At 69.9% G+C, this 115,343-nt stretch carries 85 protein-coding genes and 1 tRNA gene (2 of these 86 only partly in view); 42 read left to right on the top strand and 44 right to left on the bottom strand.

The genetic code is table 11. From position 1 onward, the window contains the following. Positions 1-891 carry the start of a biosynthetic arginine decarboxylase gene (speA, locus tag GF068_RS05890; RefSeq protein WP_240806609.1) on the bottom strand. It extends 1,044 nt beyond the left edge of the window, so 891 of the gene's 1,935 nt are visible here — the first part of the coding sequence; it begins with the start codon at positions 889-891; its stop codon lies off the left edge, out of view. A gap of 252 nt (positions 892-1,143) precedes the next feature. Continuing rightward, positions 1,144-1,512: a hypothetical protein gene (locus tag GF068_RS05885; RefSeq protein WP_153818242.1), complete on the bottom strand. Its 369-nt coding sequence runs from the start codon at positions 1,510-1,512 to the stop codon at positions 1,144-1,146. 272 nt (positions 1,513-1,784) lie between these two features. Between GF068_RS05885 and GF068_RS05880 the strand changes: the two genes are divergently transcribed. Next, positions 1,785-2,279, top strand: coding sequence for a DUF2383 domain-containing protein (locus tag GF068_RS05880; RefSeq protein WP_153818241.1), 495 nt, complete (start codon positions 1,785-1,787; stop codon positions 2,277-2,279). Positions 2,280-2,325: 46 nt separating this feature from the next. Beyond that, positions 2,326-3,150 carry a GNAT family N-acetyltransferase gene (locus tag GF068_RS05875; RefSeq protein WP_153818240.1) on the top strand — a complete coding sequence of 275 codons (825 nt, stop codon included), beginning with the start codon at positions 2,326-2,328 and terminating at the stop codon, positions 3,148-3,150. 4 nt (positions 3,151-3,154) lie between these two features. On the opposite strand, the gene GF068_RS05870 is transcribed toward GF068_RS05875, so the two are convergent. Together GF068_RS05870 and GF068_RS05865 are read right to left on the bottom strand one after the other, a co-directional pair. Next, a complete protein-coding gene (locus tag GF068_RS05870; RefSeq protein WP_153818239.1) occupies positions 3,155-7,279 on the bottom strand; it encodes a HEAT repeat domain-containing protein in 4,125 nt (1,374 codons plus the stop codon). Between the two features lie 47 nt (positions 7,280-7,326). After that, the gene (locus tag GF068_RS05865) at positions 7,327-8,652 is read right to left on the bottom strand and encodes a hypothetical protein (RefSeq protein WP_153818238.1); all 1,326 of its coding nucleotides are present in this window, start codon (positions 8,650-8,652) and stop codon (positions 7,327-7,329) included. A gap of 68 nt (positions 8,653-8,720) precedes the next feature. Between GF068_RS05865 and GF068_RS05860 the strand changes: the two genes are divergently transcribed. Continuing rightward, entirely contained in the window at positions 8,721-9,443 is a 723-nt protein-coding gene (locus GF068_RS05860) for a hypothetical protein (protein ID WP_153818237.1), read from the top strand. Between the two features lie 36 nt (positions 9,444-9,479). Beyond that, complete coding sequence (locus GF068_RS05855) at positions 9,480-10,982, top strand: hypothetical protein (RefSeq protein WP_153818236.1); 1,503 nt, start codon at positions 9,480-9,482, stop codon at positions 10,980-10,982. On the opposite strand, the gene GF068_RS05850 is transcribed toward GF068_RS05855, so the two are convergent. The 4 genes from GF068_RS05850 to GF068_RS05835 all read right to left on the bottom strand — a co-directional run bounded on the left by GF068_RS05850 (position 10,983) and on the right by GF068_RS05835 (position 17,063). Next, positions 10,983-11,924: an HD domain-containing protein gene (locus GF068_RS05850; RefSeq protein ID WP_338046243.1), complete on the bottom strand. Its 942-nt coding sequence runs from the start codon at positions 11,922-11,924 to the stop codon at positions 10,983-10,985. Between the two features lie 67 nt (positions 11,925-11,991). Next, a complete protein-coding gene (locus GF068_RS05845; protein WP_153818235.1) occupies positions 11,992-12,489 on the bottom strand; it encodes a SixA phosphatase family protein in 498 nt (165 codons plus the stop codon). Between the two features lie 50 nt (positions 12,490-12,539). Beyond that, on the bottom strand, positions 12,540-13,658 hold the full coding sequence (recA, locus tag GF068_RS05840; protein ID WP_153818234.1) for a recombinase RecA: 1,119 nt from the start codon (positions 13,656-13,658) through the stop codon (positions 12,540-12,542). A 156-nt stretch (positions 13,659-13,814) separates the two neighbouring features. Next, positions 13,815-17,063, bottom strand: a complete 3,249-nt coding sequence (locus GF068_RS05835) for a BamA/OMP85 family outer membrane protein (RefSeq protein ID WP_153818233.1) — start codon at positions 17,061-17,063, stop codon at positions 13,815-13,817. A 144-nt stretch (positions 17,064-17,207) separates the two neighbouring features. Here GF068_RS05835 and GF068_RS05830 point away from each other — a divergent pair, with 144 nt between their 5' ends. Next, positions 17,208-18,020: a phosphate/phosphite/phosphonate ABC transporter substrate-binding protein gene (locus GF068_RS05830; RefSeq protein ID WP_153818232.1), complete on the top strand. Its 813-nt coding sequence runs from the start codon at positions 17,208-17,210 to the stop codon at positions 18,018-18,020. 10 nt (positions 18,021-18,030) lie between these two features. Here GF068_RS05830 and GF068_RS05825 read toward each other — a convergent pair whose 3' ends face one another. Further along, positions 18,031-22,452 carry a translocation/assembly module TamB domain-containing protein gene (locus GF068_RS05825; protein ID WP_153818231.1) on the bottom strand — a complete coding sequence of 1,474 codons (4,422 nt, stop codon included), beginning with the start codon at positions 22,450-22,452 and terminating at the stop codon, positions 18,031-18,033. 163 nt (positions 22,453-22,615) lie between these two features. Here GF068_RS05825 and GF068_RS05820 point away from each other — a divergent pair, with 163 nt between their 5' ends. Then, positions 22,616-24,334 (top strand): MopE-related protein, encoded by a 1,719-nt coding sequence (locus GF068_RS05820; protein WP_153818230.1) that lies wholly within the window; start codon positions 22,616-22,618, stop codon positions 24,332-24,334. A gap of 52 nt (positions 24,335-24,386) precedes the next feature. Here GF068_RS05820 and GF068_RS05815 read toward each other — a convergent pair whose 3' ends face one another. After that, positions 24,387-25,454 carry an endonuclease/exonuclease/phosphatase family protein gene (locus GF068_RS05815; protein ID WP_153818229.1) on the bottom strand — a complete coding sequence of 356 codons (1,068 nt, stop codon included), beginning with the start codon at positions 25,452-25,454 and terminating at the stop codon, positions 24,387-24,389. 218 nt (positions 25,455-25,672) lie between these two features. Here GF068_RS05815 and GF068_RS05810 point away from each other — a divergent pair, with 218 nt between their 5' ends. Both GF068_RS05810 and GF068_RS05805 read left to right on the top strand, forming a co-directional pair. After that, entirely contained in the window at positions 25,673-28,240 is a 2,568-nt protein-coding gene (locus tag GF068_RS05810) for a MopE-related protein (RefSeq protein ID WP_153818228.1), read from the top strand. Between the two features lie 208 nt (positions 28,241-28,448). Continuing rightward, positions 28,449-31,172, top strand: a complete 2,724-nt coding sequence (locus GF068_RS05805; protein ID WP_153818227.1) for a MopE-related protein — start codon at positions 28,449-28,451, stop codon at positions 31,170-31,172. 79 nt (positions 31,173-31,251) lie between these two features. Here GF068_RS05805 and ettA read toward each other — a convergent pair whose 3' ends face one another. Continuing rightward, a complete protein-coding gene (ettA, locus tag GF068_RS05800) occupies positions 31,252-32,931 on the bottom strand; it encodes an energy-dependent translational throttle protein EttA (RefSeq protein ID WP_338046242.1) in 1,680 nt (559 codons plus the stop codon). A gap of 87 nt (positions 32,932-33,018) precedes the next feature. Next, positions 33,019-34,641 (bottom strand): oligosaccharide flippase family protein, encoded by a 1,623-nt coding sequence (locus tag GF068_RS05795; protein ID WP_170319317.1) that lies wholly within the window; start codon positions 34,639-34,641, stop codon positions 33,019-33,021. A 142-nt stretch (positions 34,642-34,783) separates the two neighbouring features. Here GF068_RS05795 and GF068_RS05790 point away from each other — a divergent pair. Next, a tRNA-Asn gene (locus tag GF068_RS05790) sits at positions 34,784-34,859 on the top strand. Positions 34,860-34,932: 73 nt separating this feature from the next. On the opposite strand, the gene GF068_RS05785 is transcribed toward GF068_RS05790, so the two are convergent. Continuing rightward, a complete protein-coding gene (locus tag GF068_RS05785) occupies positions 34,933-35,352 on the bottom strand; it encodes an MmcQ/YjbR family DNA-binding protein (RefSeq protein WP_153818225.1) in 420 nt (139 codons plus the stop codon). Further along, entirely contained in the window at positions 35,352-35,711 is a 360-nt protein-coding gene (locus GF068_RS05780) for a GFA family protein (RefSeq protein WP_153818224.1), read from the bottom strand. The genes GF068_RS05785 and GF068_RS05780 overlap by 1 nt, the downstream gene beginning before the upstream one ends. 164 nt (positions 35,712-35,875) lie before the next feature. On the opposite strand from GF068_RS05780, the gene GF068_RS05775 reads away from it, so the two are divergent. Further along, positions 35,876-36,262 carry a VOC family protein gene (locus GF068_RS05775; RefSeq protein ID WP_153818223.1) on the top strand — a complete coding sequence of 129 codons (387 nt, stop codon included), beginning with the start codon at positions 35,876-35,878 and terminating at the stop codon, positions 36,260-36,262. 30 nt (positions 36,263-36,292) lie between these two features. Here GF068_RS05775 and GF068_RS05770 read toward each other — a convergent pair whose 3' ends face one another. Continuing rightward, entirely contained in the window at positions 36,293-37,192 is a 900-nt protein-coding gene (locus GF068_RS05770; protein WP_153818222.1) for a LysR family transcriptional regulator, read from the bottom strand. Positions 37,193-37,298: 106 nt separating this feature from the next. On the opposite strand from GF068_RS05770, the gene GF068_RS05765 reads away from it, so the two are divergent. Further along, positions 37,299-38,204 (top strand): aldo/keto reductase family oxidoreductase, encoded by a 906-nt coding sequence (locus tag GF068_RS05765; protein ID WP_153818221.1) that lies wholly within the window; start codon positions 37,299-37,301, stop codon positions 38,202-38,204. A gap of 433 nt (positions 38,205-38,637) precedes the next feature. Here the strand turns inward: GF068_RS05765 and GF068_RS05760 are convergent, their stop codons facing one another. Further along, positions 38,638-40,674 carry an AgmX/PglI C-terminal domain-containing protein gene (locus GF068_RS05760; protein WP_153818220.1) on the bottom strand — a complete coding sequence of 679 codons (2,037 nt, stop codon included), beginning with the start codon at positions 40,672-40,674 and terminating at the stop codon, positions 38,638-38,640. A gap of 258 nt (positions 40,675-40,932) precedes the next feature. Continuing rightward, entirely contained in the window at positions 40,933-41,757 is an 825-nt protein-coding gene (locus tag GF068_RS05755; protein ID WP_153818219.1) for an SDR family NAD(P)-dependent oxidoreductase, read from the bottom strand. Between the two features lie 125 nt (positions 41,758-41,882). On the opposite strand from GF068_RS05755, the gene GF068_RS05750 reads away from it, so the two are divergent. After that, entirely contained in the window at positions 41,883-43,067 is a 1,185-nt protein-coding gene (locus tag GF068_RS05750) for a Kelch repeat-containing protein (RefSeq protein WP_153818218.1), read from the top strand. 10 nt (positions 43,068-43,077) lie between these two features. Here the strand turns inward: GF068_RS05750 and GF068_RS05745 are convergent, their stop codons facing one another. The 3 genes from GF068_RS05745 to GF068_RS05735 are packed head-to-tail and all read right to left on the bottom strand — an operon-like array spanning position 43,078 to position 47,052. Next, a complete protein-coding gene (locus tag GF068_RS05745; protein WP_153818217.1) occupies positions 43,078-43,881 on the bottom strand; it encodes an inositol monophosphatase family protein in 804 nt (267 codons plus the stop codon). 38 nt (positions 43,882-43,919) lie between these two features. Then, positions 43,920-45,368, bottom strand: coding sequence for an NAD(P)(+) transhydrogenase (Re/Si-specific) subunit beta (locus tag GF068_RS05740; RefSeq protein WP_153818216.1), 1,449 nt, complete (start codon positions 45,366-45,368; stop codon positions 43,920-43,922). A 7-nt stretch (positions 45,369-45,375) separates the two neighbouring features. Beyond that, positions 45,376-47,052, bottom strand: coding sequence for a Re/Si-specific NAD(P)(+) transhydrogenase subunit alpha (locus GF068_RS05735; protein WP_153818215.1), 1,677 nt, complete (start codon positions 47,050-47,052; stop codon positions 45,376-45,378). A 49-nt stretch (positions 47,053-47,101) separates the two neighbouring features. Between GF068_RS05735 and GF068_RS05730 the strand changes: the two genes are divergently transcribed. Next, positions 47,102-47,752: a polyamine aminopropyltransferase gene (locus tag GF068_RS05730; protein WP_153818214.1), complete on the top strand. Its 651-nt coding sequence runs from the start codon at positions 47,102-47,104 to the stop codon at positions 47,750-47,752. On the opposite strand, the gene GF068_RS05725 is transcribed toward GF068_RS05730, so the two are convergent. Then, on the bottom strand, positions 47,749-48,417 hold the full coding sequence (locus GF068_RS05725; RefSeq protein WP_338046241.1) for a DUF4230 domain-containing protein: 669 nt from the start codon (positions 48,415-48,417) through the stop codon (positions 47,749-47,751). The genes GF068_RS05730 and GF068_RS05725 overlap by 4 nt on opposite strands. Before the next feature lie 229 nt (positions 48,418-48,646). Between GF068_RS05725 and GF068_RS05720 the strand changes: the two genes are divergently transcribed. Genes GF068_RS05720 through lnt form a run of 3 tightly spaced genes read left to right on the top strand, consistent with a single transcriptional unit; the run spans position 48,647 to position 52,237 of the window. Further along, complete coding sequence (locus GF068_RS05720) at positions 48,647-49,753, top strand: SGNH/GDSL hydrolase family protein (RefSeq protein ID WP_275939083.1); 1,107 nt, start codon at positions 48,647-48,649, stop codon at positions 49,751-49,753. A 7-nt stretch (positions 49,754-49,760) separates the two neighbouring features. Continuing rightward, positions 49,761-50,546 (top strand): hypothetical protein, encoded by a 786-nt coding sequence (locus tag GF068_RS05715; RefSeq protein ID WP_153818213.1) that lies wholly within the window; start codon positions 49,761-49,763, stop codon positions 50,544-50,546. Continuing rightward, positions 50,543-52,237 (top strand): apolipoprotein N-acyltransferase, encoded by a 1,695-nt coding sequence (gene lnt / locus GF068_RS05710; protein WP_153818212.1) that lies wholly within the window; start codon positions 50,543-50,545, stop codon positions 52,235-52,237. Before GF068_RS05715 ends, lnt begins: the two co-directional genes overlap by 4 nt. Here the strand turns inward: lnt and GF068_RS05705 are convergent. Next, positions 52,194-53,045 carry a hypothetical protein gene (locus GF068_RS05705; RefSeq protein WP_153818211.1) on the bottom strand — a complete coding sequence of 284 codons (852 nt, stop codon included), beginning with the start codon at positions 53,043-53,045 and terminating at the stop codon, positions 52,194-52,196. The genes lnt and GF068_RS05705 overlap by 44 nt on opposite strands. 21 nt (positions 53,046-53,066) lie before the next feature. Continuing rightward, entirely contained in the window at positions 53,067-54,275 is a 1,209-nt protein-coding gene (locus GF068_RS05700; protein ID WP_153818210.1) for an MFS transporter, read from the bottom strand. A gap of 149 nt (positions 54,276-54,424) precedes the next feature. On the opposite strand from GF068_RS05700, the gene GF068_RS05695 reads away from it, so the two are divergent. Further along, positions 54,425-57,661 (top strand): UvrD-helicase domain-containing protein, encoded by a 3,237-nt coding sequence (locus tag GF068_RS05695; protein ID WP_153818209.1) that lies wholly within the window; start codon positions 54,425-54,427, stop codon positions 57,659-57,661. On the opposite strand, the gene GF068_RS05690 is transcribed toward GF068_RS05695, so the two are convergent. Then, complete coding sequence (locus GF068_RS05690) at positions 57,662-58,168, bottom strand: hypothetical protein (RefSeq protein WP_153818208.1); 507 nt, start codon at positions 58,166-58,168, stop codon at positions 57,662-57,664. It abuts the gene before it with no gap. A gap of 116 nt (positions 58,169-58,284) precedes the next feature. Here GF068_RS05690 and GF068_RS05685 point away from each other — a divergent pair, with 116 nt between their 5' ends. The 5 genes from GF068_RS05685 (at position 58,285) to GF068_RS05665 (ending at position 63,246) form a co-directional block, all read left to right on the top strand. Beyond that, entirely contained in the window at positions 58,285-58,983 is a 699-nt protein-coding gene (locus tag GF068_RS05685) for a DUF1775 domain-containing protein (RefSeq protein ID WP_170319316.1), read from the top strand. A 17-nt stretch (positions 58,984-59,000) separates the two neighbouring features. Further along, on the top strand, positions 59,001-59,246 hold the full coding sequence (locus GF068_RS05680) for a hypothetical protein (protein ID WP_153818206.1): 246 nt from the start codon (positions 59,001-59,003) through the stop codon (positions 59,244-59,246). Positions 59,247-59,318: 72 nt separating this feature from the next. Then, a complete protein-coding gene (locus GF068_RS05675) occupies positions 59,319-60,464 on the top strand; it encodes a hypothetical protein (protein ID WP_153818205.1) in 1,146 nt (381 codons plus the stop codon). Positions 60,465-60,762: 298 nt separating this feature from the next. Beyond that, the gene (locus GF068_RS05670) at positions 60,763-62,007 is read left to right on the top strand and encodes a hypothetical protein (RefSeq protein WP_153818204.1); all 1,245 of its coding nucleotides are present in this window, start codon (positions 60,763-60,765) and stop codon (positions 62,005-62,007) included. A gap of 18 nt (positions 62,008-62,025) precedes the next feature. After that, on the top strand, positions 62,026-63,246 hold the full coding sequence (locus tag GF068_RS05665; protein WP_153818203.1) for a hypothetical protein: 1,221 nt from the start codon (positions 62,026-62,028) through the stop codon (positions 63,244-63,246). Positions 63,247-63,250: 4 nt separating this feature from the next. Here GF068_RS05665 and GF068_RS05660 read toward each other — a convergent pair whose 3' ends face one another. Next, positions 63,251-64,897, bottom strand: a complete 1,647-nt coding sequence (locus GF068_RS05660; protein ID WP_153818202.1) for a fumarate hydratase — start codon at positions 64,895-64,897, stop codon at positions 63,251-63,253. Between the two features lie 148 nt (positions 64,898-65,045). Here GF068_RS05660 and GF068_RS05655 point away from each other — a divergent pair, with 148 nt between their 5' ends. Further along, complete coding sequence (locus GF068_RS05655; RefSeq protein ID WP_153818201.1) at positions 65,046-65,540, top strand: hypothetical protein; 495 nt, start codon at positions 65,046-65,048, stop codon at positions 65,538-65,540. Positions 65,541-65,582: 42 nt separating this feature from the next. Here GF068_RS05655 and GF068_RS05650 read toward each other — a convergent pair whose 3' ends face one another. Beyond that, the gene (locus tag GF068_RS05650; RefSeq protein ID WP_153818200.1) at positions 65,583-66,509 is read right to left on the bottom strand and encodes a class II glutamine amidotransferase; all 927 of its coding nucleotides are present in this window, start codon (positions 66,507-66,509) and stop codon (positions 65,583-65,585) included. A 144-nt stretch (positions 66,510-66,653) separates the two neighbouring features. Here GF068_RS05650 and GF068_RS05645 point away from each other — a divergent pair, with 144 nt between their 5' ends. The 6 genes from GF068_RS05645 to GF068_RS05620 all read left to right on the top strand — a co-directional run bounded on the left by GF068_RS05645 (position 66,654) and on the right by GF068_RS05620 (position 75,318). Beyond that, the gene (locus GF068_RS05645; protein ID WP_170319315.1) at positions 66,654-67,298 is read left to right on the top strand and encodes a hypothetical protein; all 645 of its coding nucleotides are present in this window, start codon (positions 66,654-66,656) and stop codon (positions 67,296-67,298) included. Beyond that, positions 67,295-68,011, top strand: coding sequence for a hypothetical protein (locus GF068_RS05640; RefSeq protein WP_153818198.1), 717 nt, complete (start codon positions 67,295-67,297; stop codon positions 68,009-68,011). Before GF068_RS05645 ends, GF068_RS05640 begins: the two co-directional genes overlap by 4 nt. A gap of 96 nt (positions 68,012-68,107) precedes the next feature. Continuing rightward, complete coding sequence (locus tag GF068_RS05635) at positions 68,108-70,303, top strand: hybrid sensor histidine kinase/response regulator (protein WP_153818197.1); 2,196 nt, start codon at positions 68,108-68,110, stop codon at positions 70,301-70,303. A gap of 70 nt (positions 70,304-70,373) precedes the next feature. Beyond that, a complete protein-coding gene (locus GF068_RS05630; protein WP_153818196.1) occupies positions 70,374-71,993 on the top strand; it encodes a S8 family serine peptidase in 1,620 nt (539 codons plus the stop codon). A 467-nt stretch (positions 71,994-72,460) separates the two neighbouring features. Then, entirely contained in the window at positions 72,461-74,098 is a 1,638-nt protein-coding gene (locus GF068_RS05625) for a S8 family serine peptidase (protein WP_153818195.1), read from the top strand. 137 nt (positions 74,099-74,235) lie between these two features. Then, positions 74,236-75,318: a hypothetical protein gene (locus tag GF068_RS05620; RefSeq protein ID WP_240806608.1), complete on the top strand. Its 1,083-nt coding sequence runs from the start codon at positions 74,236-74,238 to the stop codon at positions 75,316-75,318. A 7-nt stretch (positions 75,319-75,325) separates the two neighbouring features. Here the strand turns inward: GF068_RS05620 and GF068_RS05615 are convergent, their stop codons facing one another. Together GF068_RS05615 and GF068_RS05610 are read right to left on the bottom strand one after the other, a co-directional pair. Beyond that, positions 75,326-76,654: a TldD/PmbA family protein gene (locus tag GF068_RS05615; protein WP_240806607.1), complete on the bottom strand. Its 1,329-nt coding sequence runs from the start codon at positions 76,652-76,654 to the stop codon at positions 75,326-75,328. Positions 76,655-76,661: 7 nt separating this feature from the next. Then, a complete protein-coding gene (locus tag GF068_RS05610) occupies positions 76,662-78,263 on the bottom strand; it encodes a TldD/PmbA family protein (protein ID WP_240806606.1) in 1,602 nt (533 codons plus the stop codon). A gap of 233 nt (positions 78,264-78,496) precedes the next feature. Here GF068_RS05610 and GF068_RS05605 point away from each other — a divergent pair, with 233 nt between their 5' ends. Genes GF068_RS05605 through GF068_RS05595 form a run of 3 tightly spaced genes read left to right on the top strand, consistent with a single transcriptional unit; the run spans position 78,497 to position 83,987 of the window. Next, complete coding sequence (locus GF068_RS05605) at positions 78,497-80,839, top strand: DNA polymerase II (RefSeq protein ID WP_338046240.1); 2,343 nt, start codon at positions 78,497-78,499, stop codon at positions 80,837-80,839. 46 nt (positions 80,840-80,885) lie between these two features. Continuing rightward, positions 80,886-81,857 carry an aldo/keto reductase gene (locus GF068_RS05600; RefSeq protein ID WP_153818194.1) on the top strand — a complete coding sequence of 324 codons (972 nt, stop codon included), beginning with the start codon at positions 80,886-80,888 and terminating at the stop codon, positions 81,855-81,857. A gap of 36 nt (positions 81,858-81,893) precedes the next feature. Continuing rightward, positions 81,894-83,987: a hypothetical protein gene (locus GF068_RS05595; protein WP_153818193.1), complete on the top strand. Its 2,094-nt coding sequence runs from the start codon at positions 81,894-81,896 to the stop codon at positions 83,985-83,987. On the opposite strand, the gene GF068_RS05590 is transcribed toward GF068_RS05595, so the two are convergent. From GF068_RS05590 to GF068_RS05575, 4 genes are all read right to left on the bottom strand, one after another. Next, on the bottom strand, positions 83,984-84,811 hold the full coding sequence (locus GF068_RS05590; RefSeq protein WP_153818192.1) for a mechanosensitive ion channel family protein: 828 nt from the start codon (positions 84,809-84,811) through the stop codon (positions 83,984-83,986). The two genes, GF068_RS05595 and GF068_RS05590, sit on opposite strands and share 4 nt — an antisense overlap. Positions 84,812-84,941: 130 nt before the next feature. Next, on the bottom strand, positions 84,942-85,622 hold the full coding sequence (locus tag GF068_RS05585; RefSeq protein ID WP_153818191.1) for an OmpA family protein: 681 nt from the start codon (positions 85,620-85,622) through the stop codon (positions 84,942-84,944). A 46-nt stretch (positions 85,623-85,668) separates the two neighbouring features. Then, a complete protein-coding gene (locus tag GF068_RS05580; RefSeq protein WP_153818190.1) occupies positions 85,669-86,244 on the bottom strand; it encodes a hypothetical protein in 576 nt (191 codons plus the stop codon). An 81-nt stretch (positions 86,245-86,325) separates the two neighbouring features. Further along, positions 86,326-86,697, bottom strand: coding sequence for a PAS domain-containing protein (locus GF068_RS05575; protein WP_275939080.1), 372 nt, complete (start codon positions 86,695-86,697; stop codon positions 86,326-86,328). Between the two features lie 104 nt (positions 86,698-86,801). Between GF068_RS05575 and GF068_RS05570 the strand changes: the two genes are divergently transcribed. Genes GF068_RS05570 through GF068_RS44140 form a run of 3 tightly spaced genes read left to right on the top strand, consistent with a single transcriptional unit; the run spans position 86,802 to position 91,524 of the window. Beyond that, entirely contained in the window at positions 86,802-87,974 is a 1,173-nt protein-coding gene (locus tag GF068_RS05570; RefSeq protein ID WP_153818189.1) for a 6-phosphofructokinase, read from the top strand. Positions 87,975-87,988: 14 nt separating this feature from the next. Beyond that, complete coding sequence (locus tag GF068_RS05565; protein WP_153818188.1) at positions 87,989-88,846, top strand: HAD family hydrolase; 858 nt, start codon at positions 87,989-87,991, stop codon at positions 88,844-88,846. Between the two features lie 35 nt (positions 88,847-88,881). Next, positions 88,882-91,524, top strand: coding sequence for a hypothetical protein (locus GF068_RS44140; RefSeq protein WP_206079399.1), 2,643 nt, complete (start codon positions 88,882-88,884; stop codon positions 91,522-91,524). A gap of 13 nt (positions 91,525-91,537) precedes the next feature. Here GF068_RS44140 and GF068_RS05555 read toward each other — a convergent pair whose 3' ends face one another. Beyond that, positions 91,538-92,404, bottom strand: coding sequence for a hypothetical protein (locus GF068_RS05555; protein WP_153818187.1), 867 nt, complete (start codon positions 92,402-92,404; stop codon positions 91,538-91,540). Between the two features lie 247 nt (positions 92,405-92,651). On the opposite strand from GF068_RS05555, the gene GF068_RS05550 reads away from it, so the two are divergent. Further along, complete coding sequence (locus GF068_RS05550) at positions 92,652-93,596, top strand: hypothetical protein (RefSeq protein ID WP_153818186.1); 945 nt, start codon at positions 92,652-92,654, stop codon at positions 93,594-93,596. Positions 93,597-93,649: 53 nt separating this feature from the next. Beyond that, the gene (locus tag GF068_RS05545) at positions 93,650-94,753 is read left to right on the top strand and encodes a cyanophycinase (protein WP_153818185.1); all 1,104 of its coding nucleotides are present in this window, start codon (positions 93,650-93,652) and stop codon (positions 94,751-94,753) included. A 6-nt stretch (positions 94,754-94,759) separates the two neighbouring features. On the opposite strand, the gene GF068_RS05540 is transcribed toward GF068_RS05545, so the two are convergent. From GF068_RS05540 to GF068_RS05530, 3 genes are all read right to left on the bottom strand, one after another. Next, positions 94,760-96,805 (bottom strand): esterase/lipase family protein, encoded by a 2,046-nt coding sequence (locus GF068_RS05540; RefSeq protein WP_153818184.1) that lies wholly within the window; start codon positions 96,803-96,805, stop codon positions 94,760-94,762. 222 nt (positions 96,806-97,027) lie between these two features. Further along, the gene (wrbA, locus tag GF068_RS05535; protein WP_153818183.1) at positions 97,028-97,618 is read right to left on the bottom strand and encodes an NAD(P)H:quinone oxidoreductase; all 591 of its coding nucleotides are present in this window, start codon (positions 97,616-97,618) and stop codon (positions 97,028-97,030) included. A 48-nt stretch (positions 97,619-97,666) separates the two neighbouring features. Beyond that, positions 97,667-98,365 (bottom strand): pirin family protein, encoded by a 699-nt coding sequence (locus GF068_RS05530; protein ID WP_153818182.1) that lies wholly within the window; start codon positions 98,363-98,365, stop codon positions 97,667-97,669. A 125-nt stretch (positions 98,366-98,490) separates the two neighbouring features. Between GF068_RS05530 and GF068_RS05525 the strand changes: the two genes are divergently transcribed. Continuing rightward, entirely contained in the window at positions 98,491-100,155 is a 1,665-nt protein-coding gene (locus tag GF068_RS05525; RefSeq protein ID WP_275939078.1) for a sigma-54-dependent Fis family transcriptional regulator, read from the top strand. On the opposite strand, the gene GF068_RS05520 is transcribed toward GF068_RS05525, so the two are convergent. From GF068_RS05520 to GF068_RS05510, 3 genes are read right to left on the bottom strand one after another with little or no spacing between them, the layout of a single operon-like run. Further along, positions 100,133-100,741: a hypothetical protein gene (locus GF068_RS05520; protein ID WP_153818181.1), complete on the bottom strand. Its 609-nt coding sequence runs from the start codon at positions 100,739-100,741 to the stop codon at positions 100,133-100,135. The genes GF068_RS05525 and GF068_RS05520 overlap by 23 nt on opposite strands. Before the next feature lie 57 nt (positions 100,742-100,798). Beyond that, positions 100,799-101,836: a hypothetical protein gene (locus GF068_RS05515; protein ID WP_153818180.1), complete on the bottom strand. Its 1,038-nt coding sequence runs from the start codon at positions 101,834-101,836 to the stop codon at positions 100,799-100,801. Continuing rightward, positions 101,820-103,205, bottom strand: coding sequence for a serine/threonine-protein kinase (locus tag GF068_RS05510; RefSeq protein ID WP_170319314.1), 1,386 nt, complete (start codon positions 103,203-103,205; stop codon positions 101,820-101,822). Before GF068_RS05510 ends, GF068_RS05515 begins: the two co-directional genes overlap by 17 nt. A 313-nt stretch (positions 103,206-103,518) precedes the next feature. Here GF068_RS05510 and GF068_RS44135 point away from each other — a divergent pair, with 313 nt between their 5' ends. Both GF068_RS44135 and GF068_RS05500 read left to right on the top strand, forming a co-directional pair. Further along, the gene (locus GF068_RS44135) at positions 103,519-106,452 is read left to right on the top strand and encodes a hypothetical protein (protein ID WP_206079398.1); all 2,934 of its coding nucleotides are present in this window, start codon (positions 103,519-103,521) and stop codon (positions 106,450-106,452) included. A 34-nt stretch (positions 106,453-106,486) separates the two neighbouring features. After that, a complete protein-coding gene (locus GF068_RS05500) occupies positions 106,487-107,164 on the top strand; it encodes a hypothetical protein (protein ID WP_153818178.1) in 678 nt (225 codons plus the stop codon). An 18-nt stretch (positions 107,165-107,182) separates the two neighbouring features. Here GF068_RS05500 and GF068_RS05495 read toward each other — a convergent pair whose 3' ends face one another. Genes GF068_RS05495 through GF068_RS05485 form a run of 3 tightly spaced genes read right to left on the bottom strand, consistent with a single transcriptional unit; the run spans position 107,183 to position 110,458 of the window. Further along, entirely contained in the window at positions 107,183-108,361 is a 1,179-nt protein-coding gene (locus GF068_RS05495; RefSeq protein ID WP_240806605.1) for a ferritin-like domain-containing protein, read from the bottom strand. Between the two features lie 25 nt (positions 108,362-108,386). After that, on the bottom strand, positions 108,387-109,157 hold the full coding sequence (locus GF068_RS05490) for a MerR family transcriptional regulator (RefSeq protein WP_170319313.1): 771 nt from the start codon (positions 109,155-109,157) through the stop codon (positions 108,387-108,389). After that, complete coding sequence (locus GF068_RS05485; RefSeq protein WP_153818176.1) at positions 109,157-110,458, bottom strand: ferredoxin--NADP reductase; 1,302 nt, start codon at positions 110,456-110,458, stop codon at positions 109,157-109,159. The genes GF068_RS05490 and GF068_RS05485 overlap by 1 nt, the downstream gene beginning before the upstream one ends. 170 nt (positions 110,459-110,628) lie before the next feature. Between GF068_RS05485 and GF068_RS05480 the strand changes: the two genes are divergently transcribed. Next, entirely contained in the window at positions 110,629-111,414 is a 786-nt protein-coding gene (locus tag GF068_RS05480; protein WP_153818175.1) for a hypothetical protein, read from the top strand. Position 111,415: 1 nt separating this feature from the next. Here the strand turns inward: GF068_RS05480 and GF068_RS05475 are convergent, their stop codons facing one another. Both GF068_RS05475 and GF068_RS05470 read right to left on the bottom strand, forming a co-directional pair. Next, positions 111,416-113,716 (bottom strand): M20/M25/M40 family metallo-hydrolase, encoded by a 2,301-nt coding sequence (locus GF068_RS05475; protein WP_153818174.1) that lies wholly within the window; start codon positions 113,714-113,716, stop codon positions 111,416-111,418. Beyond that, positions 113,713-114,339 carry an L-2-amino-thiazoline-4-carboxylic acid hydrolase gene (locus GF068_RS05470; protein WP_153818173.1) on the bottom strand — a complete coding sequence of 209 codons (627 nt, stop codon included), beginning with the start codon at positions 114,337-114,339 and terminating at the stop codon, positions 113,713-113,715. Before GF068_RS05470 ends, GF068_RS05475 begins: the two co-directional genes overlap by 4 nt. 110 nt (positions 114,340-114,449) lie before the next feature. Here GF068_RS05470 and GF068_RS05465 point away from each other — a divergent pair, with 110 nt between their 5' ends. After that, a protein-coding gene (locus tag GF068_RS05465; protein WP_338046238.1) for a CocE/NonD family hydrolase crosses the window boundary here: on the top strand, positions 114,450-115,343 show its start. The gene runs 1,107 nt beyond the window's last position; the window shows 894 of its 2,001 coding nt (coding positions 1-894); the start codon lies at positions 114,450-114,452; the stop codon falls past the right edge of the window.

Raw genomic sequence — 115,343 nt, 5'->3', positions numbered from 1 at the left:
GAGGCCACCGCCGACGTCCATGTACTCGATGCGGTGGCCCATCTTGCGCAGCTTCGCGTAGTGCCGCGCCGCCTCGCGCACCGCGCGCTTGATGACGAGGATGTCGGGGACCTGCGAGCCGATGTGGAAGTGCAGGAGCTTGAACGCCGAGCTCATCCCCGCCTCCGCGAGGATCGCGCAAGCCGCGAGGATCTCGGCCGTCGACAGGCCGAACTTCGCGTGCTCGCCGCCGCTGTCGGCCCACTTGCCGGCGCCCTGCGTCAAGAGACGCACGCGCAGGCCGAGCATCGGCTCGACGTTCATCTCCTTCGCGACACGGACGATCGTCCGCACCTCGGAGAGCTTCTCCGCGACGAGGATGACCTTCTTGCCGAGCTTGCGGCCGATCATCGCGGTGCGGATGAAGTTCTCGTCCTTGTAGCCGTTGCAGACGATGAGCGACTCGTTGTCGGTGTGGACGCTGAGCCCCGCGAAGAGCTCGGGCTTCGAGCCGACCTCGAGGCCGTAGTGGTAGGTCCGGCCCGCCTCGAGGATCTCCTCCACGACCTCCTTGAGCTGGTTCACCTTGATCGGGAACACGCCGCGGTAGGTGCCGCGGTACTTCGTCTCCGCGATCGCGCGGTTGAACGCCTCGTTCAGCGTCCGCACGCGGTGGTGGAGCAGATCCTGGAAGCGGATCAGGAGCGGCGTGCGCAGGCCCTGATCACGCGCCTCTTCGACGACGTCGATGAGGGCGATTTTGCGACCACGCTCCTGCAGGGGCGCCGCCGTGATGTTCCCCGTGGGGTTCACGTCGAAGTAGCCGCGGCCCCAGCGGTCGATCATGTAAAGGGCCTTCGCGTCGTCGGTGCTCCACGCGTCGGCGTGGTTGTCGTGATGGCTGCTGGTCAACGTCTTCGTCTCCCTTGGGACCCGAGGGCCATGGCCCTTGCGCGACGTGTTCGGGGCAGAGCTCCTCCGCTGCGAGCGAAGAAGCCAGGGGCGGCTTTCAGCGTGAATGCTGTGGGATGGACGTCGGTCTTCCGGTACGTCCGTGCTGCGGCTCAATACGCCAGGAAGGACGAACCTTCAAGCGCGGGCCGCATGGCATGAAGAGGGGATCGAGAGGACGGGCGGACGGTAAAAAAGAGCGAGCGGAGGGGCTCAGGCCTTGGCGGTCGTCGTGGCCTTGGCGCGCTTCGAGGCGGCCTTGTACTGGTCGTAGAGGCGCGGGACGGGGAAGTTCTCGAGGCGCGTGCGGTAGCCCGTGTCCTTGGACCGGTTCTCGGCCACGAGGATCGCGTCGATGAGCTTCGCCCGGGTGCCGAACTTCTCCTTGACCTCGGAGAACGTCGCGTGGAGGCGCAGGAGCTTGGCGTTCGAGACGTGATCGAGGCCCTTGTCGCCGCCGCGGTCCGCGCTCGTCCGGCCGACCCACAGGTCCTCCGTCATGAAGCCCTTGACCGCCTCGACGAGCTTCGCCTTCTCGCCGAACTTCTCCTTCACGATCGAGAGCGGTGCCTTGCGTGCCATGTCGTTTCCTCCGGTGGCGCGAGATCACTCGCGCGGTGAACGGGTAGGGGGCGCCATGTAGCAGACGGGGAGGGGGAAAGGCAAGCAGGCCGGGCCAAAGCGACCCGGGCGTTTGGTTTTGCCCAGTCGGGCGGCCCGAGAGGCCAGGCCCGCGGCCACGACTGTCCGGAAAAACCTCTCGTCGACCCGCGGCGCTTGCGGGCGAAACGTGGCCTCGCCACGTACCCCCCGAGGGCGCGGCGCCCTCCACGTGACGAAAGAGAAGAGAGGACATGGACGAGAAGATCATCCCGTGCCTGAACGAGCTCATCGCTCTCGATCTCGCGTGCGCGGCGGCCTACGAGGTGGCGTGCGGCGTCTGCAAGGACGAGGAGATCAAGGGCAAGCTCTCCGAGTTCCAGGAGGACCACCTGCGGCACGCGCGCGAGCTCGGCGAGCACGTGCGGAGGGCGAACCAGGAGCCGCCGAGCGGGCTCGATACGAAGGGCATCATCATCCACGGCTTCACGACGCTCGCCTCGCAGGAGGATCGCACGGCGGTGCTGGCGATGCGCGGCAACGAGGAGCTCTCGAACAACGCATACGCGTCGGCGCTGCAAGCGGGTTTGCCCGAGGAGCTCCAGGGGCTCGTGCAGGCGAACTTCGAGGACGAGCGGCGGCACATGCGCTGGATCCGCGGCGCGATCGTGCTGCGCGGCTGGGACGTCGAGCAGCCCGAGCTGCGTGAGCTCTCGGAGGAGGCCCAGGGGGCCCGGAGGGCCGCATGACGTGCCCTCGGGAGCCGCCCCGGGCTCCCGTGATACCTTCCCGCGCATGAACGCGGTTTTCACGTCGAGGCCCGCCACGGCCGCGGACTACGACGCGTACGTGCGCCTGTTCCCCGAGCTCGGCACGCCCGATCCGACGCTCTCGCCCGAGGTATGGACCGCCGAGCTCTTGCCCCACACCCTGATGCTGGAGCAGGGCGGCGCGGTGGTGGGGTACGCGTACGTCATGGCGCTGAAGGGGACGGGCTACGTGCGCCACGTGGTCGTCGCGCCCGAGGCCCGCGGACGAGGCGCGGGGCGCGCGTTGATGCGGGCGAGCGCCGAGCGGTTCCGCGCGGCCGGGTGCGCGCGCTGGTGCCTGAACGTGAAGGTCGACAACACGCGCGCGATCTCGCTGTACGCGTCGGTCGGGATGGAAAAGCTCTACGAATCGACGGCGATGCGGCTCGGCTGGGATGTGGTCTCGCGTTTGCCCGGGGAGGAGGGGATCACGGCGAGGACGATCGAGCCGCACGAAGACGCGGCGCTCGAGGCGGCGTTCCGCATGCCGGACGGCTTGATCGCGACGAACCGCGCGCGGGCGGGGTGGGTGCTCCTGCGGCTCGTGGACGCGGCGTGGCCCGAGGAGGCGCGTGTCGGGCTCGCCTGCTTCAACCCCGCGTTCCCGGGGTCGTTCCCGTTCTGCGTGGCGAGGCCGACGCTGGCGCGGCCGATGCTCGAAGCCGTGCGGCCGTACGCGCGGCCCGAGGACGATGTCACGAACGTGGTCGTGGAGGACGACGCGGCGACGAAACGCGCGCTCGTCGAGGCAGGCGCGATCGTGCGCATGGAGCTCTTGAACATGGCAGGGCCGATCCCGGAACGGGTTTGACCCTTCAGTTCGGGGATGGGCCCGCGAGCAGCTCCGCGGCCGTCTCGCGGATGCGGGGCTCGGGGTCGCTCGTGGAGAGCTTGCGCAGGATGGGCTCGGCCGCGGCGCGATCGAGCGCGGCCATCGAGAGGGCCGCGGCCTCGCGCACGAGGGCGTACGGGTCCTCCTGCGCCATCGTGGTGAGGGTGTCGAAGGCGACCTTGTCACTCGCGCCCGCGCCGAGGCGGCCGAGCGCCTCCGCGGCCCGCACGCGCAGCGGCCAGCTCGAGGCCTCGCGGCCGAGGCGCGCGACGGCGGCGATGGTGGCCGGATGCTTGACCCGGCCGAGCGCGGCGAGGGCCGCCCGGCGCACGCTCTCCTCGGGATCGGAGAGCGCGTCGATCACCGCCTCCTGCGCCTCCTTTTCGGGCCTACGCGCGAGCAGCTCGACCGCGCGCGTGCGGATCTCGAGCGCCGGGTGGCGGACGAGCGCGACGAACGCAGGGACGACGGCGGTCGCGATGCGCTCGATGGCCGCCGAGGCGGCGCGTGCCGACTCGGGATCGAGCTCGTCGCCGGGGCCGACGAGGGGCGCGAGCGCGAAATCTCCCTCGCCCGCGAGAAGCGCGTCCGCCACGACGCGGGCCCGATCGGGTGAGGTCTGCGCCGCGGCGACGGCCGCCCGTTCGAGCGCGGGCGCGAGCGCGACGAGCGCGCGGGCGCGGGATGACGCCTGCCGCGCCGCGTCGGGCCCGAGGTTCGCGAGGATCTCCTTGATGGAGAGCGGCCCATCCGGCACCGGGAGCGCCTCCCCTGCGCGGGAAAAGTTCTTCGTGGCGAGGGCGGTCGCGGCGGCGACGGCGGTGCGGCGCAGCGGCTCGTCGGTCGCGAACAGGCTCGACGCGAGGGCGCCCTGGGCCGAGGCGCTCTGCGCGGCGTCGCCCTTCGGGGCGAGGCGCGCGAGGGCGACGAGGGCCGCTTGCCGGAGGAGCGGCTCGTTCGCGTCGGCGAGCGCGACGAGCATGTGGAGGTTCTCGTTCTGGGCGACGCCGACCTCGGCGAGTGCGTGTACGGCCGCCGCGCGCGCGGTAGCGCCGGCCTCGGGCGCGCGGGCGAGGGCCACGAGCGCGGGGGCGTACTTCTTGTCGTGTGTGAGCCCGAGGCCGAGGGCCGCGACGCCGCGCACCTCCGGCGAGGTCGAGCCGAGCAGCTTGACGAGCAAGGGCTCGGCCTTCTTGTCGCCCATACGCGCGACGCCCCAGGCCGCGGCGACGGCGATGGCGTCGCTCGGCAAGAGCGCCGCGCCCGCCTCCTTGGGCGCGAGCATCTGCTCGTATTTCGGCAGGATCGCGGGGTCGCGCAGGGCGCCGCAGGCGATCATGGCCCGGACGCGCAGGCTCTTGTCGGCCTGGCCCGTGGCGTAGTTGTAGAGGGCTGGTCCGGCGCTCTTGTTCTCGACGTAGGCGAGGACCTCGATCGCGATCTTCTGCTGCGACTCCCTGTCGTCCGCGAGCGCGTCGAGCAGCGGCTTGATCGCGCGCGCGCCGATCTTCGCGAGCTCGGCGCGGGCCGCCTTCGCCGAGGGCGAGGCGCCGCCCTCGTGGCGCACCTTCTGCACGAGCGGCAGCGTCATCGCGCCGTAGAGCTCGACGAGCAGCCGGCGGTAGATCGCCTTCTGCGGGTTGCCGACGGCGACGGGCAAGAGCTCGCGCTCGAGGGACTCGAGCGAGTTCTTGCCGAGGTTGATCTGCATGCTCATGCGCGCCGCGCGCGAGACGAGCTCCTCGTCGGGCGACGAGCGCACGACGCGGCGGAAGAGCCTGTCGGCCTCGTCGACCTGGCCGCTCGACAGGAGCAGCTCGGCGAGGTCGAAGTAGACCGGGAAGAGCCGGTCGTTCCGCTGGATCGCTGCCCTGTACTCGGCGATCGCGTGCGTAAAATCCTGGCGACGGCGGTACATGTCGCCGAGCTTCTGGTGGCCGTTCGCGTCCTCGGGCGAGAGCTCGACCGCGCGCGCGGCGTACTTGATGGAGTCGTCGTCGCGGTAGAGCTCGGCCGCGTACTGGGCCATGCGCTGGTAGAACTCGCGGGCGCGCTTGGGGTTGACCTCGACGAGCTTCTCGAGGACGCCGATCGCGCCGAGCAGGTTTTGCTCGAGCACCAGGATACGCTCCAGCGCGAGCAGGCTCTCCTCGTCGCCGGGCGCGAGCTCGGTGACCTTGCGCAGCGTGGCCTCGGCGTCCGCGAGGCGATGCAGGCGGCGCTGCACCTCGGCGAGCAGGCGGCCGGCTTCGAGGTCGGGCGGGCTCCCGTTGAAGCGCGCCTGGAGCGGCGCGACGCGGCCCGGCAGCTCGTGCGCGAGCGACCAGAGGCTCACGATGTGCGTACGCGCCTCGCGGGCGAGCAGTTTGTCGTTCTGGGACCCTTCGAGCAGCTCCTCCCAGATCGACCGCGCCTCGGCGTAACGCTGCGCGGCGCTGCCGAGCGACGAGGCCGTGCGCTCGATTGCGATGGCGAGGGTCTTCTTGTAGCGGAGGTTCTTCGGCTCGAGCTGGACGGCCTCGCGCAGCGCGTTCAGCGCCTCGAGCGGCATGTCGTGGTCGAGGTAGACCTCGCCGAGCAGGGAGCTCGCGCGGGCGCGGTTCGGCACGACTTGCTTGATGCGCGCCCACGTCTCCAGCGCCTTTTTCTTGTCGCCGGCCTGGTAGTACCTGTCGCCGAGGTCGACGATGTACGTGTGATCGGCGCCGCCCGAGGCCGCGAGCTTTTGCAGGACCTTGAGGGCCTTGTCCTTCTCCTCGACGCGCTCGTAGAAGTCGGCGACGGCGGCGAGGATCTCGGGCTCCCTGCCGACGCGGGCCTCGAGCTCGGTGAGCAGCTTCAGCGCCTTCGGGCGATCGCCGCGCTGGATGAGCGTCTCGCAGAGCTCGAAGACGAAGTCGGGGTTGTTGGGCGCGGCCTTGATGAGCGCCTCGTACTCCTTGATCGCCGCGTCGAGCTCGCCCGCGGTCTGCAGGAGGTGCACGAGCTTCAGGCGTACATCAATCGCGCGGGTGTCGATGCCGAGCACCTTGCGGTAGGTGGTGATGGCCTTGTCGACGGCGCCCGTCTCTTCGTAGAGCCCGCCCAGCGTGGCCAGGCGCTGCGCGTCCTGCGCCTTCTCGGCCTCGAGGATCGGGATGAGCTCGGCGAGCTTGCCTTCGGCGCGGAAGGCGTCGGTCATGATGAGCAGGATCTCGGCCCGCACGCCGGCCGCGCCGCCCGCGACCACGAGCGCGCGCTTGAGCACGGAGAGCGCCTCGTCGGTCTTCTTTTGCCGCGCGAGGACCTGGCCGAGATCCCGGAGCGCGGGCGCGAGGGCGCGGTTGTCGCCGGCGGCGGCCTTCACGAGCTCGCGGAACTCGACCTCGGCGCGATCGTAGACCCCACGCGCGGCGAGCTCCCGGCCGAGCTCGGCCTTCACGAAGAGCGAGCCCTGCGCCGACTTCACGAGCCCGTCGTGGTACTTCTTCGCGGCCTCGTAGTCCTTCAGATCGAGGCAGAGGCCGAGCAACGTACGCGTCGTCTGCTCGAGGTCCGGCCCCGGCTTGAGCAGGGTGAGGGCCTTCTCGTAACTCGCGCGGGCCGCGGATTTGTCGCCGCGCTCGGCCCTGAGCTGCGCGAGGGCCAGGATCGCCTGCGGATCGTTTGGTTTCTCGGCGATCGCGGCCTCGTACGTCTTGACCGCGTCCTCGGGGCGGCCGTCGAGCTTGTAGACGCCGGCGAGCGCGACCTTCGCGGCCCACGCGTCCGCGCCCGGCGCGGCGGCGCGTTTCTCGAACTCCTCGACGAGCTTCTTGATGTTGCCGTCGCGCTCCCGATAGAGCTGCGAGAGCCTCTGCAGCGGGAACGGGGCGCTCGGCTGCGAGATGACGATCGCCGTGTACCGCGCGATCAGCGCGTCGCTGCCCGGGCCTTTTTTCGACTCGGCATCCTGCTTCGGCTGCTTCGGCTGCGCCGGCCTGCCGCCGCCGGGGTTCGGCTTGGGCGGCTTCTTGCGGTTGCGCCCGGACGGGTCGAAGTCCGCGGCCTCGGCCGAGGGCGGCGCGAGGACGGTCGCGGACAAGGGCAAGCCGAGGAGCAGGCAGCCGGCGAGGACGTGGGAGCGCACGCTCGGGAGGGTACCACGGTGAAGCGGGCCCTGCCTGTCCGTCCCGCTCAAGGCCGGAACGTCGAGAGCGCCGCGATGAGCACGAAACCAAGCAGGACGAGCGACGCGGCGAGCGCGACCCGCAGGCCCGCATGCCTCTGCCTCGCCGTCGCCAGGATCTCCGGCCGCTCCTCCGCCGCGGCGGCCTCGGCGAGGTTCGCTTCGAGCGCTCGTTGCGAGCTCTGCGTCCGCGCGAGGATCAGGAGCACCTCCGCGAGGGCCGCGACGGCGACGAGGCAGACCGCCACGAGGCGCGCCGAAGACGCCCTCGCTCGCTCGCGCGCCTCGGCGGCGGCCGATCCATCGAGCAAGAGCTCGAGGCGCGGGGCGTTCGTCGCGACGGCGTCGGGCGCGAGGGGCCAGGCGACCGTGCCGTCGCCGCGCTCGCCCGGATCACCGGCGACGACGATCGACGCGGGATCCGCGGGCGGCGTCAGGTCCAGGCGCCCGCGGAAAAACCCGGCGTCGTCCCGCGCGAGTGGCACGACCGCGCCGAGCAGACGGCCCGCGTCGGTCACGACGGAGACGTAGACGCGATCGCGCGGGGCCGGCGAGACGAGGACGAGGCCTTTGCTTCGGTCGGGGTCGAGCCAGGTCGCGCCGGGCCACACCGGCAAGATGCCCTCCCAGTGTCCCTCGTTTCCCTCGGGATCACGCGCGTCGATCGAGAGCTCGACGTGGTGCGCGGTCGGCGTGACCGTGAAGGACGCGGCGCCCTGCTCGTCCGTGGTCGCTCGCTCGGGCGTGATCGACGCGCCGGGTCCGGAGAGCGCGAGCGTGATGCCCGCAAAACTCCGGAGGGATGGCGAGACGATCTCGGGCAGGCCCACGGAGACGTCGAGGGCCTCGGGGAAAGGCGAGACGAAGAGGCCGCGGCGGGGTCGCACGAAGAAGCGGAAATGCCCCTTCGAGAGGCCCGTGATCATGGGATCGGGCGTCCCCGCGCGCGAGGGGGCGCGCAGCGGCACGGTCCCTTCGGCGAGGATCGTTTCTCCACGAAGCACCCGCACGGAGAGCGGCCCGACGAAGGGCGCGCCGTTCTCGATCGAGGCCTCCCCGACGCCGTCCGGGCCAAAGGAGATCGGCTTCGACGCGAGCTTCGCTCCGCCGTCCTCCACCTCGACGATCACGCCTTCGAACGTGGCCACCGCGTCCGCGCCGAACGACCTCCACGCGCCTTCGAGGCGGAGCGCGATCGTGTTACCACCGGCGACGGGCACGCCGCGCACGCGCACGAAGGGGGCCGGGTTCGGCGATCCCGGGCCGAAGAGCACGAGCGCGGTCACGGTCACGGAGGCCGCGGGCACGACGTAGGTGGCCAGGCGACCGAGCATGCGGGGCGAGTCTACCGCGGCCCGTTTGCCTTTGGGCAGCGCATCCGATAGAGCAGACGCGAGGGACGATGGGAGAGGCAAAGACGAAGAAGGGCGGGAAGAAGGCCTCGACGCGGGACGAGGTCGTGCTGAAGCTCCGCTCGGATCCGCGCACCGAGAAGCGGTTCGAGCCGAAGAGCTCGCCGTCGGCGATCCTGTCGGTGCTGGCCTTCTCGGTGGCGGCGGTGCTCGTCGGGGCCGGGACCTACGGGCAATGGCTGCGCGACGAGGCGCTCGGCCCGCACAAGGCGGCGCCGTGGTTGATCGCGGCCGGCGCGGCGGTGCTGATCGCGACGGCGCTCTTCGGGCCTCGGCCCGCGTTGCCCATTCGCGTGGGGGATGCGGGCGTCGGGGTCGAGAAGGGCGGGAACGAGATCGAGCGGATCGCGTGGAACGTGGTGCGTCGGATCGTGCTCGGGGAGCGGTCGTTGACGGTGGAGGGCGAGGGGAGGTCGATCACGATCTCGCTCGCGGCGCTGCCGGAGGCGGCGGGCAAGGTGCTACGCGAGGCGCGCGAGCGGATCCCGGTGGTGGTGGAGGACCTCGCGCCGGGCGCGCTCGAGAGCAGGAGCGAGGCCGGGGCCGAGACGTTGCCGCTCGAGCCGGCGCAGGTCGCGGGCCTCAAGTGCAAGGCGAGCGGCAGGCTCATCGCGTTCGAGCGTGACGCGCGGTTCTGCGGTCGGTGCGGCGAGGTGTACCACCGAGAGGCGGTGCCGAAGCGTTGCGAGACGTGTGACGCGCGGCTCAAGTAGTTCCAGCAGCGCGTGGCCTCGGGTACGCTCGGGGCCATGTCGACTTCGCAGCTCGGTTCTCCGCGAAAGATTGTTGATCTCGGCGCAGGCATCACGGCCTGCGCGTGGCTCGGGAGCCAGGGCCTCGTCGCGTTTTTGACGTCGAGGCCGGCCCGCCTGGTGGTCGCGCCCGTGGGGGCGACGAGCGGCGAGCCGATCGATCTGCCTCGAATCACCGCGCAGGAGGTGGCGCTGCTCTCGAAGGACGTGGCGCTCGTGCGCGACAAGGAGGGCACGGTCTGGTCGGTGCCGATCGCCGATCCGTACCGGGTGCGCGAGGTGGTGCGCGACATGCGGACGTTGCTGCCGCGGCCTTCGGGGGAAGGGGCGCTCGCGATCAGCGACGATGGCAAGTTGATCACGCTGACGCTCGGGCGGGGCGAGGTGAGCGCGCGGCCGGCGGAGGTGTCGGGGCAGATCCGGGCCGCGCACGTGGGGCCGGGCGTGACGTACTTGCTCGCGGAGGGTGAGCAGGGCGGGCAGCTCCGCGTGATCCCGGGGACGGCGCTGGAGCGGATCCCGAGCGCGCGGGTGAGCCTGCCGGCGGAGGCTTCGGCGTTTGATCAGGTGCGCGGCGGCGGCGCGTTTGGCGTGGTGTTCAAGCGCGGCGAGGCTTCGCTTTGCGTGGTGACGCAAGGCGGCGAGCGCGCGGAGGCGGCGCTCGTGACGCTGGAGGGGCCGATCGCGGACGTGACGGTGACGGAGACGAGCGTGGTCGTGGCGTTCGCGAGCGGGAAGCTCGCGTTGTACGAGGCGGCGACGCTCGTGGCGCCGGGCGAGGGGCCGAAGGAGCCGGCGAGTACGGTGGCGGCGGGCGGGAAGGGTCGGCCGCGGGTGTTGCTCGCGACGACGACGAAGGGGGCGACGTCGATCTGGGTGGGGACGGCCGAGGGCGAGGTCCTGCGGGCGGCGGTCGAGGAGGTGGAGGTGGCGGCGCCGGAGCCGGCGAAGGTGGAGGTGGTGGCGCCGCTCGTGCAGGGGGCGTCGAACGAGGAGATCGAGGCGTTCCGCAAGGAAATCGCGTCGTTGAAGGGCGAGCTCGGTGAGAAGGCGCGCGAGCTTCAAACCGTGAAAGGCGAGCTCGACGGGAAGGCACGCGAGTCTCAAACGGCAAAAGCCGAGCTCGTCGAAAAGGTGCGTGAGCTCGAGGTGGTCAAGAGCGAGCTGGCTGGGAAGGCGCGTGAGCTCGAGGTGGTGAAGAGCGAGCTGGCTGGGAAGGCGCATGAGCTCAGCGCGGTGAGAGCCGAGCTGAGTCAGCAGACGCACGAGTTTCAAAATCAAACACGTGAGCTGGACAGCAAGGCACGCGAGCTCGAGGCTGCCCATCACGAGCTGACCCAGGCGAAGCGTGATCGAACGAACGCGCTGGACGAGCTCCGCGAGGAGCGCGAGAGGTCCGAGCAGAGCCTCGGCAAGCGGATCGACGCGCTCCTGCCCGAGCGGGCGCGGGGCGGGGTCGACTTCGTCGTGTCCCTCGTCGAGAGTCGCCTGCGCCGCTGATCAGAGGCCGAAGCGGCCGGCGTTCTCCCGCAGGAACGCGAGGTAGACGTCGGCGCACTCGTGCGACGGGACCTCGCCGCTGTCGACGGCCGCTTCGAGCGCCTTCTTGAGCTCGCCGATCTTCCGCGAGGGGGGCAACCCGAAGGAGCGCATGATCTCGTCGCCGATGCCGCTCGGCAGGGGCGGCACCACGGCGTCGAGCTTCTGGATTTGCTCCACGCGATCGGCGAGCTCGCTGATCTGGCGCAGGCCCTTCTTCTTCTTTTCGGGGCGCTTCGTGGTGATGTCGGCGCGGGAGAGGTCGAGCAGGTCCTGGAGCTGGTCGCCCATCTCTTTCGCGAACCGGCGCACGGCGCTGTCGGTCCACGAGGCCTCGTACTGGCTCGCGCGCAGGTGGTGCAGGATGAGGAAACGGACCGAGCTCTTCAGCGCGGGCTCGGGGTTGAAGAGCGGCAGGCGCCGGTCGAGGCGGTCGAACATACGCGCGCCGACCTCGGCGTGGCCGAAGAAGTGGACCTCGCCCGAGGGGGAGATCGTCCGGGTCTTGACCTTGCCGATGTCGTGCAGGAGCGCGGCCCATCGGACTTCGATACGCGGGACGGCTTGCCGTACGACTTGCTTCGTGTGTTTCCAGACGTCCTTGTGGCGCCACTCGCCGTCGCCGAAGCCAACCATGGCCTTGACCTCGGGCAACATGGCGCCGAGGGCGCCGCATTCGAGGAGGGCGTCGAGGCCGTCTTCGGCGTCGCGGGACATGATGATGCGGTCCATCGCGTGGCGGACGTCGGGCAGGTAGAGCGAGGAGGCGGCGCGGAAGTCGTCGAGATCGGCTGCGGGCGCGGTGACGGCGGGGGGCTTGCCGGTCTCGGCGCGCTCGACGGCCCAGGCGAGGGCCGTCATGGCGCGCTCGGGGTCAGGGGTCTTCGCGTTCGTTTCTTCCACGCAAAATCTCGGTGAAATGGGGAGGGGAGGGCGTAGCGCGGGCCGCCTTGCCTGTCGAGCGCGGGCGTCACCTGCCCGGGCGCAGCACCGTCGTCACGCGGAAGGAGCCGCCGATCTGCGTCGACATGTTCGGCTCGCTCGGGCGCGTGACACCCACGAGCATGCCCGGGTGCAGGCCGAGCGGCAGCTCGGAGACGTCACGCACGAGCATCCTGAGCAGCGCGATCACCATCGGGTGATGGCCGACGAGCAGCGCGTCGGATTGCATCGCGGCGAGCTCGCCGAGCAGCAGGAGCGGCGGCGATTCGTCGGGCTCGAGCTCGGAGAAGGTCTCGATCGGCAGGGCCGTCGCGCCGAGCACGCCGGCCATGAGCTCGGCCGTGTGGTGGGCGCGGACGTAGGTGCTCGCCACGATACGAACGAGGCTCGGGGCGTGTTGTGATCGCAGGGTCTTGCCGATCTGCTCGACGCCGAGGATGCCTTCGGGGGTGAGGGGGCGATCGCGGTCTCGGCCCGAGGGGGAGCTCTCGGCGGCGAGGCCGTGGCGCATCACGTAGAGGTTCATGATCGTGAAGGGAGCCTGCCATGACGGAGGCCCCCTCGGGGAGGCGTCCGTCAGTTCGTCTTCGCGGGCGCGCGGCGGCCTTCGGCGGCGTCGGCCTTCTTGCCGGCCGGGGCGGACGCGGCGGGGTCGGGCTTGCCGGAGCGCGCGATGCCGTGTTTGGAGAGCACGAGCGCCTCGATCCGCTCGAGCACGTCGGGGTGCTGCTCGAGGTAGTTGCGCGCGTTCTCGCGGCCCTGGCCGATGCGCTCGCCCTGGAAGGAGAACCACGCGCCGCTCTTCTCGACGATGTTCGCCTCGGTCGCGAGGTCGATGACGTCGCCGGTGTGGCTGATGCCGTGGCCGTAGAGGATGTCGAACTCCACCTCGCGGAAGGGCGGGGCCATCTTGTTCTTGACGATCTTCACGCGGGTGCGGTTGCCGACGACGGCGGGCTCCTTGCCGGTGGCCGCCGCCTCCTTGATCTTGCCGATGGCGCGGATGTCCATACGCACGGAGGCGTAGAACTTGAGGGCGTTGCCGCCGCTCGTGGTCTCGGGGTTGCCGAACATCACGCCGATCTTCAGGCGGATCTGGTTGATGAAGATGAGCAGGCAGTTCGACCGGGAGACGGTGCCGGTGAGCTTGCGCAGGGCCTGGCTCATGAGGCGGGCCTGGAGGCCGACGTGGCTGTCGCCCATGTCGCCTTCGATCTCGGCCTTGGGGACGAGCGCGGCGACGGAGTCGATGACGATGATGTCGACGGCGTTCGAGCGGACGAGCATGTCGGCGATCTCGAGGGCCTGCTCGCCGTAGTCGGGCTGCGAGATGAGCAGCTCGTCGGTCTTCACGCCGAGCTTCTTCGCGTAGTTCACGTCGAGCGCGTGCTCGGCGTCGATGAAGGCGGCGACGCCGCCGGCCTTCTGGATCTGGGCGATGGCGTGCAGGGTGAGGGTGGTCTTGCCGGAGGACTCCGGGCCGTAGATCTCGATGATGCGGCCGCGGGGGTAGCCGCCAATGCCGAGGGCGATGTCGAGCGAGAGCGAGCCGCTGGAGACGGCCGCGACCTCGTCGTGCAGGCTCTGGCCCTCCTTGAGGCACATGATCGCGCCCTTGCCGTACTCCTTCTCGATGCTCGCCTTCACGAGCTCCAGGGCGGCTTGCTTCTGCTTCGGGTTCTTCTCGTCACTCATGGCGACCTCGGGGGTGGCAAGGGGCAGGGAGGGTAGTGGCCCGCGGGTTTGGTGCCACGAACCGTTCGTCTCGGCTGCGTATACTGTCCGGCTGTTCAGGAGGCAAGGCGGAACGGCGGGAGGGCGGACAGGGAATGTCACCCCCAAAATGTCTCGTCAGAACAGGCCGATGGAGAAGTGGAAGGCGCCGAAGTCCTCCCAGGGGCGGCGGTTCATGTTGATGCCGTAGTCGAGGGCGAGCGGGCCGACGGGGGTCGTGATGCGCAGGCCGGCGCCGAGGGCGTACCGCAGCGAGAAGTCCATGGCCGCCGCCTCCTTCCAGAGGTTGCCGGTGTCGAGGAAGAAGCCGGCCTGGAAGAGGTCGGTCACGGGCACGCGGAGCTCGAGGCGCGGGTTGACCGAGAGGTCGCCGCCGCGGACGGGGACGTTCTGGCGGATGTAGCCACGCGTGAGGGAGACGTCGTTGTCAGGGGCGAAGTCGTTCTGCGCGGCTTTTTGCTCGAGCTCGCGGGCGACGTCGGCAGGGACGAGGGCGTCGGCGAGGTAGGAGCGGATCGTGTCGACGCCGCCGAGGAAGAAGAGGCGGTCGGGGTAGGTCTCGCTGCCCTGCTTGAGCTGGAGGTTGTAGCCGGCGGCGAAGCTCATCGCGACGGAGGGGCCGCCCGGCGTGAGCTCGAAGTAGCCGGCGACGCGGCCGCTCATGCGCAAGAAATGGCTGTTGATGTTGGCCGCGCGCTCGTCCGTGGGCAGCGCGTTGACGTGCTCGACGCCGAGCGCGACGAGCGCGCCCTTGGTCGCGGCGAAGGCGTTGTTGCGGCCGTCCCACGCGAAGTTGAGGCGCTCGGCGACGGCGAAGGTGCTGCCGAAGGGCACGCGGAGCAGCGGGATGAGCGGCGAGTCGACGGCCGTCGCGTTGAAGACGTCGATCTCGTTCACCTCCGCGGAGGCGCCGACGCGTACGGTGATCGTGCGCTTCGGCCGGTAGGCGAGCGTGGGCACGAGCGCCTGCCGGCTGATGCCGAAGCCGCGCTGGTTGTCGCGCACGTCGATGCCGTCGACCGAGAGGCTCACGAGCGGGCCGAGCCCGATCTCGGGGAACGTGATCGAGGCGGTGTTGCGGCGCTCGAGCTGCTGGCCGACGCTGAGCTTCTCGTAGTCGGCGCGGACGCCCGGATCGAGGACGATGAAGTCGAAGAGGTAGGAGAGCTGCACGCGCAAGGTGAGCGCGATGGCGAGGCCGGCGATGTTCTTGTTGCCGTACTCGACGGCGAATCGAAGGCCCTCGCCCGTGGAGAAGCCGACGCGCGGATCGAGGTACTGCGGGACCTGCTCGCTCACCGTGACGAGCACGCGCTTCTGCTTCTGCGGGACCTCGGGATCTTCGAGGCCGACCGAGACGCTGGAGAAGGCGCCGAGCGCGCCGATGCGCTCCTCGCTGCGCCGCGCCTGGCGCTCGACGAAGGGTTTTCCCTCCTCGAGCACGACGCGGCGCAGGATGAGCTCCTCGCTCGTGCGCAAGGCGCCGCGGACGACGAAGCCGCCGACGATGACCTGATCACGCTCGGTGATCACGAAGCGCGCCCGGGCCCGCGTGCGGTCGGGGGAGGGCTCGATCGAGGCCTTCACCTCGGCGAAGGCGTAGCCACGATCGCGGTAGGCCTCGACGAGCCGGAGGCGCGCCGCCTCGAGCTCGATGGTGGAGAGGGGCCTGCCGAGCTCGAGGCGGCTCGTCTCGAAGAGGGCCTTCTCCGAGAGCGTGCGGCTGCCTTCGAAGGCGACGTCGTGCAACAAGGTCTGCGGGCCGAGGTGCATCGGGATACGCAGCGCGATCTCGCGCGAGCACTCGACGTGCTTGAGCGGATCGGGGCGGCACGCGAGCGCCTGCGGGGGCTCGGGCTCGGGCAGCGGGAGGCCGAGGGCGTCCTTCGCGCAGACGGCGTCGATCGGCTCGCGCGGCGCGGGGATGCAGCGGCCCGCGGGGGAGCGCGCGCTGCACGTGGCGCGCTCGACCTGCACGGGGCCGACGACGGCGTTGAGGTACCCCTTGCTGTAGGCGAGATCTTTCAGGTGCTTGAGCGCGCGCTCGTAGGTCTCGGGCGCGTAGGTCTCGATGGGGTTCAGGTCGAGCGGCCTCGCCACGGCCCGCGGCCCTTTGCCGCCGAAGAGCGCCGAGACCGCGTTCGGGTCCTTGAGCGAAAAACCCTTCTCGCCGGGCAGATCCTCGAGGAGGAAGCTGTCGATCTCGCCGCGCACCTGATCGGCGTTCCAGCTCTTCGGCAGGCACGGGAAGGCGCGTTGCACGACGCGGACCTGCTCTCCCTCGTCGATCGTGAGCACGAGGTGATGGACCGGATCGTTCGGGCCGCCGCGCTCCTCGGCGACGACACGCGCGTCGAGGAAGCCACGCTGGACGTAGAAGCGGGTCAATCTCTCGAGCAGTTCCTGCGTCTTCTGTTCAAGACCCTTCTTCGGCGCGATCGCCGCGGAGAGCTCGACCTCGTCGACCGAGCGGTTGCCCTCGAAGACCGGGACGACCCGCGGCCCGGGCGTGACGTACACGAAGAGATCGCTGGTCGACGCCGCGAGGCGCACCACGTGCTTGACGTCGGCGCGGTAGAAGCCGTTCTCCCGCAGCACCTCGGCGAGCTCGCGATCGGCCTCTTCGAGCAGCGGCTCGTCGATACGCGCGCCGACCCCGAACCGGTACTTCTCCTCGAGGCCGCGGAGCTCGCGCTTCATGCCGGGCGTGATCACGAACTCGCGCCGCGTCACGGTGCGCGGCGCGCCCGCCTCGATGTCGATGCGCAAGACGACGCGGGTCGGGTCGTCCGTGTCCGAGACGTCCGCGCCGACGGTCGCCTGCGGGTAGCCGTGCTCCGCGTAGTAACGGCGGATCCGCTGCGCGATCTCCGTCAGCATCGGCGCCGTGATCTCTCCACCTTCACGCACGCGCGCCGCGTCGAGCGTCGCCGCGCGATCCAGCGTCGCGCCGGCGAGGCGGATCGAGGCCACGAGGCGCCGCGGCAGGACGAACACGCGGAGCACGACGCCGCCTCCCTCGGCGAACGCCTCGACGGTGACGCGCGCGAACTGCCCCGTCTCGTTGAGCTCGCGCATCACGGCGCGCGCGGCCGAGGGCTGGAAGGCCTCTCCGAGGCGGACCTTCGTGACGCGCGGCGACGTGCTCCAGCGTGAGCCCACGGTCACGACGTCGACGCGGCGGATGGGTTTGCCCGTGAGCGCGGTCGTGTCCGGGGGCGGTGCGAGCTCGGGCGCGGCGAGCGCGGCTTGCGGCTCCTCTCCGGCGAGCGCCGCGCTCTCCCCGGGGCTCGAACCCTGCGTCTTCGCGCCTTGGGCCCCCGCCGACCTCGCGTCGAGCAGGCAGACGAGCGAGCAAACCGCCAAGAGGCAGCGGGCTCGTCGGGACGGGGAAAAACGCGGGATGGGCACGGACGAGGGTGGATGAGGGCACAGGCGGACCTCGCGGCCCTTTGGAGACGCCCGTCCCGATGCTACCGTCCGCCCGAGTTGCTCGCCAAAAGGTACGGCATGGCTGATCCAACGATCCTGATAGGCGCGGTCGCGTACGACCCGAAGGTCGTGACCATCTGGGAGGGCATGCGCGAGCACTTCCAGGAGCACGGCGTCGCCCTCGATTTCGCGCTTTTCTCCAGCTACGAGCGGCAGATCGAGGCCCTCGTCCACGGGCACGTCGACATCGCCTGGAACTCGGGCATCTCCCACGTGCGTGTGAAGCGGCGCACCGAAGGCAAGGTCGTCGGCATCGCCATGCGAGACCGCGATCGCGACGTTTGCTCCAAGATCTTGATCCGCCGCGAGGTCGTCGTTCGCAAGCTCACGGATCTTCACGGCAAGACGCTGGCCGTGGGCACACGCGACTCGGCGCAGTCGCGGATCTTGCCGCTCTATTACTTGAAGCAGGCGGGCGTGGATCTGAACCAGGTGAAGATCCTCGCGTTCGACTCCGATCTCGGCAAACACGGGGACACGGGCGCGAGCGAGCACGCGGTGCTCGCGGCCGTGCACGAGGGGCGGGCGCACGCGGGCGCGGTCGGGAGCCTCGTCTTTTCGGCCGAGCAGGCGGCGGGGCACGTGGATCCCCGCATCGTCGACGTCCTCTGGACGACGCCGACCTTCGACCTGCGGATCTTCGACGCGATGCCCACGCTCGCCACGGACAAGGTCGAGGCGTTCCGGCGCATCCTCTCGGAGATGTCGTACGCGAACCCGAAGCACCGGAAGCTGCTCGACATGGAGGGCCTGCGCCGCTGGGTCCCCGGCCGCGAGCAGAGCTACACGCCCGTGCGCGCCGCGCTCGACGATCTGCCCGGCTACTCCTGACGATCGCGGCTCATTCGAACTCCAGACGCCAGCGCAAGTCGGCGCCGAGGTTGCCGAGGGGCGAGCTCGAGACGTCGTTCGTGTTGTCGTACGCGCCCTGCACGATGACGCGCTTGCCGAGGCGCCACTCGATGCTCGAGCGGACCTCGCGGTTCTCGGTGATGCCCGTGGTCACGGTGGCGCGTACGTCCTCGGTGATGCGCTTGCCGAGCGTGACCGTGGGCTCGGTGCGGCCCGTGCGCGACGAGTACGACGTGCCGAACCGGAACTCGTCGATGAGCGGCACGATCGTCTTCACGGCCTTGTCGGCGCCGGTGAGCGCCGCGAGCGCCTCGAGGCCCACGGTCTCGCCGAGCGACGAGGCGAGCCCGCGATCCATCTCCGCCCGCGTGAGGCCGAGCGTCAGGAGCAGGACGATGTCCTCCTGGCCGAGCGGCGGATCACTCGTGAGATCGAGCTTCACGTTCTCCTGATCGCCGTGGGCGTACAGGTTGATGCGCCACTGCTGGCCGAGGCTCGCGGTCGCCGCCGCGCTCGTGCTCGTGTCCGCAGGCGCGCCTTGCCCGCTCGTCGACGCGTAGCGCCGGTACTCGGTCTGCGCGCGTAGATCGATCCGCGGCGCGAGGCGCAAGGGATCGTCGAAACGAACCGAGCCCTCGCGCACCGTGAACTCGCTGTTCCGCAGCCTGAGCTTCGAGTCCGGCAGGATGCGCAGGTTGCCGCGCGCGCCGTAGCGCTGGTTCGTCCCGGAGAGCGCGAGCCCGGGCGGCGTCACCTCGAGCTGCATGTCCACGAGCCCGTTCGAGAAGCGCATCGGCCGCGGCGAGACCACGTTCACGTCGAAGCGCAGCGCGTCGTTCTTCGGATCGTACGTCTCGACCTCGGTGCGCTTCGGCCCGCCCGCGAGCTGGTTCAGATCGAGGCTGAGCGCGATCGGCCTCGAGTAGGTGAACGAGGTGAGCGAGACCGTCCCCTTCACCTCGGGCAGGTTCTTCTCAGCGCGCTCCTCGTCGCCGGTGCTCGGCCGGAACGCCGCGGCGAGGTCGGCGTCCGCGGTCAGGTTGATGCCCTCGCCGAGCGGCATCTTCACGCCACGCGCGACGATCGACGCCTCGGCCGTGCCGAGCTCGAAGCCGCGGATCGGCATGCGCCCCGTCACGCTCACCTCGCCGCCGCCGACCTTCGCCGCGCCGCGCAGGATGCGCACCTCGCTGTTCGTGACCGCCACGTCGACCTCGATGTCGTCGATCGACACAGGCAGCCCGCGCAGCGCGAGCTCGCCGCCGCGCAGCCGCGCCGAACCGCCGTACCGGAGCGCGTTCGTCGTGCCTTGCACGCGCAGGTTCGCCTCGAGCGAGCCCTTCGCCCGCGCGACCTGCGGCATGTCCGCGGACAGGCGGCCGAGATCGAGCGGCCCGACGCGCAGGCCCACGTCGAACTCGGGCGCGGTCACGAGGCGCTGCACCCGCCCGCCGAGCGCGATCGGCGCCGACAAACCCGAGCCGCTCTGCACCACGAGCTCGAGGTCGGGCAGGGCGAGGGTGTTGTTCTGCACGACGATCGGCCCCGGCGTCCCGCGGAGCGCGACGCTCTGGCCGCCGCGATCGAGCTCGAGCCCCGTCAGCGCGACGACGACGTCGCTCTTCGCGAGATCGTCGAGCGGCAGCCTGCGGAGCTCGATCCCCGCGTCGAGCCTGCCGTGCGGCGGCGTGGCGCTGAACGCGACGCCGGGGATCAGGTTCGCGAGCGTGCCGAGGTCGAGCCCGCGGGTCGTGACCTTGCCCGTCACGACCTTGTGCTTCTGCCGCGTGACACGCACGTCCTCGAGAGAGAGCTGCCCGCCCGCGAGGAGGCCGTCGACGCGGAACGTGCCCGGAGACGCGTCCCGCTCGTACTCGGCCCGATCGAAGGGCGCCGTGCGTGGGTTGCCGCAACGCGTGAAGCCGATCGTCTTCACCTGCGTGGTCTCGGAGCCCATGAGCACGCGGAGCTGCGACGACGGCAGCGACGAGGGCCCGATTCGGATCGGCGAGATCTGCACGTCGGCTTGCGCTTCGAGCTGGCTCACCGTGCCGCCGATGTTCGCGATGGCCGAGACCGATCCGTCGAGCGGCTTGCCCATGCGGCCGAGCGCGTCGAGGTGATCGATCGGGATCCCCGTGGCGATCGCTTGCCCCGTGATACGTCCGCCCGGACGAACCGAGACGCTCGCGAGGATCGAGCCCGAGCCCTTGCGCAGGCTCGCCGCGTGCACGTCGAGGTGCATGCCCGCGGCGCCCGCCTCGCGATCTTCCCAGTCGAGATCGACGTCGACGTCCCCGTCCGAGTACTTCTCGCCGAAGAGCGAGACTTCCTCGAGGTGCATCTTCGTCTTCACCCGCAGCCGCCCCGAGCCGCAGCGATCCTCGGGCCCGCCGACCACGAAATGCACGCGCGCCGTCCCGCTCGCGTTGCCGTCGATCTCGCTGAAGCGCGGGTCGTCGTCGAGGTGGACGATCTTGTAGAAGTCGTGGAGCCAGAGGTGCGGCGCGCCCTGCGTGTCCACGTTCGCGTCCACCACGACGTTCGGGCCCGCGTCGAAGTCCACGTGCACCTCGGGCGCGCGGACGCGGCTGTCGCCCTTGCGCAGGTGCACGTCCGCGAGGCGCAGGTCGAAGGGCTCGAAGAAGACACGCGCGCTCTCCACGTCGCCGAACGAGAACGCCGCGAACTCGAAGCCCTTGATCGACACGTCGGCCTCGATCTTGGGGCGCGTGAACGGCCCGCGCGCCGAGGCGCTGACCTCCGCGATCCCCGCGAGCGGGATGTCCTTGAGCGGCGAGATCTCCGACAGGTCGACGTGCGAGCCCTTCGCGATGTCGATGTCGAGGAAGCTCCTGAAGAAGAGCTTTACCGTCGTGAAGAGCTCCGACTTCGGCGTCTGGATCGCGACGTCGTCGAGGACGATCCCCGTCGGCCGCACGCGGAACGTGCCGCGCAGCTTGCCCTCGGCCACGCCCATCATGTGCCCGCGCGCCGGATCGGTCGTGGGTTTGTCGAAGACCTCGAAGTTCCTCGTCGCGATCTCCATCGGCCCGTCGAGCGAGAGCGGCGAGAGCGTCCCGGCGAACCGCTCGAAGCGGCCTCGCTCGAGGTGCCAGGCCACGTGCGCCTGCGGGTGCACGCCGAGGTCCCGGAGCAGGCCGGGGAACTGGAGGTCGCGGACCTCGATCGGCCCCGCGCTGAGCGGCGCTCCGGGCGCGAAGGGCTCGATCTTCACGTCGGCGATCGACGCCTGACCGTCGGCCCACCCGAGCTCGACCTTCGACACGCGCACGACGTCCTCGGCGATCGAGACCTCGCCCTCGAGCGTCGTCGCGAAGACCTTGCCCGACAGACCCGGCCGATCGGCCTCGATGCGCCCCGCCACGCGCGGCAGCGTGGACTTGCCGTCGTGCTCGATCTCCACGTCGAGCCCCACGGCGCCCGTGAGCCAAGGCGTGTCCACGAAGCGATGCGCGAGCGGGATCGGCAGCCGCGTCCGCAAGCGCCCGCGAAACGCCGGCACCCCGATCGGCGCCCCGCCCGACGGGAGCTCCACCCGCAGCGCGCCGAGCTCGAGCTCCACCACGCGCCAGTCCTCCCGCGGAAGCTCGCACCCCGGGCTCGTCGCCGCGTCCGGATCGAGGTCCGCCGCGCCGAGCAGCCGGAGCCGCCGCACGAGCAGCCCCTCCGCGTCGACGCGCACCCGCGTGTCGAGCCGGCAGATCACGTCCTCGTCGACCATGTCCTCGCCGGGCCGACCGGGCATGGGGTGTGTCCGGACGATCGACGATTTCCCGGCGCGGAGCGCGATCTCGAAGGCCCCGTCGTCCTCGGCCGAGACGTCCACGTCGACCTCGCTCGTCACGACGTGCACGCCCTCGACGAGCGCGTCGATACGCGCGTCCGTCACGGCGAGCGAGGAGAACGGGGCGCGTGTCTTCTCGGCCGACGTCGGCGAGACCGGCAGCTTGAACGCGAGGTTCTGGAGCGCGCCGTCCTTCACGACGGCGCGGATCCGCGGGCCGAGCACCTCGACCTCGCCCACGTCGAGCTCCCCGTCGAGGAGCGAAAAGACCCGCGGGCGCACGCTGATCCGCTCCACGGCGAGCGCGGGCGGGCCTCCGTCGGTCGCGTCCACGACGAGCTCTTCGAGGTCGATCGCCATCGGCCACGCCTGCACGGCGACGCGGTAACGCGCGACGAGGCCGAGCTCGCGCTCGATCACGGCGGCCGTCTCGCGGGCGGCCCAGGCGCGGACGGGGCCCGTACGCACGAGCGCCCCGAGGACGAGGGGGATGGCCCCGACGAGGGCAAACAGCGCGCAGAGCGCCACGGCGAACGCGCGCCCGACGTCCCTTCGCCCGCGTTTTCGCGTGCGTTTGTTCGTCGGGGCGCTGCCTGCGGCCATCCAGCCGAGCTTACCTCAGCCCCGTCCACGGTGCCGGGATCACCGTCCGTCCAGGGGGCCCTTCAGCGCTTTACGCGGCCGCAGAATCCTGGAAACATCCGGCCGTCTTGCGTGCGAGGTCCGGGTGCAAATGTGCCTGGGCCTCATGTAGTTCGGAGGGCCGATGCGATCGACGATCCCCGCCACGCTGGTGGCGCTTGGCTGCTTGGCAATTCACGCGTTCGGCTGCGCGGGCGGCACGGACGAAACCACGTCGGCGGGGCAAGGCGGCTCCGCGGGGGCAGGCGCCGCCGGGGGCGCCGGGGGCGCTGGCGGCGGGGGCGGCCAAGGTGGCGCCGGCGGCGCGATGTGCACGCCGACCGACGAGCTTTGTGACGGCGTCGACAACGACTGCGACGAGCAGGTCGACGAGGACTGCCCGTGCATCGACGGGCAGACGCAGTCTTGTTACTCGGGTGATCCGACCACGGAGGGTGTGGGCCCCTGCACCCCGGGCCAGCAGACGTGCGACGAGAAGGGCGCCTGGGGCCCGTGCATCGGCCAGGTCGTGCCGAAGTCGCAGGAGAGCTGCAACGGCATCGACGACGACTGCAACGGCGAGATCGACGACATGGGCCTCACCGCCTGCGGCGTCGGCGCGTGCAGGGTCGAGGTCGTCACGTGCGAGAACGGGCAGCTCAGCACGTGCACCCCGCTCCCGCCCTCGCTCGAGGTCTGCGACGGCGTCGACAACGACTGTGATCAGCTCACGGACGAGGTCTTCCCGGACGCCGGCAAGACGTGCAGCACGGGGCTCGCCGGCGTCTGCGCCGCGGGCAAGTTCGCCTGCGACGCGAGCGGCGCGAAGACCTGCGTCCCCGACGTCACGCCCGTGCCGGAGACGTGCAACGGCGCCGACGACGACTGCGACGGCACGGTGGACGAGGACATCCCGGGCACGGGTGGCCAGTGCGGCACGGGCATGCTCGGCGTCTGCGCGGCCGGCGCGATCCAGTGCAACGGCACGACGATCGACTGCTTCCCGATCACGCCGCTCTCGCCCGAGGCGTGCAACGGCCTCGACGACGACTGCGACGGTGAGGTCGACGAGAACAACCCGGGGGCCGGTGTCGCCTGCCAGACGGGCCTGTCCGGCGTCTGCGCCACGGGCAAGACGAAGTGCGAGAGCGGCACGCTGAGCTGCCTGGCGGACGCCTCGGACACGCCGGAGATCTGCAACGGCCTCGACGAGAACTGCGACGGCGTGATCGACGACGGCAACCCCGGCGGCGGCGCTGCCTGCGGCTGCGGCGGCACGACGGTGTGCGAGGGCGGCGGGCTCGTCTGCCAGGGCAACGCGACGCTCTTCCTCGACGAGGACTTCGCGGACGCCCCTGGATGGACCCTCGGCTCCGAGTGGGAAGTCAAGGCGGCGGTCGCGAGCGGCACCTGCACGAACCTGAGCGGCACGCACAGTGATCCCGCCACCGACACCTCGCCCACGGACGACAACAAGGTCGCGGGCGTGATCGTGGGAGGTTGCTCGACGAGCTCCCAGAGCGCGACCTTGCACGGCTACTACTACCTGACGAGCCCGCCCTTCGACGCCTCGGCGGCGCCTGGCGTGCACCTCCAGTTCCAGCGCTGGCTGAACAGCGACATCACGCCGTACATGAACAACGTGATCGAGGTCTTCAACGGGACCTCCTGGGTGCAGGTCTGGCAGAGCGGGTCGAGCTCGTTCGCGTCGAGCTCCTGGACGAAGGTCACCTACGACCTCTCCCAGTACAAGAACGCCAACATGCGTATTCGCTGGGGCTTCAACATCGGCTCGAGCCTGGTCTACCCGATGGGCTCGTGGAACATCGACGACGTGGTCGTCTCGACGACGCCTTGTCCGTAGCGGAGGGGGGGGCTCGCCCCCCTCCACACGCCCCCGCCAGCCCCCGGCCATTCTACTTGACGGCGTACGTCGCGATCACCGGCGCGTGATCCGTCGCCGCGTCCACGTCATCTCCGTGGCGAATGCTCGCCGACGTCTGATCGAGCATCCCCGCCATGAACGGATGTGACATCTGGTGATCCACGAGCTCCAGCGTGCCCTGATAATCGTACGACCACCGATCATTCACCGGCACGAAATCGGGGGCATTCGTGTACACCCCCTCCCCCTCGCCCAGGATCGCCAGATAGGGCGGCGACCCCGGCGTGTCATTGAAATCGCCCAGCACCAGCACCGCCCTCGACGCGTCCTCCTTCACGAGCGCGTTCGCGATTGCGCGCGTGCGCTGCGCCTCCGCGAGGCGCTTGTTCGGATTGTCGTCCTCCTTCGCCTTGAAATGCACCCCCAGGAGCACGACCTTCCGTCCGTTGTACGTCAAATGATACTCGGGGCAATCGCGCGAGAATCGGTACGTCGGCCCCACCGTCCCGTTCAGCGGGAACTGCTCGTCCTTGTGCGAGACCACCTGGTCGAGCGGGATCTTCGACAGGATCCCGATGTCCACGCCCCGCGGGTCGTTCCCGTCCACGATCCCGATCCCCGGGTATTTGCCGCCGAGCTCGCTCTGCACGAGGTCCGACAGCGCCGCCTCGTTCTCCACCTCCTGGAGCACCACCACGTCCGCGTCGATCGCCGAGAGCACCGCGCCGATCGCCTGCCGATGCTTCGTGTATTGTGTCGTGGTCCGTATCACCTCGTCCGGCGCCGCGCTGTCGTTCTTGTCGTTCAGATAATTGCGTACGTTCCAGTTCACCACCCGCAGCGGCATGGGATCCCGCGGCGCCCCCCCACCGCCGCCGCCGCCGCCGCCGCCGCCGCTGCCGCCGCTGCCGCCGCCGCCCGCGTCGCCGCTCGAGCCGTCACGGATGCGGCCATCCTGACCACATCCGCTGCTCGTCGCCGCTGAAGACACGAGCAGCGCGGCCGCGAGCGCGCCGCTCGCCGTGAGGCTTCGCGCGCGGGCGAGGCCGAGCCATCCACGGAAACACGAACCGGGGGACCGGGAGGAAGCATGCGACATGCGCTCAGTCTCCCGTCCCCATTCCGGCGCCGCAAGCCTCCCGTCGTGCTTACCGACGCGACGCGCCCGGTGGTCAGGTCCGCGACCATCCCGGGCCCCTTCACGCCGGCGGGATCCCGAGCGGGCGCGCGGGTCACCGGCCTTTACAGCGCTTCGTGATCCATGCAAGGATCAATCGACCAGGTTTAGGCTCGGTTTATTCTTTTCAGGAGCAGTTCATGCGGAACCTTACGCGCGCCAGGTCGATCGTGGGCGCACTCTCCCTTGTCGTCGGCGTCGCTGCATTCGGGTGTAGCGGCGGCGGAGACCCCTCCACCGGCTCGGGCGGCTCGGGTGGCGGCGGAGGTGCGGGCGGCGCCGGCGGGGCCGGCGGATCGGGCGGCCAGGGAGGCAGCGGCGGCAGCGCCGCCTGCAATGAAAGCGAATCCCGGCCGTGTTACAGCGGGCCCGCGGGCACCCAGGGGCAGGGGGAATGCAAAGCGGGCGCGGAGACGTGCGTCAATGGCCAGTGGTCCGCGTGCAGCGGCGAGGTCTTGCCGAGCCCCGCGGAGGTCTGCGACGGCAAGGACGACGATTGCAACGGCCAGGTCGACGACGCGATCCCGCAGATCACCTGCGGCCTCGGCGCCTGCTCCGTCACGGTCGACGGCTGCTCGGAGGGCGACGTGCCCGAATGCGCCCCGCTCCCGGCGCCCTCGCGCACCGAGACCTGCGACGGCAGCGACGACAACTGCGACGGCCAGATCGACGAGGGGTGCACCTGCGTCGACGGACAAACGCAGCCTTGTTATTCGGGCGGCGCGGCCACGAAGGGCGTCGGTGCATGCAAGGACGGCACGCAGACCTGCGCCGGCGGCGCCTGGGGCGCCTGCGAGGGCGAGGTCCTTCCCGGCCCCGAGACCTGCGACGACCTCGACAACGATTGCGACGGGACGTCCGACGAGGAGCTCGGGCAAATCTCCTGCGGGGCCGGCGCCTGCGCGAAGTCCGTCGAGGCCTGCGTGAATGGCGTACCCCAGACCTGCACCCCCGGCATGCCGAGCCCCGAGACCTGCAACGGCGTCGACGACGATTGCAACCTCCTGATCGACGACGGCCTCGGCACCATCACCTGCGGCGTGGGCGCGTGCCAGAAGACGGTGCAGGCCTGCGCCTCCGGGCAGACCCAGGTCTGCGTGCCCGGCACGGGGATGAACGAGATCTGCAACGGCGTCGACGATAACTGCAATGGCCAGGTCGACGAGAGCAACCCCGGCGGCGGCGCCGCGTGCATGACCGGCCAAGCCGGCGTCTGCGCCGCGGGCATGCTCGTCTGCGCGAATGGCACGCTCGGCTGCCAGCAGACCACGCAGGCTTCGGCCGAGGCTTGCGACGGCCTCGACAACAACTGCAACGGCGCGGCCGACGAGGGCAACCCCGGCGGCGGCGCGATGTGCTCCACCGGCAAGCCCGGCGTGTGCGCCAATGGCGTGAGCACGTGCATGAACGGCGGCATCCTCTGCAACCAGACCGTGCAGCCTTCGACCGAGGTCTGCGACGGCCTCGACAACAACTGCAACGGCGCGGCCGACGAGGGCAACCCCGGCGGCGGCGCGATATGCATGACCGGCCAGCCCGGCGTCTGCAGCGGCGGCACGCAGCAATGCCAGAACGGCTCGCTCAAGTGCGTGCAGAACGTCCAGCCGACGGGCGAGGCCTGCAATGGCCTCGACGACAACTGCAATGGCACCTCCGACGAGGGCAACCCGGGCGGCGGCGCCGTGTGCTCCACGGGCCTGCTCGGCGTCTGCGGCCCCGGCACCACGCAGTGTCAGGGAGGCTCGGTCAAGTGCGTGCAGAACGTCGCGGCCTCCACCGAGATATGCGACGGCAAGGACAACAATTGTAATGGCACGACCGACGAGGGCAACCCCGGCGGCGGCGTGGCCTGCAACGTCCCCGGCAAGTTCGGCGTCTGCGTCGCCGGCACCACGGCCTGCACCGGCGGCACGACCGTCTGCAATCAGAACACGCAGCCGGGGACCGAGGTCTGCGACGGCCTCGACAACGATTGCGACGGCCAGGTCGACGAGGGCAACCCCGGCGGCGGCGCGACCTGCACGACCGGCCTCGGCGGCTCCTGCGACGCCGGCACCATCACCTGCCAGAGCGGCGTATTGTCCTGCAAGGCGAACACGCTGCCCGTCACCGACACCTGCGACGGCATCGACAACGACTGCGACGGCCTCATCGACGAGAACGCCAGCGCCACCACGCTCTTCACGGAGAACTTCGCCAACAACGTGAAGGGCTGGACGCTCGGCACCACCTGGGCCATCGGCCCCGCGGTCGCCGGTCCGCCGCCGTCCCAGGGCAACCCCGATCCGGCGAACGACCACACGACCACCGCGGACGATGGCGTCGCGGGCGTGGTGATCGGCGGCAATTATTCGATCGCCGCCGCGACCCCTTATTATTACCTCACGAGCCCGACCATGAACACGAGCGGCACGGGCAACCTGACGCTCGACTTCTGGCGCTGGCTCAACAGCGACTACCCGAACTTCGTGTTCAACACGATCGAGGTCTCCATCAATGGTGGTTCGACCTGGACCACGCTCTGGTCGCACCCGGCCTCGGTCGAGATCCGCGACAACGTCTGGACGAACATCCACCACAACCTGAATGCGTACAAGTCGACGACCATGAGGATCCGGTTCGGCTACTCCATTGGCTCGAGCTTCGCGAGCGCCTACGAGATGAGCGGCTGGAACATCGACGACGTCGTCGTCCGCCGCTGCCTGTAGGTTTCCTCGCTGCTCTCACGTCCGGGACGCTTCCGCAGTGTCCCGGACCGGTTATTTCCGACCGTCAAAAAATCCCTTACTTTACACGTTCGCCCCGAATGTGCAACGATCCCCTCTTGCCCCGAGCATGTGCCCGGGACGCTTGCAGGAGTCGGGCATGCGAAACTTCACACGCGTCACGCTGGTAGCCGGCGTATTTTCTCTCGTCTTGGGCTCTCTCTCCGCCGGATGCAGCGGGGGAGGGCCCACCACCACCTCGGGCCCGGGAGGCGCGGGCGGCGCCGGCAATGGCGGCGCGGGCGGCGTCGCGGGCACGGGCGGCCTCGGGGGCACGGGTGGCCTCGGGGGCCAGGGCGGCCTCGGGGGCCAGGGCGGCCTCGGCGGCGCCGGCGGTATGGGCGGCGAGGGCGGGAGCATGGCCGTCTGCGACGACGGCGACACGAAGCTTTGTTACTCGGGTGATCCCGCCACGCAAGACATCGGCGAATGCAAGGCCGGCACCGTCTCGTGCGTGAATGGCCAGTGGGACACGACCTGCGTGGGCGAGGTCCTCCCGAGCGGCGCGCCCGAGGTCTGCGACGGCAAGGACGAGGATTGCGACGGCCAGATCGACGACGACATCCCGCAGATCACCTGCGGAATGGGCGCGTGTTCGGTCACCGTCGCCGGCTGCGAGAATGGCGTCGTCCCCGAATGCACGCCGCTCCCGCCCGCGACCGCCGAGACCTGCGAAGGCACCGACGACGACTGCGACGGCGAGATCGACGAGGGGTGCACCTGCCTCGACGGACAAACCCAGACCTGCTACTCGGGCGGCTCCGGGACGCAGGGCGTCGGCGCGTGCAAGGAAGGCACGCAGACGTGCGTCGACGGCGCCTGGGGCGGCTGCGAGGGCGAGGTCGTCCCCGCCGACGAGACCTGCGACGGCGCGGACAACGACTGCGACGGGATGACCGACGAGAACCTCGGACAGACCACCTGCGGCGCGGGCGCGTGCCTCACGACCACCGAGAACTGCGTGGCCGGCGTGCCCCAGCAGTGCACCCCGCTGCCCGGCCAGCCCGAGCAGTGCAATGGCATCGACGACGATTGCAACCTGCTCATCGACGACAACCTCGGCACCCTCACGTGTGGCCTCGGCGCTTGCCAGGTCACGGTCGCCGCGTGCGTCGGCGGCCAGCCCAAGATGTGCGTGCCCAAGCAGCCCACGGCCGAGCTGTGTGACGGCGTCGACAACGATTGCGACGGCATGATCGACGACGGCAACCCCGGCGGCGGCGTCGCCTGCAACACGATGCTGCCCGGCGCCTGCGCGCAGGGCACGATCACGTGCAGCTCGGGCACGCTGCAATGCGTGCCGAACACCCTGCCCGGCCAGCCCGAGCAGTGCAACGGTATCGACGATAGCTGCAATGGCCAGATCGACGAGGGCAACCCCGGCGGCGGGAACGCCTGCCAGACCGGGCAGCTCGGCGTCTGCGCCTCGGGCACCTCGACCTGCCAGAGCGGCGCGATCACCTGCGCCCCGATCGTCCAGCCCTCGGTCGAGATCTGCGACGGGCTCGACAACAACTGCAACGGCGCCACCGACGAGTCGAACCCGGGCGGCGGCGGCGCGTGCTCGACGGGCGGGCAAGGCGCCTGCGCCGCGGGCACGTTCCAGTGTCAAAACGGCGCGCTCTCCTGCGTGCAGACCACGCAGCCCTCGATCGAGATTTGCGACACGAAGGACAACGACTGCGACGGCCAGATCGACGAGGGCAACCCCGGCGGCGGCGGCGCCTGCAGCGTGCCCGGCAAGCTCGGCGTGTGTGTCGCCGGCACGTTTCAGTGCCAGGGCGGCGCGCTCGCGTGCGTGCAGACCACGCAGCCCTCGGCCGAGACCTGCGACGGCCTGGACAACGACTGCGACGGCCAGACCGACGAGAACAACCCCGGCGGCGGCGGCGCCTGCAGCACGGGCCAGCCGGGCCTCTGCGGCGCGGGGACGCAGACGTGCAGCAATGGGACGCTCGTCTGCGCCGCGACCGTGCAGCCCGCGCCCGAGATCTGCGACGGCAAGGACAACGATTGCGACGGTCAAACCGACGAGAACAACCCCGGCGGCGGCACCTCGTGCGCCACGGGCCAGCCGGGCGTCTGCTCCGCGGGCGTCACGCAATGCACGGGCGGCGCCCTCGGCTGCGCGCCGACGGTCCAGCCCACGGCCGAGACCTGCGACGGCCTGGACAACGACTGCGACGGCCAGACCGACGAGAACAACCCGGGCGGCGGCGCGGCCTGCAACACGGGCCAGCCCGGCGTCTGCGCGGCCGGCACCACGTTATGCGCCGGCGGCTCGCTCCTCTGCAACCAGAACGTCGCGCCCACGGGCGAGGCCTGCGACGGCCTGGACAACGACTGCAACGGCCAGATCGACAATGGCAACCCCGGCGGCGGCGCGGCCTGCACCGTCTCCGGCCAGTCCGGGGAATGTGCCAAGGGGACAACCGCCTGCACGGGCGGCGCGGTCTCCTGCTCGCAGACGATCTTCCCGACCTCCGAGGTCTGTAGCGACGGGAAGGACAACGACTGCGACAACCAGATCGACGAGGGCTGCTCCACGCCCTGCTCGCACTCCGTGTGCCAGGCGGGCGCGGCGCTGCCGGCTGGCTGCAGCTCCTGCGCGACAAACGTCTGCAACACGGCCGGCTTCGAGTACTGCTGCTCCAGCACGTGGGACAACGGCTGCACCGCCCTCGGCGACTTCGTCTGCGGCGCGGGCACCTGCTGCGCGCACGACGTCTGCTCACTCAACCTCGGCCCGCTCTCGGCGTCGTGCAGCTCGTGCGTCGCGGCCGTCTGCGCCGACGACCCGTTCTGCTGCACCACGGACTGGGACCAGCTGTGCATCGACGCGCTGCCGACCTCTTGCGGCGTCCAGTGCAACTGACGTGAGACACGCATGAAGAAAAACCCCCGGGATCCTCGCCGGATCCTCGGGGGTTTTTCCTTGGCATTCGAACGAAGGTTCAGCCCACGTCCGTCATGCGCCGGTACCGGATCCGGTGCGGCTCGTTCGCGTCCGCGCCCTTCCTCCGCTTCAGATCCGCCTCGTAGTCCTGGTAGTTCCCCTCGAACCACACGACCTTGCTGTCGCCCTCGAAGGCGAGGATGTGCGTCGCGATGCGGTCGAGGAACCAGCGATCGTGGCTGATGATCACCGCGCAGCCCGCGAACTCGAGCAGCGCCTCCTCCAGCGAGCGCAACGTGTCGACGTCGAGGTCGTTCGTCGGCTCGTCGAGCAGGAGCACGTTGCCCCCGCGGCGGAGCAGCTTCGCGAGGTGCACGCGGTTGCGCTCGCCGCCCGAGAGATCACCGACCTTCTTCTGCTGGTCGGCGCCCTGGAAGTTGAACGACGCCACGTACGCGCGCGAGTTCACCTCGCGCTTGCCCACGAGCAGCGTCGGCTCGCCGCCCGAGATCTCCTGCCACACGCTCTTGTTCGGATCGAGCGCGTCGCGCGACTGATCCACGTACGCGAGCTCCACGCTCTCGCCGATCCGGAGCGCGCCCTTGTCGGGCTGCTCCTGGCCCATGATCATCCGGAACAGCGTCGTCTTGCCCGCGCCGTTTGGCCCGATCACGCCCACGATGCCGCCGCGCGGCAGCGAGAACGACAGGTCGTCGATGAGCAGTTTGTCCCCGAACGCCTTCGACAGGTGATCGGCCTCCACGACCACGCTCCCGAGGCGCGCGCCGGCCGGGATGTGGATCTGGCTCGCCGAGTACTCCTTCGCCTTCAGATCCTCGGCGAGCAGCGTCTCGTAGGCCGCGAGGCGCGCCTTGCTCTTGGCTTGCCGCGCGCGCGGGTTCATCCGCACCCACTCGAGCTCGCGCTCCAGCGTCTTCTGCCGGGACGACTCCTGCTTCTGTTCGAGCTCCAAGCGCTTCTTCTTCTGCTCGAGCCAGCCCGAGTAGTTGCCCTCGTACGGGTAGCCCATCCCGCGATCGAGCTCGAGGATCCAGCCCGCCACGTTGTCGAGGAAGTACCGGTCGTGGGTCACGGCCACGACGGTGCCCGTGTACTCCGCGAGGAAACGCTCGAGCCACGCCACGCTCTCGGCGTCGAGGTGGTTCGTCGGCTCGTCGAGCAGCAAGAGGTCCGGCTTCTCGAGCAGGAGCCGGCAGAGCGCCACGCGGCGGCGCTCACCACCCGAGAGCTTGTCGACCTCGGCTTCCGGGGGCGGCAAGCGGAGCGCGTCCATCGCGCGCTCGAGCACACGATCGAGCTCCCAGCCGCCCGAGGCGTCGATCTTGTCCTGCAGGACGCCGTACTCCTCGAGCAGCTCCTCCATGTTGTCCGGCGACTCGCCGAGGAGCACGCCGATCTCCTCGAAGCGCTTCATCAGCCCGCGCGTCTCCGCCACGGCGGCCTCGACGTTCTCGATCACCGTGCGACCCGCGTCGAGCCTCGGCTCTTGCTGGAGGAAGCCCACGCGGACGCCGTCGGCGGGCCTGGCTTCGCCGAGGAACTCCTTGTCGGTGCCCGCCATGATCCGGAGCAGCGTGCTCTTGCCTGCGCCGTTGTGCCCGAGCACGCCGATCTTCGCGCCTGGATAGAAGGAGAGCCACAGGCCCTTCAGCACCTCCTTGTTCGGGGGGTGCACCTTCCGGACGTCCTGCATCGTGAAAATGAACTGATGCGCCACGTTTGTCTTACCGCTCTCGCGAGTTGATGAATGAAAGGGTGTGTCGAGGTCGAGGGCGGGCGAAGGATACTGGAACCGGGCGATTCGTCACGTCCGTCGTACCCGATCTCCCGCACGTTCAGGCTTTCCGAGGACCTTCAGGACGAGCGACAGGTCCTTCTTGCCGATCTCGCCCGTCACCACGAGCACCGCGAGGTACAGCGCGCCCATCACGTGGGCCTCCACGAGCACGGCCAGTTTGCCGAGCCAGGGCATCCGCATCCCCACGGCCACCGTCACGCCCGCCGCGACGAAGACCCGCACGAGCGAGAGCGGCGCGACGAACGCACCCGCCTCGCGCCGCAGCGCGATCGCCGCCACCACGCAGACGAGGCCGAGCGCGATCGACGTCGAGATCGCCGTCCCGAGCAGCATCGTCGGGCCAAACGGGAGGCGCGGCGTCACCACCACGCACCCGAGCGCCACGAGGCACACGGCGAGCGCGTTGAACGCCGCGCTCGCCCGCTCCCGACCGAGGCCCGTCAGCGCCGCCGAGCTGATCCCGAGGATCGCGAACGAGCCCATCCCGATCGCGAGCACCCGCAGCACCGGCCCTCCGTGCTCCCAGATCGCGCTCGATTTGTAGGCGAAGCGAAGCACGTGGGGCGCGAGCGCCGCGATCGTGCCCGCGACCGCGCCCGTGACCACGAGCGCGATCCGCACCCCGGCCCGCGTGTACTCGGCGACGAGCGGCTCGCTCCGCTCGGCCCGCGCCCGCGCGAGCATCGGGAAGAGCACGAAGCTCACGGACATGAGGAGCTGGTACGGCAGGAACGAGAAGAGCTGCACGCCGCGGTAGATCCCGAGCAGATCGTCGGACGCGGACGCGGCGAGGCCGAGCCGGCCGGCCTCCTGCCCAGCGAAGCGGCTGAGCAACAAGAAATCGGTCTGGAGCAGGAGGTTCAGGGCGATCTGGCCGAGCGCGAGCGGGCCGAGGAAGCCGAGGTAGTCACGCGCGCTCGGGCCCCCCGCGCCCGCGTGGCCCACGCCCGAGCGGGTGAGCGCGATCGGCACGATGAGCGCGGCGGCCGTGACGAAGCCCATCGCGGCGCCGAGCGTGCCGCTGCCGCCGAGCCGGAGGAGCACGAAGGCCCCGGCGCCCATGCCGACGGTGCGGAGCAGCCCGTAGCCCACGTCGAGCCCGGCCTGGTCGAGGAAACGCCTGCGGCCGTTGAGCGAGCCGACGAGCGGCGCGTAGACGCCGTAGAGCAGCACCACGGCGGCCACGAGGCGCAGCGGCGTCGCGACGTGCGGGGCGCCGACGGCGGTCGCGATGGTCCCCGCGGCGAGCGCGAAGCCGAGCGAGAGCACGACCGCGAGCGCCACGTGGACGCGCAACGTGCGCGCGAAGGCGGCGTCGACGTGGCCTTCCGGGGCGGTGGAGACCGCGCGGGACACGCCCTGGATCGCGGTGGCGACGACGACGTTGTTCAGGACGCCGACGATCGCGAGCACGCGGGAGATCTGCCCGTAGCCGGCTTGCCCGAGCAGCCCTTCGAGCAGGAGCTGCTGGGCGAAGCCGAAGACGATGAACGAGACCTTGGCGAAGGCGATGGCGAGCCCGCCGCGCCCGGCGGTTCGCGCGGCGCTCGGCGTGGAGGGCGCGGCAGCCGCGCCGCTCGCGGCAGGCGCGTTCGCGTTCGTCGCGGGGGCGGGCGCGGCTTCTTGCACGGGCGGCTTCTTCGCAGAAGGCGCGGGGGAGGGCAACCGCTCGTTACGGGCGGGAGAGGAGGGGGTTTCCGCGACGCTCGAAAAAAGTTCTTGACGGGCGGGGCTCCGCGGGTATCCTCGCGGTCCGTTTCGACGAGGTCATTCCAGCTTAGCTCAGTCGGTAGAGCAGGCGGCTGTTAACCGCCGGGTCGCTGGTTCGAGTCCAGCAGCTGGAGCCAATTCGTTAGCAACGACGGCCCTGGAGAGTGCTCTCCGGGGCCGTTTTCGTTTCGAATGGCCGAAGGGCCGGGCTCAGCCCGCGGGTGGACGCGTGGCCAGGGCCCGCTCCCGCAGCCGCTTCCCTGCGACGTGCAGATAGGCGTCTCGCACGAGCTCGCCGACCTGCTTCCAGTCGGGGTTCGTGTCGAGCACCATGCCGATCCACCCGCTCGGGCCCACATAAGGCGGCCTGAAGAAGCGCGCTGGATCCGTCTCGATGAGCGCCTCCTGCGCGCCGAGCGGCGCGGGGAGCCAAACCGAGAGGTGCGGCGCGCCGTGATGATGGTTGTCGAGGGACGCGAACATGCGGCCCTTGCCGGCGAACCAGGCGGGCTCGCCGTGGGAGACACGCTCGTTCGCGTCGGGCAGCGACATGCAGATGGCGCGCAGCCGCTCGATGATCACGTTTGCCTGCGTCCCAGCGCCTGCGCCGGCGTTCCTGTCGGGATCCATCAGAGGCTCTTCCCGTCGAACTCCTTCACCTTGAACGCGCCGAGATCCACGTCGTCGATCGTGCGGACGTTGATCGCGTACATCTCGGTGCCGTCCGGCATCGCGCCGCGGCCGAACGTGCGGACCCCGCAGGTCGGGCAAAACAGGTGATGAATGTGCTTCTTGCCGAACTGGTAATCCGCGACGACGTCCCCGCCCGAGAGCAGCGTGACCGCCGCGGCCGGCACGAAGGCGAGCAACGTGCCCGATTTCATGCAGATCGAGCAATTGCACGACACCAAGTCCTGGATGCCGGCCTTCACCTCGTAACGAACCTTCCCGCAGTGACAGCCGCCCGTATACGTATTCGCTTCGGTCATGTGCTCGACTCTCCTCGATGCGTCGCTCCGACGCGCGGCCCAGTTTGTCCGAGCGCCCGTCCCGGGTCCACGACAAAGTGCATCGTCCGGCCGTGCGCACCGAAAGGAACCCTGACAACCCCGCCCTTGAACCCCTCGCCGGCCTCGTGATACAAGCCGCCGGTATGAATCTCGGGTACGTCATTCTCTACGTGCAGGACGTCGAGCGGTCCGTCGCCTTCTACGAGCGGGCCTTCGGGCTCGCGCGCCGCTTCGTCCACGAATCGAAGCAATATGCGGAGATGGAGACCGGCGCGACGGCGCTCGCGTTCGTGACTGAATCCGTCGCCGGATCCCACGGCTTTTCGTTCCGCGTGAGTCGACCGACCGAGCCCGCGCCCGCGGTCGAGGTCGCGTTCACCACGCCCGACGTCCCCGCGGCCTTCGAGGTCGCCGTCGCCGCGGGCGCGCAGGGGGTGAGCGCGCCCGCGACGAAGCCGTGGGGGCAAACCGTCGCTTATGTGCGGGATCTCGACGGCTTCCTCGTCGAGTTGTGCACGCCGATGGGGTGAACCTGCTCCCGTCTGCGGGCCCGTGGCCACTCACGGCTGCTTCGACTTGACGAAGTCCACGAAGGCCCGCAGCGGCGCCGGGAGGTGCCGACGACCGGGGTAGTAGAGAAAAGGCCCCGGGAAGCTCAGCCACCACGGCTCGAGCACGGGCAAGAGCTCTCCTCGTTCGAAGAAGGGCCGTAGCCAATCCTCGAACAGATAGAGGATCCCGCTCCCTGCCACGGCGGCCTCCACAGCGAACTCCGTACCGCCGCCGAAAAGGACGACCAGCGTGCCTTTGGGGTCGACTTTGAGGGTCTCTCCATCCCGTTCGAACTCCCACGGATGCAGCGGGCCGTTCGTGAAGCGCCACCGCACGCAATCGTGTTCGAGCAGCTCACGCGGGTGGGTGGGCGTGCCACGGCGGGAGAGGTACGCGGGCGACGCGGCTGCGGCGTAACGCTGGACGCGCGGGCCAATGGGCACCGCCACCATGTCCTTCTCGAGCCAGTCCTCGTAGCGGATGCCGGCGTCGAAGCCTTCGGCGACCACGTCGACGAGGCGCTCCTCCGCGCTCACCTCGAGGCAAATGTCGGGGTACTTCGCGAGGAAGGGCGGCACGATGCGAGGAAGGACGAGCCGCGCGGCGACGGTCGGCACGTTGAGCCGCAGACGACCCGCGGGGCGATCACGGAAGTCGTTGACCACGTCGAGAGCCGCGCGCACTTCGCCGAGCGCCGGGGCGATCCGCTCGAGCAAGCGCGCTCCCGCGTCGGTGGGTGTGACGCTGCGGGTGGTGCGATGGAGCAGCCGAACCCCGAGCCGGGCTTCCAGTCGACGAACCGCGTCGCCCATGCGGGACGCGCTCGTGCCCGCCGCACGGGCGGCGCTGCGAAAGCCACCCTCACGGGCGACCGTCAGGAAGGCGGTGAGGTCTGCCAGTTCATCCATCGGCTGTGCAGATCATCGCACAGGCCGTGCAGATTGCGACGGATTGTCGTGCAGCGAATCGCTGCGTAAATCCCGCGGCGACTCCACCCTTCCCAAGGAGCACGACATGAAAGACCTCCCCATCGCAGACACCTACCGCCTCGGCGCTCACACCGTTCGTCGCCTCGGTTACGGCGCCATGCAGCTCGCCGGCCCCAACGCCTTTGGTCCCCCGAAGGATCGGAAGGCCGCGGTCGCCGTGCTGCGCGAGGCCATCGCTCTGGGCGTCGACCACGTCGACACCAGCGACATCTACGGCCCCCACGTCACGAACGAGATCATCCGCGAGGCGCTGCATCCGTACCGCGACGGCCTCGTCATCGCCACGAAGGTCGGCGCCGTGCGCGGCCCGACGGGGTCGTGGGAGCCCGCGTCCTCCGCCGCCGACATCGAGCGCGCGGTTTTCGACAACCTCCGGAACCTCGGCCTGGACGTGCTCGACGTCGTGAACCTCCGCGTGATGTTCAGCGCCGCGGGCCCCGCGGAAGGCTCCATCGAAGCGCCGCTCACGGCCCTCGCCGAGCTCCAGCGCCGCGGGCTCATCCGGCACATCGGCTTGAGCAACGTCACGGCCGCGCAGATCGCGGAGGGACGCAAGCTCGCCGAGATCGTGTGCGTGCAGAATTACTACAACCTGGCCCACCGCCACGACGACGCCGTGATCGACGAGCTCGCCGCGCTCGGCGTGGCGTACGTGCCCTTCTTCCCGCTCGGCGGGTTTGCGCCGCTGCAATCGAGCGCGCTGAGCGCCGTGGCCGCGCGTGTCGGGGCGACGCCGATGCAGGTGGCGCTCGCGTGGCTCCTGCGGCGGTCGCCCAACGTGTTGCTCATTCCCGGCACGTCGTCCATCACGCATCTGAGGGAGAACCTCGCGAGCGCCTCCATCGCCTTGGGCCCCGAGGATCTGGCCGAGCTCGACGGGCTCTCCAGGCACGCCGACCCTCGAGGGGCAGGCCACGAGCCGAGCCGCTGAGGGTCGCGACAGCCTCCAACCGGGTCAGGCCCGCGCCGGCAGACACACCGAACCGTCTGTCGCCAGGGTCCCGACCGTGTTTCCGGCCCTACGGGCCCAGGCCCAGCGAGATCGACCCCTCTCCGCAGGCAGGTCGACGCGGCTCCACCCCGGGTTGGCCTGTCGCCTGACACACCTCGAACCAGCTCACGACGGGCGTCGACCCGACCTCCGGGCCGGATCCACCCTCGCCGAGGCACCTCCACGCCGCCCCCGCGTCCCTCGTGACCCTCGTCGGGACGGTTCGAACGGTCTCCGGAGACGGTCACGACCCTCTTCGGGAGGGGTCGAAGGGTCTCCGGAGACGCTCACGACCTCCTCCGGGTGACGTGCTCCGGTCGTGGGGGCGAAGGCGAGCCAATGCGGTCACCCTCGCCACCCACCCGGGCCGCGATCAGCCGCCGGGGCTGAACATGATCGGATAGACGACCGTCACGATGCCGCCCTCCGGCTGCGGGAAGGACAGACCATAAAAGGCGCGGACCACGCAGGACACCACGCCGCCGTCCGGCATGTCCGAGCCGCCATTGCCCACGTTCGAGACCGCGCCGTCGCGGCCGATGACGAAACGAACCCCCACGCGCCCCTGCAGGTTCGGGTTGTTCCGCAGGCCATTCTCGTAACACAGGCGGAACCGGCCGAAGTTCTGGCGCACGATGCGCTGGATGACCTCGGGCGGCAGGCGACCGCTCACGCTCGTCGCGCCCATTCGAACCTGCGGCGGCTTCGTGCGGTGCGAGCCCGACAGCTTGCCGTGCCCATTGCCGAAGCCCTGGCCCGGGCCCGTGCCCGCGCCGTGGCCGATCGTGCCGATCGAGCCGAGGCCGATACCCTCGCCGCGACCTCCGCCGCCCTCGCCGATACCGGACAAACCGAGGCCGCCCGCGCCGAACGAGTCGCCGATGTTGTCGCCCCACATGTTGCCGCGGGCCGACAGCGCGTCGTTGCCGAGCGAATCGTCGCGGCCCCACGGGGCCGTCGGCGCATTCGGATCGCCGCCGGCGCCCGCGTTGAGCAGGCCGATCATGCCGAACTCCGCCGCGTCGCGCAGCGCCGCTTGCCGCGCGATGTGCGGATCGGGGTTGTCCTGCGGGCCCTGCACGCCATAACGGTTGCCCGACGCCTTCGTGGTCGGGTTCCCCATCGAACCCTCCTCGCCCTTCGCCTTCGTGCCGGTGCCGCCCTCCTTGTTGTCGGCGTTGTTCTCGGCCGTCATCTCGGTCTGCTTCTCCTCCAGCTCCTTCTCCGCCGCGGCGGCGAGGTATTGCTGGAGCATGTACTTCTGATCGTCCGAGATGCCGTCACCGTCCGTCGCGCCGAGCGGCGGCATGAAAAACGCCATCGCGGCGAGCAGGCCCACGTGCACGGCCGCCGAGAGCCCCTGATAAAGGTAATTCGTCGTGTCGAGCTGCACGTGACCCGCGACGACGCGGCCCGCGTTCACCGTCGAGACCTGGAAGATCAGCCCGTCCACCTCGATCCGCGCCTTCGATCCGGGCGGCAGCGCCATCTGGAATGCGCCCGAGAGCTCGGCGCACGGCTGCGTCTTGCCGCTGTCGATCGCCTGCTGCACCGTCATCTTCGGCTGGCCCGCGATCTCGATCGTGCCCTTCGCCCGCGGCAGGAGCACCACCGAGACAGCCCCACCCTTCTCCGCGAGCACCACCGGCGCGCGCGTCGCGCCGAGTTTCTCCTGGGGGACGAAGTAATCACACTTGACGTTTTTCGTCTCCTCCTCGCCCACGTAATACGAGCGCGGCGGCGTCAGGTGCGCGACGTTCAGGATCATCTGATCCCACATCACCATCACCTCGACCGACGCGGACGGCGTCTCGAGCTCCTCCGTCGGGACGTCCGGGCCGCTCTTGACGAGCTGGTACGTGTACGAACCCTCGGGCGCGTCGTGCGGCACCTCGTCGTGCGCGGGCGCCTTCGGCTGCGCGAACGGGTTTTGCATGCCAAACGGATCGCCGCCGAACGGGCTCGCCGCGGGCGCCGCGCCGAACGGGTTCGCTCCGCCAAACGACGCGGAGGCCGCGGGCGCGCCGAACGGGTTCGCCGAGGGCGCGGCGAACGGGTTTGCCCCGGATCTCGCCGCCCCGGCCGCGACGGCCACGGCCTCGGCCTTCTCGAGCACGAGCCTCGTGCCGCCGATCTGGAGCTGATCCCCCGCCTTGACCTTCGTCTTGTTGATCCGCGCGCCATTGACGAGCGTGCCGGGCTCGTTGCCGAGGTCGATGAGGGTGATGTCCTCGGGCGACGCGACCTCGATGACGGCGTGCATACGCGAGGCGAGCTCGTCGTCCACCCGGAGGTGGCTCTTCGGGTCCTTTCCGACCTTGACGATGTCCTGCGTGACCGTCTCTCGACGGACGAGCGCGTCATTCTGGTACAGCGCGAACGTGAGCGCGACCTTTTGCTTGCCTTCCATGGTGAGCCAGCCTTTCCTGCCGTGCCGTCCCGCCGAGGCGGGCAAATGCCCCCGCGAGAGGCTCGGGGGGTTATTTTCGTGCTCGGAGCCTGTTTTCTTTCTCGAGGGAGCCCGATCGAAGGGGCCGAGCCCCGCATTCGACCGCCACTCTCTCCCTGCTCGGAGGCAGCGACAGCGGCTCGGACCCAAGGTTCCCGAAGACGCGTGATCCGAGCGCCTCGGCCGCCGAGGGCAAAAAAGAAGGCTGGCTCGAGGGGGTCAGCGGGTCGCGAGGACGGGGGCGAGCAGGGCTTCCGTGGCGCGGCGGAGGGCCGCCCGGGCGCGGTCGTCGTAGGCCTGCGCGTTCGCGCGCGCGGGGCGCTCGACGTCGAAGTATTCGCCGGTGATCTGATCCGAGAGCGAGCGCTCGATGAGGAGCCGGATCGCGCGCGCGCCGTCCTCCGGCTTGCCCCAGGGCTGGCCGAACGTCTCGCGCACGATCTTGGTGTCCAGCATCGAGCCCGGGTGCAGCGCGTTGATCGCGATATCGGGGTATTTCTGCGCGAGATCGAACGTCCACATGACGAGCGCGAGCTTGCTCCTTCGATAGGCGCGTAGCCCCTCGTACTCCATCGTGGTCATCAGATCGTCGAAATCGAGCGCCTCCTGCCCCGCGGAGGCCACGTTCACGATGACCCGCGGCGGGCGCTGGCAGAGCGAGAGCCAGAGCTCGGTGAGCGCGACGGGCGCCAGGTAGTTCACCGCGAAGCGCTTCTCGTGGCCGTCTCCGGTCACCTCCCGCGCGTCTCCTTTCGCGCCCGCGCCCACGCCCGCGTTGTTCACGAGGACGTCGATTTCGGTGAGCTCCGCGGCGAGGGCGCGGACCATCGCCGCCACGGACGCGAGCGAGCTCAGATCCGAGACGACGTGGCGCGGACGGGTGCCCGTGAGGAGCTCGAATTCCAGCGCGAGCTCGCGGACCTTCTCCGAGGAGCGCCCGTGGAGAATCACCTCGCCGCCCCGCTCGAGGAGCAGCTTCGCCGTGGCGCGCCCGATACCGTCCGTCGCGCCCGTGACGAGCACCTTCCTTCCTCGTGCCGGCATGTCGTCGTTCTCCTCCTCTTTCCGTCCCCCAGCAAGGACGATGCGCCCGAGCGCGGCCTTCGGTCAAGCGCGGGGCACGGTTCAGAGCGGGCGCGGCTCTTGCCAGGCCGTGCGGGGCGAGAGAAATGCGTCACCCTCACGCCCGCTCCCTGGTCCTCGCCCTCGGACTCGTGCTCCTCCATCCTGCGCTGCCCGCGTATGGCGCTTCGGGGCCCGGCGGCCTCCGCCCCCCGCGATTGCCCGCGCCCGCACGCCTGCTCCTGCCCCGTATTCATTCCCCACGCGACGACCAGGGCCGCACCTTCCGCGTCGCCACGATGACCACCGCGCGCCGCGCCCATACCGCGACGACGCTCGCCGACGGCCGCGTCCTCCTCGTCGGCGGCCTCGACGGCGATTCGTACCTCGCCTCCGCGGAGGTATACGATCCCGCCGCCGCGCGCTTCGTCCCCGTCGGGGCGTCCTCGGAGCCGCGGGCGCATCACATTGCGGTTTTGCTCGACGACGGGCGCGTGCTCGTCGCCGGCGGCGAGCGGGCCCCGGGGGATCCGACGGAGACCGCGGAGGTCTTCGATCCCGCGTCGAATACCTTCCAGCGCGTCGGCTCGATGCGCGTGCCGCGGATCTACCACGCCGCGGCGTCGTTACCGGACGGCCGCGTGCTCGTCGCCGGTGGATACGACGGCGCGCGGACCGTCGCGCTCGTCGACGTGTTCGACCCGGCCACCGGCGCCTTCCGTCCAGCCGCGCCGATGGTCGCGCCGCGCTCCGAGTTCACGGCGACCGCGCTCGCGGACGGAAACGTCCTCGTCGCCGCGGGCGTCGGGGGCGCGGCGCGGCTCGCGACCGCGGAGATTTACCACCCGAGCCTCGATCGATGGCAACAAGCGGGGTCTCTGCGGGCGCGGCGCGGCGGGCACGTCGCGGCGCTGCTCGACGACGGCGGGGTCCTCGTCGCGGGAGGTATCGTCGGTGTGCACGCGGTGGCGACGGCGGAGCGCTGGAACCCCGCGACGAACACGTGGTCGAGCGTGGCGCCGATGGCGGAGACGCGCTTCGGGAGTGCCCTCGTCGGCCTGCCCGACGGGCGCGTGCTCGTGGCCGGCGGCGAGGATGACGACGGCCATACGCTCGCCTCGGTGGAGCTCTTCGATCCTGCGGCGAACACGTGGAGCCGCGCGCCCTCGCTCGACACCCCGCGCAGCTCGCTCGCGGCGGCGCTGCTCGAGGACGGATCGGCGCTCTTCACGGGAGGCCACGCGCCGCCGTCGTCGTGGGCGAGCGCGGAGATTCACCTGCCCCGGCCGTAGGAATGATCGTTCAGGAAAAACCGTCCGCGCGGAGCGCGGCGAGGATCTCCGCGTGGAGCTTCCCATTCGAGGCCACGCAATGGCCCGAGGCGACGCTGGGGCGGCCCTCGAAATCGGTGAACCGGCCGCCGGCCTCCTCGACGAGCACGGCGAGCGCGGCGATGTCCCATATCTTCACGCCCGCCTCGATCCAGGCCTCGGCCCGTCCCGTGAGCACGAGCGCCGCGCCGGCGAGGTCGCCGTAACAGCGGGCCTGCGCCGCCGCGAGCGCGAGGCGCGTCACCCGCTCGCCTAGGGGCGGGGCGAGCAGGCAGCGGGGCTCGCCGAGGGAGAGCGTGGCGTCGGCGAGGTCCGCGATACCCGAGACGGAGAGGCGCTCCGCGGGCGCGTCGCCCACGCGGCGGAACGCGCCGAGGCCCCGCCCGGCCCAGTACGTCTCGCCGAGCGCGGGCAGGGCCATCGCGCCCGCCACGACGACGCCACGAAGCTCGAGGGCCACGAGCGGCCCCCAGAACGAGCCGCCGCGCGAGAAGCCCCGCGTGCCGTCGAGCGGATCGACGATCCATCGGGCCTCTCGGTCCGCGCCCTCGTGCGCGCCCGTCTCCTCGCCGAGCAGCGCGTGATCGGGGAACTCTGCGCGGATGACCGCGAAGATGGCCGCCTCGGCGTCACGATCCGCGGCGGTGACGGGCGTCCGATCGGGCTTCGTCTCGACACGGACGCCGCTTCGAAAGTGCACGAGGCTCGCCGCCGCCGCGGCCTCTGCCGCGGCCCGCGCCGTGGCGACGGCTCGTTCGAGGTCGAGGTCGCTCATGATCCAGGAGAGGTGCTTCGTGCGTCGCGCGGCCGTGCTCAGGCCGCTTGTTGTTCCGCGCGGGAGGAGAGCGCGGAGAGCAGCTTCTGCACGCTCGCCTTCGCGTCGCCGAAGAGCATGAGCGTGTTGTCGAGGTAGCAGAGCGGGTTGTCGACGCCCGCGTACCCCGCGGCCATGCCGCGCTTCAGCATGATCACGCGCCCGGCCTTCCACACCTCGAGCACGGGCATGCCGTAGATCGGGCTCGCGGGATCATCGAGCGCGCTCGGGTTGACGATGTCGTTCGCGCCGATGACGACGACGACGTCGGTCTGCTCGAAGTCCTCGTTGATCTCCTCCATCTCCTTGACGGCCTCGTAGGAGACGTTGGCCTCGGCGAGCAGCACGTTCATGTGCCCGGGCAGGCGGCCCGCGACGGGGTGGATGGCGTAGCGCGCCTTCGTGCCGCGCTGCTCGAGCAGCGTCGTGATCTCCTTGACCGCGTGTTGCGCCTGCGCGACGGCCATGCCGTAACCCGGCACGACGATCACGTTCTTCGCGCCGAGCAGGAGATCGGCCGCGCCGTCGATGTTCGTCTCGTTCACCTTCTTGGCAGGCTCGCCCTTCTTCGCCGCGGGCACCGCGCCGCCCTGCTCGCCGAAGCCCGCGAAGACCACGTTCCAGATGGAGCGGTTCATGGCCTTGCACATGATGAAGCTCAGGATCGCGCCGGAGCTGCCGACGAGCGCGCCGGTCACGATGAGCAGGTCGTTGCCGAGCATGAAGCCCGCCGCGGACGCCGCCCAGCCCGAGTAGCTGTTCAGGAGCGAGACGACGACGGGCATGTCGCCGCCGCCGATCGCGAGCACGAGGTGCGCGCCGAGCACGCTCGCGACGCCCGTGGAGACGAGCAGGTAGGGCACGCGCACGTCCGCGCCGCCGCGGAAGGCCGCGACCGCGAGGAAGACACAGGCGAAGACCATCGCCGCGTTCAGCGCGTGCCGGCCCGGGATCACGAGCGGCTTCGAGCCGAGCGTGCCGCGCAGCTTGAGGAACGCGATGACCGAGCCGGTGAAGGTGATCGCGCCGATGAACACGCCCGCGTGGATCTCCACGTGGTGCGCGACGTCCGGCGCTCCACCTTCGCGCACGCCGTTCATCTCGCTCGCGATGCCGACGAGCGCCGCGGCCGCGCCGACGAAGCTGTGCAGGACGGCCACGAGCTCGGGCATGCTCGTCATGGCGACGCGCGCCGCGAGCACCGCGCCGATCACGGCGCCCACGCCGATCGCCCCGCCGAGCAGGCCGAGATCCGAGGGGCCCGCTGCGAGGCTCGTGTTCTCGGGCGCCACGACGGCGCCGAGCGTGACGGCGACCGCGAGCAACATGCCGAGCGTGCCGAGGAGGTTGCCGCGGCGAGCCGTCTGCTGCGCGCTGAGCCCGCGGAGGGACATCACGAACAGCAGGCTCGCGACGAGGTAAGCGACGTTCACGAGGGTGATACGCATCGGCCTCTCACTTGCGGAACATGCGCAGCATCCGCTGCGTCACGAGGAAACCACCGGCCACGTTGATCGACGCGAGCAGGACCGCGACGGCCCCGAGCAGGGCCGCGACGGGCGCGCCGCCGCCGCCGACGTTCGCCGCGAGCAACATGCCGCCGATCAGGATGATGCCGCTGATCGCGTTGGTGACGCTCATCAGCGGCGTGTGGAGCGCGGGCGTGACGTTCCAGACGAGGTGCCAGCCGACGACACACGCGAGCAGGAAGACCGTCAGGTGTTGCACGAGCTCCTGGCTGCCGAAGAGGCCAACGGGCGTGAGGAACACGAGCGCGAGGACCGTGCCGATCCGCGCGGGCCACGGGCTCTCGGGGACCTCCGGCTTCGGGTGATGCGCGGGCGGTTTTTGCGCCGCGGGCGCGGGCGCGCCGCCCCGGATCTCGGGCCGCGGCGGCGGCCACTTGAGCTCACCCTCGAGCAGGACCAGCATCCCGCGCTGGATCTCGTCCTCGAGGTTGAGCTCCCACGTCTTCTTCTTGCCCATGATCTCGTCGAGCAAGTTGACGATCGTCATCGCGTAGAGCTCGCTCGCCTGCAGGGCCATCCGGCTCGTGAGATCGGTGTGGCCCACGATCGTCACGCCGTACCGCTCCACCGTGCGATCCCGCTCGGTGAGCGCGCAGTTGCCGCCTTGCTCGGCCGCGAGGTCCACGATCACCGAGCCGCGGTGCATGCCGACGACCGCGCCCGACGTGATGAGCTCCGGCGCCTTCTTCCCGGGGATCAGCGCGGTCGTGATGACGATGTCGCTCGTCCTGCAGTGCTCGGCGATGAGCTGCTGCTCGGCCGCGAGGTACGCGTCGCTCACCTCCTTCGCGTAGCCGCCCTGGCCTTCGCCCGTCTCGCCGTCGAACTCGAAGGGGACGAACTCGGCGCCCATGCTCGTGACCTGCTCGCGCACGACGGGGCGCGTGTCGAAGGCCTTCACCATCGCGCCGAGCGCGCGCGCGGCGCCGATCGCCGCGAGCCCCGCGACGCCCGCGCCGATGATGAAGACCTGCGCGGGCTTGATGCGCCCCGCGGCCGTCACCTGCCCGCCGAGCAGGCGCCCGTAGTGCGACGCGGCCTCGATCACGGCCCGGTAGCCGTTCACGTTCGCCGTCGCGCTGAGCGCGTCGAGCTTCTGCGCGCGCGTGATGCGCGGGACGGCGTCCATCGCGAGCACCGTCGCCTTGCGCTTGCCGAGCCGCTCGACGAGCTCCTTGTTCTGCGCGGGCCAGAGGAACGAGATGAGCTTCTGGCCGGGCCGGAACAGATCTGCCTCGTGCTCGCCCGTCTCCGGGTGCGCGGCCGGCGGGCGGACCTTCGTGATCACGTCGGCCTCGCGCAGCACGTCGGCCGCCTTCGGCGCGATCCGCGCGCCCGCCTCTGCGTAGGCCGCGTCCTCGAAGCCCGCGGCGGCGCCCGCGCCGCTCTCGACGATCACCTCGCAGCCCATCTTCACGAGCCTCCCGACGGACGCCGGTGTGGCCGCGACGCGCCGCTCGCGTGGCTCGATCTCCTTCAGCACGCCGATGGAGACCTTCGCCTCGCTTCCGGCGTCCTTCACCGACCCCCCTGGCTTCTGCGCCCCGCTCGTCGGCTCCGCGGAGGGCGCGGCGTTCGCGCCTGCCTTCACTTCTTCGACCATTGCGGCGCGAGTGTACGGGAAATTGTCGGGGCCGGGGTAGACTCCGGCGGTGGCTGTCGTCGTTCGTGTCCTCGAAGAGGCCGGTCAGCGGCTCGTGCTCCGTGATCTCGGCACACATCACGAGCTCCTGCTCGGCCAAACTCCCATCCTTTCCAGCAAAGCCCTCGAAACCGAGCGGGCGTTCGGCGCCCTCGCCGGCTCCCTCGGGGCGGGCCTCGCGCCCACGGTCCTGATCGGCGGGCTCGGGTTCGGCGCGACCCTCGCCGCCGCGCTGGCGGCCCTGGGGCCCGAGGCGCGTGTCGTCATCGTGGAGAAGCTCCGCGCCGTGGTGGAGATCGTCCGCGGCGAGCTCTCGCACGTGGCCCCGGGCGTGCTCGACGATCCGCGCGTCGAGCTCGTGCAGGGTGACGTCTCCGAGGAGATCGGCCGTCGTTCGGGGCTCGACGCCATCCTGCTCGACGTCGACAACGGCCCGGGCTGGGCGTCCTTCCGGACGAACGCGCGCCTCTACACGCAGGCGGGCCTCCGCGCCGCCTACGAGGCGCTCCGCCCGGGCGGCACGTACGCCGTGTGGAGCGGTTATCCGGCCGATGCCTTCCTCGCCGAGCTACGCAAGGCCGGCTTCTCGCCCTCGATCCTCCCGCTCCACGAGCGCGGGGTCGTGCGCGCGCGGGCCTACGTGGGGCGACGTCCGGGCTAACGCGCGACGAACCGCACCTCGACCTGCTTCGCGCCGAGCGCCCTCGCCAGCGCCGTGAGCTGCTTCTCCGCTTGCGCCCGCGCTCGGCGCATCACGTCCGGCGTCCGCGCGGCCGCCTCGATCGCGCGTTGCGCTTGCCTGCGGGCGTTCGCCTCGAGCTGCTCGTTCCGCTTCGCGAGCAGGTCCGTCGAGCGCGCGAACACGTACGTCCCGTCCTCGTCGAGCATCGCCGACAGCACCTCGGGCTCGGGCAGATCGAGCCGCGCGACCCCGGTCTTCGGGTCGAACGCCACGTCCTCTTCGCGCATCTTTCCGAGATCCACCCCGACGACCGCGCGCCCGACGGCCACGAGGAGCAGCGCGTCTTTGGCCTCCACGAGCCCGAAGAACGCGCTTTGCCGATCCGTCAGGTCGACGACCTTCTCCACGTGCACCTCGGCCGTCTCCAGCCGCGACACCTCGCGGATGGCGAGCAGCAACGACGGCGTCGGGCGCTCCGTGATCACGTGATCCGGCGGCGGCGAGAGCAACCTCGGCAGGAGGACGACGAGCGCGACGGCGAGCGTGGCGGCCACGACGTAGGCGAGCATCCGAGACGGGGCGAGCAGGGAGCCCAGGACCTTCTTCAGCGGATGGGGCGAGCGCTCGGACGAGGGATCGGGCACGACGTCGAGTGTAGCAGCAAAAGGCCACCTCACCATTTCGCGATGCGTCGTGCCTGCTTCCGGTGGTCGCGCGACATTCCACGGACAGCATACGGAATCGTGCCGATTGACAATCGTCGCATTCGACGATTCAATGGCCGGCGGCCCGTGGTTTCCGTTGCCCACGCGCCGATGCTTACGATTCACGTCATGACGACGATCGCGCTCGATCGTCGAGGAGAGGCACGTCATGCGCACCATGTCCCAATCCGCGGCCCTGCGCCTCGGTCAGGCCGTTCTTTCGCTCGGGATCCTGCTGGGGGGCCGCGAAGCGTTGGCCAATACATTGACGCAGAACAGCTCGTGGACGATCGACCGATCGGGTACGACGGCAAAATATCGCGTCGTTGCGTACGGCGACTCCATCTTCGCCGGGTACAATGGTAGCTTGTCCAACGTCGACAAGCGCGCCGCCACCTGGGTCCAGGGTGAATATCTCTCGAATAGCTGGAACAGCGACATCGAGGTCGTCCGGCGCACGAAGTCCGGCGCGAAGGCGGACGACATCTACAACAACAAGATCGTCAAGGAGAAGTCGTACATGCAGTCGACGAACACGCGTGTCGTCACCTTCGAGATGTGCGGCAACGACTTCCTCCAGGCGCGCGACAGCTTCGCCGGCCAGAGCGGCACCTGCAACTACGGCGTCCTCGACACGGCGCTCGCGAACTGCACGAAGTACCAGGAGCTCGCGATGCAGTTCATCAACACGAACGCGAACGCCGCGACGAAGAAGAAGATGATCATGAACCTCTACTACCCCGGCTACGCAGCCGACGACGGGCTCTCGAGCTGCACGGACGCGTCGACGGGGCAGAAGATCAACAAACAAAACGCCATGTTCCCGCGCCTGGCCCGCAGCAATTACCGGGCCTGCAAGTTCGCGGCCCAGTACGGGTTCGACTGCGTCGACGCGTTCGCGGAGTACATGGGCGCCGACTACGATTCGAATGGTGACGGAAAGATCGACGCCGACGGGCTCCGTTACATCCCGGGCGAGACCGAGGACGCCTACGTGACGCGTATCACGAGCACGCTGCGCGGCACGATCCGGGACGCGAACACCCATTTCGCGAACGCGAGCACGAGCTACGACTACATCCTCTCCGACAACACGCACCCCACGTATTATGGCAGCACCATTTACGTGGGCCTCTTCGGCGGCACGGGCACGGGCTCGGGCGCGCCGGAGTATTCGGGCAGCCAGATCGTGGGCGGGAAGAACCCGATCTGGAACAGGTACGGCCACGAGCGCGCCGGCTGGGCGCATTCGCTCTTCAACCCGCTCACGCCCTGATCGTCCCATGGTGAAGAGACGCCCTGCCGAGCGCTCGCGTGGATCCGTACGGCGCTCCGTCGACCGGGACGGCGTCGTCCATGTCGAGCACCGGCGGGGCCGTCTCCCCGGGGGGCCGATCGGCCTCGGCCTCGTCGCCGCGGGGATCCTCGCGTTTCTGTCGTGGAAATGGCGCGAGCCCTCGCCCGCGGAGGTGGCCTCGGGGCCGAAGCCTGGACAAACCGTGGAGGCGCGCGCGCCGGCGCGCCCCAAGGGCGCTCCGATGCTCCGGCTCATCGCGGCGCGACCTTCCCCGGAGGCCCCGAGCGCGCCGAATACACGCGCGATCGGGGCTGACGAGCCGGATCCGGAGGCCGAGGTGCCTCCGGACGAACCGGACGATGATCCCGACGAGGTCGGCGAGGAGGGCGCGCCGAGAGGCAAGACGGGCATTCACGCGTTTCCCTTGCCCGGCACGAAGAAGATCAAGCAGGGCCTCGTCGTCCCCGAAGATTTTTCGCTGCCGCCCGGCTACGTGCGTCATTACCAGGCCACCGACAAGGGCCGGATGCTCGAGCCCATCTTGCTCTACCACCCCGATTACGAGCTCGTCGACGAGAAGGGCCAGCCGATCCCGCTCCCGCCCGATCGGGTCGTCCCGCCGGACATGGCTCCGGAAGGGTTGCCCCTCGCCACGCTCGAGGTCCCCGAGGACGCGTACGCGGACCGCGACGAACAGGGCCCCGCCTCGAACGCCGATCCCGGACAAACCGACGTCGAGGAGGAAAAAAACGCGGACGGGGAGGAGCCATGAGCGCCGTCGCCCTCACGAAGCGCCTGCGCCGGGTCTGGAAAACGAAGCGCCTCCGTGATCGATTGTTGATCCTCTCGCTCGGCGCGTTCGCCTCGGCGTATCTGCTCTCGATTTGCAGCCGCACGACGCCCTCGTCGTATCTCGCATGTTTTTTCGTGTTCGTGCCCTGGCTCCTCACGATGGAACGCGTCGAGCGCCGCCGTGACGCGCTGCTCTCCGGCGCCCTGATGAGCGTCTTCTCCGTGGCGCTCGTCTTTCCCTGGTTCCCCGAGGCAGCGGCCTCGTATGCGGGCGCCTCGCCCGACCTCGTCTGGCCTCTCTTTTTGCTCCTCGCGCCCCTGCTCCAGCCGCAGTTTCTGGCGTTTGCCCTCGTGCGCCTCGCCGTGCGTCGCGCCGACCAGGCCCATACCACGCTCCGGGCCGCGATCGCCGCCTCCGCGGCGTACGTCGGCGTCGAGCTCGTCTTCCCCAAGCTCTTTTTCGACACCGTGGCGCTTGGCCTCCATCCCTCGGCCGCTTTTCGTCAAGGAGCCGAGCTCGTCGGCGTACACGGCCTCTCGTTCGTCTTGCTCCTCGTGAACGAGGGCCTCACCCATTCGATCGTGCGCCTCGCGCGGGCCCCGAAGGCCCGGGGCGCCGATCATCCGGCCCTGCCGGCGGCGCTCGTGCTGCTCGCCGTACTCGCCTGGTTCGGTCATGGCCGCGCGCGGCTCGCCGCGCTCGCCGCCGCGAACGGGGGGGCCGCGATCACGGTCGGCATCGTCCAGGCGAACATCACGAGTTACGACAAACTCCGCGCCGAGAAGGGCGCCTTCGAGACCGTCCGCACGATCCTCGATGCACATTTCAAGCTCTCGGACGGCATTCGCGCGCGGAAGCCCCTCGACCTCCTCGTCTGGCCCGAGACCGTCTACCCGACGACGTTCGGCGCGCCGAAGAGCGAGGCGGGCGCGGCCTTCGACGAGGAGATCGGCGTGTACGTGGCGAAGACGGGCGTCCCGCTCGTCTTCGGGGCCTACGAGGCCGAAGGAGACGACGAGTACAACGCGGCGTTCTTCCTGACGAACGATCCGAACGGCAAAGTGGCGCGCGCCTCGTACCGCAAGCGGATGCTCTTTCCGCTCACCGAGTGGGTCCCGCCGCTGCTCGATTCACCCGCCGTGCGCGGCGCGATGCCCTGGGCGGGGCACTGGAAGCGGGGGCCGGGCGCGCAGGTCGTGCGGGTGAATTCGTCCGTGCACGGCGAGATCAAGACCTTGCCGCTCATCTGTTACGACGTCCTTTTCCCCGGCTTCGTCGCCGAGGGCGCGGCGAAGGGGGCCGATCTCATCGTGACGCTCTCGAACGACTCGTGGTTCCCCGACGGGCGCGCGCCGCGGCTCCACCTCGTCTCGGCCGCGTTTCGCAGCATCGAGACGCGCCTGCCGCAGGTCCGCGCGACGAACTCCGGCATTTCGGCGATCGTCTCGCCCGACGGGGAGCTCCTCGCGCGGACGCGCTTCGACCAGGAGGACACGCTCGCCGCCGAGGTCCCGCGCGGCGCGCGCGTGGTGACGCCGATGGTCGCCTTCGGGCACCTGCGCGCGCCCGTGTTGCTCGCGCTCGTGGCGCTCTTGCTCGGCCAAACGTGGTGGCGCGCGGGCCGGCTCAGGCGAGCAGGTGCGAGAGGACGTAGCCGGGGACGAGCATGAAATAGGCGACGTCCGCGAGGATCTCGGCGGCGCGGCGGACGCCCTTTGCGCGACCGGGGAGCAGGTACGAGAGGCCGAGCGAGAGCACCTCCACGACGATACGTACGAGCCCCGCGTACACGACGAGCGCGCCGAGCACGCCCACCCACCGCAGGAGGAATGCGCTGACGTACGGGCCGAGGCCCATGAGGTGGTATTGCCCGAAGGGGCCACCAAATACGATGTACTGGTGCAGTCGGAAAAGGACGATCGCCAGGGCCAGCGGGAGGACCCCGTATTTCGCCACGAAATAGGGCCATCTCCGTCTTCCGTGCGCGCGCCGCGCCTCGGCGAAGCGGATCGCGGGGTGATCGAGCGCGAGGCGGGCCGCCGGTAGCACCTCGCCGAGGGCTTTTAGCAGCCCCGCCGGATCCCGGAGCGCGAGGCGGCGCTGGAAAGAGCGATTCGAGCCGAGCACGAGCCGGATCCCCGGGCCGGGCAGGGGCAATCGCCAGGGACGGACGCCCTCGATGGATGCCATGGGAATCTCGAATCGCTCGCGGCGGAGGTCGATGGCGAGCCTCTCGGGCCCGATCTGGGCTTTGCCGCGGTGAGCCCTGCCGAGGAGGAAGGCGACGAGGAGGGGGCCGCCGGAGAAGAGGGCGATACCGGAGGCGACGGCGAGCGGCGGCGCGGTCTTCGAGCCGGTCACCATATCGCCGACGATATGGGCGGCCACGTAGAGGACGTTGAGCAGGGCGGCGAGGCGAAGGGCCACGGCCAAGGTCCGCGCGGCCGGACCGTAGGCGTGGACGTCGAATTCGGCCATGCGTGCACGATAGCACGCGCCTCAGGCGATATCTTCCAGCTCGCGACCCCGCGTCTCCGGCAATGTGAGGAGGATCAGGGCGAGCGCGAGGGCCGGGAAGACGACCGTGGAAGCGACGGCCTTGCCCCACCCCACGGATTCGGCGGCGTACCCGACGAGCACGGGCGTGACGACCTGCGCGGTGCGGCCGAAGAGGTGGTTCGACCAGCCGAAAGCGTCGCTGCGCAGCTCCGTGGGGAAAAGCTCGGCGTTGTAGGCGGCGAGCACGGAGCCCGTCGCGGTGATGCCGCCCATGGCGAGGACGAGCGAGACGAGGACGACGGCGGAGGACCCCGCGAGATAACAACCGAGCGTGCCGGCCACGACCGAGAGGTAAATGAGGATCGAGGCGCCGCGCCGCCCGAGGGTGTCGAGCAGCTTCGCGGCGGCGAATGCGAACGGCATTCCGGCGATGGCGGCGATGGAGATGTAGAGCCCCACGCGCCCCTCCGTGTAGGCGCGTTCCCCCATCGCGTGTTCTTTCCAGAAGGTGATCGCGTTCGTGGTGCAGGCGTAGGTGAGCATCCAGATGACCGCGAGCAGGAGCATGCGGTCGCGGTGGGGAGGCGCGAGGATCCGCGTGAAGGACCTGTTCACGAGGCTCGTGCCCTCGACCTGCTCGGTGAAGCGGCGCGTCTCGCGCAGGGATCTGCGGGCGACGGCGAGCAAGAAGAGCGGCGCCGTGCCGAGCACGTAGATGCCACGCCAGCCGAGCGGCGAGGCGACCACGGCGGGCGTGATCCCCGCGCAGACGATGGCGCCGACGCCGGTCAGTGCATTCAGCACGCCGATGTACAGGCCGCGGCGATCGGCGGGGAACTCCTCGGCGGCGACGACGAGGGAGAGCGACCACTCGGCGATGAGGAAAAACCGCGCGGCGACCTGGGCGGCGCCGAACGTGAAGGGCCCGCGGGAGAGCGCGGTGAGCGCGGTGCAGACGGCGTAGCCGAGGATCGTGACCGCGAGGACGCCGCGCCTCCCCGCGCGATCGGCGTACCGGACGAGCGCGTAGGAGAGGATCGAGCCGGCCATGATGACGCCGACGAGCCAGCCGGCACCGCTCGGGGACAGGCCCATTTCGGCGCGGATGGCGGGCAGGAGCTGGGTGAGGGCGAAGGTGTCGAACCCCTCGAAGAAGCTCGCGACGCCGAGGAACACGAAGAGGCGGCGGTGGTATCGGTCGTCGCGCATCGGGCCGCTTTCGTGCGTATCAGGGAAAGGGCGCCTCCACAACCGCGGAGAACGTGGTTAGATCCGGCCAAACCTGCTTGGTTCGTCCGCGGCTTGACGAGCGCCGCGATCTCGGGTAGTTGCGTCTTCGAGGTTGCCGAGAGACAAACATGCGTTACCACGCGGACCTCCATGTCCATTCGAGATATTCTCGCGCCACGAGCTCCGACTGTGACCTGTTCCACCTCGCCTGGTGGGCGCGGCGCAAGGGGATCGCGGTCGTCGGCACCGGGGATTTCACGCATCCGGCCTGGCGGGCGGAGCTCCAGCGGCAGCTCGTCCCGGCCGAGCCGGGGCTCTTCCGGCTCACGCCCGAGCTCGAGCGGGCCGTCGACGCGCGGCTCGAGGGGCCCTGCCGCGGGCCCGTGCGGTTCATGCTCTCGGTCGAGATCTCGACCATTTACAAGAAGGGCGAGCGCGTCCGGAAGGTGCACCACCTCGTGTACGTGCCCGACTTCGAGGCGGCCGAGCGGTTCGTCGCGGCCCTCGCCCGCGTGGGCAACCTGAGCGCCGACGGACGGCCGATCCTCGGCCTCGACTCGCGCCACCTCCTCGAGATGGTGCTCGCGTCGAGCCCCGGCAGCTTCCTCGTCCCGGCGCACATCTGGACGCCTTGGTTCTCCGTGCTCGGCTCGAAGGCGGGGTTCGACGCGGTGGAAGAGTGTTACGGCGACCTCGCGCCGCACGTCTTCGCCCTGGAGACGGGGTTGTCGTCGGATCCGGCCATGAACTGGCGGCTCTCGCGGCTCGACCGCTACCGCCTCGTGTCGAGCTCGGACGCCCACTCGCCGCCGAAGCTCGGGCGCGAGACCACGGTCTTCGACGGGCCGGTCGATTATTTCTCCCTGCGCCGCGCGCTCGAGACGGGCGAGGGTTTCGTCGGGACGCTCGAGTTTTTCCCCGAGGAGGGCAAGTACCACCTCGACGGCCACAGGGCCTGCGGCGTGCGCCTCGAGCCCTCGGAGACGCTCGCCCGCGGCGAGCTCTGCCCGACCTGCGGGCGCCCCGTCACCGTGGGCGTCTTGCACCGCGTCGAGACGCTCGCCGACCGCGACGAGGGGTATCGCCCCGAGAACGCCGCCGATTTTCGCTCTGTCGTGCCGCTGCCGGAGGTCCTCGCCGAGCTCGCCCGCGTGGGGCCGTCGAGCCAGGTGGTCGAGCAGAGCTACCGGGGCCTCTTGTCACGGCTCGGGCCCGAGCTCTTCATCCTGGAAGAGGCGCCGCTCGAGGACATCACGCGGGCCGGATCGTCCTTGCTCTCCGAGGGGATCGCGCGGATGCGCGCGGGGCAGGTGATCCGCGAGGCCGGCTACGACGGCGAATACGGCAGGATCCGGCTCTTCTCGCCGGACGAGATCACGCGAAGGCTCGTGGTCGCGCTCCTCTTCGACGACCCTGAGCCCTCCGCGCCGCCTCCGAAGAAGCCCGCGCCCCGCGCGCCCGCGGACAAACCGGTCCGCAAGAAAAAGGTCACGGACGGCGAGCCCGGCGTCTCCCTGTTCGCGCCGCGCCTCGACGCGGCGGCCGCGACCGAGGGGCCGCGGTCCTTGCTCGACGGCCTCGACGCCGATCAACGCGCGGCGGCCGAGGTCGTGCGGGGGCCTTTGCTCGTCGTCGCGGGGCCGGGCACGGGCAAGACCCGCACGCTCACGCATCGAATCGCGCACCTCGTCCACGATCGGGGCGTCCTGCCCGAGCAGATCCTGGCGATCACCTTCACGCGCCGCGCGGCCGACGAGATGCACGAGCGACTCGTCGTCCTGCTCGGCGACGTCGGCGCGCGCGTCCCGGCGATGACGTTCCACGCGCTCGGGCTCCTGATCTTGCGTGAATACGGGGATCGCGCCGAGCTGGGGATCGCGACCGAGCGTGAGCGCATCGGCCTGCTCATGGAGAAGCTCTCCGTGACCGAACGAAAAGCCGCGCAGCTCTGCGCGTCGATCTCGCGCTGGAAGCGGCGCGTCGCGCGGCGCGCCGAGGCCCTCGAACGATTCCCCGACGAGCTCGCCCCGGGCTCCGACCTCGACCGGGCCTGGACCGCATACGAGGAGGGGCTCGGCGCGCGCGACCTCGTCGATTTCGACGACCTCGTCACGCTCGCCGTCGAGCTCCTCGAGGCGCGCCCCGACGTGCTCGATGCTCTGCGCCGGCGCTTCGTGCATGTCTCGGTCGACGAGTTCCAGGACGTGGACGAGCGGCAATACCGCCTCTTGCTCCTGCTCGCGGGCGAGGCCCAGAACGTCTGCGCGATCGGCGACCCGGACCAGGCCATTTATGGATTCCGCGGCTCGGACGTCTCGTTTTTTTTCCGGTTCCGGGCTGATTACCCTGCGGCGAGCGTGGTGCGCCTCGGGAAGAACTATCGCTCGACGCGCACCATCGTGGACGCCGCGCTCGGCGTCATCGCGCCCTCGCCGACGGTCGGCGAGCGCGTGCTTCGCCCGCTCATCGAGGATCGCAGCCGCATCGTGATCCACGAGGCGCGCTCGGCGCGCGCCGAGGCGGAGTGGGTCGTGCACGTGATCGAGCGCCTCGTCGGCGGGACGTCGCTCCATTCGATGGATACGGGCCGCGTCGGGCCCGGGGAGGGGGAGGGCAGCCACGCGTTCGGCGAGGTGGCCATTCTCTACCGGACCGACGTGCAGGCCGAGGCGCTCGTCGAGGCGCTGCGCCGCGCGGGGATGCCATTCCAGCGGCGCACGCACGATCGGGTGCTGGAGCGGGCGGCGGCGATGGTGATCATGAAATCGTTTTTGGCAACACTCGCGCCGGGCGCGCCGCTCGGTCCTTCGCTCGAGGCGGCCGCGGCGCGGGTCCGGGAGGAGGTCGCGGCGCCGACGGGGCCCGAGGGAGGCGAGGGCGAGGCGGGCCCGTCGTTCGGCGAGGCCGACGTCGACGCGGCGCTCGTGGTGCTGCGGGCCATTGCGGCGCGATCGGGCGAGGACGCCGCGCGATTTCGTATGGAGGTCGGGCTCGAGGTGGAGGTGGACACGTGGGATCCGCGGGCGGAGCGGATCTCGCTGCTCACGCTGCACGCCTCGAAGGGCCTCGAGTTCCGGGTGGTGCTCGTCGTGGGCTGCGAGGACGGCCTCTTGCCCTTACGCTTCCAGGGCCGCGAGGAGGAGGCCGACGTGGCCGAGGAGCGGCGGCTCTTTTATGTGGGGATGACGCGCGCGAGAGAGCGGCTCTTCCTTTCGTATACGCGCGAGCGAATGCGCCACGGCAAGGTGGTGCCCGCGGAGGCCTCGCCGTTCCTGCGCGAGATCGCGGAGCGGCTCGTCACCGAGGATCGAGCGGATCTGGCGGAGAAGGCGGGGCCGCGGCGGAAGCAGCTCACGTTGTTTTGATCAAGGGCAGTCGAGCGTGTGGACCGAGCCCGCCACCTCATTGGTGAAGAGCCTGATCTGCGCCTTGACGGGCTCCGGCGCGGCGCCCGTGTTCTTGCAGCAGACCCTGGCCGAGACCTCGTCCTCGCCGGTGACGTGTAGCCCCCGCGCTCCCTTCGGCGACACGACCTTCGCCACGGGCGGCGTCGTCGCCAGCCACACCGACTCGCCCGGATCGAGCTCGGGACAGCGCAGGGTCAGCGCGACGCAGCGGTGCCCCTCGTCGCTCGTGGTGCTCTCGCTCGAGCTCGCGCACGCGGGCTTCAAGTGGACCGGGGGATGCTTGATGAAATCGGGCTGCGGCTCGGCGAGGGCCGCCGTCCCTCGTTCACCGCTCCCCTGTGTCGCCGTCGCCTGTGGCGCCGGCTTCGAGGCCTCCTCGTCGCGCCGCGTGCAGCTCGCCGTGACGAAAAGGAGGAGCGCGCTCGCCGCCACCACGCGGCTCGTGTCGCAAGACGTTCGAGACATTTGCCTCGGCATTACCACGCGCCGCTGCCGCTCGCCCGCCGTGCGACATCATGACGCACGGGCTTTTTGGCTCGTCGTGGTACCCCACCGGCCACGGACTGGAAGGAGTACACGATATGAAACACACGCCGATCACGATCCTGACCTTCGCGGTCGCGCTCGCCACGAGCGCCGCGGCCGAGGCGCACATCAGCGCGGTGAGCCCGACGGCCATCGCCAACAAGACCACCGTCGTCGAGCTCGGCGTCGGTCACGGCTGCGAAGGCTCGGACACGTATGCCATCACCGTCGACATCCCCAAGGGCATGACCTCGGTGCGCCCGATGTGGAGCGATTTCGGCAAGACCTCGCTCACGTACGACCCGGTGGATCCCGCGCTCGTGACGAGCGTGACGTGGCAGAAGGACGACGCGGACGCCCTGCCCGGCGACTCGAATTATTACAAGCTCGCGTTCCGCGCGCGGGTCCCGAACGCGCCGTTCACCTCGATTTATTACAAGGTCCATCAGGTCTGCCGCGCCGCCGACGCGACGCTCTCGTACGCGGAGTGGGTCGCGCTGCCGGGCGAGATGGGCGAGCCCGCCGCCGCGCAGGTCATCGTCCCCGATCACCTCCCGGGCTGGAACAAATACACCGTGCCCGTCGACATCGCGGACCTCGGCGTCTTCTTCAAGGACGCGCTCATCGTGTGGCGCGGCGCGGACGCCTACAGCTTCAACGACAACACCGTCGAGCTCATCCAGGGCACGGACGGCGTCACGTTGCTCGCGGCGGACGGGGTGAAGGCGAACGATGAAATCTGGGTCCGTTACTAGCCGGGAAAGGAGCCGTCATGAAACATTGGCTCTTCCCGATCATCGCCGCGGCTTGCCTCTGGGGGTGCTCCGACGAGCCGAGCTCCACGCCGAGCGGCAGCGGCGGCGGTAGCTCCTCGAGCTCGAGCTCCGCCGGCGGAGGGGGCGGCGGGTCACCTGCGGCGCGGGTCTCGTGTATCGACGCGCCGGACGTCCTGGCAAGGCCGCCGAGCGGAGCGTTGCCCTGCGAGTACGTCCCGCCCGGCCTCAGCCTGCCCCGATGACGTCGGCGGCGACGCCATGCGACAGAACGTCGCATGGTCGGTCGTCGCTCGCCGGGTGATACTGCCCGGCCCATGCGTACCCGCAATCTCGCATTTTGCCTGCTGCCCTTTCTCTCGGCGCCCTTCGGGGGCTGCACCCTCGAACCTCTCCCCGCCGTCGTGCAAGACGAAAGCGACGGCGGCGGAGGGGCCGGAGCTGACCTCGGACCGAACGAGCTGCCCTGCGACGTGCGTGAGGTCGTCGAGGTGCTCTGCTCGAGCTGCCACGCTTCCCCCGTCGCGGCGGGAGCGCCCTCGCCCCTGCTCTCGCGGCACGATTTCCTCGCGCCGCATCCGAGCTCCGGGAAGACGGTCGGCGAACGGAGCCTCGAGCGGATGAAATCGGCGGCGGCGCCGATGCCTCCCCCCTCCGAGCCCCCCGCGTCCGCGGGCCAGGTGGCCATCTTCGAGCAATGGGTGGCGGCGGGGATGCCGCCGGGGACGTGCGGGGCCATCCCGGCCAAACCTGCGGAGACCACCTGCGCGAGCGGCGAGACCTGGGATCCGAGCGCGACCCCGACCGCGCAGATGAACCCGGGCCTCGCGTGCCGCGCGTGTCACAAGACCCAGGCGTCGGACTTCAATTACTTCTTCATGGGGACGGTGTTCCCTGCGTTCCACGAGCAGGACCTCTGCATGAGCCCGCCGCCTGCCGGCGCGAAGGTCGAGATCCTCGACGCGACGGGCCAGGTGACGATGACGCTCACGCCGAACGCCGCCGGCAATTTCATGTCGAGCGCCGTCGCGGCGGGCGTGCCCGTCCCCTACACGGCGCGGCTCGTCGCGAATGGGCGCGCGCGTTCCATGAACGGGCTCCAGACGGACGGGGATTGCAACAAGTGCCATACCGAGCAGGGCGCCGAGGGGGCGCCGGGCCGGTTGGTCTGGCCGCGCGACTATGACGCGAAACCCCCGCCGACCCCGCCCGTGCTCGTCGACCTCATCCCGATGGGTGACGCGCTGCACGTCGTGTGGACGTCGTCGGGCTGCGACAAGATCCTGCTCCTCCGCAACGAGGACGGCGGCGCGTTCTCGCTCGCCTACACGCTCGCGGGCAGCACGACGGAGCAACACGACGACGGCGCGTATTCGGCGGCGACGGTGTACTGCTATCGCGCGCAATGCAGGGCAGGCGGCGTGACGAGCGCGGATTCGAACGAGCTCTGCGGGAGCCCGTGACATCGGCGTCCCGGGAGGTCCCGGAACCTGCCCGAACGATGTTCCTCATCGATCCGCGACGTCCCGGAACCTCCCTGAACGATGTTCACATCGGTCCGGGATGTTCCGGAACCTCCCTGAACGATGTTCCCCATCGACCGGCGACGTCCCGGAACCTCCCTGAACGATGTTCCCCATCGATCCGGGATGTGCCGGAACCTACCTGAACGATGTTCACATCGATCGGGGGTGTCCTGGGACCCGCTCGGACCTTGCCGCTTCCGCTCCCACCCCCCGAGCGGTATCCTCACCCCCGCCCATGATCCTCGAATGCCGTCACTGCGGCGCACCGCTCGACGTGAAGCCGGACGCTTCGCTCACGAAGTGCCGCTATTGCGGCGTCACCAGCGAGCGCCGCCTCCTCCGGACCCTCGCGGCCGTGACCCCGCGTGATTTCCGCCCGCCGAGGCAATGGGTCCCGCCTCCACACGTCCCGGCGCCGTCGAACAAGCCGCTCAGCTATCACGCAGGCGTGTCCGTGTTCGGGGCCCTCGTCGCCGCCTTCCTCGTGCTCGTCGTCGGCGTCACGGTCGTGGTGAACGTCCGCGGGCGCGGCGTGTCGGGCAGCGGGCCGTTCGGGGCGAGCACCTCGCCGAACGACCTCGCGGCCGCGCAGATCGACCTGCCGCGGGCGAGCCTCGCGAAGGCGCTCGGCGGCAGCAGCCTGGGCTCCAGCCTGCTCAGCGTGCCCCTGGGGCACGATCGGTACCAGAGCGTCTCGTTCATGTTCGATGAAAAGGAGCCCGCGTATCCGAAGAGCTTCTCGCTCGTCCCGCGCAGCGGCGCGCGCGCGGATCCACGCGTGAGCGAGGCCCTCGGGAGGCGCCTCCACGGCGGGCTGAAGGACGGAAACTGGAACTGGGCGGGCCTCGTCTCCGTGAGCGTCGACGCGAGGTCCGGCACCGTGGCCGCGTCCGTGCAAAGGGTCCTCGGGCCCGGGAGGAGCCCCAACCCGCACGCGAAGGCGCAGCTCGTCGCCTTGTGGAAGCTCGTCCTCGGCGCCGTCTTCGACGTCCCGGTCGAGCCGAGCTCCGACGAAGCCCGCCTGCTCGGCGCGCCGCACCGGTTCGGCTCGCTCGCGACGCTCGACACCACGACGACCGTCGACAAGGCCGCCGAGACCTTGACCCGCAGGTTCCCCGGCGCGATCGCGAAGACGTTCATCCACCTCGACGTCACGATCGCCGTGGATCACCCGCTCGTGCGTGAGGTCGCGCTCTCCTTCCGCAACGAGGAGGGCGGGTCGATGTCGACCGCGCACCTGCGCGGGACCCAGGCCTTCCCGGGCCGCCGCGAGGCCTTCGCCACGTGCCTCGAGGGCCACCTCGGCAAGCCCGAGGTGTCGGATCGCGATTACGTGAACAAGAAACGTGACTATCGCTTCACGGCCGGCAAGGCCTGGCTCAACGTGAACGAGGACGCGGCGTTCGTGAATGGGCACGGGCATCGGATCCAGGCCGCCGACTGGGGGCGGATCGTCCACGCCGTCGACGCCTGCCGTTGACCCTCGCCGGAGCAAGCATTGCAATCCATCATCAAGGTCTTCGAGGACAACCACATCGAGCCGCCGTGGTCGTACGTCGCGGTCTTCGCGCTCGACGTCCTCCTGCTGCTCGCGCTCGCCTTCTGCCTCCGGGAGCTCCGGCGCGCGCGCCGCGCGGCCGTCGAGGCGGACGCCGTGGTCAAGCCCGACGCGCCGCTCTTCGAGGGCGCGCGCTTCGTCGCCGGGGTCGTCGAATTCGCGCGAGGCGAGGAGCAGGCCGTGCGGGTGACGATCACCCAGGAGGGCACGGAGCAGGTCGACAAGAACAACAACAAGTCGCACACGTGGGAGGAGCGGGGCCGCGAGGTGGAGGCGCGGCCCTTTTATCTGTGTCAACCGGGCGGCGAACGTGTCCGGATCGAGCCGCCGGACGACGTGATGCTCGTCGACACGCTCGATCAAAAAGAATGGCTCGCGCCGGCGCAGCGCAAGCGACGCGCCGAGCTCTTGCCGGGGGAGTGGGCGGTGGTGGAGGGGCGGCTCTACAAGGCGCCCGATCCCGAGGCGGACGGGCAAGCCGCCGGTTATCGCCAGGCCGCCGCGACGGGCTGGGTGATGCGGCCCTCGCCGCAGAAGGGCATGCACGTGTCCACGGAGGGCCTCTCACGCCGCCACGAGCTCCGCGCGCGGGCCTTCCAGTGGACGTGCCTGTGGGTGGTGCTCCTCGGGCTCTTCATGAACGCCCCGCTCTTCACCTACCGCGCGCGGCTCTTCCTGGGCGAAAACGTGGTCGCGACGTACCAGGGCAAGCGGGTGTACACGTCGACCAGCAAGGGGAAACAGAAGAACCATTACACCGTCCACGTCACGTACGAACGGGCGCCCGAGGAGGGAGGCCTCATCGACGTCGACGACGACGATTACGACGAGCTGCCGAATCAGAGAGGCGAGATCTGGGTCCGGCGCGTGCCGCTCTTCGAGGCCGCGACGGCGCTCGGGCAGGGCAGCTCCGTGTGGAGCGTGCTCTGGGTCGCCGCCGCGTTGATCGTCGGGCTCGCCTGGCTCCGCGTGCAGAGCACGCACGGTTATCGACGCTGGTACGAGGGGCGCGTCGTCGACAAAGGCCGAGGGCCGCTGCCCGTGCAGACGAACGAGCGGTTTTTGGCGGACGATCCGGTCGCCCTCGCGGCGCGGAAGAGGCGGGGCCTGCCGCGGAGCGCGCGCAGGCCGTACCACGTCGAGGGGATCGATCTGGATTGAGTGCCTATTTCGTGACGTCGAGGCGCTTGCCCTTCGGGCCCTCGATGTCCGCGAAGAAATCGCTGCCCTTGTCGTCGACCACGATGAACGCCGGGAAATCGACGACCTCGATCTTCCAGACGGCCTCCATCCCGAGCTCGGGGTATTCGAGCACCTCGACCTTCTTGATACAATCCTTCGCGAGGCGCGCGGCCGGGCCGCCGATCGAGCCGAGATAGAAGCCCCCGTGTTTCTTGCAGGCCTCCGTCACCGCCCGCGAGCGGTTGCCCTTGGCCAGCATCACGTACGAGCCGCCATTCGCCTGGAAGAGGTCGACGTACGCGTCCATGCGGCCCGCGGTCGTCGGCCCGAACGAGCCCGAGGCATACCCCTCCGGCGTCTTCGCGGGGCCCGCGTAATACACCATGAAATCCTTCATGTACCCGGGCATGCCCTCGCCCCGATCGAGCCGCTCCTTGATCTTCGCGTGCGCGATGTCCCGCGCCACGACCATCGGGCCCGTGAGCGAGAGGCGCGTCTTGATGGGATACCGCGAGAGCTCGGCCCGGATCTCGCTCATCGGGCGGTTCAGGTCGATCCGCACGACCTCGCCGCCGAGCTCGGCGTCCGTCGTCTCGGGCAGGTACTTCGCCGGGTCGCGCTCGAGCGCCTCGAGGAAGATGCCGTCCTTCGTGATCATCGCCCGCGCCTGCCGGTCGGCCGAGCACGAGACCGCGATGCCCACGGGGCACGAGGCGCCGTGGCGCGGCAGGCGAATCACGCGGACGTCGTGGCAGAAGTATTTGCCGCCGAACTGCGCGCCGATGCCCGTCCGCTGGGCGATCGCGAGGATCTGCTGCTCGAGGCCCACGTCGCGGAAGCCACGGCCGAGCTCGTTGCCCTCCGTGGGCAGGCTGTCGAGGTAACGCGCGGACGCGAGCTTCGCGACCTTGAGCGTCTGCTCGGCCGAGGTGCCGCCCACGACCACGGCGAGGTGGTAGGGCGGGCAAGCGGCCGTGCCGAGCGCGCGGATCTTCTGCTCGACGAACGCGAGCAGGCTGTCCGGGTTCAGGAGCGCCTTCGTCTCCTGGTAGAGGTAACTCTTGTTCGCCGAGCCCCCGCCCTTGGCCATGAACAGGAACTTGTAGGCGTCGCCCTCGGTCGCGAAGAGCTCGATCTGCGCCGGCAGGTTCGTCTTCGTGTTGACCTCGCGGTACATGTCGAGCGGCGCGAGCTGCGAGTAACGCAGGTTCGTCGTGCGGTAGGTATCGGCGATGCCACGCGCGAGCGCCGCCTCGTCGTTGCCCTCCGTGAGCACGTGCTGGCCCTTCTTGCCCATCACGATCGCCGTGCCCGTGTCCTGGCAGGAGGGCAGGACGAAGCCGGAGGCGATGTTCGCGTTCCGGAGCAGCTCCATCGCGACGAAGCGGTCGTTCGAGGAGGCCTCCGGGTCCTCGAGGATCCGCGCGAGCTGGGCGAGGTGGCCCGGCCGGAGCAGGTGCGCGATGTCGCGCATGGCCTCGCGCGCGAGGAGCGTGAGGCCCGCCGGCTCGACCTTCAAGAACGTCCTTCCCGCCGCCTCGATCGTGGAGACGTGGTCCTTCGTGACGAGCCGGTAGGGCGTCTCGTCCTTGCCGAGGGGGAGCATGTCCTGGAACTGGAAATCGCTCATCGGGCAAAGGTGTACCCGAGGCAGCCGGCGTATGCCAAGGGCGGCGAAGGGGCGGCCTCGCTGCGAAGGCCTACATCGGCAATTTTCTTGGAAGATCCAGGGGGCCCCGCCCTTGACTGGCGACGACATGGATGGATAAAGGAACTCGATGCTCCAGGTCCTCGACGCAGACGAAGAGTATCTGGTCGGCACCCGGGGCCACGTGTTCGTGACCGTGTGGGGCAGGATCAGCCTCGATCGCATCCGGCGCGTGATCGCCGTGCAGCGATGGCTGATCGAGGAGTCCGACCACGACGCGAGGTCGTTCGGCTCGATGAGCGTGCTCGTGCCGCATCGGCTCGCGGTGCCCGACACCGTCGACGCCGAGATGCGCAAGCTCGACGACTTCTTTGCCCCCTACGTGCTGGCGAGCGCGGTCGTCGTCGAAGGTGAAGGCATGCGCTCGACCCTCCTGCGCGGCACGGCCAGGGCGACGAGCCTGCTCAAGCCCCGGAGGTACCCGGAGAAGCACTTCGGCGAGATCGGGGAGGCCGCCCGGTGGCTCGTCTCGCAGATCGGGAAGCTGCCGGCCCAGGCCATCACCGCCGAGGATCTGGCCTGGGACATCGCCGAGGCGCGGGCGCTGCACCATCACATCATCTGAAGCGCGGAGCTTTCACGCGACGTCATTCGACGTCACGCGACGTCACTCGACGTCGAGGGGCACGACCTCGACCGAGGGGCGATCGCCGGAGCGCTTCACGTACACGAGGTGCTGGAGCGGCACGGAGTGCCACGTCGAATGGTCGCGCGTGAGCGGCTCGGAGGCGACGATACACGAGCTCGCGTCCTCGTCCGCCGCGAGCATGCGCCATTCGCCGTCGTAATGGCCGTACGATTTTCCGATCGTGTACCATATCCGGAGGAGCCGCTCCTCCGGCGGATGGTAATCGTCGCCGAGCCCTTCGTGATTGCCGAGGCCGTAGCTATAACAGACCGCGACGAGGTCGTTGCCGTCGGAGAGGAAGAGGTTCATCGGGGAGAACGTGCGGATCCCGAGCTCACGCCGGATCCCCGCGACGATACGCAGCGCGGAGGTGACCCCGCGGGCGATGTCGAGGGCGCCGAGGTCCGCGCAAGGATCGGGGAGCTGCGAGAGCAGGAGCGCGTAGAACCACTCGCTGTCGGTGGTGCCGTGGATGGCCCGCGCGAGCTCGGGCCGGATCTTCGGCAGGAGCGCGAACTTCATCTCGTCGAACCGCGCGAGCTGCCCATTGTGGGCGAGGGCGAGCCGGGCGCCCTCGAACTGGAACGGGTGCAGGTTCTGCTCGTGGATGACGGCCCGCGTGTCGTAAGGCACGCCGCGCAGGTGCGCGAGCAGGGCCGTCGCGCGCACCTTCGCCCCGAGCGCGCGCAGGTTCCGATCGTAGATGGCGAGCTGCGTGCTGCGGTAGACGAAGGGCACATCCGGGCGCTCGGAGCGAGCGTCCCACGCGAGCAGGCCGGAGCCCGCGAGGTTCAGCCGCGTGTAGAACGCGGCCTGGTGGGTCTGGTTCACGAACGAGACGTCGGGTTTGTAGAGCAGATCCTCGAGCGGGATCGGCTCGCCGAGGTAGGCGAGGACGCGGCACATGGCTCGTCCTGTGTCACCCGGGACGCGCGCGCTTGCAAGGCCCAAGGCGCGGCTTTGCGAGCCCGCCTCGCCCGAAAGTGGTATCGTCCCTCGTCGAAGGGGCGATGACGCGTGCAGGACCGACGACGAAACATCGGTGGGGCGGTGGGCGCGCTCGCGATCGCGGGGCTTCTCACGGGCGCGGGGCCCGCGCGGGCGGGGGATCCGTCACACGTCGCGCTCTGGCGCCTGGAGGCGCACGGCGCTTATTTGCATGGAGATCGGCGGCTCGGGGCGGGCACGCTCGCGCCTTACAACGGCTACGGGTTCTGGGCGCGGGCCGGCCTCTCGGAGTTTCCGTGGAAATGGCTGGGGTACGACGTCCTCGCGCACGTCGGCGTCGTCGGCACGCCCGAGGGCGCGTTCGACGTGGGGGCCGAGGGCGCCGTCGCGTTCGCGCCCGCGCGCTGGAGGGGCAGCGTGGACGGCTCGGTGATCCTCGGCATCGGCGGAGGCTTCGGGCTCGAGCGCCCCGCGTGGCTCGGCCGCGCGGGCACGGGGTATCCGCTCTTGATGGCGCGCCTCACGCTCAAGCCGAAGAGGTCGATGCGGTTCTTCGCGTCGTTCCGTTTCACGCCCATCACGTCGGACGAGGGCTGGGTGCGCTCCTACGATCTCGAGGTCACGGGCGGCCACAAATGGTGGTATCTCGGCCTCCGGGGGCGGATGGACGACGTGACGCAGGGGGATCCCGAGCGATTGTACCGCACGTACTGGCTCGGCCCGACGGCGGGATTGGTGATTCGATGAGACGGGCGCGAAGCGACGTCGTTGGTTTCGCCGTGCCGCTGGCCTCGCTCCTGCTCGTCGGCTGCGGTCTCGACCCCGTGCGGGAATCGGAGTGGGTCTCGACGCGGGACATGCGGCTCGACGTGCGGGCGCTCGACGACGGCGTCGCGGCCGCGATCGACGTGCGGGTCGAGAGCCCCATCGGCTCCGTCGTGCTCACGGGCGGCGACGCGCTCCTCGTCACGGTGGACGGGGCGCGGCGGCCGATGAGCGAGGGAGAGCGTAATGGCGCGCCGACGTATTCGGCGCAGCTCGACGCGCTCTCGGGCGATTTCCTCCTCGACCTCGAGAGGCCAAACGATCGCGACGTGCGCGGCGTCGTCGTCGAGGTCCCGCCTCCTTTCACCCTCACGGCCGAGGGGCTCACGCAGGATCTGCCGCTCACGCTCGGCTGGGATCCCGATCCCGAGGGGGCCTCGGTCTCGATCGTGGTCCAGGGCGATTGTCTCGACACGGTGACGCGCTCGCTCGACGAGGACACGGGCGCGCTCGTGTTCACCCAGGCCGAGCTTCGGCCGCCGCCCGCCGGCCCGCCCCTCGCTCCTTGCGCCCTCCAGGTGACGGTGTCCCGAACGAGCGCCACGCAAGGCGTGCTCTTCTCGACGACGCCCGGGGGTTCTATCGTCACGAGCGCCGAGCAACGCAGGGACATCGCCGTCACCTGGACGCCCTGATCGTCCGCCGCCGTATCTCCTTACTTTCGCCGATTTCTCGGCGGACCCGCGCGCTTGACACCGGTCCGGAACCACGGCATCCAGCGTGCCCCTCGCATGCGCATTCGCTCGCACCTGCTGCTTCTCGCGTTTGGCGTCATCTTGCCGGTCGCGGGATTCTCCGGCTACCTGACGGCGCGGCTCGTCGAGCACGAGCAACAGACGTTCGCGCAAGGATCGATCGAGCGGCTGCGCTCGACGATGAGCGCCGTCGACGCGCAGGTGCAAGGGCAGATCACGGCGCTCCACGCGCTCGGCTCCCTGAAGGCGCTGGAGGAGGGGGACCTCGAAGCGTATCACGAGGAGGCCGTCCGTGTCCTCGGGTCCCAGCCGGCCTGGATGAACGTCGTCCTCGTGCTCCCCGACGGAGCGCTGGTCGACAACGCGGTGGCTCCGTCTGCATTGAAGAAGCAGCGGTATGTCGTGGATACCGAGGTCGCGACGCGGGCGGCGGGCACACGCGCGCCTGCGATCGGCTCGATGGTCGAGAGTCCATCCCTGCAGAAGCGAGGGGTCTACGTCGGCGTGCCTGTGATGTACGGTGAGCAGGTCCGGTACGTGTTGCTCGCGTTCATCAAGCCCGAGTTTTTCCTGACGCCGATCGAAAAGCAGCGAATCGATCCGGGCTGGGTGAGCGGGCTCGTCGATTCTCACGGGACGTTCATCGCGCGTGTCCCAGCGCTCGAGAGGGAGAAGGTGGGCCCCGCGTTCTGGGCGGCGGTGCAGCGCGCGCCCGAAGGGTGGTATCGCGGCCCGACGACGGAGGGGCGCGACTCCTATACGGCGCACATCACGTCGGGCTTCACGAAATGGAGCATCGGGCTCGGCATTCCAGCCGAGGAGGTGCTGGGGGACGCGAGGAGCACGGGCTGGGCGATGGGCGGTGGCATTCTGGGGTCCCTCGCGCTCGCGTTCCTCCTCGCGTTGTGGCTCGGCCGGAGGGTCTCCCGGCCGATCGTCGCGCTCGCCAGGGCGGCGCCGGGCATCGCGACGGGCACGGCGCTCGATCCGCGGGGCCTCGAGCGCGTCGCCGAGGTGCGGACCGTCGCGCTGGCGCTGAACGAAGCGGCGGTCGCCGTGCGCGAGCGCCAGGCCTTGCTCGAGCGCGAGAAACGAGCGCTCCAGGAGGGCGACCGCGCGAAAGACGAGTTCATCGCCATGATGAGCCACGAGCTCCGGAACCCGCTCGCCGCGCTCACGTCGGCCAGCCAGCTCCTCGATATGGTGGATCCGCAGCACCCGGCGTCGAAGCACGCGCGCGAGGTGATCAAGCGCCAGACCAAACACACGGCCCGGCTCGTCGAGGATTTGCTCGACGTCAGCCGTATCGTCATGGGCAAGGCCCACCTGCAGCCGGAGCTCATGAACCTCGCCGACGCGGCGTCTTCGGTCGTGCAGACGTGGCGCTCGTCGGGGCGATTCGAGCACCACCACGTCACGCTGCACGCCGAGCCCGTGTGGATCCGCGCCGACCGATCCCGCGTCGAGCAGATCCTCTCCAATCTGCTCGACAACGCGCTCAAGTTCAGCCCGAAGGGCTCCGAAGTGAAGGTGCGGGTCGACGGCGACGATGCGGGAGCGCGGCTCGAGGTGGCGGATCAGGGGCCGGGGCTCCCGGCGGAGATGAGGGAGCACGTCTTTGATCTCTTCGTGCAAGGGGCGCAGGGGCTCGCGCGGAAATCGGGGGGCATGGGGATCGGCCTCGCATTGGTGAAGAAGCTCGCGGAGCTCCAGGGCGGCAGCGTCGCCGCCGCGAGCCCCGGAGACGATCGGGGCGCCGTGTTCACCGTGCGTTTCCCCTCCGTGCCGGCGCCCGCGACGGCGGTCGTTTCGACCCGAGCTCCCAAGGTCATCACGCCGAGGCGCATTCTGCTGATCGACGACAACGACGACCTGCGGAGGACGCTCGCCGCGTCGCTGTCGCTCCAGGGGCACGAGGTGCGCGAAGCCGCGGATGGAAGGGCCGGCCTCGAGCTCGCCGGCGGCGCGGCGCTCGACGTCGCGATCGTGGACCTGGGTTTGCCGGAGATCGACGGATACGAGGTGGCGAGGCGGCTCCGGGCGCAGGGGTCGACGTCGCGTATCGGCCTCGTGGCGCTCACCGGATATGGCCAGCTCGAGGACAAACGCAAGGCGATCGAGGCGGGGTTCGACGAGCACCTGACGAAGCCCGTCGACCCGGACGCTCTCGAAGAGGCCATTGCATTTGCAGCCTCACGCGACCGAGCGGAGCAGGCGCCCGCGCGAAAATAGCCTTGCGATGTGCCGTGGGTCGGGTCACGTTCGGCGACTGCACTCGACGCACTTTTCGGGGGGAACAGATATGACGTCAAAGCTTCGTCGTCCGCTCACGCTCGTCTTCGCTTCGTTCGGCCTCGTCGCTTGCGCCATCGGCGCGGACGAACACGCGGAGGACGTGGGCGCGGCGCCGGCGGCCATCTCCGAGGACGGCCGGTACATCGTCAAATTCAAGGATTGGTCCAGGCGTGGTCAGGTGATCGCGGGCGCAGGCGGCAAGGTCGCGCGGGAGCTGCCCGCGCATGCGGCGAGCGCCGTGTACCTCCCGGACGTGGCGGCCGAGGCCCTTTCGAAGAACCCGCACGTCGAATACGTCGAGGTCGATCCGCGCCGCGAGCTCCAGGCCGAGGTCACGCCTTATGGCATTGCCATGGTGCAGGCGGACGATGACGCCTTCGCCTCGCTCGTGTCCGATAGGATCAAGGTCTGCATCATCGACTCGGGGTTTCATACCGGCCACGAGGATCTGCAGGGCCTCCCCGTCACGGGCGAGCCGGGCACCTCGTGGAGCACGGATGGCTGCGGCCACGGCACGCACGTCGCCGGCACGATCGCCGCGGTGAACAACGAGCTGGGCGTCGTCGGCGTCGCGCCGAACAACGTCTCGTTGCACATCGTGAAGGTCTTCGGCGACGGTTGCTCCTGGACGTACGCCTCCGACCTCGTCGCCGCGCTGAACGAATGCCGGGAGGCGGGCGCTCGGGTCGTCAACATGAGCCTCGGCGGCAGCTTCTCCAGCAAGACCGAGCAGGCCGCGTTCGACGAGGCCGACGCGGACGGTGTCCTCAGCGTCGCCGCCGCGGGCAACGGCGGCAACAAGCAGACCTCGTATCCGGCCGGTTATGCCTCCGTGATGTCCGTGGCGGCCATCGACGCGAACAAGGTCAAGGCGGCATTCTCGCAATCCAATGCCGACGTCGAGATCAGCGCGCCGGGCGTGAACGTCCTCTCCACCGTGCCGTGGAGCTCGTCGACGGTCACGGTCGGATCGGATACGTACATGGGCACGCTCATCGAGGGCGCGGCGGAGGCATCGGTCACGGGCGCGCTCGTCGACGGCGGGTTGTGCGACTCGGTCGGCGCGTGGGCAGGCAAGCTCGTGCTCTGCCAGCGCGGCGTGATCAGCTTCGCCGACAAGGTCGACAACGTGACGGAAGGCGGCGGCGCGGGCGCGGTCATTCACAACAACGTCTCCGGCGGCTTCGCGGGCACGCTCAACGGCACGAGCTCGATCCCGGCCATTGGAATCAGCATGGAGGACGGCCAGGCCCTGCTCCCGGGCTCGATCGGAAAGAGCGCCACGCTGAATACCATCCTGGCGAAGCCGGGCTCGGGTTACGAGGCGTGGGATGGCACCTCGATGGCGACGCCGCACGTCGCGGCGGTCGCGGCGCTCCTCTGGAGCCATGACGCTGCGTGGACGAACAAGGACATCCGCAATGCGATCACCTCGACGGCCGAGGACCTCGGCGCGGCCGGCCGTGACACGAGCTACGGCTTCGGCCTCGTTCGAGCGAGGGCCGCGCTCGATTTCTTGCTCGGCGGCGGGCCCACCTGCGGCGCGGCCGGCGCGAGCTGCTCGGCAGGCTCGGATTGTTGCTCGGGAAGCTGCGGCAAGGTGAAGGGCAAGTGGGTTTGCAAGTGACCCTCTGATCCCCAATCCATGGGGGCTCCGACACGCTCGGAGCCCCGCTCCTCCTCCCGCCTCCTCCCGCGCACCCTCGTGGCAGACGATTGCTGGTCACAGGAATGACCGGGCGTGCATGCGCACGAGAACTGGTCAATGCGCGGACCAGGTGCGCGCATACCAAAATTTCGAAATGGTACCTCTTGCAATGCTGCCCGAAGCAGAATAGAGTTCATGTTCACGCGGGCGGCTCCGGTTCCCGAAGGGGTCTTCGTCGGATCTGCGTCACAGCCCACCTTGGTGAGCCCTCGCGCGTGGACCCAACCACGGCGTGACGCGTCAATACAGAGTGTCGAGGTGCGATTCGCACCGCGCGGTGCACGGACGTCCGCGCGGGCGGCGCTCTTCGATGTCGCTCGCCGTGTCGTTCATCGCTTTTTGTGATGGGCGACGTCGATGCGCTTCATCTCCCGGAAGGAACCGACATGACGCACACGATTCGTTATTCGCTCGCGCTCGTTTTTGCTTCGCTGGGCCTCGCTGCTTGCGCCGTCGGCGCGGACGAGGGGGTGGAGGACGTGGGTTCGGCGCCGGCCGCCATCTCGGCGGAGGGCCGTTACATCATCAAGTTCAAGGACTATTCGAAGCGCGGCCAGGCCATCTCGGCGGCGAGCGGCAAGGTCGCGCGGGAGCTGCCGGAGCAGGCGGCGACGGCGGTGTATCTGCCGGACTCGGCCGTGCAGGCCATGGCGAACAATCCGAACGTCGAGTACATCGAGGTCGATCAGCGCCGCGAGCTCTACGGCCAGACGATGCCGTACGGCATTTCGATGGTGCAGGCGACCGATCCCGCCTTCTCGAACGCGGGCGGCAGCACGAAGGTCTGCATCATCGACTCGGGCTTTTATGCTGGCCACGCCGATCTCCAGGGCCTTTCGGTCACGGGCGAGAGCGGCACGTCGTGGAACACGGATAGCTGCGGCCACGGCACGCACGTCGCCGGCACGATCGCCGCCGTGAACAACTCGCTGGGCGTCGTCGGCGTCGCGCCGGACAATGTCTCTTTGCACATCGTGAAGGTCTTCGACGGCGCCGACTGCGCCTGGTCGTACTCCTCCGATCTCGTCGGGGCGCTGAACGAGTGCCGCAGCGCGGGCGCCAGGGTCGTGAGCATGAGCCTCGGCGGCAGCTTCTCCAGCACGACGGAGAAGAACGCGTTCGACAGCGCCAACGCCGCGGGCGTGCTCAACATCGCGGCCGCGGGCAACGGCGGCAACAACAGGACCTCGTATCCGGCCGGTTATGCCTCCGTCATGTCGGTGGCGGCGGTCGATTCGGCGAAGGCCAAGGCGGACTTCTCGCAATACAACGCCGACGTCGAGATCGCGGCGCCGGGCGTGCAGGTCCTCTCCACGGTGCCGTGGTCGACGCCGAGCCTCACGGTGGGCTCGAGCGCGTACGCGGGTTCGATCATCGACGGCGCGGCGGCGAAGTCCGTCTCCGGCGCGCTCGTCGACGGCGGCCTGTGCGACTCGGTCGGCTCGTGGGCGGGCAAGATCGTACTGTGCCAGCGCGGCGTGGTCAGCTTCGCCGACAAGGTCAACAACGCGCAGGCTGGCGGCGCCGCGGGCGCGATCATTTACAACAACGTCTCCGGCGGCTTCGCGGGCACGCTCAACGGCACGAGCGCGATCCCGGCCATCGGCATCAGCATGGAGGACGGCCAGGTCCTCGTCGCGGGCTCGCTCGGCACGAGCGCCACGCTGAATACGATCCAGACGATCCCGGGCACCGGCTACGAGGCTTGGGACGGCACGTCGATGGCGACGCCGCACGTCTCGGCGGTCGCGGCGCTCATCTGGAGCCAGAAGCCCGAGGCGACGAACAGCGACGTCCGGAATGCGCTCACCTCGACGGCGGAGGATCTCGGCGCGGCGGGCCGCGACGTGAACTTCGGTTATGGCCTCGTGCGCGCGAAGAACTCGCTCGACGCGCTCCTCAGCGGCAGCAGCGGCGGCGGCGGCGGGCCCACCTGCAGCGCGGCCGGTGCGAGCTGCTCGGATGGCTCGACCTGCTGCTCGGGCGTCTGCAGCGGCAAGGGCAAGAACAAGACCTGCCAGTGATCCCCTGATCGAGCGGGGATCCGGCAGGCCCGGATCCCCGCGTGGTCTCTTCCATTCCCCCGCCTCCGCATCATTTCACAATCCCACACCGAATTTGCATTTACTCAGGACAAACGTATCGTATATAAAGTCCGTACATGACTTTCGCGATTTCACGTCGGGCCATTCCCTGGTCGCTCGTTGGTTCGCTCTCCGTGTCCGCATTCTCGCTCGCCTCGGCTTGCTCCGGGACCGACGCGCAGCCTATACCCGGAGACACGTGCACGCCGGACCTCGCATCCATTCAGGAGACGGTCTTCGCGCGTGCTTGCTCCCAGGCGGGGTGTCACGCGTCCGTCGAGCCCGCGGTGTTCCTCGACCTCGCGTCGCCGGGGCTCGAAAAAAGGCTCGTCGGGGCGCCGTCGGCGACGTGCGAAAACAAGGTCCTCGTGGCGCCGGGGGATCCCGTAGGATCGTTCCTGGTCGAGAAGGTCAAGCAGGCCACGCCGAGCTGCGGTGTCCGGATGCCGCTCACGGGCGGCCTCTCGGCCGAAGAAATCGCATGCATCGAGTCCTGGATCGCAGGGCTCCCGGAGGGCGGCGGCGGCGGCGGCGGGACGGGCGGGGCGGGCGGCGGGACCGACGCTGGGAGCGACGCGCCGACCTGCGAGACGTGCGGCGGCGCGAGTTGCGTCGACCTCGCCGCGGATGTCTCGAACTGCGGGGCCTGCGGCAATGTCTGCGGCACCGGCGAGGTCTGCAATGCGGGCGCGTGCGCCGCCACGTGCGGGATGCTCGAAGCGTGCGGGGGAGGCTGCGTCGATACACAGACGGACCCGGCGAACTGCGGCGCTTGTGGGAACACGTGCGCGGCCGGGCAAACGTGCGCGGGCGGGGCCTGCACCTGCGCCAGCGGCAGCGTCTCGTTCGCCGCCGATGTGCAGCCGATCTTCACCACGAGCTGCGCGTCCGCCGGTTGCCACAAGGGGGCAAACGCGCAGGAGGACCTCGATCTGAGCGCCGGCAACGCGTACGCCGCGCTCGTCGATGTGCCCGCGTCGCAATGCAACGACGGCCGCAAGCGCGTCCTGCCCGGCGATCCCGCGCAGAGCTACCTGATTGACAAGATGATGAACGTCGACATCTGCTCGGGCACGAAGATGCCCAAGCTCGGGTTGTTGCCTTCGGCGCAGATCAGCACGGTGGCAAACTGGATCTGCGCCGGGGCGCCGAACAACTGAAGAGCGCTCAGGTCCCCGCGACCTGCATGCCGTCGAAGGCGAGCGTCGGCGTGCGGCTCGGGGAATGGACGAAGGGATCGTTGCCGACCGCCACGAGGCGCTTCCACACGTCTTGGTGGCGGCCGGACACGTTCATCTCGGCGATCGGCTCGGCGAGCTTGCCCCCGCGGATGGCGAAGCCCTGCACGCCCAGCGAGAAATCGCCCGTCGTGTCGTTCGAGTTTCCGCCGAGGAACGAGGTGACGAAGATGCCCTCCTTCACGTCGACGAGCAGCGCGGCCTGCGTCTTTGCGCCGAGCTTCCAGGCGATGTTCGACGAGCTGCCCGTCGTCGGCGCCATGCCGAGCTTCTTGCCGTAATACGTGTCGATGTAATGGTTCCGGAGCACGCCCTTCTCGAAGATGGGCAGCCGCCGCGCGGCCAGGCCCTCGTTGTCGAAGGGCCGCGTACCGAGCCCCTTCGGCAGGAGCGGATCGTCCGCGAAATCCAGTTTGTCGCTGCCGAACGGCTTGCCCACGAGCCCTTCGAGGTACGAGCGCTTCTGCTGCAGCGCCGACCCGCCGAGCGGGCGGAGCACGTAGCTCATGAAGCGGCCCGCGGCGCGGTTGTCGAGCAGCACCGGCATCACGGCCGACGGGATCTTCTTCGCGCCCCGCCGCGCGAGCGCGCGCTCGGTCGCGCGGCGCCCCAGGGTGGCCGGGTCGGGCAGGTCCGCGTACATCCGGACCCACGCATAATCGCCCTCCTCCGGGCGGCGCCCGTCGTCGTCCTTGATGCTCACGTCGGTGTACATCGAAAACGCCGTGGACACGAAGCTGCCTTCGAGCCCATTCGAATGCACCTGCGTCGTCTCGGTCCACGCGTGGCTGCCGTTCGAGCTGACGCTCAGGATCACCTCGCTCCCCTTCACGGAGCGCGCGGCCTCCTCCATGGTCTGCGCCATGCGGCGCAGATCGAGCGCGGTGACGCTCTCGATGCGCGGATCGGCGATCGACAGGCCCTCCGGCGTCGCGCTCGTGTAGAGCGCGGGATCCGGCAGGGTCCGGTGCGGGTCCTTCGCCAGCGTGCGCGTGAGCCCGATGGCGTTGTCGAGGAACGACGTGATCCCCTCGGGGCGCAGATCACTCGTCTGGCAGACGGAGAACCTCCCGTCGACGAAGAGCCGGACCTCGAGCGCGCGGCTCGTGGCCTCCGTGATCTTCTCGAGCTTGCCGTCGCGCCACGTGACGTCGACCTCGCGCTTGACCTTCGCGACCGCCCCGACCTCGGCCGCGCCCTTCTGTTTGGCCAGAGAAACGGTGTTCCTGGCGATCTCCAGCATGGCTCCGTTCGTCATGACGCCCTCAGCCCTTCGCCTTCGCCTTCGCCGCGGGGCTTCCCCCCTGACCCCCCACCGTGATCGACGAGACGCGCACCGTCGGAATGCCCTGCGAGACGGGCACGCTCTGCACGTCCTTGCCGCAGGTCCAGCCGCCCTCGTCGATGACGAGGTCCTTGCCCACCATGTCGATCCGCTCGAGCACCCGGGGGCCGTTGCCGATGATGTTCACGTCCTTGATCGGCCGGCCGAGCTTGCCGTCCTCGATGAGGAAACCGTTCTTCACGAAAAACGTGAAATCCCCGGCGCCGATGTTGACCTGGCCGTTCGAGAAGCTCTGGCAGTAGATGCCCCGCTTGACCGAGGCCACGATCTCGTCGTGCTCGTGCGGCCCGGGCAACATGTACGTCGCCCGCATGCGGGGCATCGGCGGGTGCTGGTAGCTCTGCCGCCGGCCATTGCCCGTCGGCTTCAGGCCGTAGTGCTTCGCCGAGATCGAGTCGTGCATGTACGTCGCGAGCACGCCCCTGTCGACGAGCGTCGTCGTGCCCGCCGGGTTGCCCTCGTCGTCGACGTTGATCGCCCCGCGCGCGAAGGGCTGCGCCGCGTCGTCGACGATGTTCACGAAGGGCTGCGCGATGGGCTTGCCGATCTTGTCCGCGTAGATCGACGTCCCCTTGCGATTGAAATCGGCCTCCATGCCGTGGCCGATCGCCTCGTGGAGCAGGATGCCCGACGAGCCGGCCGCGAGCACCACGGGCATCTCGCCCGCGGGCGCCGGCACCGCGTCGAAGAGCACGGTCGTCCGCGAGACCGCCTCGCGCACCACGCGGCCGATGGTCTCCGGCGAATAAAAATCGATCCCCCGCCGGCCCGCCACGTTGTAGCCGTTCGTCTCCTTGCGGCCGCCCTGCTCGGCGACACACGAGACGTAGAGGGACGTCATCGGCTGGAAATCCTCGACGAGCCGGCCCTGGCTGTCGGCGATGAGGATCACGCCCGCCTCGTCCATGAACGAGACGTTCACCTTCTTGATGCGGCCATCCATCTTGAAGATCGCCGCGTTCACGCCGTCGAGGATCGGCAGCTTCTGCTCGGGTTTGACGCCGTCCCAGGGCACGTCGATCGCGTACCTCTGCGGCAGCGCCGCCCCGACCGCGAGCGCCGTCGGCACGGGCCGCGCGGGCCCGTCCGCGACCGCCGCCGCCGTCTGCGCCGCGCGCTTGATCGACTCACGCGTGAGCTCCTCCGTGTACGCGTAACCCGTCTGATCCCCGCGCACCACGCGCACGCCCACGCCGAGCTCCACGCGGGTATACGCGCGATTCACCTCGCCGTCCTCGAGCTGCAATGCATTGAGCACGCGGTGCTGGAAGAAGAGGTCCGCGTGATCGGCGCCGCGCGAGAGCGCCACCCCGAGCGCGTCCCGGATCATCCCCTCGTCCACGCCGAACCGGCTGAAATACGAGACCCGCGGCGCGTCCGCCGAGGGGACGACCGCGGCCGTGGTGGGCTTCTCCAGCGCCTGCCCCGCGCAGCCGAGCAAAAACCCGCTCGCCGAGGCCAGAGCGACGCTCGACGCCCCCATCTCGATGAATTGCCTCCGGTTCATGCGATGATCGCCCATCGTCCGAGCTCCAGGTGAAAGTACGGTCACGACGATACACGCCTGTCCACAGGCGGGCACGCGAATTCAACCATCGAGCCTGGTTTCGACGCTCCGTCCAGGTGGTTCGTCCGGGAACCTCGGCCCTGAAAAGCCATGTCGCAGTGCGGCACGGCCTGCTGCTTGCAACCAATGCCTCGCCGTGGTCTAGAGCGTCGAACCGTTCGAGAGGTAGACGCTCCGGGACGACACGTGTGAACGCCGAGCGCGGATTCATCCTGACCCCGACCTACCGGATCCACGAGGATCGGACCGAGGTGCACCTGTACGCGGTCCTCGCGTGCGGCGAGCCCGCGCTGCTCGTGCACGATCAGGATCGGCCGTACCTGTTCGTCCGCGCGCGTGATGAAGCCGTGGCGCGCCGCGTCGTGGGCGAGCGCCTCTCGGAGACGTCCCTCGTCTCGTTCGCGGGAGAGCCCGTCTTGCGCATCGAGGCCCCGAACCCCGAGCGCCTCGCCGCGTCGCGCTCATCCCTCGTCGCGAGTGGCGTGATCCCGCTCGAGTCGGACGTACGTTTCGTGCAACGTTTCCTCATCGATCACGGCGTCCGCGGCTCCTTCTCGGTCGAGGGCCCCTTCGAGCGCCGCCGCGGCGTCGGTCGCGTCTACCGGAATCCGCGCCTCTCGCCGGCCTCGTTCGTGCCGCGCCTCTCGCTCCTCTCGTTCGACATCGAGACGAGCCTCGACGGCGCGCGCCTCTTCTCCATCGCCTCCGCCGGCAAGGGCGGCGAGCGTGTCTTCTTGATACGAGGTGGCCCCGCGGAGGAACTCCCGCCTCACGTCGAGGTTTTTTCCGACGAACGCTCCCTCCTCGCCGCCTTCTTCGAGCACGTGCAGAGGGCCGATCCCGACGTCCTCACCGGCTGGAGCCTGCCAGATTTCGACCTCCCCCAGCTCGTCGCGTTCGCCCGCCGCGCGCGCCTCTCGTGCTCGCTCGGCCGCGCCGCGGGCAACCCCACGATCCGCCGGGATCCTGGCTTCACCCGCGAGGCGCGCGCGTTCGTCCCTGGCCGCGCCGTGCTCGACGGGCTCGCGCTCGTGCGTGGCGCGTTCGTGCGGCTCGACGACTATCGCCTCGAGACCGCGGCCCGCACGATCCTCGGCCGCGGAAAGCTGTTTGGCCCGGACGATCGTGGCCACTCCATCGAGTCCGCCTTCCGCGACGCCCCCGCCTCCCTCGCCGCGTACAACCTCGAAGACGCCCGGCTCGTCCTGGAGATCGTGCAGAAGCTCGGCCTCGTCGAGCTCGCCGTCGAGCGCAGCCTGCTCACGGGCATGCCGCCCGATAGGGTCGGCTCGCAGATCGCCGCCGTCGACTCGCTCTACCTCGGCGAGCTCCGGAGCCGCGGCCGTGTCGCGCCTTCGGTCGCCCGCGATGACGATGGCGACGGGGCCCCGCTCGCCGGCGGCCTCGTCCTCGAAGGAAAACCCGGGTTTTTTCGGAACGTCATCGTCGTCGATTTCAAGTCCCTCTACCCGAGCCTCATCCGCACCTTCAACATCGACCCCTTGACCTTCGCCGGCGAGGGAAAAACCGACGACCCGAGTGTCCTCCACGTCCCCGGCGGCGCCACGTTCCGCAGGGACGAGCGGGGCGTCTTGCCCGATCTCGTCGCGCGGCTCGGCGAGCAGCGGACGCAGGCCCGGCGCGAGGGGGACGAGCGGCGCGCGCAGGCGATCAAGATCCTCATGAACTCGCTCTACGGCGTCCTCGGCTCCCCGGCCTCGCGCCTCTTCTCCCCGCCCGTTGCGAGCGCGATCCCGCTCGCGGGGCAATGGGTCATCCGCGTCGCGGCCCGCGCCGCCGCCTCGCTCCCCGGACATCGTGTGCTCTACGGCGACACCGACTCGCTCTTCGTCGACGCGGGCGAGCCGGATCCCGAAAAAGCCGCGGCCTACGCGCTCGTGCTCCGCGAGCACATCGCCGGGGAGGTCGATCGCGCCATCGCGGCCACCTTCTCCGTCGAGAGCTTCCTCGATCTCGCGTTCGCCAAGATGTACACGCGGTTCTTCCTGCCCGAGATGCGCGGCCGCGCCGAGGGCAGCAAGAAACGATACGCGGGGCTCGTGTACCACCCGAGCGGCGACGGCGAGGTCGAGATCGTGGGCCTCGAGGCCGTCCGGCGCGACACGAGCGCCATCGCGCGGAGGTTCCAGCGCGAGCTCCTCGACCGTGTCTTTCACGATCGCCCGGTCGAGCCGTTTGTCCTCGCGTTCGTCGAGGAGCTACGGGCGGGCCGCTTCGACGCCGAGCTCGTTTACCGCAAGGCGTTACGCAAGCCGCTCGACGCGTACACGAAGACCACGCCGCCGCACGTCAAGGCCGCGCGTAGGCTCGGCGCGGACGCGGGCCGCGTGGTCGTGTACGTGGTCACGAAAAACGGCCCCGAGCCCATCTCGGCGCGTTCGTCCCCGCTGGACCACGAGCATTACGTCGAGCATCAGATCAAGCCGATCGCCGACGCGGTGCTGCGCCTCTCGGGCGGCCGCGATTTCGACGACATCACGGGCGCGCGGCGCCAGCTCTCGCTCTTCTGAAGGCCCTGCGTGACAGCCCCTCGCGCGGGCGGTATCTTGCCGCGCCATGCAATACGCGCGACTCGGCCGCACGGCCCTCAAGGTCAGCCGACTCTGTCTCGGCACGATGAACTTCGGCCCTCATACGAGCGAAGAGGACTCGTTCCGCATCATGGATCGCGCCCACGAGCTCGGGATCAACTTCTTCGACACGGCCAACGTGTACGGCTGGAAAAAAGGCGAGGGCTGGACGGAGCAGATCCTCGGCCGCTTTTTCGCCCAGGGAGGCGGGCGCCGCGACAGGACCGTGATCGCGACGAAGGTCTACGGCGGCATGGGCGACTGGCCGAATACGTCGCGCCTCTCGGCGCTGCACATCCGGCAGGCGTGCGAGGCGTCGCTCCGGCGGATGCAGACCGATCACATCGACCTCTTCCAGATGCACCACGTCGATCGTGACGCGCCCTGGGACGAGATCTGGCAAGCGATGGAGGTCCTCGTCCAGCAGGGCAAGGTGATCTACGTGGGCTCGTCGAACTTCGCGGGCTGGCACATCGCCCAGGCGAACGAGGCGGCCAGGTCGCGCCACTTCCTCGGCCTCGTCTCCGAGCAGAGCCTCTACAACCTGATCGACCGCACGATCGAGCTCGAGGTGATCCCCGCCTGCCAGCACTACGGGCTCGGCCTCATCCCGTGGAGCCCGCTCAAGGGCGGCATCCTCGGCGGCGCCCTCAAGAAAGAAAAAGAAGGCCGCCTCGCCACCGAATTCGCGCAGAAGAACCTCGCCAAATACCGGGACAAACTCCAGCGCTTCGAGGCGCTGGCCGAGGAGCTCGGCAAGTCCGCCGCCGACGTCGGGCTCGCCTGGTTGCTCGCGCAGCCCGCCGTGACGGCGCCGATCATCGGGCCTCGTACGATCGAGCAGCTCGACGGCACGGCCGCCGCGCTCGACCTCACGCTCGACGAGGCGACCTTGAAGCGGCTCGACGAGATCTTCCCCGGCCCCGGCGGCGCGGCGCCCGAAGCGTATGCGTGGTGAGGCCGCGGCGGAGCCGGGATCGAGTACGCTCGCCTCGTGAAGCTCCGCCGAGCGTTGTCCTTCCTCCTGTTCGTCCTCGCGCTCGTCTTGTGGCCAGAGCGCGCCTCCGCGCATCCGTACAAACTGCCCGGCGGGCGCGAGAAGGACGTGCTCGCGCTCTTCGCGCCCTTCACCCTCGGCAAGGAGGTCGCCGCGGGTTTTTCCCTCTGGAACGTCTCCATCGAGCCCCAGCGGATCCTCGTCGGCCTGCGCGAGCCGAAGGGCCGCGAGGTGAAGTTCTCCCTCGTCCACCCGGAAGACGACGCCGCGCGCCCCGACGCGCCGCGATCGTCGAGCTTCGTCGTCCTGCAGGAGCGCTCTGGTGATCCCGCGGCCGAGAAGGCGATCACGACGCTCGCCGAGGCCCTCGCGCGAAACGATCACGGCGGCCTGTGGATCGAGCCGCCGCGCCCGAAGCCTCCTTCGATCGTGCCCGGCGTCCCGGCCAGCACGCCACGCGCCGCGGCCTTCGCCTCGGGGCAGTGGGGCGATCTCGACGGCATCGTCACGCTCCTCGCGTTCGTCGTGCTCGCCACCGTCCTCGCGGCGCGGCTGACGCGCGGCGAGCCTGCCTGGATCCGCGGCGCCCTCGCCGCGATCGTCCTCGCCGGCGTGGCCAGCCGCCTCCTGCTCTCGCCCGTCTCGTTCCTCGGCGCCTGGCCCTGGACGCGCCTCTGGCCGAACGTACGCGCTGTCGCCGACGGCCCCGTGCTCGAGGTGATCGCCGCGCGCGCCGGCGGCCCGTTTTACCTGACCGACGTCATCACGTGGACGAACTTCGGTTATGCCGCCGCGATGCCGCTCGTGCTCTTCGGGCACGCGACCTACCTCCTGCGGGATCCTCGCGCCGGCCTCTTCGCCGCCTTCGCCGTCGCGCTCTTGCCGCAACACATCCGCTTCTCGCGCTGCGAGGACGCGTTCATCCCCTCGCTCGTCATCACCTCGCTCTCGTTCGCGCTCATCCACGCGTGGCTGCGTGATCCCTCGCGTGTCTTCCGCCTCGTCGCGATCGCCTGCTTGCCGGCCGCGCTTTACACGGGCTACCTGCTCCGGCCGCTCAACATCCTGTTCATCGTCGTCTACATGGCCGCCGTCGCCTCGCTGCACCCGGAGACGGCGCCGCGTGTTCGTCGCGTGGTTGGCCTCGTCGTCGTTGGTGGAATGGGCCTGCTCGTGTTTCCGGTCTTCGTCTCGACGAACGAGGCGGCCGTGCAGACGGCCCTCTTCTCGCCGCGCTGGCTCTTCGATACCGGTCGCGCGTTCCTGGTGCCGAACCTCTTCGTGCTCACGGATCCCTCCATCACGCCGCCCGTCCTCGTGGTGCTCGCCGTCGCGGGCGCGATCCTCGGATATCGCGCGGGCGAGCGCAGGCTCGTCTCGTTCCTCGTCGGCTGGATCGTGATCTTCACGGTCGCGCACGCCTTCGTCATGGAGGAGACGATGCGCCCGCGGTATCACCTCCACCTCGTCGTCCCCTTCCTGCTGCTCGGCGCGATCGTGGTGCCGTGGCTCTGGGAGCGGCGCCGCGCCGGGGTCTTCGTCGCTTGCGGCGCGCTGCTCGTGGCGCCGTGGATGCATCGCGGCTGGATCGAGGACGTCGGGTACACCGAGATGCGGGAGCACGCGTTCGTGCAGAAGGCCCGCGAGATCGTCCCCGAGGGCTGCACCGTGGTCGAGTACGTCGGCGCGGACGCGCAGGCCAAAGAGCTCCGCTTCGCCCGCATGGGCGCGCGCGCGGGCGGGCGGGATCACGAAAAGGATCGTTATCGTGTCGTCCCCGCGTTTGCCCCGGGGCTGAGCCCCGAGGTGAAGGTCGAGCGCTCGATCGACGATCTCCTGCGCGACCCTCCCGCGTGCCTCTACCTGTACGAGGGGCTGCCCTGCTGGTCCGGAAAAGCGCCGGACGAGGCGTATGCGGGGACGTGCAGCGAGCTCCGCCGATCGTTTGGCGCGGACGTCGTGATGGAGATGGAGGTGCCGCTCGTGATCTACGACCGGCAGAACCTGCCGCCCGGTCGAACGGACGGGCCGAACGTCAGGTTCTTGTTGTCGCGGGCGCGGCTCGGGCAGGGGCGGGGGAGCGGGGATTAAGCGGCGGCGCGCTTCTGCTCGGTGATGAGCACCGGGTTCGCCGGGGCGGGGAAGCCGAGCTTGCCGATCTCGTCGTTGATCACCTGGTTCGTCGCGAAATACACCGCCCAGTAATGCTCGGTGTGGCAATAAGGCCGCACGGCGAGCACGGGGCCGGCGAGGGTGAAGGTCAGCACCTCGACGTCCGGCGCCGGGGTCTTCGCGACGTTCGGGATCGCCTTGAGCTTCTCCTTCAGCACCGCGATCACCTTGTGCACGTCGGCCTGGCCCGAGAGCTGCGCGACGAGCTCCACGCGGCGGTAGGGGTTCTCCGAGAAGTTCTTGATCGTGTCGCTGAAGATCTTGCCGTTGCCCACGAAGGTCCGGACGTTGTCGGGCGTGTCGATGGCCGTGACGAAGAGGCCGATGGCCTGCACCGTGCCCTCGATGCCGCCCGCGATCACGTAATCGCCGACCTTGAAGGGCCGCAGCACGATCATGAAGACGCCCGAGGCGAGGTTCGAGAGCAGGCCCGACCAGGCGACGCCGATCGCCACGCCCGCCGCGGCGAGCAGGCCGGCGAACGTCGTCGTCTCGATGCCGAAGACGCTCAGCACCGAGAGGAGGAGCAGGATGTTCAGGAGGACGCCGGCCACCGAGCCGAGATACTTGCTGACGGTGTCGTCGATCTTCCGCGTCCGCAGGCTCCGGTCGAGGATCCCGAGCACGGCGCGGATCACGATCCGGCCGATGATCCAGAGGACGAGCGCCCCGAGGATCTTGAGCCCCACGCTCATGCCGAGCTGCACGGCCAGGTCGATGTATTTTTGAATCGTCTCGTTCATGGCGCCGGGCCCGAGCAAGCCTTATGCCCGGAACGCGGAGCTCCCAACCCCACGATTCCATGACGCGACGGGCCCCGGACCGAGGGGGCGAGGCATCACCCTTTTGCCAGCAGGTGAGGCCCGTTGTCCTCTACCGGCAGGGATCCCCCGCGATACGGCCCCCGCCGTCGACCGGCATGCCCCCGACGGGCCGGCCCCGGAGCGCGGCGACGACGAACTCCATGCGGCGGTTTTGCTTGCGCCCCTCCTCGGTCCGGTTGTCGGCGACGGGCTTCGTCTCGCCGAACCCCACGGGCAAGAGGCGCCTGCAATCGACGCCACGCGCGACGAGGGCCCGCGCGAAGGAGAACGCGCGCTGGCCCGAGAGCGCGAGGTTCGCCGCCCCGCTCCCCCGGTTGTCGGAGTGCCCCTCGACGCGCAGGAGCGTGATGTCGGGTTTGGCCTGGAGAAACGCGGTCACGTAATCGACGGCCGGGCCGCTCGAAGGCGCGAGGGTCTCCTTGGCGAGCTCGAACTCGATGGGCTCCTTGACGACGAGCCGGCCGCCGTCGAGCACGAACGCGCCCGGGCCCGGGTTCGTCGGCCCTGCGAGCCACGGCGAAGGCGTCGCGGGAGGTGATTCCGGCGCGGGCGCGGGCTCGGGCGCGGGCGGCTCCTCCGCGGCGACCTCCGCGGGCGCGGGCGGCGGCGGGGGCTCCCCCGCGACCTCCACGGAGATCGGCGCGGGTTCGGGGGGCGGCGGCGCGGAGGCGCCGCAGGCCGAGGCGAGCGCGGCGACGAGGGGCAGGACGAACGAACGAGGCGAATACACGAATCGAACGATGCGCCTCGGAGGGCCGGCGGGGGAAGGAAAATCGTCAGCGGGTCAGGTCGACGTCGTACGTGCCGTAATCACTCGTCGCCGTCCCGGAGATCTTCGTCGTCCCCGGCTTGCGCTCGACCTTCATCGGATCGGCCATCGTGGGCTGGAGTTCGCCGTCGATCGTGAGGTTCAAGGTCACGTTGCCCTCGAGCTCTCCCGACATCGTGAACGCGCCGTCGAGCCTTCCCGTGATGGTGCCGTTCGGGATGTTGTTGAGCTTCAGGTCGATGACCGGGGCCGTGCCCGAGGTGTTGTAGGTGATTTCTCCGTCGTCGGAGTAATCCTTCATCACCTCGTTCAGTGTCATCGTTTTGTTGGGGGAGTCTCCCTGATCCACCTTGCCGCTGACGGTGAGGGTGCCCGCCCTGTCACCATTGGTCATTTGTGGGTCGATGTTCGCGTTCGACGCGGCGTTGAAGCCCTGGAAGCCGAGCTGCATGGCCTTGTCGATCGACCTGTCGAGGCCGACGTAGGCGCGGCGCGCGTCCTCCTCGGAGCCCACGTCGTCGCTGCACCCGGCGAGGCCGAGGGCGAGGGCAAAAAGCGGCAAGAAGAAGATTCGTCGGTTCAAGGTCGTCACCTCCACGGGCAGGATATCCGACCCTCGCGCCCGAGCCTAGATGCTCGGCTCACATCGGTGACGAAGGGGGACTCACGTCACGTCCGTGACGAACACCCAGCGCTCGTCGTCCGATTCGACGAGGAATCGGATGCGGACCTTGCGTTTGCCCCAGGGGAACTCGAAATCGAAATCGAAGACGTAGGACTTGTCCCCGCTCAGCGCCAGCCGATCGAGGCGGCCCCGGAACGCGGCCACGTCGGTGCAGGGCGCGACGTCCGTGAAGAAGTTTTTGCCGAGGACGGTGCCCTTGTCGCGCCGCGCGAGCGCCGCCTCCCAGTCGTTGTATGCCTTCACCGTGCCGTGGCGATCGAGCCGTATCGCGCCGAAGTGCAGCCCATCGAACTCGGCTGCCGACATGCCGGAGAGATCCCGCGAGGTGACCTGTTCGAAGTTCCTGAACACGGCATGCACCCTAACACGGATCGCGCCCCGCGCGCAGCGATCGGCGTGCTCCGGCCTGGGTCGATCTTCCAACGCGCCCCCCCTTCGTGGTACGCGCCTCGGGCATGACGAACCTCGTGGAGTTCGGGACCCCCGCCGCGATGCCGCCGTCCGAGCGGCGCCTGCTGCTCGTCTTCGACGGGGGCAACGCGCCGGGCTACGCGTCGGTCGCGGTCGCGCTCACCGAGGAGGCGTCACGCCGCGGCTACGAGGTCTGGGCCGCGACCGAGGGCTTCCGCTCGCTCACGCCCGATGCGACGGGGGATCCGCGCTTCGAGCGCCTCATCGTGAGCCGTCGTGAACGCTACGCCCTGCTCGCCAAGGGCATCCCCGCGCGCAGCATGGGCCGCCGCGTGCTCGACGCCGGCAGCGACTTCCGCAGCGAGCGTTACCTCGGCTTCCACGACGAGGACAAGCGCCGCGCGGCCGCCGAGACGCTGCGCGTCCAGGGGTTTTCGCACGTCGTCGGCGTCGGCGGCAATGGCACGTTCGAGGGCCTGCGCGCGCTGCTCCCCGAGATGAGCCCGCGCCTGCCCGCGGGCTTCGTGAACGTCTCGATCGACAACGATCTCGCCGGGGATCGCGCGATCGGCTTCCTCTCGGGCGTCGAGGCGGGCGCGACGATCGCGCGTGGGCTCTACGAGGACGCCTACACGCACAAGCGGATCTACCTGCTCGAGATGATGGGCAACCGCAGCGGCCGGCACGCGCTGCATTGCGGGGTCGCGGCGCGCGCGCACCTCATCGTGCTGCCCTTCTTCCAGTTCCCGGAGGCCGTGCTGCGCGAGACGGCCGAGGCCCTGTCGCGGGCCGATTACGCGCTCGTCGTGGTCGCCGAGGGCTACGAGCGCGAGCGGAGGGCGAAGGAGGCGCCGGGCGAGAGCGCGAGCGAGTTCCTGCGCCGGCAGCTCGCGGCGGCGGGGCTCGCGGATTCGGCGCAGAAGCGCGTCATCGCCGAGCCGTTCAGCCGTTATCTGCGCGGCGTGCGGCCCGCGTTCCTGGAGGTCTCGGCGGCGTACCTCAAGGCGTCCTTGCTCTTCGACGCGTTCGAGGAGGGGCAGACGGAGATCATGCCCTTCGTGCTCGCGTCGAACGACGTCGGCGTGCGCCCATTTCATCTCGTCACGCGGGAGGACCGCGTGGAGCGCGCGTTCTTGCCGCTGCTCTCGCGGTTCCAGATCCCGGGCTTCTCCACGTGGATCCGGGACCATTTCACCAGCGAAAAGAACAGCCTTTGAAGCGAGGTTCTCCCATGCCCGTTCGATGTATCGTCCTCGATTTCGACGGCACCTTCACGGACGTCGAGCGCGAGGCCGCGCCCTTCGTGGAAACGTACCGCTCCGCCGTCTTCGACGTCCTCGGCCGCGAGGACCTCGCCGGCTGGGAGGAGCGGCAGGCGGAGATCACGAAACACCCCGGCCGATACGGCTGGATGTTCGAGGGCCGTATCGTCGCGCCCGCGGGGGCCGATCCGTACATCCGCGCGACGACCGTCGCGCAGGCCCTCTTCGAGGCGCGTGGCGTGCTCCGCAGCCAGGAGGTCCGCACGGCCGTGCTCACCGCGCTGTATCACCTCGCCTACGAGCGCACATGGACCGCATTTCGACCACGCGCGAAGGAGGTGCTCGAGGCCCTCGCCGCGTCGGGGCTGCCGACGTTCGTGGTGACGAATGCGCGGACGGAGGCGGCATTAAAAAAACTCCGGACGCTGGGACCGGAGGGGCTCTCGCGGATCGAGGTGCACGGCGACGCGCGCAAGTACGTGGTGGCCGAGCCCGAATCGACCGACGAGCGATTCTCGCGTGTCCCCGCGGAGATCCGGCTCGCGGGCCTCGAGCGCCCGGTGTATGCGCGGCGCGGTCGTTATTACGAGACGCTCGCGCGTATCCTGCAAAAGACGGGCGTCACGCCGGAGGAGGTGCTCGTCTGCGGCGACATCTACGAGCTCGACCTCGCGCTGCCGCTCGCGCTCGGAATGCAGGTGCACATGATGACGGGCCCAGGCGCGCCCGCGGCGCACGAGGTCGCGCTGCTCGAATCCCTCGGCGCGCGCGCGAGTCACGGGGAGGATCTCGGGGCGATCCTGGGGCGGGCGGGGATTGGCGGTTGACGCGCGGGGGAAGGTGGGGCTCGCTGGCGGGACCCATGAAGACGCTTCTCCCTCGATCGAGTATTCTTTTTGGCTTCACTCTCCTCGCGCCGGGCCTCGCGTCCGCGGATCTCGGCACCTTGCCCGACGTGCAGCGGCCCGCGATGGGGACGCAATCGCGCCCCGCGGTCGTCTGGACCGGAGCGCATCACATCGTCGTCTGGCACGAAAGCCAGAGTTCCGTGCCCGACCGGATCCTCGCGGCGCGTATCGACGTGAACGGCGAGGTCCTCGATCGGCCGGCTTTCGTGCTCGGCGAGTCCGGGTACAGCGAGTCTCCGCAGATCGCGCTCTGCGACGGCAAGCCCACGGTCGTCTGGAGCCAGAGGCTCCCCGTGTCGGGCTCGTACACCAATCAGGTCGTCGTCGCGACGCTCGACGACAGCGGCGCCTCCCTCGCCCTGGCCTCGCCTCCCGTGCCCGTGAAGCCAAGCTCTGTCGCGCAGAACCGCACGAGCATCACGTCGAGCGGCGCCGAATGCTTGATCGCCTGGGACACCGGCAGCCTGGTCGAAGCGACACGATTCTCCTCCCAGGTGCTCGATCCCATGGGGATCCCCGTGGGCTCCGGCGCGTCCGCGCGTGTCGCCTTCGATGGCACCCGCTACGTCGTCGCGCGGGGCAGCGGCGGCTCCATCCTGCTCTCGCACGTCACGACGGCGGGCGTGCCCGACGCTTCCGGGGCGACCCTGGTGTCGAACGTCAACCCGTCCGATGCCTTCGCGCTCTCGGCCCAGAATGGGATCTCGTACCTCGCGTGGTTCGCTCTGGGCATCCGCGGCATGCGCGTCGATGGCGACAAGGTCTCGCTCGATCCGGCGGGCGTGCTCGTCGCGGCCGACGCTGACGGCGCGTCGTCGACCAACCAGCGGCAGATCGCCATCGCGCCCGGGCCGAACGGGTCGTTCCTGCTCGCCTCGAGTTTCGGGCCGACCAGCGGATCCGGGCTCGTCACGGCGACGATCGCGGCGGATGGAACGCCCTCCGCGGTGCAGACCTTGCCCAACGTGACGGGGAAGAAGGACTCGAGGTCGATCGCGCTCGGGGTGCAGCCGGGCGGGGCCCTCGTGGTCTTCGATCTGAAGCCGCGCCCGGTGGACGGCAACGATATCTTCGCGCACTTCGTCGACGCGAGCCTCGAGCCGATCGCGCCCCTCCCGTTCGCGGTCTCGTACGCGGCCGCGCGCCAGCGGAACGCGCGCTCGGCGACGGCCGGGTACGTCTCGTTCGTCGGCTGGAACGAGGATCGATGGATCGATCGAGGCACGTCATTTTCGTACGTGCAGAACGCGATCGGGACGAGGATCGACGCGACGGGCGAGGTCCTGGATCCTCTGGGAATCGAGGTCGCGCTGGCGGACGCGAATGCCGAGTTCTTCGGCGACGTCGCCGCGACGGACACGAGCTTCCTCGTCGCGACGGTGCGATCGCCGGCGAGGCGGCTGTTCTTGCGTCGGTACGAGGCCGCGGGAGGGCCGGCGACGGCGACGGTCGAGTTCGCGCCTCCGGGTGAGGTGCGCAGTCAACCTCGGCTCTCCTTCGGGGGCTCGGATTTCCTGCTCTTCTGGCAGGCGTGGAGCCCCTCGGTGGAGTACGTCGCGCGCGTGGATGCGTCGGGCAACGCGCTCACGGCCCCGGTAGCGCTCCCCGCGGGCTTCGGCTCTGCGAATACGCCTGCGCCGAGCGTCGCGTCGAATGGAAGCGGGTGGATGCTCGCGCGGAGGGCCGGCACGGGGCTCTACCTGCTGCCGGTGGACGCGAATGGAAACCCGGCCGCGCAGGTGGTGGTCGACCAAGGATCGTCGAACATCGTGGAGGAGACGCCGCCGGCCATCACGACGGATCAAGCGGGATATCTCGTGGTCTGGAACGAGGACGGGTCGTCTTGCAAGATCCGGTATCGGTATGTCGACGTGATGGCCGTGGAGCAATGGGGGGGCTGGCTGGGCAACGCGGATTGCTCGTCGGCGGGCCTCGGCGCGACGTTCGACGGCACGGATTTCGTGATCGCGTATCGGGATGGCATGAACAGGCTCGTGAGGGTCCGCCTGTCCACGACGGGGGAGGTGCTCGACTTCCCCGCGGTGGTCTCCGAGGTGGATCCGGGGCTGCACGGGTATCCGACGCTCGCGGCGCTGCCGGAGGGGCGGTTCTTGCTCGGCTACGAGCGATTGGTGAACGAGGCGCCCTTCGGGACGATCCGGGTGCGGGCGCAGATCCTGCCGTCGCCCCTCGACGAGCTGCCCGGATCGGGCGGCGCCGGTGGAATGGGCGGCGCCGGTGGAATGGGCGGCGCCGGTGGAATGGGCGGCGCGGGCGCCGGTGGAATGGGTGGAATGGGCGGCGCCGGCGCCGGTGGAATGGGTGGAATGGGCGGCGCGGGCGCCGGTGGAATGGGCGGAATGGGCGGCGCGGGCGCCGGTGGAATGGGTGGAATGGGCGGCGCGGGCGCCGGTGGAATGGGTGGAATGGGCGGCGCGGGTGGCCAGGGGGGCCAGGGCGGGGCCACGAGCGGCGCGGAGGGCGGCTGCGGGTGCAGCCTGGAGGCGAAGCCGAGGGGCGACGCGTGGTGGTTCGTGCTCGCGGGGGCGGCGATGGGCTGGAGGATGCGGAGGAGGCGCGGGCGGATCGGCGGATGAGCCGAACCGCCGGCTAACCGCCCGCGTTTCCTTCCGGCGCGGGCACGTCTTCGTTCCGCTTCCGGGGCGAGACGAAGAGCCTGCGCGTCGTGATGGGCACGAGCTTCGGGATCGACGGATCCCGCTCGTGCGCGCGATTGAACACCTTCATCACGCGCTCCATCTGCGAGAGGCAGATCCCGTCTTGCAGGTCGAGCTCGGCCTGCGTCACCGGCCCCTTGATCCGCGCGCCGGAGGCGGCTTCCCCGGTTGTTTTTACCTTCGAGATCATCTCCTCGAACGCCGTGATCTGCATGGCGTCGAGCCCGCCGTCGTCGAGCTGCTTCGCCGCCTTCGACATGGGATTGGCGCGGATCTCCTTGGCGACATTCACGAGTGTCGCGAGGGACTGGGCGAGCGAGGTGAAATCGGTGACGCGGGAGGCGGCCTTCGTGATCCGCTCTTCGAGCCCCGGCTCGAGGTGCGCCACGCCTTCGAGGGCGGTGACGAGGCGCTCGCGCTCGTCCATTCCCTCCTTGTAGGCCTGGTCGGCGGCGGCGAAGGCGGCGGCGCGGCTGGCCTCGCGGCTGTCCACGTGGGCGTCGAATTGCGCGACCATGTCCGCGAGCTTCTTGCCGGAATGGACGAAGACCTTGAGGAGCGGCTCGGAGAACCCGAGGAGGCGGCGCTTCTGCGCGGTCGTGGCCTTGGGCCAGAACTCGCCGATGATGCCGCCGAACCGGACGAGGTCGGTGAGGATCTTCTGGCTACGAATCTGCGACCCGAGCTCCATCAAATCGGAGGTCGAAATCTCGACGGCATAACGCTCCGCCTCTTCCTCGGTCGGCGCGGCGACCATCGCGAGGACAGCGGGCCAGGTGTAGGTGGGGGTGGTGATCATGCTTGCCAAGGTATCCGTCGGGGACCCCGAAGAAAAGCGGAAAGATGCGGGGAAGGGGACGAGGTGGGAGGTGTAGGCGTGTTGCCGATCACCGTTGACGCGGTCTTGCTGGCTGGGGACGCGGTCTTGCTGGGTGGGGACGCGGTCTTGATGGGTGGGGACGGGGTCTGGATGGGTGGGAGGCGCGTGGGGGGTCGAGGTGGCAGGCGGACGGGGGGAACGGGGACGACTTGTGGTAGGGTGCGCCGTGCCCGAGGATCGCCGCGCCCCCCTCCGACCCCGAATCGCGCTCCTTCTGCTGCCCCTCCTCCTCACCGCCGCCTGCGATCGCGTCGGCTACCGCGCGCTCGAGCCGCGCCCCAACGCTGGCCTCGAGACGCGCGGCGGCGCCATCTCGGCCCGCGTCCAGCGTATCCACGCCGGGTACTGGCGCAAAGGCGCGAACACGCGCGTCGATGTGCGCGTCGTCAACGAAGGCACCTCGCCCCTCCGCGTCGATCCCGAGCGAATCGAGCTCGGCTCGCTCGGCGGGGCGCGCCCGCTCGTCTCCGCGCGCGTGTTCGACGGCGACGACGAGCTCGGCCCGGGTGAGGGCGCGACGCTCCGCCTCACGCTGCCGGAGGTGCCCCTCGAATCGGGCGCGCCGTATTCGTTGCGCTTGCATCGGCTCGTCGGCGGGCCCGACGCGGCGATCGAGCCATTGCCCCTCGTCAACCCGAGAAAGCCTCACCTCGGGTATGGCCCTCCGGCGGATGCCCCGTGGGTCTTCGTGGCCCGCGTCGGCGGCGGCGTCATTCAGACGGGCGTGAGCCGGGCGGCGGGGCTCGGGGGGATCGAGATCTTCTCCGGGCCGCAGTTCGGTCCCTTCTCCGTCGGCCTCTCCGCGATGATCGGCGCGGGCGCGATCGGGCCGGAGGTGCGTTATCGCGCCGATATGGCGAAGTCGCTCGCGATCGTCCTGTTCACGGGGTACAACTATTATCCCCTCGTGGGGCTGCTCGGCCTCAATGCCGGGCACGGGGGGCGATTCGGGTTCGAGTTCGATTTCGCCCTCGGCGAGACCTCGCGCTTCGGGTGGGCGCGGAGCGGCGGGCGGGTGGGGTTCTTCGCGAGCGCGGGGCCGGTGTACCTGCGGGTGCTCGAATCGGTCGGCGTCGCCGCGCAGGGCGGGCTGACGTTCGGGTTTTTCTAGCGGCTCCGCGGCGGTCGATTGACGCCCGTTCGTGGCGTGGGTACCGGTGGGGAATGCGGACGCGAAATGAGAAGATCGCCGCCTCGCTGGTCGTCCTCCTGGCGCTCGCCGGATGTGGTGGCGGAGGCGAGAGCGGAAGCGGAAATGGGAGCGGCAGCGGCGACAGCGGCGGCAGCGGCGGCAGCGGCGGAAGCGGCGGCAGCGGCGGCAGCGGCGGCAGCGGCGGCAGCGGTGAAACCCCCGCGCCTCCCGCGGGCCTCGTGCATTACGTGACGGGCAACGACGCCGACGCCGACGTGACGCCCGCGGGGCCGGGCCTCATTTTGATGGGCGGCGCGACGGACGTGGACGCCGCGTTCACCTGGTGGAAACCACGAATCGCGGGCGGCGACGTGGTCGTGCTCCGGACCTCCGGGGCCGACGGGTACAACGAGTATCTCCAGGCGCTCTCTGCTTCCGATTCCGTCGAGACGATGCTCGTCACGAGCAAGGAGCTCGCGAACAGCGATTACGTGAAATGGCGCGTCGAGCACGCCGAGGGCGTCTTCATGGCCGGCGGCGATCAGGCCGATTACGTGTCGTTCTGGCGCGGCACGGCCCTCGAATCCGCCGTCACCTCCGTGTATCAGCGCGGCGGCGTCGTCGGCGGCACGAGCGCGGGGTGCGCGGTGCTCGGGCCGTTCGTCTTCGCGGCGTACGAGGGCACCGTGTACTCGGACGAGGCGCTCCAGGATCCCTACAACGTCTTCATGACGATGGAGCGCGATTTCTTCGCCTTCCCGCCGCTCGAGGGGCTCATCACGGACACCCATTTCGTCCCGCGCGACCGCATGGGCCGCCTCGTCGGCTTCCTCGGCCGGATCCTCACGGACGGCTGGGCCCCGCAGGCCAAGGGCATCGGCGTCGACGAGCGGACCGCCGTCGTGATCGACGCCATGGGCAAAGGTGAGGTGATGGGGGAGGGGAAGGTGTATCTCGTCGTGGCGAACGACAAACCCGCTGTCTGCGAGGCCGGAAAGCCGCTCGTGTATTCGGGGCTCTCTTATCACCGGCTCTCGGCCGGCGATACGCTCGAGTTCCCCTCGGGGCAAACGAACGTGCCCGCCGAGCCCCTCAGCGCCGCGGGCGGCGTGACGAGCCCGGCGAACCCGTATTGAAATCGCTCAGGGCAGCGCCTTGAATTGCGTGATCATCTTCGCCCAGACCGCGGGCGTCACGCCGACCTCGAGGTGGCCGTAGGGCACGCCTTCCTGCTTCGACTTGTTCGCCTTGTTCGTGGTGGTCCAGCCCTTCGTGAGCTGATCCCGCGCCGCGATGCTCACGTCGAAGAGCACGCCGTCGCCCTTGGGATCACAGGTCGGGCATTCCATGCCGTCGATCTCGAACACCTGCCCGCTCGCCCCGCCCGACGTGCCGTGAAGCACGTAGAGGTAATCGAGGCTCGTGCTCAGGCCTCGCGCCCGGAGCCGCTCGATGAGGTTGCCGCCCATCTCCATGACGGCCTTGATGCCGATGCCGTCCATGAGCTTGTACCGAGCGTAGCCGAACGAATACGCTTCGGCGTTCTGCGAATCGTAATAGAGGTGCTCGGCCTTGCAGGGGGAGAGCGCGGGGTCGAAGGCCGTGGCGCGGCAGGTGATGTGCCCGGTATCGTCCTTGATCCAGCCGGCGCCGCCGAAGATGTTCGCGGGGTTGTAGTTGGTCTTGATGGCGATCCAGTCGCGCCATTTCGTCTCGTCCGTGTCGAGCTCGGACCAGTCGTAGCTATAGGGATCGTCCTGCCGGTTCGGGAGCGGGTAATACGGGCGCAGGTCGTAGGCGACCTGCATCTGGCCGAGGTAGGCCGAGACGAGCTTGCCGCCGTCGTCGACCGAGCCCCACATCGCGAGGTTGTACTTGTCGAACGAGAAGCCCGAGGACGAGGCGCCTTGCTCGGTGTTCAAGGTCTTCAGCGTCTTCGTGTAGACGGGCTTGCCCGTGGAATCGAGGCCGCTGATGTTCGACGTGTAGATGCGCTTCCAGAAATCCGGCCACATGCCGCCGCGGTTCTCGCAGACCGAATACGCATACGGGTTCGGGAAGATGTCGCTCGGCGAGTCGGCGTAACCCCAGGTCACGCATTGCACGGCCGACATGTAGCCCCAGGTCACGGGGCCCTGGCCGAGCGGCGCGTTCTCCGCCGTGCTGTAGATGAGCAGCGGGTTGAACGGGTGGCGGAAGTTCAGGTCGATGCCGAGGTGCGGGCCGGAGAGCGCGACGTAGGTGCGCACGTCCTTGCGGAAGTTCGGGACGCTCTTCGATTGCAACGCGGCGAGCTGCTCGAAATACTTCGGCCCCCAGTCGGTCCAGCCCGCGGGGCTCGACATGTAGAGGTCCGCCGCGACGACGCCCTTGCTCCAGGCGACGAGGTTGACCTTCGGGCGGCCCGTGATCGAGCGGATGCGCGAGAGCGCGTTCGCGATGTGAATGGCCTGGTTGAAATTGTCGCCGTGGAAGTTGCCGAAGGTCGTCGCGAACGTGCAGAACCCCTCGGCCTCGAGCGCCTGCACGAAGCCCGTCGCCTGGGTCATGCCGGGGTAGAGGTTGCCCGCGCCGTCGTGGCCGCTCGGGCGGAGCCAGACGTTCGCGTTTTGCATGGCGCCGTGCACGAGGAGGACGGGGGCCTTCGTCGTGTCGCATTGCCCGAGCGCGGTCTTCGGGCCGTGGTGCAGGAGGACGAAGCGCGCCTCGGGGCGCGTGGGGCCCTTGTCGGGACAAGCGGCGGCCGAGGTCTGCCCGACGGAGCCCGCGCAGGTGTTCTTGTAATGGATGTTGAAGCCGTCGACGAGCTGCTGGTTGAGGGCGCCGAAATAGGTGCGCAGCGGGTAGGTGGCGTCCTCGAAGGTGTCCTGCCAGCGGCCCTTCGCGGTGCGCAGGTTGTAGCCCTCGGTGCGGAACTTCTGCCGCCCTTCGAGCAGCTCGATCTTGCCCCAGGACCAGCTCGGCGGCGTGACGCTGCCGACGAGCTTGTAGCTCTGCGAATACAAACTGGTCGCGGGAGGATCGAAATAAGCTTCGTGATCGGAGACGAACGTGAACGCGGACGAGATGTCGCCGGTCTCGTCGCCGGGCGCGAGATCGTCGACGGGCTCCGCCACGCAGCCCGCGGCGGAGAGGGCCGCGGCGAGGGCGGTGAGCACGAAGGAACGACGGGGAGCGGATTGCAGCATGGAAACCTCCTGGGCAGCGCCTCCAGGGAGCTCGGGTTGTGCGACCGCAGCAAGTGCGGCGCGTCCATGCTTATCGGCGAGTCGCGGCAGTTTCAAGCATCGTTCGAGCCCCGAGGGTCGATCGATGCTGCGCGTGCGAAGGAATGTGGCGGGGGAGGGACCGCAGCACTGCAAACGGACGTCCGATGTGCGTGCTGCGATGCAGCATGGAGCGGCGCGTCGTCAGGCGCGGAGCTTCTTCGCCATTTCAGCGACGCGCCTGCCGAGGTAGGTCGCGTGGGCGATGTCGTGCTCGGTGGGGGCGCGCTCCGCCGTGACGGACGGGCCGTAGGGGTTGCCGCCGGACTTGAAGACGAGCGGGTCGGTGTAGCCCGGCGTCACGATGACGCCGCCCCAGTGGTAGAACGTGTTGTAGAGGGCGAGCAGCGTCGACTCCTGCCCGCCGTGGACCGTGTTCGCGGACGTGAACCCCGCATAGACCTTGTTCGCGAGTTTGCCCTGGTACCAGAGGCCGCCCGTCGTGTCGATGAACGCCTTGAGCTGCGAGGCGACGTTGCCGAACCGCGTGGGCGTGCCGATGACGACGGCGTCGGCCCAGACGAGGTCGTCGTGCGAGGCGCGGGGCTCGTCCTTCGTCTTGTCGACGAACGCGCGCCACGCAGGGTTCGAATCGATCGCGGCGTCCGGCGCGGTCTCGGCGATGAGGCGCACGCGCACCTCGGCGCCCGCCGAGCGCGCGCCCTCGCCCACGGCCTGGGCCATGGCGTGGTTGGTCCCCGTCGACGAATAGTAGATGATCGCTACGTTGGGCATACTGAAGTTTTTCCTCCGTTCGAGTCGAGACGTCGGGCGCGTACGGTATCACGCGAGATCGAAGACGAGCACCTCTCCTTCGCCGTGGCCCGAGAGGACGAGCTCTTTTTCGCCGCTCACGGCCGCGCCGTCGCCCGCGCGGAGCACGGTTTCGCCGAGCTTCACCTCGCCCTTCGCGACGTGCACGTAGGCGTGCCTGCCCTCCACGAGCGCGTGGCGCGCCTCGTCGCCATCCGCGAGGAGCCCGGCATACACGCTCGTATCCTGGTGGATCGTGACGCTGCCGTCGCGGCCGTCACGCGAGGCGACGAGCCGAAGTCGGCCGCGTTTGTCCTCGTCCGTGAAGCGCTTCTGCTCGTAACCAGGCTCGATCCCGCGGGCCTCGGGCAGGATCCAGATCTGCAGGAAATGCACGCGATCGATGCGTGATCCGTTGAACTCGCTGTGCGTGACGCCCGTGCCCGCGCTCATGCGCTGCACGTCGCCGGGCCGCATGACCGAGCCGTTGCCCATCGAGTCCTTGTGCTCGAGCGCGCCCTCGAGCACGTACGAGAGGATCTCCATGTCCCGGTGCGGGTGCGTGCCGAAGCCCTGGGCCGGCTGCACACGGTCCTCGTTGATGACCCGGAGCGCGCGGAAGCCCATGTGGGCCGGATCGTAATAGTTGGCGAACGAGAACGTGTGGTACGAGTCGAGCCAGCCGTGGTTCGCGTGTCCGCGTTCTTCCGAGCGTCGCAGCGTGATCATCGTGGTCTCCTTGATGCGGGGCAGGAAGCACGACCCGGGCCAGCCCAGGACGGCGCGGTTTTGTCGGGGAAACACGAGGGGGGCTCGCCGGACGTCTATCAAGATGATAGAAGAGGCCTATCAAAATGAAATCCCCCGGCATGCGGGCCGCCGAGCTCCGGCTCTCGGATCTGTTCTCGTTCGCTCCGAAGGGCGGGGTCATGCGGTTCGCGGGCGAGCGCGTGCTCCTCTTCGACGCCGTGGCCCTCGGGCTCCTGCGCAGGCAGCTCATCGAGAGCTTCGGCTACCACGCGGCGCGCGCGGCGCTCACGCGCTTCGGCTACGGGCACGGCTGGCGGACGGCGGAGGCGCTGCGCGAGGCGATCCCCTGGGCCGACGAGCGCGAATGGCGCATCGCGGGCGGGCGGCTGCACAGGCTCTGGGGGCTCGTGACGTTCGAACCGGTCGAGGCGTCGGGGCGCCCGGGCCCCGAGCCGTTCGCCGACGCGATCTGGCGCGACTCGTACGAGGCCGAGCAGCACCTCCTGCACCTCGGGCAGGCGTCGGAGCCGGTGTGCTGGACCCTGTGCGGATTCGCGAGCGGATACCTGAGCCGCGTCAATGGTCGGCCCATCTTCGCCCTGGAGGAGTCGTGCCGCGGCAAAGGGGACGCGGTCTGCCGGATGATCGGGCGGAGCCGTGAGGAGTGGGGCGAGGTGATCGAGCCGCACCTCTCGTTTTACGAGACAGACTGCCTCGACGCGTCGCTCCGGCACGTGCAGCGGGCGCTCAAGCGCGCGGAGGGCAAGCTGCTGCGCGCCGAGCGGCTGCTCGCGGCGAAGGACGACGAGGCCGAGGTGCCGGGGATCGTGGCGCGGAGCGAGGCCATGCGGGGCGTGGTCGCGATGGCGCGGCGGGTCGCCCGGACAAACGCGACGGTGCTGCTCCTGGGGGAGAGCGGGGTGGGAAAGGAGCGGATCGCGCGGCTCGTGCACGACGCGTCGCCGCGGGTGGGCGGGCCGATGGTGGCGATCAACTGCGCGGCGGTGCCGGAGAGCCTGCTCGAGAGCGAGCTGTTCGGGCACGCGAGGGGCGCCTTCAGCGGGGCCGTGGCCGAGCGGGCCGGGCTCTTCGAGGCGGCGCGGGGCGGGACTTTGTTCCTCGACGAGGTGGGCGAGATCCCGGTCGCGATGCAGGCGAAGCTCTTGCGGGTGCTGGAGGCGCGCGAGGTGCGCAGGGTGGGCGAGAACCGGACGCGGCCGATCGACGTGCGTATCGTGGCGGCCACGCACCGGGACCTCGCGGCGGCCGTGGCGCAGGGGCGATTCCGGCAGGATCTTTATTTCCGTCTGCGGGTCGTGGAGGTGGTGATTCCGCCGCTCCGGGAGCGGCCGGAGGACATCTTGCCGATCGCGCGGCGGCAGCTCTCGGAGGCCGCGGCGAGGGAAGGGGAGGCGCCGAAGGAGCTCGGCAAATCGGCCTGTCGCGCGCTCTACGAGCACGCCTGGCCGGGCAACGTGCGCGAGCTCGTCAATGCCATGGAGCGGGCGCGGATCCTGTCGGAGGGGGAGACGATCGAGCGCTCGGATCTGCCGCCCGAGATCGGGGGCGAGGGGGCGGCGCGGCCGAGCGGCGGAGGGTCCTCGCCGCGCACGCTCGCGGAGGTCGAGCGCGAGCACATCCTCGCGACGCTCGAAGCCGAGGGAGGGAACCGCAAGGAAGCCGCGGCGAAGCTCGGGATCGGGGTGGCGACGCTTTATCGAAAGCTGAAGGAGTACGGAGCCGAGCCTACTGGCAGACGCCTCCCGTGAGGTCCGCGCCCAGGCATTGCCCGCCCTTGCAATCGGCGTTCGCGTAACAACGCGTGCCCGCGGCGCCCGCGTCGCAGACGTTGTTCAGGCACGCACCGCCCAGGCAATCGGCGTCCTGCAGGCACGTTTTGCCCGGCCGGCACGCGAGGCAAGTGGCGCCACCACAATCGGCGTCGGTCTCGTCGCCATTCTTCAGGCAATCGCCGCAGGTCGGCCCCGCCTCGCTCTCCATCTCGCAGCGGCCGTCGTCATACGCGCAGAGCTGCCGGGGGGAGCAGAAATCACTCGCGCAGTCTTCATCCGTCATACACGCGGCGCCGTCGGGGCACGCCGGGCAGGTGGAGCCGCCACAATCGACGTCGGCCTCGTCCCCATCCTGAACGCCATCGCTGCACGTGTCGCCCCCTCCGACGCCCCCACCTCCGGCCGCGCTCGACGTGACGTCCTCCTTTCCCCCTTCGCCGTCGTCATTGCCGTCGCCCGCCTGCGCCGGATCCTTCCAGGGCTCGATGCCGAGGATGTCCGCGCAGCCGTTCACGGACAGGAGCAAGCCAAACAACCCTGCACCTAGAACGATGGAACGCATGTTCAGTAGTCTAGGACGAGTTTTTTTCGCTCTGCAAGAAAACTCGCGGGGGTGGGATCAGAAATTTCCGATGAGAAGCGCCCCGCCGCCAGCCTGCTCGGCCCAGGGGACGAGGTCGTAACGAGCGGCGACGCCCGCGGGCTTCGGGGCCTCGTCGGCGCGCTCCGGGAGCAAGGCGAGCACGAGGGCCGTCACCGCGCCCGCCGCGCCAATGCCAAAGGCGACGTTCGCCACCATGGCCGACCCGAGCGCGTCCTCGCGCAGCTCGCGCCCTCGCGCGCACGAAGAGCCCACGCACGTCTCCTGGAGCGAGATCGACGCGGCGTTTTTGCTCGACGCCGACAAACCCATGCCCGTGGCGACGGCGAAGCCCGCGAGCCCCACGCCACCCGCCACGATCGCGCCGATCTTGCGCGGTCCGAGGCCCTTCGCCGTCGAGGCGATCGGGGGCACGACCGCCGGGGTTTTTTTGGCCGTGTCGGCAGGCGCGGCGCGCGCGAACGCGGGGATCTCCACCTCGGCGACGTTGCGCGGGCGCGCCGTGACCGTGGCCCGGAACTCGGGCCGGCCGGACGAACGCGCGATGATCTCGTACGTGCCCGGATCGACGGGCTGCGCGACGCCGAGCTCGTCCGGCAAGAGGCGCACGCCGTTGCGGAAGACGGCGATCCCGTTGGCGCTTTGGGGCAGCCGCACGAGCAGGCGCGGCAGCTCGGGCTCGAGCGCGCTCGCGCGTTGCCGGGCGAACGCGCCACGCTCGTCGTTCACGGCCGCCGCGCGCGCGGCCGTCTCGCCGTACTCACGCCACGCCGTGGCGACGCGGCCCTCCTGCTCGTGGCAAGCCGCGAGCAGGCCGAGCGTGCCGATCGCCGGATCGAGCGCGTCGCTCTGCGCGAGCTTGGCGCAGGCCTCGACGAACGCGCCCTGCTCGAGCAGGCGCTTGCCATCCTGGAAGAGCGTCTCCGCGAGCGTGGCCTTTTCGCTGGGATCCGCGGGCGTTGGGAGCGGCGATGGCTCCTCGTCCGCGCGGGCCGCGGCGGGCGCGAGGACGAGGAGCGACGCGGCGACGAGGACGAACTTACTTGCGGCTGCCACCAAAAACTCCGACGGTTTGCTTGATCTTGGACTGCCTCGAGGTCTTCGTCGTCTCGCGCGGCGGCTTCGAGGTCTTCGCCGCAGTCGTGCTCGTGCTCGTGCTCGCGCTCGCGAGCGCGGTCGCCGAGGGGAGCGGCGGCGCGCTCGTCACCTCGGGAGCGGGCTCGGTCGCGCCTCGCGTCGCCTCGGGCGCGCGCGCCGCGGAGGACGTGTCTTGCTGCGCCGTCGTCGCCTCCGGCGGCGCGTCGCCTCCCGTGGTGACGAGCAACGCGACGACGAGCGCAGCAGCGACGAGGCCGCCGATCACGAGCAGGGCCGCGCGTTTTTTCCGACCTCGAACCGAATCGCCGAAGTCGACGGAGCTCGTGACGCCCGCGTGTGTATGGGCCGGCGCGCGCGGCAACGTCACGGCCTCGTCGGTCGGCACGCGTGAGGGGCGCGGCGGCGCCGCCGTGTCGACGCTCGCCGTGCCCGCGAGCACGTGCGTGATACGCGCGGCGCGCGCGTGCGCGTCGGGGCCGCCGAAGGGCGCGATCGCCTCGGCGAACGCGCCGAGATCCGGGAAACGCTCGTTCGGCCGCTTCGCCAGGGCGCGCACGATCGCCGCTTCGAGCGGCGCGGGCACCTCGGGGCGTTTTTCCCGCACGCGCGGCGGCGGCTGCGTGGCGATGACCACGATGAGCTGCGTGACGCTCTCGGCCTGGTAGGGCGGGCTGCCCGCGAGCATCTCGTACAGGATCATCCCGAGCGCGTGCTGATCGCTGCGCGCGTCGACGTTCTTGGTCGACTGGATCTGCTCGGGGGACATGTACTGCGGCGTGCCGAAGACCGCGTCGGTGCCGGTGATCGACGCGTTTTGCCCCGGCGCCTCCTTGGACAGGCCGAAGTCGAGCACCTTGAGCACCGGCGGGCGGAGCGGGCGCTCGGCGAGGAAGAGGTTCGCGGGCTTGAGATCCCGGTGCACGAGGCCTTGCGCGTGCGCGGCCGCGATGCCCTCGCAGGCCTCGAGCGCGAGGTCCGTGGCCTCGGCGACGGGCAACCTGCCGCGACGGCCGAGCTCGGCCTCGAGGTCGCGGCCGTAGAGGCGCTCCATCACGAGGTACGGCGCGCCCGTCTCGGTCTGCCCCACGTCGCTGACGCGCGCGACGTGCTCGGAGGGCAACGTGGCGGCGATCCGCGCTTCGCGGAGGAACCGCGTCACGACGTCGTGCGAGAGCGCGAGCGACGGGTTCAAGAGCTTGATGGCCACGGTCTGGCCGAGCGCGAGGTGCGTGGCTTCGAGGACGACGCCCATCCCGCCGCTGCCGAGCTCTCGCTCGACGCGGTACTTTCCCAGCAGGAGGGTCCCGGGCGACGGCGCGACCGTCATACGCAAGGGGGACGCTATCACGGCTCGGTTCCGACCGAAACAAGGTCGGCGCGCGCGTGTGTCGGACGGAAAGCGTCGGAATTTCGACGCTGGCCCCCGGGCGTCCGCGGACGAACCCGGCGCCGACGGGTGACGGGTCGTCGCCGTTTGCGACGCGCCGGAGCGGCGCAGACATAGGGATTGCAGCGCCGGACGAAAAGGTCCGGACGATGGTTGATTGTCCAAAGCACACGACGGGCGGGCGGATTCGTGGACAAAGGGCCGAATCCGTGTTTCATGTTTTCCCATGTCGAGCCGAGCTTTTCGCACCAGGATGGGCTTCCTCGTTTCCTCCGCCGGGCTCTGCCTCGCGGCATTTCACGCGGCCTCGTGCGCGGAGGGGGGAACGGTGGGCACGAGCGGGTCGGCCGGGATGAGCGGATCGACCAGCGGGAGCGGCGGCGCGGGCCCCGGAGGTGCGGGCGGCGGCGGGGCCGGGGGCGAGGGCGGCGCCGCGGGCATGGGAGGCGCAGGCGGCGCAGGCGGCGCAGGGGGCCTCGGCGGGGAAGGCGGGGAAGGCGGCGTCGCGGGCATGGGAGGCGCAGGAGGCGCAGGCGGCGCGGGCGGCGGGCCCGCGGGCGGGCTCGAGCTCTGCGTGCTGAACGACGCGGGCCCGGAGGGAGCCTGCGCGAGCCCCGAGGAGCTCTGGTATGACCTCGTGCCCGCGGGGACGACCCGGATGCGGCTCTTCCGCGTCGACAATGCCTCGACCGAGCTCGCGTGGTTCGAGTCGGTGAGCGTGGCGAGCCCCGATTTCTTCGTCGAGGCGGTGCGTTACGTGCCCGATCCGCCGAACGCGCCGATTCGCGTGCCCGTCACGTTGCCCTTCGACAGGCCGGCCGGCACGTCGTTGTTCTTCGAGGTCACGTATACCTCGCCCGGCCTCGCCGAGCCGCTCGACCCGCTCGACGTCGCGGTCACGGCCACGATCGGCGGCGCGCCGGTGCCCGACGTCCTCGTGCCCATCGTGGGGACCGCCGAGGGTTGTCCCGAAGGGACCGCCGTCTGCGACGCGGACCCGACGAACGGCTGCGACACGGACATCAACACGAGCGCGGCCCATTGCGGCGGCTGCGACAATACGTGCAGCTTGCCGAACACCACGGCCGTCTGCGAGGCCGGCGTGTGCAAGCCGGGCGCGTGCAACGCGGGGTTCGGCGATTGCAACGGCATGGCGAGCGACGGCTGCGAGACGGACGTGACGAGCACCGCGGCGCATTGCGGCGCGTGCAACGCCCCGTGCGATCTGCCGAACGCGGCCGAGGCGTGCGTCTCCGGCGCCTGCGTGCCAGCCGCTTGCGCCGCGCCGTTCGATGACTGCGACATGCTCCCCGGGAACGGGTGCGAGACGGACCTCCAGACGAGCGTCGAGCACTGCGGCGGGTGCGGAATGCCGTGCGACCTCGCGAACGCCGCGGAGTCCTGCGTGTCCGGCGCCTGCACGCTCGGCGCGTGTGACATGGGGTTCGGCGACTGCGACGGGATGGGCGCGACCGGCTGCGAGACGAACGTGCAGACGAACCTCGCCCATTGCGGCGGGTGCGGGATGCCGTGCGACCTCGCGAACGCCTCGGAGTCCTGCGTGTCCGGCGCCTGCACGCTCGGGATCTGCGCGCTCGGGTTCGGCAATTGCGACGGGGTGGGCGCGACCGGCTGCGAGACGGACATCTTGAACGACGAGGACCATTGCGGCGGCTGCAACAACGACTGTGATGCCCTGATCCCGAACGCCGACGGGGCTTGCGCGTCCGGCACCTGCGAGCTCGCCGCCTGCCTGCCCGGCTTCTTCGACGTCGACGGCGCGGCGCAGAACGGCTGCGAGTGCCAGTTCGTGGGCGCGGATCTGCCCGACGACGGCTTCGTCGACGAGAACTGCGACGGCATCGACGGCGACGCGTCCGCGGCGGTGTTCGTCGCGAAGAACGGTAGTGACATGAACCCCGGCACGCGCGAGTCCCCGATGCTCACGGTCGCGGCCGGCATCTCGAGGGCCGTCGTCCTCGGCAAGAAGCAGGTCTACGTCTCGCAGGGCCTCTACGACGGCCGCATCGCGCTGGCGAACGGGGTGTCCGTCTACGGCGGGTATTCGGCGTCGAACGGCTGGGCGCGGGGCGCGTCGTTCGTGACGACGATCCAGTCGAGCGTGGTGCTGAACGGGCGCTTGAGCGCGGTCGAGGGCAAGGACCTCGTCGCGGCGATGACGGTCGATCGGCTGACGATCCAGACGTCCGACACGTTCACGACGGGCGTCTCGAACTACGCGATGTATTGCAACAACTGCCCGGCGCTCGTCCTGAAAAACAGCTCGCTCTCCGCCGGCGCGGCCGGGGCGGGGGCCGCCGGGGCCGCGGGGACGGCCGGCGGAAACGGGACCAGCGGGGCCGCGGGGGGCCCCGGCTCCTGCGATTCCAACGTATCGGCGTCCGGTGGATCGGGCGGGTCGAGCGCCTGCAGCCGCACCGGCGGCCTCGGCGGCAAGGGCGGTTATGCGACGACCGGCGGGACCGGGCTCACGGGCATCGGGAACACGCCCGGCGGGAGCGGCGGCTCGGCCGGCAACCCGGGCGGGGACGCCGGCAATGGCCAGAGCGGCGCGCCGGGGACGAACGGCGCGAACGGGTTCGGCGGGAGCGGCGGCTCGACCGCGAGCCTGTTCTGGGTCGGCGCCGCGGGCGCCGTCGGCGTGACGGGCACGCACGGCAATGGCGGCGGCGGCGGCGGCGGCGGCGGCGGCCAGAGCGGGTCGTTCGTCATCAATGGCACCGGCAACGGCGGCGGCGGCGGCGGCGCGGGCGGCTGCGGCGGCACCGGGGGCACGGGTGGCGGCGCGGGCGGCGGCTCGTTCGGGCTCTTCCTCATCAATTCGAACGGAATGGTCCTGTCCGGCAATACGATCAAGAGCGCGAAGGGCGGCAATGGCGGGAGCGGCGGCGCGGGGGCCGCGGGCGGCAGCGGCGGGGCCGGCGGGGCCGGCGCGCTCTCGTGCCTCGCCGAGGTGGGCCAAGGTGGGAACGGCGGCAGCGGCGGCAAGGGCGGCAATGGCGGGCACGGCGGCGGCGGCGCGGGCGGCCCCTCGTATGCCGTCTACCGCGTCGGCAGCAACCTGGTCTCGGTCATGGGCAACACGCTGACCCCCGGCACCGGCGGCGCGGGCGGCACCTCACCCGGCAACTCGGGCGTCGCGGGCGCGTCCGGCCAGGTGTTCTGAACGTCCCTCCAGGGCGAGTGTTTACGGCCGGCGCGTGATTCGCCTAGACTCGCGCGCCGCGGCGCTCGTGCGCCCGAGGGAGGTGTCCGTGTCCATTCGTGTTTTTGCTGCGGTTTCGCTCGTCGCCGTGATGTTCGGCTCGGCCGGGTGCAACAAGTCCGACAAGGCGTCCGGCGGGGAGGTGAAGCCGGAGGGCAAGACCGGCGCCGCCGAGGAGAAGGCCGCGCCGGCGCCGAAGCCCGCGGGGGAGAGCGCGGCGGCGCCCGCGGGCGGCGGCGGGGACATGGACGCGGCGAAGGCGCTGCTCGAGCAGTTCCTGAAGCCCGGCGCCGATCACGTGGCGCTCACGAAGCCGCTGCAGCCGACGACCGAGGATTACACGGCCATCTTCAAGGACGAGGCCGCGGCGAAGCTCGAGCCGCATTACCGGAAGATGTGGGCCGATCCGACCGCCGCGGTCAAGCCGAACGAGGGACAAACCCAGCTCCTCTTGTACTCGGCGACGACGGAGGAGCTCGCGGCGGGCCAGGGCGACGCGTCGAAATTCCCCGGCGGATACAAGAAGGCCGTGGAGGCGATGAAGCCGGGCGTCCGCTGGTATCGGTTCAAGTTCGTGAAGCCCGGCGAGACGATCGGTATGGCGTTCGACGGGCTCGTGTTCGTCAATGGCAATTGGCGCTTCTTCCCGAAGCCGTGGCGCGGGCTCGAGTGAGAGGCGTCGCGGCTCGGCTCAGTGGGGATCGGAGAGCAGGCTCTCCGCCGTGAGTTTGTCGGCGGCGGCCCCGCCGAAATACCGCATCAGGCCGACCTCCTCGTAACGCGGCATGATGCGCGGCGAGAGCAGGCCGATCTCGCGCAGGTTCGGCACGAGGCGGCTGAACATCACGGTCCGGAACTGGTCCATCCCCTTCGACCGGTACACCACGTCTCGCCACTGGGCGCGCGTCAGCCGGCCCTCGAACCACTCCTCGAACACCTCGTAGGCGGCGAAGCGGTTGCGCATGAGCAGCGCGACCTCGAACGCCCAGTCCTCGCGCTCCTGCCGCTCGCGCTCGGTGATGTGCTTCGTGAAGTGCTCGCGCAGCGCGCAGACGCCGTAATGCACGTGCCGCGCCTCGTCCTGGATGACCATCTTCAGGAGCTCCTTCAAGAGCGGCTCCTTCGTCTGCCTGTACAGCGTGCCGAACGCGCCGAGCGCGAGGCCCTCGACCATGATCTGCATGCCGAGGAACTTCATGTCCCAGCGGCCGTCGGTCATGAGCGAGTCGATGATCACGAAGAGGTTGTCGTTGATCTGGTAGAGCTTGTGGAGCTTCGTATCGAGGTAACGGTTGAAGACCTCGACGTGGCGGCCCTCGTCCATCACCTGCGTCGCGCCGTAGAGCTTGCCGTCGAAGAACTGCACGGCCTCGGTCACCTGCGCGGCGGCGAAGAGCGCGCCCTGCTCGCCGTGCAAGAACTGGCTCAGCATCCAGGAGCACATGCTGTAGCTGAGCTCGGTCCGCTCCTTCTTGTCGAGCTTGATGCCGAACTCCTCGATGTAGTCGAAGTTCAAGAACTCCTCGGGGATGAGCGGGCGCTCCGGATCGAGCGGATCGACGCTCGTCTCCCAGGGGAGATCGTCGCCGTTCCACTGGCCGACCTTGGCGCGGCGGTAGAGGTCGGCCATCTCGGGCTGATCACTCGGGTAACTCCAGTCGAAATGGGCGGCGTGCGCCGCGGGCATGTCCGTCGGTGTGCCTTGCTTGCCCCGGTGCAGGAGCAGGCCCCGCACGCTCGCGGGGCCGAGCGCGCCGAGCACCTTCGGATCCTTGACCGAGAACATCACCTCGATCGCCTCGAAATACGCGTCGATCTGCGATTGCATCCTCGCCGGGAGCAACCTCGTGAGCCGGCTCGTGTCGAACATGGTTCGTCTCCTTGAACGTTGGGGCTCAAAGGGTCGCGAGGAAGTTCCTCGCGAGGGCGTCGTGGTAGCGGACCAGAAATGCGTTGATGATCGGCATCGCCCGCTCGACCATGTGGGCCGCTCGTTCGGGCGAGAGCGAGGAGAGGCGCTCGGCGAGGATCTTCGCCTCGCGGGCGAAGAGCGCGCTCATGGCCTCCTCGTACATCAGGATGTCGCGCGCCGAGAAGCCCTTCGACTCGTCGAAGCCGATCGCGCGGAGCTCGGCGTACGTCTCGAGGATCCAGGTGTCGTCGCTCGCCACGACGAGGCGCGCGCGGCCCTTCGCGTCGTGCTCCTCGGCGGCCGCGATGAGGCCGAGCTCGACCATGTCCTCGAGATCCTTCCGGGACAGGCCGAGCTTCTGGATGAGCTCGTTCGCGTCCACGGTCGTGGGCCGGTCGGCGCGGGCGCCGAGCGCCCTGCTGAGGCGTGATTTCACCTCGTGCACGAAGCTGCGTTGCGCGGGGCTGAACGCCTCGTCGCGCTCGTCGAGCAGGGCCTTGATCGCGCGCAGCGGGAGGAACCGCTCGTGCTGGAGCTTCCGCACGAGGAGGATACGCGCGAGGTGCTCTTCGCCGTAATACGCCATGTTGCGGCCGGTCTTGTGACCCTCCGGCACGAGGCCCTGCTGGATGTAGAAATGAATGACCTGCCGCGGCAAACCCGTCCGCTCGCAGAGGTCCTTCATGCGATACGGGTAAGCCTCGCGGTCCACGCTCGGCCGCGCGGCCTCCTTGCTCGAAATCACCACATCCATCACGGCACTTCCACCGTGCACGGCGCCGTCGCGCGGGACACGCACGCGAGAACGAACCCTCGGCTCCGCTCCTCCTCTTGCAGGCAATTCGGCTCCTCGCTCGCCACATCCCCCGAGAGGAGCTTCACCTTGCACGCGCCGCATCCGCCCATCGTACACGAGAACGGCATGGGCAAGGACGCCGCGAGGCCCGCCTCGAGCAAGGTTTGTCCGGGCTCCGAGACCACGGTCTTCGTGGCGCCGCGGAGCCGGATCTCCACGGGCGCCGAGAGCGTGGGGAGCGAAGGCGCACCGCGGCGCGCGGGAGAGGAGAAGCGCTCCTCGTGGATGCGGCCGGGGTCGACGCCGCGGGCGACGAGCGCCTCGCGCGCGGCGGCCATCATCGGCTCGGGGCCGCAGACGTAATAGTCCGTCGCATTCGCGTCCATCCCCACGGACGCGGCGATCGCGTCGAGCTCGCGCGTGACGTTGTCCCGATCGAGCATGCCGGTGCGTCCGGTAAAACCCGCGGGTGGATCCGAGAGCACGTGGCGGACGGTGAAGCGGCCTGCATGCGCCTCGGCGAGGGATACGAGGGCCTCGCGGAAGATGATGTCGTCCTGCCCGCGGCTGCCGTAAATGAGCGAGACGCGGCTCTCCGGCTCGCGGGCGAGCGTAACCTTCGTGATCGAGGCGAGCGGCGTGATGCCGCTGCCGCCCGCGAGCAGCACGAGGTGCCTCTTCGCCGCGGGATCCGGCGTGACGGTGAAGCTCCCGGAGGGGCCGAGCACCTCGAGGACGTCGCCCGCGGCGACGCGCTCGTTGAGCAGGCTCGAGGCGCGCCCGCCGGGCATTCGTTTGATGGTGATCGTCACCTCGGCGGCCGCGCCGTCCTCGTCGGGCAGGCTCGAGATCGAATAGGCGCGGCGGAGCACCTCGCCGCTCTCCAGCGTCACGAGCACGGTGAAGAACTGGCCGGGGACGAACGAGATGCGCCTTCCGTCGGGATCGGCGAGGGTCAACGAGACGGCGTCCCGGGTCTCGCGCGTGACGTGCGTGACGCGGAGCTTGCGCGGCGTGATGCCGGCGCGCGCGGCGGGCGAGGGCACCGTCACCGCGAGCAGGTGCCGGGCGAGCGGCTTGCGGACGGAGAAGGGCGGAGGCCGCACGCCGGCGAGGTCGTTCAGGACCGTGCGTACATCCCGCACGAGCGCTTCGAGCCGGACGACGACCGTGGTGGGCAGGAGAGCCGCGGGATCGAGGCTCTTGCGCGCGTCGCTTCCGCTCGTGCTCTCGTGGGGGGGGGCCTTGTCGAGCTCCATGGCTCGCTTGTACCCTCCAGGACTGCCAAGTGTCAAGTGTCACTTGACACTGAGCGCCCGTCGGGTCGGAGGGGGAACACGAAAGAGCGTTGTTTCATGAGCACAATGTCGTCGGGGGTTCGTCGGCGGAGGAGTTGTCGCCTCGGCTCGACCATGCTTTGCTCGTTTGCGTGAGCACCCTGTTCGTCGCGTACCTTTTCGACAAACGCCGTTGCTCCGCGGCGTCCCTCCTCTCGCCGTGGGCCTCGCTCGGGCCGCGTTTCGCGGGCGAGAGCCTCGTGCGGGTGGCCGTGAGCCCGCGCGTCGAGGCGGTCTTTTACCTGCCCGGCAACCTCCGCCAGAGGTCCCTCGTTTTTTCGTTCGGCTGCGAGATGTTCCTGGTGGACGACTGGGCCGCGGCGCCGGCCGAGGCGCTTCGGGCGGCCGGCGCGCGAGATTGGCAATACGTGGCGTGGGCGTCGTCGGACATGGGCGACTACGACGTGGCCCTGCGCTTCACGCCCGACGGATTCGAGGGCCGCGCGATGATCGACGGGGAGGGCGAGCGCGTCGCCCTCAAAAAGGGTGTCCTCGAGACCTACGAAAAAAAGACGATCGTGGCCTCGCCCGAGGAGCTCGGCTTCGGGGCCGCGGGGGGCGCGGGCTTCGACGAGCAGGCGTTCGAGCGCGCGCTCGTGGAGCGGGAGGAGCCTTTCCGGCCGAACCTGCTCGTGCACGACACGCTCGGCGTGACGCGCGGCAAGGTCATCGACGCGCTCGACAACCTCGCCGCAGGCCAAGGCGAGGTGCTCTGGCCGAGGAGCGGCGCGCTGGACAGGCAGGCGCTCCGCCGCGCCGCCGCGGACGCCGACGCCCCGATCGTGCCCGCGCTGCCGCTCTGGGAGCACCTGCGCGACGGGAAGAAGGCGCCGGAAGGCGGAGCGACGCCGCGAAGTGGGCGGAAGAGAATCGGCTGATTCAGGGGTTCGGGGGGAACGTTCGTTCCATCGCGACGAACGTGGAGCCGGCGACGCGGAAGGGCATCGGCATCACGTCGGCGGGTTTCGGCGCCTGGAGGAGCGGCTCGGGGAGGGAATACGTCCGATCGACGACCCGCACGGCCACCGGCGCGCCGGGCGCGAGGTCGATCGACCATTCGATGCCCTCCGCGGGCAAACCCTGGAAGGTAAAACCCCAGGGGTCGGCGCTCGTCGCCTGAAACCCGCCTTTCTCCTCCACGCGAACGCCGTCGATCGTGGCGCCGTGGAGGAGGGCCTCCGAAGTGACCGAGACGAGGACGAACGGCGCGCGCCGGGCCGAGCGGAGGCGAAAGCGGAGCGTGCGGGTCCCCTCGTGGACCTCGTCGCCGAGGGGTTCGAGCTCGGCAGGCGGGACGTCGAGCCGCGGCGCCTCGGCCTCGTGCCGGAGCGCGCCCTGGCCGGGCAGCGAGAAGCGCGCGGCGCCGCGCGTGGCCTCGGGGATGTGCAACGCCGTCCAGGGAGAGGGCTTCACCTCGGTCGTCGTCCACACGGCCTCGCGGCGATCGGCGTCGAGGGCGTACGCGAGGCACGCGGGGCGCGGCTGGGCGGGCGAAAAATGGTTTGTCGCGACGGACAAACCGAGCAGGGCCCCGGACGCGCCGGCGAGGCCGAGGGCGGGCCTGCGAGACGCCCCGCCGCCGAGGACCTCGAGCAGCGGGGAAAGGAGGCCCGCGAGGAGCACGACGACGGCGACGGCGGGCGCGGCCCGCGGCAAGCCGAGCGCGATGAACAGGAGATGAGGGACCGGCACGGCGAGGACGATCGCCGGCAGCGCCGAGAGCAGGAGCACGAGGCCACGTGATGGCGATTCGGACGGGCGGCCCTGCCAGACGAGCAGGCCCACGAGGGACGCCGCGAGCGGGAGGGCGAAGAGAAAACTCGCGCCCGGGAGGAGCGCGGCCGTCGCGAGCGCGAGCAGCAGCCAGGCCGAGGCCGCGCCGAGGGCGAGCTCGAAGGCAGAGAGGTGTCTTCGGACAAACCGATATGCGGCGGCGTGGATGGCGACGCCGAGGAGGGCGAGGGTGATCCGCGCGAGGCCCGGATCGAAGGGATCTCCGCGGAACGCGCCCCACGCGGGCGAGAGGGCCCGGAGCGCGGCGACGATCCCGGTCGCGAGCGCCGACGCGGCCGCGAGCGAGGCGAGCAGCACGCCGAGCCCGGCGAGCACGCGTGTCGGGCGCGCCTGCCCGCGCCGTTTTGCCCGGACGAACGCGAGGGCGAAGAGGGCCGCCGGGATCATCACGATCGGCAGCGCCCACGCGCGGCGGTACACGACGAGCCCGAGGCCCGGGACGTCGAAATAGACGACCGGCTCGGCCGGGAGGCGCGCGAGATCGAGGTCGCCGAAGCGCCGCGCGAGGGAGAGCGCGAGGGTGCCCGCGTGCGCGAGGGTCCGCCGGTCGAGGTGCGCCGGGTCGTCGACGGGCGCGTGGTAATGGGCAGCGCCGTCGGCGAAGGCGAAGTTCATCCCGGGGACGCCGGCCCGCAGGAAGGGGTAGAGATCGGTCTGGTGCCCGAGGCGGCGCGCGATTTCGGGGAAGAGCGACGAGGCGACCGGGGAGGGCGCTGCGGCGCCGAAATGCCGCACGAGCGCGCCGGCCTCGGGGCTCGTCTCGATGAGGCCGACGGGGCCCTCGGAGCCACGCGCGTCGAAGTTCAGCGCGAGGCCGATGTCCCGAAAGGCCGGGTGCTCGCGGACGAACACGGCGCCGCCGAGCACGCCGGCCTCCTCGGCGTCGGTGAACAGGAAGATCACGTCGTTCCGGAGCGCGGGGCCCTCGCGCAGGGCGCGGGCCGTCTCCAGCAAGACGGCGACGCCGCTCGCGTCGTCGGCCGCGCCGGGGGCATTGGGCACGGAGTCGTAATGGGCGACGAGCGCGAGGGCTGGGCCCCGCTCGCGCCCCTCCAGGCGGGCGACGAGGTTCTCGACGCGGGCGCCGTCGTACGGCACGCCCCAGTGGGTGCCTATCGTCGCGGCGCGCTGGATCTCCGCGGGGATGCCGAGGCGCCGGAGCTCCGCGAGGATCATCTCCCGCGCGGCGTCGTGGCCCTCCGTGCCCGGAGGACGAGGCGCCGCGGCGAGGCGCGTGACGTGGGCCGACGCGCGATCGACCGAAAAACCAAGCGCCTCCGCGTTCGCCGCCGCGCCTCTCGGGACGAACCCCAGGATCCGGAGGGCGACGAGCGCGACGAGGGCGAACACGAGCGCGGCGCGGCTGGCCGCGGGGGCTATTTTCATCGGTCCTTCTTGACGTACCGGAAATCGCAATACGAGGCGCCGGTGCCGATCGTGCCGGTGCGCTCGAGGCGCAGGCCCGTGAGCTTCGAGGCGACGAGATCGTCGATGCGGCAGATCAGCGGGACGATCTCGGGCGCGCCGTGCTCCTTGGCGAAACGCGCGATCGGGCAGACGCGCACGTCGAGCGCGATCACGGCGTCCGCGTCCTTCGGCACCTCGAACGCGAAGCCTCCGGGCTCCTGCGTCGTCTCGATGCGCCGCAGGAACACGCGCCGGATCGGCGCGACCTGGTAGGTGACGTTCATCGCCGCGAGCAGCACGGGGTTCATGCGCTCGTGGTACGCCGCGTGTAACATGTCCTCGGCGAGGCGGAGCGCCTCCGCTTGCTCGAGCCCGAGGCCCTGCCGGAGCGCCTGGTAGAGCGCGAGCAGCGGCACGGTGAGCACGAAGAGGTTACGATTCATGCGCTCGCGGAAGCTCGGCGCCTCGGGCGCGAGCGCGTAAAACCGGGCCCAGGCGATCGAGCGCAGACGATCGGCGCCAGCCTCGCCGAGGGAACGTGTGGCCTCGTCGCGCCCGAACCGCAGGATGGCTTCGAGCCGCTCTTCCGGGGTGGTCGTCATGTCCAGGCACTCCTTACCGCCGCGCTCCGGGTGCGTCGATTCAATTTCGGTCACGATCGCCGCGCGCGGCGTCTATCCTGTGCGCCCCTCGCGCCCAAGGAGGTCCGTTCGTGTCCGTTCGTGTCTCTCTCCCCCGCACATCCCCGCTCGTCCTCGCGCTGCTCGCCTCCACGGCGTGCCAGACCTCGGAGAACGGCGCCCCGTCGCCGCCGCCCCTGCCTGCCTCTCCGCCGGCGCCCGCCGCCGCGGCCGAGGCCTCGAAGGGGGCCGAGGAGCCGAACCCGCGGGCCGCGTTCATCCGGGCGCGCTACACGAAATACGAATACCGCATTCCCATGCGCGACGGCGCGCGGCTCTTCACGGCCGTGTACGTGCCGAACGACGCGAGCCCCTCGCGAAGGTATCCGTTCCTGATGATGCGCACGCCCTACACCGTGTGGCCCTACGGGGTCGATCGGTATCCGCGCCGCTTCGCCTCCGAGGCGCTCGAAAAGGAGGGCTTCATCTTCGTCCTCCAGGACGTGCGCGGCCGGTACATGTCCGAGGGCGAGTACGTCAACATGCGGCCGCACATCGACAAAAAAGGCCCGAACGACATCGACGAGAGCTCGGACACGTATGACACGATCGAGTGGCTGACGAAAAACGTGGCCGACAACAACGGCCGCGTGGGGCTGCTCGGCACCTCGTATCCGGGGTTTTACGCGGCCGCGGGGGCGATCGACTCGCACCCGGCGCTCGAGGCCGTCTCGCCGCAGGCGCCGATCGCCGACTGGTTCCGCGGCGACGACATGCACCGGCACGGCGCCTTCAACCTCCAGCTCGCCTTCCATTTTTTCGCCTCCTTCGACAAGCCGAGGGCGAAGCCCTACGAGCCCGGGGAGGACGACTGGGAGGATTTCGATTACGGGACCCCCGACGCATACCGGTTTTTCCTGGGCGCGGGGCCCCTCGCCGAGGCCGAGGCGCGGCATTTCAAGGGCGACCGCCCGTTCTTCCGCGAC

Source organism: Polyangium spumosum, assembly GCF_009649845.1.
GTDB lineage: Bacteria > Myxococcota_A > Polyangia > Polyangiales > Polyangiaceae > Polyangium > Polyangium spumosum.
The sequence above is the reverse complement of the archived record's forward strand: the minus strand, read 5'-3'. Positions and strand labels throughout refer to the sequence as shown.

Excerpts from the sequence above, each read along its gene's own strand:
- GF068_RS05885 (WP_153818242.1), bottom strand. The coding sequence starts at position 1,512 with ATGGCACGCAAGGCACCGCTCTCGATCGTGAAGGAGAAGTTCGGCGAG.
- GF068_RS05880 (WP_153818241.1), top strand. The coding sequence starts at position 1,785 with ATGGACGAGAAGATCATCCCGTGCCTGAACGAGCTCATCGCTCTCGAT.
- GF068_RS05875 (WP_153818240.1), top strand. The coding sequence starts at position 2,326 with ATGAACGCGGTTTTCACGTCGAGGCCCGCCACGGCCGCGGACTACGAC.
- GF068_RS05865 (WP_153818238.1), bottom strand. The coding sequence starts at position 8,652 with ATGCTCGGTCGCCTGGCCACCTACGTCGTGCCCGCGGCCTCCGTGACC.
- GF068_RS05860 (WP_153818237.1), top strand. The coding sequence starts at position 8,721 with ATGGGAGAGGCAAAGACGAAGAAGGGCGGGAAGAAGGCCTCGACGCGG.
- GF068_RS05855 (WP_153818236.1), top strand. The coding sequence starts at position 9,480 with ATGTCGACTTCGCAGCTCGGTTCTCCGCGAAAGATTGTTGATCTCGGC.
- GF068_RS05845 (WP_153818235.1), bottom strand. The coding sequence starts at position 12,489 with ATGAACCTCTACGTGATGCGCCACGGCCTCGCCGCCGAGAGCTCCCCC.
- recA (WP_153818234.1), bottom strand. The coding sequence starts at position 13,658 with ATGAGTGACGAGAAGAACCCGAAGCAGAAGCAAGCCGCCCTGGAGCTC.
- GF068_RS05830 (WP_153818232.1), top strand. The coding sequence starts at position 17,208 with ATGGCTGATCCAACGATCCTGATAGGCGCGGTCGCGTACGACCCGAAG.
- GF068_RS05825 (WP_153818231.1), bottom strand. The coding sequence starts at position 22,452 with ATGGCCGCAGGCAGCGCCCCGACGAACAAACGCACGCGAAAACGCGGG.
- GF068_RS05820 (WP_153818230.1), top strand. The coding sequence starts at position 22,616 with ATGCGATCGACGATCCCCGCCACGCTGGTGGCGCTTGGCTGCTTGGCA.
- GF068_RS05815 (WP_153818229.1), bottom strand. The coding sequence starts at position 25,454 with ATGTCGCATGCTTCCTCCCGGTCCCCCGGTTCGTGTTTCCGTGGATGG.
- GF068_RS05810 (WP_153818228.1), top strand. The coding sequence starts at position 25,673 with ATGCGGAACCTTACGCGCGCCAGGTCGATCGTGGGCGCACTCTCCCTT.
- GF068_RS05785 (WP_153818225.1), bottom strand. The coding sequence starts at position 35,352 with ATGGATCCCGACAGGAACGCCGGCGCAGGCGCTGGGACGCAGGCAAAC.
- GF068_RS05780 (WP_153818224.1), bottom strand. The coding sequence starts at position 35,711 with ATGACCGAAGCGAATACGTATACGGGCGGCTGTCACTGCGGGAAGGTT.
- GF068_RS05775 (WP_153818223.1), top strand. The coding sequence starts at position 35,876 with ATGAATCTCGGGTACGTCATTCTCTACGTGCAGGACGTCGAGCGGTCC.
- GF068_RS05770 (WP_153818222.1), bottom strand. The coding sequence starts at position 37,192 with ATGGATGAACTGGCAGACCTCACCGCCTTCCTGACGGTCGCCCGTGAG.
- GF068_RS05765 (WP_153818221.1), top strand. The coding sequence starts at position 37,299 with ATGAAAGACCTCCCCATCGCAGACACCTACCGCCTCGGCGCTCACACC.
- GF068_RS05760 (WP_153818220.1), bottom strand. The coding sequence starts at position 40,674 with ATGGAAGGCAAGCAAAAGGTCGCGCTCACGTTCGCGCTGTACCAGAAT.
- GF068_RS05755 (WP_153818219.1), bottom strand. The coding sequence starts at position 41,757 with ATGCCGGCACGAGGAAGGAAGGTGCTCGTCACGGGCGCGACGGACGGT.
- GF068_RS05750 (WP_153818218.1), top strand. The coding sequence starts at position 41,883 with ATGCGTCACCCTCACGCCCGCTCCCTGGTCCTCGCCCTCGGACTCGTG.
- GF068_RS05745 (WP_153818217.1), bottom strand. The coding sequence starts at position 43,881 with ATGAGCGACCTCGACCTCGAACGAGCCGTCGCCACGGCGCGGGCCGCG.
- GF068_RS05740 (WP_153818216.1), bottom strand. The coding sequence starts at position 45,368 with ATGCGTATCACCCTCGTGAACGTCGCTTACCTCGTCGCGAGCCTGCTG.
- GF068_RS05735 (WP_153818215.1), bottom strand. The coding sequence starts at position 47,052 with ATGGTCGAAGAAGTGAAGGCAGGCGCGAACGCCGCGCCCTCCGCGGAG.
- GF068_RS05720 (WP_275939083.1), top strand. The coding sequence starts at position 48,647 with ATGCGCACCATGTCCCAATCCGCGGCCCTGCGCCTCGGTCAGGCCGTT.
- GF068_RS05715 (WP_153818213.1), top strand. The coding sequence starts at position 49,761 with ATGGTGAAGAGACGCCCTGCCGAGCGCTCGCGTGGATCCGTACGGCGC.
- lnt (WP_153818212.1), top strand. The coding sequence starts at position 50,543 with ATGAGCGCCGTCGCCCTCACGAAGCGCCTGCGCCGGGTCTGGAAAACG.
- GF068_RS05705 (WP_153818211.1), bottom strand. The coding sequence starts at position 53,045 with ATGGCCGAATTCGACGTCCACGCCTACGGTCCGGCCGCGCGGACCTTG.
- GF068_RS05700 (WP_153818210.1), bottom strand. The coding sequence starts at position 54,275 with ATGCGCGACGACCGATACCACCGCCGCCTCTTCGTGTTCCTCGGCGTC.
- GF068_RS05695 (WP_153818209.1), top strand. The coding sequence starts at position 54,425 with ATGCGTTACCACGCGGACCTCCATGTCCATTCGAGATATTCTCGCGCC.
- GF068_RS05690 (WP_153818208.1), bottom strand. The coding sequence starts at position 58,168 with ATGTCTCGAACGTCTTGCGACACGAGCCGCGTGGTGGCGGCGAGCGCG.
- GF068_RS05685 (WP_170319316.1), top strand. The coding sequence starts at position 58,285 with ATGAAACACACGCCGATCACGATCCTGACCTTCGCGGTCGCGCTCGCC.
- GF068_RS05680 (WP_153818206.1), top strand. The coding sequence starts at position 59,001 with ATGAAACATTGGCTCTTCCCGATCATCGCCGCGGCTTGCCTCTGGGGG.
- GF068_RS05675 (WP_153818205.1), top strand. The coding sequence starts at position 59,319 with ATGCGTACCCGCAATCTCGCATTTTGCCTGCTGCCCTTTCTCTCGGCG.
- GF068_RS05670 (WP_153818204.1), top strand. The coding sequence starts at position 60,763 with ATGATCCTCGAATGCCGTCACTGCGGCGCACCGCTCGACGTGAAGCCG.
- GF068_RS05660 (WP_153818202.1), bottom strand. The coding sequence starts at position 64,897 with ATGAGCGATTTCCAGTTCCAGGACATGCTCCCCCTCGGCAAGGACGAG.
- GF068_RS05655 (WP_153818201.1), top strand. The coding sequence starts at position 65,046 with ATGCTCCAGGTCCTCGACGCAGACGAAGAGTATCTGGTCGGCACCCGG.
- GF068_RS05650 (WP_153818200.1), bottom strand. The coding sequence starts at position 66,509 with ATGTGCCGCGTCCTCGCCTACCTCGGCGAGCCGATCCCGCTCGAGGAT.
- GF068_RS05640 (WP_153818198.1), top strand. The coding sequence starts at position 67,295 with ATGAGACGGGCGCGAAGCGACGTCGTTGGTTTCGCCGTGCCGCTGGCC.
- GF068_RS05635 (WP_153818197.1), top strand. The coding sequence starts at position 68,108 with ATGCGCATTCGCTCGCACCTGCTGCTTCTCGCGTTTGGCGTCATCTTG.
- GF068_RS05630 (WP_153818196.1), top strand. The coding sequence starts at position 70,374 with ATGACGTCAAAGCTTCGTCGTCCGCTCACGCTCGTCTTCGCTTCGTTC.
- GF068_RS05625 (WP_153818195.1), top strand. The coding sequence starts at position 72,461 with ATGACGCACACGATTCGTTATTCGCTCGCGCTCGTTTTTGCTTCGCTG.
- GF068_RS05620 (WP_240806608.1), top strand. The coding sequence starts at position 74,236 with ATGACTTTCGCGATTTCACGTCGGGCCATTCCCTGGTCGCTCGTTGGT.
- GF068_RS05615 (WP_240806607.1), bottom strand. The coding sequence starts at position 76,654 with ATGACGAACGGAGCCATGCTGGAGATCGCCAGGAACACCGTTTCTCTG.
- GF068_RS05610 (WP_240806606.1), bottom strand. The coding sequence starts at position 78,263 with ATGGGCGATCATCGCATGAACCGGAGGCAATTCATCGAGATGGGGGCG.
- GF068_RS05600 (WP_153818194.1), top strand. The coding sequence starts at position 80,886 with ATGCAATACGCGCGACTCGGCCGCACGGCCCTCAAGGTCAGCCGACTC.
- GF068_RS05590 (WP_153818192.1), bottom strand. The coding sequence starts at position 84,811 with ATGAACGAGACGATTCAAAAATACATCGACCTGGCCGTGCAGCTCGGC.
- GF068_RS05570 (WP_153818189.1), top strand. The coding sequence starts at position 86,802 with ATGACGAACCTCGTGGAGTTCGGGACCCCCGCCGCGATGCCGCCGTCC.
- GF068_RS05565 (WP_153818188.1), top strand. The coding sequence starts at position 87,989 with ATGCCCGTTCGATGTATCGTCCTCGATTTCGACGGCACCTTCACGGAC.
- GF068_RS44140 (WP_206079399.1), top strand. The coding sequence starts at position 88,882 with ATGAAGACGCTTCTCCCTCGATCGAGTATTCTTTTTGGCTTCACTCTC.
- GF068_RS05555 (WP_153818187.1), bottom strand. The coding sequence starts at position 92,404 with ATGATCACCACCCCCACCTACACCTGGCCCGCTGTCCTCGCGATGGTC.
- GF068_RS05545 (WP_153818185.1), top strand. The coding sequence starts at position 93,650 with ATGCGGACGCGAAATGAGAAGATCGCCGCCTCGCTGGTCGTCCTCCTG.
- GF068_RS05540 (WP_153818184.1), bottom strand. The coding sequence starts at position 96,805 with ATGCTGCAATCCGCTCCCCGTCGTTCCTTCGTGCTCACCGCCCTCGCC.
- wrbA (WP_153818183.1), bottom strand. The coding sequence starts at position 97,618 with ATGCCCAACGTAGCGATCATCTACTATTCGTCGACGGGGACCAACCAC.
- GF068_RS05530 (WP_153818182.1), bottom strand. The coding sequence starts at position 98,365 with ATGATCACGCTGCGACGCTCGGAAGAACGCGGACACGCGAACCACGGC.
- GF068_RS05525 (WP_275939078.1), top strand. The coding sequence starts at position 98,491 with ATGAAATCCCCCGGCATGCGGGCCGCCGAGCTCCGGCTCTCGGATCTG.
- GF068_RS05520 (WP_153818181.1), bottom strand. The coding sequence starts at position 100,741 with ATGCGTTCCATCGTTCTAGGTGCAGGGTTGTTTGGCTTGCTCCTGTCC.
- GF068_RS05510 (WP_170319314.1), bottom strand. The coding sequence starts at position 103,205 with ATGACGGTCGCGCCGTCGCCCGGGACCCTCCTGCTGGGAAAGTACCGC.
- GF068_RS44135 (WP_206079398.1), top strand. The coding sequence starts at position 103,519 with ATGGGCTTCCTCGTTTCCTCCGCCGGGCTCTGCCTCGCGGCATTTCAC.
- GF068_RS05495 (WP_240806605.1), bottom strand. The coding sequence starts at position 108,361 with ATGTTCGACACGAGCCGGCTCACGAGGTTGCTCCCGGCGAGGATGCAA.
- GF068_RS05490 (WP_170319313.1), bottom strand. The coding sequence starts at position 109,157 with ATGGATGTGGTGATTTCGAGCAAGGAGGCCGCGCGGCCGAGCGTGGAC.
- GF068_RS05485 (WP_153818176.1), bottom strand. The coding sequence starts at position 110,458 with ATGGAGCTCGACAAGGCCCCCCCCCACGAGAGCACGAGCGGAAGCGAC.
- GF068_RS05475 (WP_153818174.1), bottom strand. The coding sequence starts at position 113,716 with ATGAAAATAGCCCCCGCGGCCAGCCGCGCCGCGCTCGTGTTCGCCCTC.
- GF068_RS05470 (WP_153818173.1), bottom strand. The coding sequence starts at position 114,339 with ATGACGACCACCCCGGAAGAGCGGCTCGAAGCCATCCTGCGGTTCGGG.